The following is a 114,145-nucleotide window of genomic DNA, read 5'->3' on the forward strand; positions in this document are numbered from 1 at the left end:
TCTTTCAGGAGAGTTAATTATAAGGGATAACTTTATTTCTAATTCTGTGCTTGGTGATATATCAACAAACTACCCTAGCTATGGAAAAAATAATAAGGCAAAAATTATGATACAATCAACTAAGAGGCTTGCTATTACAGGAATAGAGGGGTATTAAATCACATATAAGCTGAGTGGCTGCAATAAACAGTGGTCTCTCAGTTCTAGTCTGAATGAGATTGTTAATCTCAAACCTTTTGTGTTAGATAATTTCTTCGGCATTATTTACTATGAGGTTTGTATGTTAAAAATATGGCCTATCTTTTGATAACGAGGGATGAATTCTTCTAAAAGGTGGCCATGTGGTACAGTTCTATTGAAATATACGATTTCGATGAAAAACTTTAAGAGTTTATGCTAAATTATAGGGTGAAGCCATTGAATGGTAAGCAACTGTACGTGAAACAAAAATCCGGGCTGGTTGGCGCTATCTTGCATAATCTGTTCATTATCCCTGGTGGCGAGCAGCCATCATGGTAAACGATTTGCCGGGCCATCAGAAGGGTATCGGCCTTACCTGACACCGCCAGTGTCATATTTTCTTGCAATTAAACCCTGATATGAAACGAGAAGTTCCGTAAAAAGGACGGCGAATCTGTCAATTTAGAGGATATGCCGTTGAAAGGCCGTTTGTTTATTGCTGTATCTTTGCTCGCTGCGAGCGTTTCCTGCGCATTTGCCGCCAATGAATTTCCCGTCAACGTGACGCCGCCTTCCATTCAGGCCGGTTCCTGGGTGCTGATGGATTACACCACCGGCCAGGTCCTTACCGCCGGTAACGAGCATCAGCAGCGCAATCCCGCCAGCCTGACCAAACTGATGACCGGCTATGTGGTCGATCGCGCCATCGACAGCCACCGCATCACCTTTGACGACATCGTCACCGTCGGTAAAGACGCCTGGGCGCAGGGCAATCCGGTCTTTAAGGGATCTTCCCTGATGTTTCTTAAGCCCGGCGATCGGGTTAGCGTACGCGACTTGAGCCGCGGGCTCATCGTTGACTCCGGCAACGATGCCTGCGTGGCGCTGGCGGATTATGTTGCCGGCGGCCAGCCGCAGTTTGTCGCGCTGATGAACAGCTATGTGGACAAACTGCATTTACAGGATACCCATTTTGAAACCGTTCACGGCCTCGACGCGCCGGGGCAGCATAGCTCAGCCTACGATCTGGCGGTACTCTCGCGGGCGATTATTCACGGCGAGCCGGACGTTTATCATATGTACAGCCAGAAGAGTCTGACGTGGAACGGCATTACCCAGCAGAACCGCAATGGTCTGCTGTGGGATAAAACTATGAACGTTGATGGTCTGAAAACCGGCCATACCTCCGGCGCCGGCTTCAATCTGATTGCCTCCGCGGTGGACGGCCAGCGCCGGCTGATTGCGGTAGTCATGGGGGCCGACAGCCCGAAAGGGCGTGAACAGCAGGCGGCGAAGCTGCTGCACTGGGGCCAGCAAAACTTCGATACCGTCCAGGTCCTGCAGGACGGCAAGCAGGTCGGCGTTGAGCGTATCTGGTATGGCGATAAAGAGCAGATTAGGCTGGGGACCGATCAGGACTTCTGGTTAGCGCTGCCGAAATCGGAAGTCTCGCGCATTAAGGCGAAATATGTGCTGGATAAAAAAGTGCTGGAAGCGCCGATTGCCGCCCACCAGCGGGTCGGTGAAATCTCTCTTTATGATGGCGATAAAGTCGTTGCCCACTGGCCGCTGGTGACGCTGGAAAGCGTCGGCAAGGGCGGCATGCTGTCGCGCTTTAGCGATTATCTGCATCAAAAACTGTAACTTCTCCGCCGCTCCGCCCGGAGCGGCATCTCGTAGCTGTTTGATTATTATGCTGCTTCGGTTGGCGCTTTGTTTAGTGTCCATCCCTTACCTTACCCGGTCACCATTCAGGAAATCCCCTGGCGCTTGTGCGCCCAAAATGGAGCTGGGAAGATGAAATACTTTGCGCGTAGTGCGCTTTCTCTGGGACTTTTCGCCGTTTTTAGCACCTCTGGTTTTGCCTCTGGCCTTGTTCTGGCCGATAACGAATTCCGCAATGATTTAGCCTGGTTATCCGACCGCGGAACCCTCTCTTTAAGTTTGTCCACCTGGCCTTTGAGCGAAGAAGAGATTAACCGTGCGCTGGCCAATTCCCATCCGACAACATCCGCCGAGCGGGTGGTTCTGAGTCGGGTAAATCAGCGTTTAAGGGCGCTCAAAGCCGACGTGCGCGTTACCGGTTACAGTTCCACTGATAAGCCGGGAACTCCGCAGGGGTTTGCCCAGTCTTATCCTGCTGACCAGTCGCTTTCTCTCGCCCTGAACAACAGCGGTGAATGGTGGGATCTGCATCTACAGGGCAATGTTGAAGGCGACAAACGCATCGACAACGGCTCCAGCGTAAACGCCAACGGCGCATACGGCGCGGTAAAACTGTGGAACCAGTGGCTGGCGTTCGGGCAAATCCCGCAGTGGTGGGGACCGGGTTATGAAGGGAGTTTGATTCGCTCCGATGCCGCGCGTCCCATGACCGGTTTTCTGCTGCAGCGTGCAGAACAGCGGGCGCCGGAAACCTCATGGCTAAGCTGGATTGGCCCGTGGCAGTATCAACTTTCCGCCAGCCAGATGAACCAGTACGCCGCCGTACCGCATACCAAAATCTTCGGCGGTCGCCTGACGTTTTCGCCCATCTCCTCGCTGGAACTGGGCGCTTCGCGCGTTATGCAGTGGGGCGGCGAAGGGCGACCTTCATCATTCAGCAGCTTCTGGGACGGCCTGACCGGCAATGATAACACCGGTGAATCGGCCGACGATCCCGGCAATCAGCTGGCCGGTTTTGATTTCAAGCTGAAGCTGGCGCCAACCTTGGGCTGGCCGGTGAGCATTTACGGCCAGATGATCGGCGAGGATGAAGCCGGATACTTGCCCTCGGCGCACCTCTACCTTGGCGGCGTGGAAGGGCACCATCAGTGGAACAGCAATGCGGTTAACTGGTATCTGGAAGCCCACGATACCCGCTCGAATATGGGACGCACCAACTATATCTATAACCACTTTATCTATAAAGATGGCTACTATCAGCAGGGCTACCCGCTGGGCGATGCGATGGGCGGCGATGGACGCCTGTATGCCGGTAAGGTGGAGCTGGTCACCGAAGAAAATCAGCGCTGGAGCGCGCGCCTGGTCTACGCGGAAGTCAATCCGAAGAACCAACGAATCAATAAAGCCTTCCCGCACGCCGACACGCTGAAGGGCGTACAGCTGGGCTGGAGCGGCGATGTCATGCCGACGGTTCGCCTGAATACCTCCATGTGGTACACCGATGCAAACCACAGCGCCAGCGACGATGTTGGGGCCAGCATCGGCATTGAACTGCCGTTCAGTTTATAACCCGCAGGTGGCGTTTTTTTAATCTTCTTGCCGCGCGGATTTGTGAATTACCGCACATACTATGGGTGATTGTACTGTTAGATTTTATGTATATACATACAGTATTTTATCAACAGTGGAGGCAACATGGACTATAACGTTAAATCCGTAGGCAAGAAGAAAATTGCCGGTTTTCATCTGGTCGGCCCCTGGGAACAGACGGTTAAACAGGGGTTTGAACAGCTGATGATGTGGGTCGACAACAGCCAGGTTCCGGCGCAGGAGTGGGTGGCCGTTTACTACGACAATCCAGACGAAGTCCCGGCGGAAAAGCTGCGCTGCGACACCGCCGTCACGGTGGCGGAAGACTATCAGATCCCTGAAGGAAGTGAAGGCGTGATGATGACCGAAATCGCCGGCGGCGAGTATGCCGTTGCCCGCGCCAGAGTCGAGAATTTCGATTTTGCGACTCCGTGGTATCAGTTCTTCGAAAGTCTGATGCAAAGCACAGAGCATCAGATGGCGATGAAGCCCTGTTTTGAAGTCTACCTTAACGATGGTAACCAGGACGGCTACTGGGACATTGATATGTATATCGCGGTTGAACCCGTAGTGAAGTGAACTTATCCCTTTAATTGACAAGGTTTCTTTCATTCGCGTGATGCTTGCGGCGAAAAAGCAGTTACAATTGCCCTTTTCGTTGTGTCGGAGTCGGTTGTGCGCGCGGATAAATCACTTAAGCCATTTGAAATTCGGCTGTATCGCCATTACCGCATCGTCCATGGCGTGCGAATAGCATTGGCCTTTGTGCTCACCTTTGTGCTGGTGCGCCTGCTTAACGTGCCGGAAGGTACCTGGCCTCTCATCACCCTGGTGGTGGTGATGGGGCCTATCTCCTTCTGGGGAAACGTCGTCCCGCGCGCGTTTGAGCGTATCGGCGGCACGATCCTCGGCTCGGCGCTCGGGCTGGTGGCGCTCAAGCTGGAACTTATCTCTCTGCCCATTATGCTGCTGTGGTGCGCGGTGGCGATGTTCCTCTGCGGCTGGCTGGCGTTGGGTAAAAAGCCCTACCAGGCGCTGTTGATCGGCATCACGCTGGCGGTGGTGGTCGGCGCGCCGCCGGGCGATATGACGACCGCGCTATGGCGAAGCGGCGACGTTATCTTTGGCTCCCTGCTGGCTATGCTGTTTACCGGTATCTGGCCGCAGCGGGCTTTCCTGCACTGGCGCATCCAGATGGCCAGCTACGTCACCGCCTTCAACCGTCTGTATCAGGCGGGTTTCTCGCCGAACCTCGTCGAGCGTCCGCGTCTGGAAAAGCATATGCAGAAGGTGCTTAACGATGTGGTCAAAATGCGCGGATTAATTACGCCCGCCAGCAAAGAGACGCATATCCAGAAGGCCATCTTTGAAGCGATCCAGACCGTTAGCCGTAATCTGGTGTGCATGCTGGAGCTGCAAATCAACGCCTACTGGGCATCGCGTCCCGGCCATTTTGTTATGCTGAATGCCCATACGCTGCGCGAAACGCAGCAAATGACCCAGCAGACGTTGCTGACTATCGCCCATGCATTGTATGAGGGCAATCCACAGCCGATTCTTGCTAACAATGAAAAGCTCAACGAAATTGTGGCCGAGCTGCGCCAGCTCATCAAAGAGCAGCAGGACGACAATTTCTCTGAAACGCCAATCCATGGTTATGTCTGGCTAACCATTGAACTGGCCCGGCAGCTTGAGCTGCTGTCGCATTTAATCTGCCGGGCGTTGCGTAAATAAAGACCAGATACGCGCGGTTTGCCCATCGCTTGCTTCGATTCAGCAGCGTTTAGGGTTATGATAAAGGCAAAGGAAAAAACATTGTCATCAGCGGCTGCTAACAGTTATGTTAGCCCTATGTAGCAGTCGCTTTAGCGAATCCGAATCTCAAATATTAGGGGTGTAAAAATGGAAACAACTAAGCCTTCTTTCCAGGACGTACTGGAGTTTGTTCGCCTGTATCGTCGTAAGAATAAACTGCAGCGTGAAATTCAGGACGTTGAGAAAAAGATCCGTGATAACCAGAAGCGCGTACTGCTGCTGGACAACCTGAGCGACTACATCAAGCCGGGCATGAGCGTTGAAGCTATCCAGGGCATCATTGCCAGCATGAAGAGCGATTACGAAGATCGCGTTGACGACTACATCATTAAAAACGCCGAGATCTCCAAAGAACGTCGCGATATCTCTAAAAAGCTGAAAGCAATGGGCGAAGCGAAAGTAGAAGATAAATCTGCCGAGTAATCTCGTTTGCGTGCTCCGGCGGCTCTCGCTGCCGGAGTGATTCCTCCTCTTGCGTCATCTCGCATTCCTTAGCAAAACAGCCTCTGTAACGCTGAACCTTTCCCCAGGAATTTGGTATACTTCCGCCGTAAACATATTGATATCGGAAGGTTTTATCTCATGCTGTCCCTGCAACAGGTGCCGCCGCGATGATACTGATGACCGGCGACGCGCTTAGCGGCCTACGCCGTGATGCCCAATCTCTACTCAACTCTTTCGTTTCGGCGATCTATATCGCTACCTCCCGGATATCCGATAACCAAATAGCTGCACGCATTCAACATCACCGCGATACCCGGCTGGCTCACTGGCGGCTGGAAGAGCGTCCACGCAGCAGCTACGCAGATAAGTCAGGTTACGGTCGGCGGCGGCGGTGAATAACCGCTGGTCGCAAGGTTTAACGACAGGAGTCATCTTTCCATGATTAAGTCATTTTTTGCCGCATTATCGTTTATCAGCCGCTTGCCGGTCCCGGCGCGTTTGTCTCAGGGGCTGGAAATTGAACAATATCAACGCAGTATCGTTACTTTCCCCTTTGTTGGCCTGCTGCTGGGAGCGATCGCGGGGGTTGTCGTGATATTGCTCCAGCCCTGGTGCGGCGGCCCGCTTGCCGCGCTGCTCGGCGTGCTGGCGCTGGCGCTGTTGACCGGCGGCTTCCATCTGGATGGGCTGGCGGATACCTGTGATGGCATTTTCTCTGCCCGCCGCCGCGAGCGGATGCTGGAGATTATGCGCGACAGTCGGTTGGGCACTCACGGCGGGCTGGCGCTGATTTTTGTGCTGATTGCAAAAGTGCTGGTGGTCAGCGAGGTCACGCTGCGCGGTACGTCTGCGGTTGCCGCCCTGGCGGCCGCCTGCGCCGTGGCCCGCGGTATGGCGGTGCTGCTGATGTACCGTCAGCACTACGCGCGCGAAGAGGGGCTGGGCAATCTGTTTATCGGTAAAATCTCGCTGCAACAGACGCTGATCGCCATGGGGATCGCTCTGGCGCTGGCGACGCTGCTGCTCGGCGTTAACGGTCTGCGCGCAGCGCTTATCACGCTGGTGCTGGTCTGGGCGCTAGGCCAGGCGCTGAAGCGTACTCTGGGCGGGCAAACCGGCGACACTTTAGGCGCGGCGATTGAGCTCGGTGAAGTCATATTTTTGCTGGCCCTGCTGTAAGATTTGCTTTCTTCCCGGTGGCGCTGCGCTGACCGGGCTACGGGTTAACAGCAGTCTGCGGACTGGTAACCCGGACAAGGCGCATCGTGCCGCCTGCGGAGGATGTGCTGAGGTGAGGGATCGGCATGATTTCTTCCCGGTGGCGCTGCGCTGACCGGGCTACGGGTTAACAGCAGTCTGCGGGCCGGTAGCCCGGACAGGCGCATCGCGCCGCCTGCGGAGGATGTGCTGAGGTGAGGGAGCGGCGTGGCTTCTTGCCGGTGGCGCTGCGCTTAGCCGGGCTACAAGTCCACCGCTGTCTGCGGACCGGTAACCCGGACAAGGCGCATCGCGCCGCCTGCGGGGAATGTGCTGAGGTGAGGGATCGGCATGATTTCTTCCCGGCTCGCGCTGCGCTTAGCCGGGCTACAAGTCCACCGCAGTCTGCGGGCAGGTAACCCGGACAAGGCGCATCGCGCCGCCTGCGGAGGATGTGCTTAGGTGAGGGAGCGGCGTGGCTTCTTCCCGGTGGCGCTGCGCTTAGCCGGGCTACAAGTTCACCGCTGTCTGCGGACCGGTAGCCCGGACAGGCGCAGCGCGCCGCCTCCGGGAAAATTACTCAGCGCATGTGCTTAGAGCGCTTTTTGCCATACGCTTTGCGGCAGCAGATAAACGTCTGCCGGCGCCGTCATGCCGTCGGTCACAATATGCTGGATGCCGCTGGCCATCACCGCCAGGGTGACGTCAAAGGCGTTCAGGCTATCGCCAAAACCCGCGGTCAGGTTGAGCATTGAACCGTTCGCCATCAGATAGATCGTTTTCTGGCCCATCCGGTAAGCGTTGATATAGGGCATGACCTCTTCCTGGCTGAACTGGCGCAGGTACTCGCAATCAATCTCTTCCGCCACGTGACCCACGTTGAGGATAAACACTCCATCTTTGCATTTATCAAGCGCCTGGCTGTTAACGACTTTTTTGCCGCCGGTAGCCGTGGCCACCACGTCCGCCGAAGCTATCGCCTCCTGTAGTTCAACAACGTGCCAGCCGTCGTAGGCAGCCTGTAATCTTCGTGCCGGGTCGATTTCCGCCACCATGACCTGGCCGCCGAAGGCCTTCGCCGCCACCGCAACCCCCTGGCCGACCAGACCATAGCCGATGACCATTACTTTTTTCTCATGCAGGGTCAGGTGGGTCGTCTGGAAGAAGGTATGCCACGCGGTCAGGCCGACCATATGACGGTTATGCAGACCTTCCTTAACCGGCAAATCATCCCAGTTAAAAATCGGATAGCCGGGCCGAATATCGCCGAGGCGGCTAACGCCAGAGCCTGTCGCTTCAAGCCCGGCGACAACATTGCCGAACTCCCCACGCTGATGCAGTAGGGTTGTTATATCCGCGCCCATTTCGCACAGATGCGTCGGCTGCCAGGCAATCGCTTTTTCCCACGATTGCTGCCAGTCGGCATCGCTCATATCACGCCATGCGCAAGCCTCAGCGCCGCGCTCCACCAGCCAGGCGACCACATCATCCTGCACCGTGGTTGGGTTACAGGTGGTCAGGAAAACCTTCGCCCCTTTTTCCAGAATTCCCTGCACCAGTGGGATCATTTTCATATCCAGGTGCATACAGCAGGCCAGACGAACCTGGCTGAGGTCGGGCAGGGCGGCGACCTGGCGCAGCGTACGCGGCATATTCTGGCTGGCCCATGCGATTTCTTTCTCTAATTTTATCTTGTTATTCAACGTATTTGACCTTCAATCCATAGAGTACTGATACCCAGACGTGAGGGCGATTTTAGCGTAGCGCGCGCCTTTTTTACATTCACAAAATGAATAACGAAAAGCCACGATAAAGGCGTGGTTGTTAAAACAAGGTTAAAAAAAGAAAATGAAACATAAGTTCTTAATATGATGTAAGCGAGCTGCACAATGTTAAGCGTTTTACCCGGATCGCTGTTTTCACGGATCCGCATTTTCCTTGGCCGCCTTAAGCCGCACGCGTTACCGGTCGCCAGAAAACATATCGTTCTGGCGTCAATAGGCGCCGGGACGGGGCTGGCGGTCACCAGTATGTTTAGTCACTGGCTATTAGGCGAGGTCAATATCTGGTTTATCGCCCCGATGGGCGCGTCGGCGGTGTTGCTGTTTGGCGTGCCGAGCAGTCCACTGGCCCAACCGTGGTCGATAGTCGGCGGTAATGTCCTTTCAGCGCTGATTGGCGTGACCGTGGGAATCGCCATCCCTAACCTGGCCCTGGCCTGCGGCGTGGCGGCAGGGTTGGCGATCGCCGGCATGTATTTCCTGCGCTGCCTGCATCCGCCGGGCGGCGCGGTGGCGTTAACGGCGATCCTCGGCGGGGCGGGGATACAGAGCGAAGGCTATCACTTTGTTCTGACTCCGGTGTTACTCAACTCATTGATGCTGGCGATGCTGGCCATTGTTTTTAATAACCTGGTCGGACGGCGCTACCCGCATCCGCTGGCGGCGGAGGAAGTGAAGGCGAAAGCGGAGGCGGTGCCGCTGGGCATATCCGTGACGCGCGAAGATATTCATGTGGCCCTGCTGGACGGTCAGTTTCTCGACATTGATGAAGACGACGTGCAGGAGCTGCTGGAAAATATTGAACAAAAAGCCAGACAGCGTATCGCCAGCGCCCAGCGATCCTGACGACCCTGGCTCTCTGGGGAACGCGGATTAATCCACGGGTTCCCCTTCGTATAGCCTTCCTCCCCAGCCATTAGCCTGAACCACGCATTTTGCTCCCCCCGAAAGCGACAAGCTCTGCGGATCGTGACTGCGATCGACAAAATTGGCCATTCAATGAGCAAAAAGTTGACGCCCTTAACGAAATGAATATTTCAAAATAACTTGTTATGGATTTTTTAATCCGTGAGAGTATAACAAGTTGTTAAATAATGCACCCGGGTGCAAAAAGGTGCAAATGTATTCCTGATGCCAGAACCTGCCGTATCTGGATCGGCAATGTGATCTTTTTATTCATAAAAACAAAACGATAGAACGCTCATCCCTGACAGGACAACAAAATGACCGATCATGTGATAACTGAAAGTCGTAAAACAGATAATGATAAGAAAATCAGATTAATAACCCTCGTCTCAACCATTGGTGGGCTGTGTTTTGGCTATGACACCGGGGTTATTTCCGGCGCGCTGATTTTCATGAAGAACGATCTTGGCCTCACTCCTCTGCAGGAAGGGCTGGTGACATCGTTTTTATTATTCGGCGCGGCAATCGGCTCCGTTGGCGGCGGCTGGCTGTCCGACCGCCAGGGGCGGCGGAAAAATATTCTGTGGGTAGCGGTGATTTTTATCTTTGGCGCCCTCGGTACCGCCGTCGCGTGGGATATGTCGTCGATGATAATCGCCCGCTTTATCCTCGGCCTGGCGGTTGGTTGTGCGTCAGTGACGGTGCCGATTTATATTTCAGAGCTGGCGCGGCCCGCGCAGCGTGAACGGCTGGTGACGGTCAACGAACTGATGATCGTCACCGGGCAATTTCTCGCTTACTCCGTCAACGCTTCCATCGTCAATTTCTATCCCGACATGTCGCACAACTGGCGGCTGATGCTGGCTATTCCGGCGCTGCCCGGCGCGCTGCTGTGGATTGGAATGCTGGTAATGCCGGAGTCTCCGCGCTTCTTCGTGCGTAAGGGGCAAATAGACAAAGCGGTTGCGGTGCTGAAAACGATTCGTCGGCCTGAAGAGGTGGAGCAGGAGATCCGCGATATCCAGCAGGTGAGTCAGATTGGCATCAACCATGGCCGATTTGTTGACGAGCTGAAGAAAAAATGGGTGCTGCAGCTGATTTTGATCGGGCTGATGATTGTGCTGGCAACGCGCGTAACCGGCGTGAATACCATTATGTACTACGCGCCGACGGTGCTGAAAGCCACCGGACTTGGCGATGCGGCGGCGGTGACCGGCGCCGTGGCTAATGGCGTCGTGTCTATTCTGGCCACGCTACTAGGGATGCTGTTAATTGGCAGGCATTCCCGACGGAAAATGTTCTTTACCGGACAGATCGGCGTCACCCTTAGCCTGGTGTTGATTGGTCTCTCGTTCAAGCTCTTCTTCCATATGGAAACCGTTGATGGCGTCAGTGGCTTGCACGCCAACTTTACCGGCGCCAGCTACATCATCCTTGCCCTGATGCTGATGTTTCTGACCTTTATGCAGGGTTGGATCGCACCGGTGTTCTGGCTGATGCTTGCGGAAATTTACCCGCTGCGGATGCGCGGTCTGGGTATGGGTTTTGCGGTATTCGGTTTATGGATATTTGACTTCATCATTCAGTCTATTTTCCCGATTTTACTCAACAGCTACGGCGGCGGAATGACCTTCGGTTTCTTCGCGGTAACCAACGTCATAATGCTGATTCTGCTGGTGAAGTTCCTGCCGGAAACCCGTGGCTTAACTCTTGAACAAATTGAACAAAAATTCAGATTCTGATTTAGCGACATGGAGGAATATATGACAGTTAATATCGGTTTAATTGGTTTAGGTATGATTGGGCGCGATCATCTCCAGCGTTTTCAGACGGTGATTCAGAACGCCAGGGTCAGCGCCGTCTGCGATATCAATCGTAATGTTACCGACACTATTGCCCGCGAATATGGCGCTCAACCCTATTACGATGCGGTCGAAATGATTCAATCGGACGACGTGGATGCGATCTTTATTTGTTCTATTGGTCCGGTACATAAAGAACAAATTCTGGCGGCCATCAAGGCAGGTAAACCGGTGTTTTGCGAAAAGCCGCTGACCCCAACCGCGGATGAAGCCAAAGCGATTATTGATGCTGAAGTGGCCTACGGCAAACGTATGCTGCAGCTGGGTTTTATGCGCCGTTTCGACCCAGGGTACAACCAGCTTAAAGCGACTCTGGATAGCGGTGAACTGGGGGAAATATTGCTCATCCATTGCGCACATCGCAACGCCTCCGTGCCAGAAAGCTACACCCTGGAGATGGCGATTAACGATTCGGCGACCCACGAGATCGATATTATCCGCTATCTGCTTAACGAAAATATCGTTTCGGTACGCGTCGATAAACCACAGAAGAAAACGCGCAGAGCCTGCGCGCATCTGCAGGATCCGTTGATTGTGATTTTTGAAACCGAATCCGGCGTACGTATTGATGATGAGCTGTTTGTTAACTGCGATTATGGTTACGACATTCGCTGTGAAGTGATTGGCGAAAATGCCATTAGCGCATTGACCGAACAGGCTCTCACCACCGTCCGTTCGGCACAGGGTTATAGCCGCGCTATCCCCAAAACCTGTATGGAACGTTTCGCCACCGCCTACGATCGCGAGGTGCAGAATTTCGTTGACCGGGTAAACCTGGGGGCGGAGATGAGCGGGCCATCATCGTGGGACGGATTTGTCGTGGCGATGGTATGCGATGCTGGCCTGGCATCGCTGAAGGATGGCGAAAAGCACGCGGTCTCTCTGCCGGAGTGTCCGGCGCTCTACCGCTGACCTATTAACGAAGGGAGAGGCGCATGTTAACGCTGAAACCAGAAGATATTTTTATTGGCTGTCGGGCGAATTCAAAGAAAAAGGCGCTGCGTATTGCCGCGGATTCCCTGCAGGCCAGCGGCTACGTCAGCGAGGGTTTTTTTGAATCGATGGTGGATCGCGAAAAGGCGCTCTCTACCTGGCTCGGGGCGGGAGTGGCGATGCCCCACTGTAGCAAAGAGGGGATCGACCTCGTGCGGCAAACCGGTTTCCAGCTGTTTCAGTTCCCGGATGGCGTGGGCTGGGGGGAGGGGAAAGTGGCTTTCCTTGTGGTCGCCGTGGCGGCAAAAAATAATGAACACATTGATGTTATAGCGGATCTGGCAGACCTGCTTGATGACGAAGTGAAAACCACGCTGCTGGCCAGCGCCGACAGCAAAGACGCGTTTATGCAGATCCTCGAAGGACACTCATTTAAGAAGGATAGAATATGAAACTGGCACTCTGTACCGATGTTCTCGCCGGCCTGGCGTTCCCGGAAATGCTCGATCGCGTCAAGCAGTACGGCATTACGGGCGTGGAGATGACCGTAGGCGGTTGGTCGCCCTGTCCACATGTTAAAACTGAAGAACTGCTGGCTTCTTCGGCAGCGCTGGCGGCGTTTCGCGGAGAACTGGAAAAGCGCGGAATGGAGATCGTTGCGCTGAACTGTTCGGGTAACCCGCTGGCCCCCGGCGCGCTGGGCGAGAAGCATACCGCCAGCAGCTATCGTACCGTCGAGCTGGCGGCAAAGCTGGGGGTGAAAAAGATTGTCATGATGAGCGGCCTGCCGGGCGGCGGGCCGGACGATAAAATCCCTAACTGGATCACCTCGACGGTTTCCTGGCCGGACTATATGCCAGGCGTGATCGATTACCAGTGGAACGAGGTTGCTATTCCCTGGTGGCAGGCTTTTACCCGCCATGCGGCTGAACACGGCATCGAACAGATTGCTCTCGAGGAATTCCCCAGCCAGCTGGTTTACAACCCGAGCACGCTGCTGCGCCTGCGCGATGCGGTTGGCGACATAATCGGCATGAATCTCGATCCGTCGCATCTGATCGCCATGGGGGCAGACCCGATTGCCGCAGCCCGTAAGCTTGAAGGGGTGATTTATCACGTCCACGGTAAAGACGCGCGTATTGAACGCGGGCTGGCGGATGTCGACGGCTTACTGGAATACCAGCCGGTCACGCAGACCAAAACCCGCACCTGGAACTACGTGGCGGTTGGCTGTGGACAGGATTTGAAGTGGTGGAAAGAGTTCTTCTCGGTGCTGCGCATGACCGGATATAACGGTTATGTGTCGCTGGAGATGGAGGACCTGACGATGAGCGTTGAAGCAGGGCTACGGACGTCGATTGATGCCCTCAACGCCACATTAAGTCAGTGACAACGGGCCGCGTTTTCCCTCCGGGGGGCGGGAGAACGCGGCGCGTTTTTTGTTGAGCGGATTCTATCTTGCTGTATTTTACGTTCTATTGGATGTTTTTTATCAGGAACGTTAAAACCGAGTATGAGCGCCCCAAAACGACAAAAAGCGACCGCCAGCGACGTTGCGTTACTGGCTGGCGTCTCCAAATGGACGGTTTCCCGGGCATTTACCCCCGGGGCCTCCATCCAGCCCAAAACCCGGGAAGAGGTGATGAAAGCCGCTAATATTCTGGGATATCGACCAAATTTACTGGCGCGTAGCCTGACGCAAAAGCAAACGCATATTATTGGCGTGGCGGTCGACGAGTTACGCAATCCCAACATGGTGCTGCTGCTTAACGAAGTGACTCGCCAGCTGCAGAATCGCGGCTACATGGCGCTGGTGATTAACGTCACCGATGAAGAAAATACCCGCACAGCGATGGCGCTGGCTTACCAGCTCCAGGTTGACGGTATCTTGTTTATGGCCACGGTGCTGACACCGGAACTTATCGCGATTGCCACTGAAATTCATCGCGTTCCGCTGGTGCAGATTGGCCGTAATACCGATCATCCGGAAATCCAGGTGGTCAATATCGATGGTCGGCTTGCCGGAAAGCAGCTTGCTGAACTGCTACTGGCGCAGGGGCATCGCACTTTTGGCTATATGAAGGGTCCGGATACCGCTTCCCACCATTTAATGAGGATGGAAGGATACGAAGCGGCGCTGGAGCAGGCAGGCTGCCGGCTTGATACTCTGCTGGTTGCCGGCCAGTATTTACGTACCCGGGGATATGCGGCGATGAGTGACTATCTGGACGCGACGCCCGCAGGCGAAAGAGTAGATGCCCTGTTTTGTGAAAACGATATTCTGGCGATAGGCGCGCTTCAGGCGCTGCGCGAGCGCGATTTAACGATGGGTATTGTCGGTTTCGATAATATCGATGAGGCGGCGGCGCCGGAATGGCAGCTAACGACCTACGATCAGCGACGGGAGCGGCTGGTGGAAGAGGCGTTGAATCGGCTCATTGATGCTGCTGAAGGGCCGACGGCGACGTGGCGCACCGGGGAACCCATCGTGCGCCAGTCGCATCGTCGGCAGAGCTAAAGGTCGCCGGTAATATACTGCGCTACGCCGTGAGCAAAACTCCAGTCCCCTTTGTGGTTGCTGATTACCGAGATCATGAGATCCTCGCCGCTCAGACCGCTGTGCTCCTCAAGCTCAGCCTGCAGAGTGGCATAAAAAAGCTGCTTCTGCGCTTCGCTGCGCGGGCTGGTATAAACCCTCACCACCACTATGTCCCGGCTTCGCGTCAGCCCCAGCCCGGTATCCTCAATAATCATATGGTGAGCTTTGTTTTCGTGAACAATCTGGTAGCGGTCACGCTCTGGCACCTTGAACGCCTGCACAACGGCGCGATGTGCCGCATCCAGCAGGGTTTTGATCTCGTTTTCGCTGCGTCCTTCAATGATATCAAACGTCAGTAATGGCATAGCAGATGGTCCTTATTGTCGGATTTACCTCGGTGAAAGAGATGCTACCTCGTGCTGAAGTCGGTAAAAACCGCTATATTTGAACTCATTGTTTTTCTCTGTGAACAATCATGATGAGCGAAATCCGCCCGGACATTTACTGGACCCACCTGTACTGGCTGACGGTACTGGAGGAGCAAAAAAGCTATACTCGCGCCGCGGAAAAGCTGGCGGTCAGCAAGTCCGCCATTAGCCAGAAAATAAGCGAACTGGAGCGAGTCACCGGCAAGACGCTGGTGCACCGCACCACCCGCAGCGTGACCCTAAGCGAAGATGGCCAGCGGCTGGTGGCGGAACTAAACGAACCGTTTGGGCAGATCCGCGAGATTTTTACCGGCACCTGCGATGATGAGGGCGGCCCGCTGCGCGGAACGCTGCGCCTTACCGCGCCGGTGGCGTTCTCTCGACAGCAGCTGGTTCCGGCCATCACGCCTTTTCTGCATCAGCACCCGCAGCTTCATCTGCAGCTGGAGGTGACCGATCGGCTGGTGTCGCTCGCCAGCGAAGGGTTTGATATTGCCATTCGCCACTGTCGTCGCGAGCTGCTGCCGGAGACCCACGTAGCCTGGCCGCTATGCCGTACGGCAACCCTGGTGGTCGCCTCGGCGGACTACATTCGTCGCTTTGGTCGCCCCGATTCGCCTGACGCGTTGCGTCAGCATCAATGCCTGACCTACCCGCGCGGGCCGCAAAGCCCGCACTGGACCTTTGAGCGCGACGACGAGCGGGTGAGCGTGAAGGTGCAGGGGCCATTTGCCACCAATAACAGCGAATCCCTGCGCGATGCGGTGCTGGCGGGGCTGGGAATTGCCTTACTGCCGGATTTTAGCGCCAGGGAGGCGATTGGCCGCGGGCTGGTACAGGAGCTCTTGCCGGAATGGCGGCCGGTGGATGTGTTTGCGGAAAGTCTCTACGTTATTCGCCCCTATGCGCCGCGCGTATCGCGGGCAGTTGAGACCTTTAGCCGCTATCTGAAGACGACCTTCAGCTAATATTCTGTAACTCCTGCACCAGCGCCTCGCGAAAGCGGGGGAGCAAATCGGCTGGTTGTGTCACAAGTTCGGCAAGCGTCACGGTTTTCTCGGCGCGGTATACCCGTCCGCTGCCGAGCCGGGCTTCGAAATCATTGGCCGCCCGATGGGCAGCCTGCAGCTCGACGTCCAGCAGGATCACCGCGTGCGCGAGGACCACATGGCCCCGTCCTGCCGGCATGGGGCGCCAGTACTGGGCCGTGCCGGCTATTTTTCGCACCTGCCCGCCTTCGCCGCAGGCCAGATTATAGCGACCATCGCAAAATGAACCGCTGACCGCCTGAAAGTGGCTGGCTACGCCAAAGGTTGAAAGCGTACGCTGCAACAGGCCGCAGAGGAAAAGATAAATCGGCTCTGCGGCTTCGCCCAGCGAGTGATAAACCGGCCAGGCCAGACTGAGATTGACAATTCCCGGCCCCTGCGGGACCAGGCCGCCGCCGGAGCGGCGCTGCCAGACCGGCCATCCCCGGCTGGCAAACTGCTCGCTTACCGCCGGGAGTTCGGCAAATTTGCGATAGCTTCCCGGCACCACAAATCCCTGCGGAGCCTGCCAGAGCTGGGCCACCGCTTCCCCGTCGCGTGCCCGGTCAAACAGCGGCTGCTCGGCAAGCGTCGGATCGGCGCAGTAGTGAAGCGGCAGCTGCTGGTGATGAAAGCGCTGCGGCCAGCAGGGCTCCTGAATCATGGCAACTCCTTAAAGCGGTTCATCGCCGTGGCGACAAGGTTTGATCAGCATCGCCGTAAGGGCAGATAGCAGGCAACCTACGGTCAAATAAATCGCAACGCTATGCCAGGAGCCTCCGGATAGGGTGACCAGAGCGGCGGCAATAAACGGCGTAAAACCGCCGCCGACGACGCTGGCGACCTGATATCCCACTCCGGCCCCGCTGTAGCGATAGCTGGCGCCGAACATTTCGGTAAACATCGGCTGCTGGACGCAAACCACCATGTCGTGCGCAATATTCGCCAGCATGAGCGCGAAAAACAGGATCCAGAAGTATGACTGGCTTTCGAGCGCCATAAAGAACGGGAAACCGCTGAGGGTGCCGATCAGCGCTCCGGTGATATAGACGCGGCGTCGGCCAAAGCGATCCGCCAGCCAGGCGAAGCAGGGGATCGTCAGACAGCTGATAGCCCCGACAAGCAGGCCAATGTTAAGAAACAGCTCGCGCGGCAGGCCGAGATTCTGCGTGGAGTAGTTAAGCGCGAAGGCGGTGACGATATACATTGTCAGCAGTTCGCACAGGCGCAGACCGATAATCATTAAGAACGCGCCCGGATGGCGGAACAGCGCTTCTACTACCGGCAGACGCTTTTTCTGCGGCTGTTGCTGCTGTTCGCGCTGCTGCTGTTCAAATTCGGCAGATTCCGCCATGCCGTTGCGGATCCAGAGCGCCGCCAGCACCAGCACGACGCTAAACAAGAACGGCAGACGCCAGCCCCAGCTAAGGAACTGCGCATCGGTGGTACAGGCGCTTATCAGCGACACCAGCCCCGTTGAGAGCAGCAATCCGACGCCATAACCCACCTGCACGCCACTGCTGTAGAACGCTTTCTTATTTTTCGGCGCGCTCTCAACCGCCAGCAGCGCCGCGCCGCCCCACTCTCCGCCCACCGCAAAACCCTGTACGGCGCGCAGCAGAACCAGCAGAACTGGCGCCCACCAGCCTATCTGGTTGAACGAGGGCAGGAGACCGATGCAGGCGGTAGCGATCCCCATCATCCACACCGTCATCATCAGCATGCGTTTGCGCCCGAGGCGATCGCCGAAATGACCGAAGATAATGCCGCCCAGCGGGCGAAAGAGGAAACCGACGCCGAAGGTGGCAAACGCGGCGAGGGTACCCATTGCCGGGCTGATTTGCGGGAAAAACTCCCGGTTAAATACCAGCGCGGCGGTGATGCCATAGAGAAGAAAGTCGTACCAGTCGACCACGGCCCCGGCGAAGCTGCCCCAGGCCGCTCTGCGGGCGCGGTTGAGAGAACATGCCTCCTTGCCGGGGCCCTGAGAAATTAACGTTGATTCCATACCTGTCCTGTCTGTTGCTGAGTTTCTAATTATTGGAATGAGACGCTTTCCGAATTCGCGCCTGTCCTGAGACTACCGCGCAGAAGGGCAAGTGAAAAGATTTTTACCTGCTCTGCGTGTTTAAAGGCATTAAGCGTTTGCCTGACCGGCCGGGTGCAGCCCGGCTGGGCCGTTCGGAATGCGAGCTTAGGACTTGGCTTATTGTGTTTAATTTAAATTTTTGTACCCGTTGAGGACACCTTTTAAGAAATGACTTAAATGGTTTACAATTAACAAGTCTCCAATTTCGGAAGGGTGAGTTAAATGCGTTTAATTTTTGCAGCTTTATTTTGTGTCATGGTTTTGCCTTCCGCTTTTGCAGAAAAACTGCCGGCGCCCGTGGGTAAACCCGTTTTAACTATTTCCGGCCTGATTACTAATACGAATGAGGGCGATACCGCCGTTTTTGATGTGGCGGCACTGGAAAAACTGGGCATGGAAACGATCGTAACAACCACCCCGTGGTATTCGGGAAAGGTTCGCTTTGACGGCGTTTCCCTCAGTAAACTCATGGATTTAGTCGGTGCCAAAGGCAAGTCGGCGCGGGTGCTGGCGCTGAATGATTACACCACCATTGTTCCCATCGATGACTTTCATAAATTTCCAGTAATTTTGGCTTTAAAAATGAACGGCGAATATATGCGCATTCGTGATAAAGGGCCTTTATTTATTGTTTATCCCTACGACAGTAGCCCGGAATTGCAGAATCAGATTTATTATTCCCGTTCGGCATGGCAGGTTTCGAAGATAATAATTGAGTAAGGGTTTGATCTTGAATCGAATACTCACTGCCATTATTTTGTCGCTCTTCATTGTGACCGGTTACATTACTTATCTGGTCCATGAGCGGCAAAGTGAGCTGCAAAAATTAACCCGTTATACTGATTCGTGGTCCGTTTCCCAGATAGTCTCCGAGTACATGCGTCTTGAGGCGCGACTGAGTGCGATGGGACTGGAGGTAAAGGGAAGCGACCACGATGAGGTGCGCCTGCGTCTGGAAATCATGATGAGCCAGATTGCGCTGCTGCAGCAGGGTGATTTGGGAAAGTTTATCGGCAAAGATCCTCATCGTAAGGCGATAGTTGACAGCCTGATTACTCTTCTGGACCGGCTGGATAAGCAGCTGGATACCATGACGACAGCACAGCTGAAGCTGATGTTACAAGAAATGAGCACCCTGGACGGGCCGTTGACCTCGCTCGCGTCCACCTCTCTCGCCCAGGATTTTAATCTGGTTAATCTCACCCACGATAAAATACAGAACCTCTATTACATCTATTCGGCCATTTCTATTCTGCTGATTATTCTCTGTATCACGCTCGGGATGTTGATGCTGAAGCAGAATAACACCCTGCGTCGCGCTCACGTGCGGATGAAATTACTGGCTACCGATCTGCAGGCTTCCAAAGAAAAGCTACAGGTGCAAAACCGTCGGCTGCAGTACGATGCTTATCATGATTCGCTGACCGGGATGCCCAACCGGCTCTCTTTCTGGCAACGCCTGCAGGAGGTGGTTAACCAGGTGCGGCCCTATCACGGCTCGGCGGTGGTTATGTTGTTCGATCTGGATAATTTCAAGGACGTCAACGACACGCAGGGTCATGACGCCGGAGATAAGCTATTGCAGGATTTGGCCAGCCGTCTCTCATTTTTTCGTAAAACGTCAGAAACGCTGTACCGACTGGGGGGAGACGAATTTGCTCTGGTGACCCACGATCTTAGCGAAGAGATGGCGCTGGAGCGGGCAACGGTGATCCGGGAAAAGATTAGCCAGCCGTATCAGATTTACGACTCGCAGATTCAGATCGGCGCCTGTATCGGGATTGTCATCTCTGACGGAGAAAGCCGCACCGACTATTTATACAAATGCGCCGACCTGGCGCTGTATGAAGCGAAAAAAGAGGGCTCCGGTTACGTCCAGATATTCCGCCCCGGTATGCTTCAGCGCCAGCAGGAGAATAAATCTTTCGAAGATGACCTGATGCAGGCGCTCGAGAGAGGGGAGTTCAGGGTTTACTATCAGCCGATTGCCGATGCCATGAATGGTGAAATCTACGGCTATGAAGCGCTGGTTCGATGGTTTCATCCGCTACGCGGCAGCGTTCCGCCGACGGAATTTATCCCGGTGGCGGAGAAAATCGGCCTGATTAATGCGTTGGGCGAGTGGGTATTGAAAACCGCCTGTGAAGCGGCCGCCAGCTGGTCGTCGCCGCTCAAAGTGTCGGTTAACGTGTCGCCGGTTCAGTTAATGAACAGTTCACTGACCGATACCGTGGTAACCATCTTAAGAACAACCGGGCTGGATCCGTATCGGCTGGATTTGGAAATTACCGAGTCTGACGTATTTAATGAAAATACCCGCTCGTTAGAGATCCTGAGCCAGCTGCGTGAGCTTGGCGTGCAGATCTCTATTGACGACTTTGGTACCGGCTATTCGTCGCTCTCGCGTTTAAGCTATTTCCCGTTTGATAAGATAAAAATCGATCGATCATTTGTTATTAATATCCCCCATCAGCAAGACGATCTGGATATCGTGCGCCTGATCATCAGCATGGGTAAAAGCCTGCATATGCGAATTGTGGCAGAAGGCGTCGAAACGGAAGAACAGCTGACGTCGTTACGAAAATTAGGTTGTGATCTGGTTCAGGGCTATTTGATCGGTAAACCGGGGCCGCTTACTTCAGCAGGGAAATAAGTCATTTGTGTTTATTTGCGGGCGACTTTAGCGTAGCTGAATTCGCCCGTATTTATTTTAGTAAGTGGTCTAATCCCTAATGGGTAGAAATAGAGGGGGGAAACGATTTTGATAAAAAATAATACCCCCAGTGATTAAAAGGGGTATATGATATGCAACATATTTTCCTGTTTTCGGCCCCGTGCAGCGGGCGTAAAGAGAGGCAGAATCATGCAGCGAATCATCATCCCGACCCACTATGTGCATACCCGTAGCACCCCGCTGTGGACAAAAGAGACGGCGCCAGCGTCGATCTGGAAGCGGCATCTGGACGCGGGCACCCGGCAGGGCGTCTACCCACGACTGTCGGTGATGCGCGGCGCGATACGCTATCTGGGCTACGCTGATGAGACCAGCCCGGATCCGGTCGAAACCCTGACCATTGCTGAAGGGGAGTTTGGCGTTTTCCCACCCGAAAAATGGCACTGCATTGAGGCGTTAACGGAAGACACCGTATTTAACGTCGACTTTTACGTTGATCCTAAAATTCTTATCGAGGGATAATATGAACAGTGAAAATAAAGGTTATGCGTTAGCGGTAATCAACGGCAATAATAAAGATAAAAAAGAAAAAGTGTATCTTAAGCCCATGGCCCTGTACGTGCCTGATATCGCAGCGCAGGCCATCGCTGAGCTTATTTCTGATCTCTCAGTCGATAACGCCGGGGATAAGGGATTTATCGTAACGGTAACCAACAATAATAATGGCGTGTCGGTCGACAGTGAATTTGCAACTTTGGCTGAATTGCAGGATCCGCAGACGGCTGCCGATGCGGTAAAAGATCTGATTAATATCGTGCGCGGCTACGAGTCCGACGAAGAGACTAACGTCTGCGGCTGGTAAGCGTAACGGAGCCGAACCGCCAGCTGCCGCTTCGCAACCTTGCCGCAGACCTGCTGGCGGGCATCACGGCTGAGAGACGCGCCGCTGGAGAAGCCGAAACCCCGGCCTTAACTATTCTTCAACGGCGAGTGATATGTTTTACATTGTATTTATTGGTATTTTGGTATATATCGGATAAATCGACGATGAGATTATTCTGCGCATAGCTGATCGATTGCACGCGTAGCAGCAGGCTGTTTTGCGCAACCTGCAGGAGTTCCGCTTGTTCGCGGGTGGCCAGAACCGGGGAATAGTTACGGTGGCTTTCCAGAATGGTGATGTTGCACTCCTTCTTAAAGTAGTTAAATTTTGACCTTTCCAGATTTCCGATGCTAAGCCATGGGAAAATCGCTACCGGTATATAGCTGTTTTCTATCAGAATGGGCACGTCATCAATCATCCGAATGCGCCTGACATAATAGACTTTTTCTCCGGGCTCAATTTTTAACTGTTGTGCGATGGCCAGAGGCGCATCGAGCATAGTGAACTCGATGACCTTGTTGCGATAGTTAGTCTCGCCAACGATATGCATCTGATAGTTGAACCCATCAAGCTCCCCGCCGTGATAATTGCTCTTTCGCGCAACGTATGAACCGCTGCCGTGGCGTTTGACGATCAATTTTTCCCTTTCCAGCAGCGTTAGCGCTTTGCGGATGGTCATCACTGATACCTGTAGCTCGCTGGCTAACGCTTTCTCGCTCGGTAACGCATCTCCGACTTCAAACTCATCGCTGTTGATGCGATTTTTCAGCCGTTCGGCAATGGATTTGTATATCACTTATAGATGTCTCATGGCGAAGTGAATTGTTGGCGAATAAATGTAACTATATGATTTTTAGATTAAATATTTTCATTCGCAAGGTGTTCATAAACTGGTCATCTAGTTATTTGTTTTTATTTATATATCTATTACTTCCGAAGATATATGACTTTCATCACAAATGACACTTTATCTCCTCTGATTAATCCCCTCTGGCGCATAGGCTGATTCGCAAGTTCTGAGCGCTGGCAGTCGATAAGCAGGAGAGGGGAAGAGGATGATCGGGGTAAAAAAATTACAAGATTTTTCCAGGGCGATGATTGGGCCGATTTTATATCTGCCGGTTGTGGGTCTGTTGATTGCGTTGCTCAGTATGACCACCAATAAATTATGGGTGGCAGAAGACAGCTCGCTTTTCCTGCTGGGGAAATATGCTTCCAGTATGCTCTGGGCAATCATGAACAATCTTGGCTTCTTCTTTTGCCTCGGTCTGGCGAGCGGGCTGGCAAAAACTCGCAAAGCGGAAGCCGCGTTTGTCGCCGCAATGACCTGGTTTATGTACCTGGCGGCCAACAATAGCTGGCTTACTCTGACCAGGCGGCTTGTTGAGGGGAGCAGCAACGCGCAGCTTTACGGCAGCGGGCAAACCTTTATTTTCGGTTTCCAGGTCATCGATATGGGCGTGTTTCTTGGCATCATTCTGGGCTGCGCGGTGGCTTTCATTCATAACCGCTTTGTCGATATCGAGTTTCGCGGCGCATTCTCAATTTATGGCAACAGCAAGCTGGTTCTGATCGTAATGATCCCGCTGGTCGGCGTGTTTGCCATCGCCACGGTCTATTTCTGGCCAATTGTTGAACACGGTATATCGGCGCTGACCGGCGTCATGAAAACTTTCGGCGCCGCCGGCGTTTTTCTGTATGGTTTTCTCAATCGTTTTCTTATCCCGACCGGTTTACATCATCTCATTTGGTCACCCTTCGTTTTTACCTCTATTGGCGGACAGCTGTTAATTGATGGGCAGACGATAGTCGGGGCAAAGCCCATTTTCCTCGCTGAAATTGCCGATAACACCGGGGGAGCGTTAAGCGACTCGGCGCGATTCCTGACTTATGGAATGGTCAAAATGTTTGGCACGGCCGGAATGGCCCTGGCCTTTTATAAGACGGCGAAACCTGAAAATAAACAAAAGTTGAAAGTCACGCTTATCCCGCTGATTGTGACCTCCTTCCTCGTCGGGATAACCGAACCTTTTGAGTTTTTATTTATCTTCACCGCACCGGTGTTATGGCTGGTTTATTCGTTAGTGGATGGCTTTTTCCAGATGCTGGCGTGGCTGCTCGATGTTCGGGTCTGCGCAACCAACGGCATTATCGATTTTATTGTTTATAACATACCGGCGGGAGCCCATCTGACGCGCTGGCCTGTTTTTGTCGCCCTGGGGTTAGCGGAAACAGCGGCGATGTATTTTATCGGTAAATTCCTGATTCTGCGTTTCAGGATGCGCACGCCAGGCCAGGAACAACAGGATGAGGCGCTAAGCCGAGCGGCGAGCGCAAGCGTCCCAGCTAAGGCTTCCGGTGAACAGGTCATTCTGGGGCTTGGCGGGAAAGACAATGTGTGTTCTGTCGGCAATTGTTTTACCCGACTTCGGGTTGACGTGCGGGACCCGGCATTAATTCAGGAACATATTCTGAAAACCAGCGGCGGTACCAGCGTCATTATCAAAGGTAATCACGTTCAGGTTATTTATGGTTTAGGGGTGAATAAAATCCGTAATGCTGTGGATCGCTATTTAGATGTACATGAATAATGAGGTGGAAGATGCAAAATAAATTTGTTGTTACGATAGCTGGCGGCGGCAGTACCTATACTCCAGGGATTATTATGATGCTGCTGGAAAATATGGACAGATTTCCGCTGAGCGAAATTCGTCTCTATGATAATCATCACGATCGCCAGCGCGTGATCGGTGAAGCGTGCGCGATTCTGGTGGCTGAACGTTATCCGCAAGTGGCTTTTAGCTACACCACCGATCCGCAGGAAGCTTTTACCGGCGTTGATTTTGTGATGGCCCATATTCGCGTCGGCCTCTACGAGATGCGTGAAAAGGACGAGAAAATACCGCTTAAGCATGGCGTGATTGGCCAGGAAACCTGTGGCCCTGGCGGTATCGCTTATGGTATGCGTTCCATTGCCGGGGTACTTGAACTGGTTGACTATATGGAAACGTACTCCCCCGGCGCGTGGATGCTCAACTATTCCAATCCTGCGGCGATCGTTGCCGAGGCCACTCGTCGATTACGGCCAGCGGCTAAAATTATTAATATCTGCGATATGCCGGTGGCAATTGAAGGATTATTCGCCGATATCCTTGGTCTGAAATCACGTAAAGAGATGAACGTGCGTTATTTCGGCCTCAACCATTTCGGCTGGTGGACCAGCATTACCGATAAGGCCGGTAATGATTTAATGCCGACGTTAAAAAAGCATGTGTCTGAGCTGGGGTATTGCAGTCCGAAAGAGGATTTTCAGCACAAAGCGCCAAGCTGGATTGAGACCTTCAAAAAGGTGAAGGACGTCTTTGCGCTGGATACCGACACGTTGCCCAATACCTACCTAAAATACTATTTTTATGCCGACTACGAGGTAGCTCACTCGGACCCGAACTTTACGCGCGCAAATGAGGTGATGGCCGGGAGAGAGAAAGAGGTATTCGATATGGCGAAAGACATTGTTGCCCGGCGGAGCGCCAAAGCGGCGCATTTCCATGCCGGGGCGCATGCCACCTTTATTGTCGATCTCGCCTGCGCCATCGCCTTTAATACCCAGGAAAGAATGCTGTTGATTGTAGAGAACAACGGCGCTATCGCGAATTTTGACGAGACCGCGATGGTTGAAGTGCCTTGCCTGGTCGGCGTTAACGGTCCCGAACCGCTGGCGATGGGAAAAATACCGCTGTTTCAAAAGGGGCTGATGGAGCAGCAGGTCGCGGTGGAAAAACTGGTTGTCGACGCCTGGGTTGAAGGAAGCTACCAAAAGCTCTGGCAGGCGTTGACCTTGTCCAAAACGGTTCCGAGCGCGTCGGTTGCGAAAGCTATTCTCGATGAACTGATCGAGGCCAATCGTGGTTACTGGCCGGAGCTGAGCTAAAGTGCCGCTAACGCCCGATGTATTTCATCGGGCGTTACCTACACTGCGATGCCGGACGGATACTCCGCTTCGCCGGAGAGTTGCTGTATGATCTCCGCCACGTTTTCTCTGCCAACCGGCGCCGAGATGGCGTTTCCCTGAAAATGGTCGACTCCCAGCGTTTTCAGTTTGTTGAATTTCTCCAGGCTATCTACGCCTTCGGCAATACAGCGGCTGCCGATCAGCCGGCAGTAGTAGATGAGGCTTTTAATCAGCGCCAGGGCGTGCGCATCGCGCTGCATATCATTGATGATGCCCATATCCAGCTTGTAGGCGTTGAACGTCAACGCCCGCACCGGGAACAGCACGCTGCTTTGCGAGAAGCAGTCATCAAGCATAATTCGGAAGCCGCGCTGCTGTAGCCGGGCCATATTTCCGGCTATTTTCCCGTGGCGGCTGAGGTCGGCATTTTCGGCAAGCTCCAGCACCAGCCGCGGCGATATTTGCGGCTGACGCAACTGCTGGCGCGCGGTTTCCATCATGCGAATCAGGTTTTCATTGCTGGCGACAGCCGCGGGAATATTCACCGCGAAATAAAATTCACCACTGTACAGATTGATATTCTGCACGGCTTCCTGCAGCACAAACGCGGTGAGCACCAGCCACGCATATTCCGAGCGTAGCTGCGGTAAAAAATCAGCGGGAAACAAAACGCTGCCGTTCCGGCGCCAGCGGACAAGGATCTCCATCCCCCTTAGCTGACGATGTTCATCAGTTATGGGCTGGAAAACCGGGAAAATTTGTCGGCTATGGATTGCATGGACAAATTCACGCTCGAAAGCGCATAGGGCGGCGATGGGCTCGCTTTTCTGTTCTCTTATCTGACTGCCGGGAAAGCGGGCGGCCATCTGCGGGTGGTGTTCCACCATTTTTTTCAATCCTGCGGTTCTTTGATTGTAGAGCGTCTTGTGGCTGATGCCGCGGCGTTTGGCCTGATCGCTGGCGCGGTATCCGCAGAGCAAACCGAGGATGGCGTTCAGCTCCGGTCGGGTTAGCCCGGCAGGGCGCTTACCCAATGCCCGCGCTTCTTCATCTGCCAGCTGTTCAAGGGAAGGATATCCCTCGGGTATGACGTCGCGCAGTAGCGCCGCCAGACAGGGGACCGGGAGGTCGGAGGCGGCCGCCCGCACCGCGGAAAGCTGACGCCGCTCTGCGACCTGGTGTAGCAGGGTGGACCATAGCCAACTGGCCGGGCTGCGGCTGAGAAACAGCATCGGTAGCGGCGTTGCGGACTGTTCCAGCAGCATAGCGGCACGCTTCAGGGTTGAGAGTAGCCGAACAGGGGATTCAGGGAGAAACACCACCAGACGGCGTACGTCAGGGGGCAGCGTCGGTGACGCTGAGGTTAACACCACGGGCCGGGCGCCCCCGTCTTCCATCAACCGCACCAGGCCCTCTGTGACCAGCGAACAGGGCGACAGGATGCCGTCACTCTCCGGGAGGTTATTCGTAAACAAAAGTCACCCCGATAATTGACTGCACATTACCCGCGGTCACCTGTCCGCTGGTGCGCGCATAGTTGGCGGTTAAGCCAAGGCTGACCGCCGAGGTTCCCACGTTGCCTAACGACACCGTGGTATTCGCGGGAACGACGCTGCCGTTGCGCGTCAACTGAACGCCAACCCCCAGAGCCGGAGAGGCCGATGCGGTATTGGTAAATATCGAATTGGCCGCGTTCTCCGTAGTACCGGAGAGGTAGTAGCCCAGATTCTGGTTTTGCGCGCAGTAAACCGTTAGCGGAATGGCGGCCGAAGCGGGATATTCCGGCAGCGTCACCGTCACATCGCGAGCAGAAACGTCGCAGCCGCCGGTTGGCACCACGACATCGTTGTTGGCGTATATGTTCCACACGAACTGGAAGTCGTCGTTATCCTTGTTATTGGTCTGGCGCAGGATCAGGACAGCGATTAGCGAACCGGCGGAAATGGCGACCCCACCTGCGCTGCTGACGGGCGTCAGATAGAGAACGGTAGGCCAGGGTCTATCGACTATCGAGTTGTAGGTCATCCGCGCCGTTTCGCTGGTGGTGGGGAACGGGTAGCTGGTGCCGTTATACCTGACGGTACCGGAAAAGCTCGACAGCACGCCGCCATAGGCCGATCCGCGCTGGAGCGTCACGTAATCGGTCATGGTTTCCGGAAAATCGTTATGACAAAAAATCTGTGTCGAAAGATCCACGACCAGGTTCTGCCCGACGCTGACCGCCGGCGCAAGGTTTACGTACACGTTCGCCGAGCCGCCGCCGATGGGAATGGTCACGCCCGCCGCGGTTTTACAGGCGAAAGACCAGGCGTTAAACGACCAGCCTGCCAGCAGCAGCGTCATCAGCAGGGGGATTATCTTTTTCATTACTCTGTTCTCCTGGCTCAGGCGTAGGTATAGGTGACGTTAATCACCGCCTGAATCGTTCCCTGGGTAGCGCCGCCGTTGACCGTTAGCGCTCTGACCTGTAGCGGGAAGCTGGCGGACTGGGTGGCGTCATCCACCTGGACCTCTTTTCTCGCGCCGGTGTTCAGCGTGGTGCCGCCATTGTCCTGCAGCTCAAGCTGGATGTTGCCGGCGGTACCCTGGTTTTTGTAGTAGCCGGTGGCGTCCGCCGTGCCGCTAAAGCTGGCGGTGACCCGCGAGGTGCCGACCGGACAGTTGCTGAGGTTAAGCGCCACGCTGTGCCAGGGTGAGGAAGAGCCGGCGGAGACCAGGCTAAAGGTATAAAGATCGCCGAGATCGACGGTGGCGTTAGCGGTGGAGACCGTGCAGGGTTTAGCCACCACTTTGCCGTTAACGGTAATAGTCACGTCGGCGGCGCGGGGGGCGCTGGCGAAGGCCATCATTACCGCCAGCAGCCAGGGTGCATGAGTCCATTTCATTTCAGCCTCCGGTTACTGAAATTCAAGCGTGAAGGTCGCGGTTGCATTAACGTGCCCGGCGGTGACCGGTAGCTGGGTGGCCATTAGCCGGGCATAAAAGTTCAGGGTGTTGGGCTGGCTGGGCGTCAGCGTGGTCCAGGCAATGGCCGATGAGGCTGCGTTGAGCGGCAGCATCGTCTGCTGCGCGTCAAGGATCTGCACGCCCATCCCCGCCGCCGCCGAAGCCCCGCCGTCGAGCTTTAATAGATCGCTATTGATGCTGTCGGCAACGCCAACAAAGCCGACCTTCACCGCGGTAACCGAGCTACCGCAGGGCGACAGCACAATACGAAAGGGGACCAGCGGCGTGGTTGCCCCAACCGCATGGAATTGCTTTGCGGCGTTATCCATCAGATCGACGGTAAAATCTTTTGATTCACCCGCCACGGCGCAGGCGTTATCGCGAACGTAGCCGCTGATAGTAATGGTACTGTCCGCCGCGCCGGCGTTGCTGGCCGCCAGCGAGACGAGGGCGCTCAACAGATACAGGGTTTTTCTCATCATCATGGTTTCCTTAGCGGCACTCCGTGGAGAGCTGGCTCAGCGTCTGGTTCTGATTTTCCGGCGGCAGGCTGTAGCTGGCCTCACAGCTGGTGTTCGGACCCTCGCCCCATTTCGCCCGCACCTTGCCCGCCAGCGGCATCCCGCTCAGGTAGACCTGGCCGTTATCGGCGACGATGCTGCTGCCCTGGCTGTCGTCAGAGGTCACCAGCGCGCCGAAGGGAACCGGCTTCCCGTTATAGATGAGCGACATCAGCAGCTTGAGCCCGACGTGCGCCTTAAATTCCGCGCGGACAATTGCGCCGTGGGTCGGTACTACGCTGGCTACCGCATCGTCCAAATCGACGTTATCGGCCAGGCTATTGGTGTCCAGCGCCACCCGGTTTTCCCGGTATTCGGTGGCGTAGGGCAGAACGGCGTAGCCGCGCCAGTCGGTCCGTACCCCGGTCTGGTTTTCTACCCTCACATTGTCGGCGCCCGGGGCTTTGATCAGCACGATCGTGTCGTTCATCGGCTGGCTCAGGGTGACGCCGTCAGCGTGGGCCAGCACTCCGCCGCTCAGCCCGTAGTAGAGCTGTTTGATACCGTCGCTGCGGCTGTAGCCGACGTTGGCGTTACCGTAGCCGCCGCGGTAATTCAGCGCCGCGTATCCGGTGCCACCGCTGTTGCCATCGCCGCCGCCGGCGTAGCCGGTCTGTACGCTGTAGCTCAGGTTGTTGTCCTCCAGCAGCGTGCCGTACAGGCCGGCAAGGCTGGTGGTCCTGCCGTTCAGATCGTTGGACATGCTGTAGCTGGCGCTGGCGTGCCGCCACGCCGATTTGCTGTCGGAGCGCATCCAGTGGCTGAACGGAATATTGACATTAAGCGCCAGCATCTGGTCGCGCCCCTGCTGCCAGGCGTTTCTGGTCAGGCTGTAGCTCAGGGTCCAGTTGATATCGTCGACGGCGGCGTTAAGCCCGGCCTGAAGCTGCTGGTCGGCCTTACCGGTGCCCCAGTAGGTCTGGTGACTGCCGCTCAGGTAGAGCGTGGCGGTACGCCCCAGCTGCTGGGTGACGCTGAGCTGTACCCTGCCGCGCTTGTTGTACGCGAGGTTATAGTAATCGGTGAACTTCGGTTTCACTTCAATCACGCCGTCCTGGGTCTCGACGTTGTAGCCGCTCATCCGGTTGTAGGTGGTGTCGGCGAAGCTGAAATAGCCGCGCGTCGAGTAGCGGTAGCCCACCAGCTGAATATTGGTGCCGGTATCCGTCAGCGACTTGTTATAGAGGAAACGCACCGACTGCCCCTGATGCTCGCTGTCATCGGGCAGGGTGGCGTTGGCCTGGGTGATATCCATCGATAGCGCCCCCAGCTCCCCCATGTTTTTGCCGACGCCGAGGTTAAAGGCGCGGTAGCGGTCCGCCAGCTGGGTACCGCCGTACAGGGTCCAGCCCGCCGGGAGACCGTGCAGCAAAGTTCCCTGGAAGAACTTCGGTTTTTCCTGCTGATTGCTGCCGCTGCGGTACTCCCCGGCGGTGACGGCATAGCGGGTATGGCCCTCGCGCTGGAGCACCGGCACGGACGAGTAAGGGACGGTGAAAACCTGGCTGCTGCCGTCGGCCTCTTTGATGGTCACCTGCAGGTCGCCGCCGTTGCCGGCGGAGTAGAGATCGTTGATGGTGAACGGGCCGGGGGGCACCGTGCTCTGGTAGATCTCATAGCCGTTCTGCTTCACCGACACCTGAGCGGTGCCGCGGGCAATGCCGTGGATAACCGGGGCAAACCCCTTCTGGCTGTCCGGCAGCATGTTGTCATCGGAGGCGAGCTGCGCGCCGCGGAAGTTAATGCCGTCGAAGACGTCGCCGTTGGTGTAGCTGTCGCCCAGCGTGAGGCGCGAACGCAGCGCGGTGATGTCGCGCTCCAGCCAGGTATTGACGTGCTGCCACTTGTTTTCACTGGTCGACGAACTGCCGCTGCTGCTGTAGCTCCAGGTGGTGTTATCGCGCAGACGCCAGGCGCCGAGATTCAGCCCGCTCTGCAGGTTCAGGTACGCGTAGTTGCTGCTGCCGCCGATGTCGTTATGGACGTTGTTGCCGGTGAAGTTGTAGTTCAGCAGCCCGGCGTTAATCCCGTGGTCCCAGAGCTCAGGCGGAATATAGCCGCGGGCGCGGTTGCCCATAAACGCCTGGGGTACGGTCAGGTACAGCCGCTGCTGCCCGGCATCAAAGCGGGTGGTGGCGTCTTTGATCATTTCGGTTAACGGTACGCAGGCATCTGCCGCCATCACATCGATACCGGCAATGGCGGACGTGTTGACGCCCATGCTGGCCAACTGTCCGCGCGTCAGGCAGGGTGCCAGTCCGTGGCCTTTTTCATCAACATTAAAGGTAATATCGCGGGTGGCCATATACCCGTCATTGAGGTAGATATCCGCGCGGTAGGTACCCGGCGGCAGCTCCTGGCCTTTTTCAAAACCGGACAGATCCGCCACGGCAGCGGGATCGTCCGCTAAAAAACGTGGGTTGAAATAGAGTTCTGCCTGCGCGTAAAAAGCCGGTGAGGCCAGCAAAAGGGCAAGGGGGATCTGCGCAAATGCGCGAGCAGCTCCTGGAGTAACACGCCGGGAGCCCAGGTGGTCGAGTCCATATTTCAGATGTGACATAGTCCCTCCGGTAAAAGTCGCCCGGCTGTCAGTTCTTATTTTTATTTCCGGGAGAACGGGTCTCCCGTCAGTTATTGGGTCGCGCCCTGCATCCGCGGAGTCAGCGCGCCGTAGTCGTTAATCGTCCGGTATGTAATCTCGCGACCCGCATCGGCGGGTAAGCTGACGCTGGCTTCACCCATCGGCGGAACCAGCGCATTTTTCAGCACCCGGGTACCGGCGTTGAGTTCGGTGACCGTCAGGTAGTAGGGAGTGGGGTTGATCAGCGTAAGCGTGCCTGCGCCGCGACGGAACTTCAGCTTTTCGGCAGCCTGATCCGGCGGCAGCGCCAGCTTTGCCGGGCGGTAATAGAGCTTGATGCGGCTGATGATCGCCAGCTGGAGAGTGTTTTCGCTGAGCTTTGATTTATCCATCGACGGGATCGCTTTGACGTTCATCCAGAACAGCGTTTCCCGATCCTGCGGCAGCTGGTTGTTGGTGGCATCAATGATGCGCAGGGTATTCTCTTTTTTTCCCTGCATGGCGAACAGCGGCGGGGTGATGACAAAGCGACCGTCCTTCGCGCCATCGGCATTCTCCACCCATGACTGAATCAAATAAGTGCTCTTTTCGTCGTTGTTGGTGACCGCCAGCTGAACCTGCTTTTGCCCGGCAGGATAGATGACGCGGGTCGCTCCCAGCGCCACGCCGGCCTGGGCCTGAGCGCTAAAACCGCTGGTGGCGAGCAGTAATAGAGCCGCCAGTAAACCGCGCATCCCGCGCCGGGTAGCCAGTGTGTATTTCATGCTTATCTCTTTCTTTTTCAAAATTATTTCCTGTTACCGGCGCTGTTTACTGGTAGGTCAGGGAGAACCATGCCTGAGCGTTGGCCGCTCCCCCGGTCACCTGATTCCCGGTGGCTCGATATTTAGCGACAAAATGCAGGGTGGTCGGGCCGGTGTGCAGCGGCGACCAGCTTCCTGGCGGCGCATTGAGCGGGATCTGGCTGCCGGTTTTATCAAACAGAGCGACGCCCACGCCGGTCGCGATCCCCGGTCCTTCGCCCACCGAGAGCACGTCCGGGTTTTTACCATCGGCAACGCCGTAAAACGCCACGCCAACGCGCTGGCTGACGGCGGTGCTGCACTCCTGCAGGTGGATATCGAAGGGGACGGGGTTAGTGTCTTCCCCGGCCGAATGAAACCGATTGCTGCTGATTTGTCCCATATTGACCGTCATCTGGCGGTCGCCCGCTTCAACGCGGCACGACTCGGCAATAACTATCCCCTGAAAGCGCATGTTTCCGCCGGGCAGCATAACGTTCCACTGGTTACCGGCCAGCGCCAGCGGCGGGAGCAGGAATATCAACAGACCTGACTTCATCCTTTGCATCGTTATTACCCTCAGTCTTTTTCGGATAACGGGCCTTCCTGGCCCGACGTGCTTCCCTGCCTGATGAAGAAATTACTCGTACTGCACTTTAAAGGTGGCGTCCGCGTTAGCGGTACCGGCAGTCGCGACGCCTGTTGCAAAGTAGCGTGCCTGGAATGGGATGACGTTGGTACCATTGCTAAGCGTGGTTTGTGCGCCGAAAGACGCGCCATCCAGCGCCAGCGGGGTGCCGGTACGGTCAAGGATCTGTACGCCGACGTTAGTCGCGCCGCCTGCGGCAGAACCCTGCAGGGCCAGTACCGTTGGGTTTGTACTGTTAATCGCCGTGCCAGCAAAAGCGATCGCGGCCTTCTCGGAAACGGTGATATCGCAATCATTCAGTTGGATGTTGAAGCCAACAGGAGAGCTGGTGCTACCCGCGGTGGCAAGTTTCGCTGAGCGCACCTGGCCTAACTGCACGGTTTGATCGAGAGAACCGGCATCAACTGCGCAGGCCGCATTAACCACTTCCCCTTTAAAATGCACCGTACCGCCGTTCACCGTAACGGTATCGGCCAGAGCCGCAGCAGAACTCAGGGACAATGCTGAAATAACGATAAGTGCTAATTTGTTCATGGTAAAACTCCTGTTTATGAATAATCCTGAAGCTATGCTTCACTTGAAAAGACATTTATTGTTGAAAAATAATTTTTGAAACGTAATCCTATTTTTACAGCCTAATTTATTCATCAGGTTGCGGCGATGCGTATAAATAGTCTTAAGTTTCACGCCAAACTCTTCTGCGATCTCCTGGTTGCTTTCCCCTCTGCTTAACATGCTTAACATCTGCTTTTCACGCAGGCTTAGCCGGAATTTAGTATGGTAATTTCCTGAGGTCTCTTTCTTTAAAAAGAAATTCAGGATACTTCGGGTATTACTTTTCTTATCAAGTACGGTTATTTTTTCAAATAGTTCGGACTTATAAAAAGCCAGGTCGCTGGATGCAAAGGCGACAATGTTCTTATTCGAGAAGTAAATCCACTCCGAACCCGTAAGATCGTTAGAGTCGAGATCTATAATCAAAAAGAAATTGTCAATAAATTCTTCTCCAAGCAGTTCAATCAGGCCCAGAGTAAAATATTTATCCTTAGATAAAATATTAGTTGATAGAGTCATATCTGAACGCGATCTCATCCTTGGGTTGACCTTTAACTCAACGTTAATAAAACCATTCAGCGAATTAAGAGTAATCTAACATTGCCCACCTCAATGAGGCATGCGGTCGATGCTCTAAAAGAGATAACGGCTGTAGATATAGGTTTATTGTGTTTTATTATTCGAGTTTTTGCTGTTTGTTTGGTGTTTAATTTTATGTGTTGCATGCAAAATAGATTTTTATAAATTAAAAATGATAGGGTGTACTTATCGTTAAACCCTGAACAATAGTCACACTCTTTGTATTGGAATTTTCTTAGGGAAAATTCCTTGAGTAAACGCGATGATTTTTATCTTTAGCGTATCCGGTTTTTTTTAATTACTGAAAATATCCCGACAAGAGACTCGGGAAGTGACCTCTCCCGCTAAATTTAGAACGTTAATCATGAGGGTGATAATATCATCGTAGATAATTTCATACGTCATGAAATTAATTACGCGACGTTATCATTCCATTAGCCTTTAAATTTCTCTTTTCTACACCTCCGGAGCATTTTCAGCTCAGATTTCACGAAACCCCACTCACTCGATACGGTTATTTCTGCGTTCAGTTAATACTGATAAGCCCGGCGCGCCGCTGGTTTCGATGAGAGCTATAGTACCATTGTGATTTATTTTAGTTATATGTATTCTGTTTTATCGATTTTTAGGAACTATAATTTGGTTTATAAGTAAAATACCGTTATATACAGCACAAAATGCTATATATGCAGATGTTTTGCGGACGGTGTGCGGCTGAGGATAATTTGTAAGGCTAGTTTATGATGTACAAAATTCAAGGGACGATCTATTTCAGAAGTGATGACGGCCTGATGTGGCTGGATGAGGATGCATCCGTCACGCTAACAGCAACCACCGGTCGCCTGCTTAAGTTCCTTTTAGACCACAGAGAGCATGTGATTTACAGGAATGAGATACTTGAAAAAGTGTGGGACGCACATGGGCTGCGGACGTCCAGTCATAGCCTCAATAAGTATATTTCAGATCTGAGAGCCGTTTTCAGAAACCTGGGCTGCACCGAGGAGATTATCGTTACCGTTCCGCGGGTGGGTTTTATGATATCTGCAGCCATTGTTATTGAAAGAATGGATTATCCTGCTCTCGCGGTAAATGGCGAAAGCGAAGGAGAAGCGGCGGTTGTCGGTCGGGGCATCGGTTCAAATGAGGAGAGCGAGACATATTCTGCCGGGGGGGTTAAAAAGGCCCGCTATGCACTACTTGCGCTGTGCGCGTTAGTCATGCTTTTTCTGAGCATTCAAGGCGAACTGTATCGCCCACTCTTTGCCGCAGACGAGGATGAAATCTATTTTCTGGGGAGCGTCGATTCATGCCCGGTCAGAACTTTTAACGTAATACCTCAAGAGCAGAAGCCAAAGATGATGGCCCTGGCTCAGAATCTTATTAAGAAACAAGGAATGCTGTGCTCAGGCAATAGTGTTTTTTACTTTAATGTATCAGAGTCTGTATTAAAAGCCTCTGAAGCAAGAGTATTTTTAGCCCACTGCATTAACTCAAAAGTTAAGAAAGGTGATTGGTATTCATGTGAAAACTATTACAGGCCAGATTATGAAATACCAGGATAAAATCAGGACCAAAAGCATTTACATACTCTTTCTGGTGTTGGTGATAGTGTTGATTTTTCTCTGGCTGGTAGGGCATCTTTATCGCAAAGACGACTTTGATTGCTCAGCCAACCTGAGAATTGAATCAACTTCATTTGCCTTTGATGCAAAATTTAAAACCTTCTTGCTTATGAGGGAAAATAATACCGGCTATTTTGATGTATCCGGGAAGGTGATAGTCGATGGCGTGAAGTACAACGTTGAAAGGGCGTACCATTTCAACTATGAAAAGAAAGCGAATAATATTTATCACCTAACCAATACCACAGTCTCGAAGAGAAAGGCCGACACCATGATCGAGGGTATGATGCAGAAAGTCTTTTTTAGTCCCGATCCGGATTCAGGGCGCTATATCAAAATACAAAAGATGAAAAACGCCTGGATCGTTCAAAGTCTGTATTCCCCTTCGTTTGTCTGTGTAACCAATTGAAGATAAAGGTTTTTAGATCATGGTGTTGTTGCCAGGGGAGTGACGCTCTCCTCGTATGCGATCCGCGCTAAGGCACTTTTATATTAAAGAAGGCCGTTTCTCTGTCAGATATTTCAGAAAGCAAAAAGCCTGCTCGAAAGCAGGCTTCTTAAATCTGGCTCCTCTGACTGGACTCGAACCAGTGACATACGGATTAACAGTCCGCCGTTCTACCGACTGAACTACAGAGGAATCGTGTGAACGGGGCGCATATTAACGATGCCCTTCCGCCTTGTCAAAGGGTGAATCGGCTAAGGTCGTTTGTTTGCTGACAATTTCAACAGAGTGCCCGTTTTTTCTGCATCATGCCGCGTCGTGCACCGTTGCAGTGCATTTATACCCCTAATGGGGCATACCGCAATCCGCTGACCGGGCAAAAAAATCGCGCTTTGCTATCACTATCCCTTATTACGCGGCTTACAGCGGCGTTTAGCTCTCCGGCCAAAAGCTGGCAAGCAAATTGCAAAACCTTCTGCATCTAAACGGCCAGTGTTGGTACTGGTGTTCCTTACAGGAGGCAAAATGAACTTAAGACGACTGAAGTATTTCGTAAAAATCGTCGATATCGGCAGTCTGACCCAGGCCGCTGAAGTCTTGCACATCGCACAACCGGCGCTGAGCCAGCAGGTTGCGACCCTGGAAGGCGAGCTGGACCAGCAGTTGTTGATTCGCACCAAACGCGGCGTCACGCCGACCGAAGCGGGCAAGATCTTGTATACCCACGCCCGTACTATTCTGCGCCAGTGCGAGCAGGCGCAGCTGGCGGTAAATAATGTCGGTCAAACGCTAAGCGGCCAGGTATCGATTGGCCTGGCCCCGGGCACGGCGGCTTCGGCCATCACTATGCCGCTGCTGCAAACGGTGCGTAACGAGCTGCCGGAAGTGATGGTCTATCTCCAGGAAAGTAGCGGAACCCTCCTCAACGATAAGCTTATCGACGGTCAGCTGGATATGGCCGTACTTTATGAACGTTCCCCGGTTGCCGGGATCATCAGCCAGCCGTTGCTAAAAGAAGATCTCTACCTGGTCGGTACCCGGGATTGTCCGGGGCAGAGCGTGGATCTGACGGCGGTCGCGGAGATGAATCTGTTCTTGCCGCGCGATTACAGCGCCGTTCGCGCAAGGGTGACCGAAGCCTTCACCCTGCGTCGCTTATCGGCCAAAATTATCGGTGAAATTGAATCCATTACCACCCTGACGGCAGCCATTGCCAGCGGCATGGGCGTCACCGTTCTGCCGGAGTCCGCCGCCCGTTCGTTGTGCAGCGCGGCCAACGGCTGGATGGCGCGCATCAGCACGCCGTCAATGAGCCTGTCGCTGTCGCTCAATATGTCGGCTCGCGGCAGTCTGTCGCCGCAGGCGCAGGCGGTGAAGGAGATCCTGATGTCGCTGGTGAGTCGCCCGTCGCTGGAAAATCGTGAATTACAGTTAGTCAGTTGAGCTATATTCCTGAATGGAATAAGTTGCTGGTTTTTATTATTTGTTAGCAAGGACAACAGACTTTAACAATAGAGCATATGTTATGTCTGATAGCCCGGAGGAAAGGGTGAACTTCCAGCAGCTCAAAATTATTCGTGAAGCGGCCCGTCAGGATTACAACCTGACGGAAGTCGCCAATATGCTCTATACATCGCAGTCGGGCGTTAGCCGCCATATTCGTGAACTGGAAGAAGAGCTGGGGATCGAGATTTTTATCCGCCGCGGCAAACGTCTGCTGGGGATGACCGAGCCGGGCAAAGCGTTGCTGTCGATTGCCGAGCGTATCCTCAATGAAGCCAGCAACGTTCGTCGCCTGGCGGACCTGTTTACCAACGATGCCTCCGGCGTCTTAACCATCGCCACTACGCATACCCAGGCGCGCTATAGTCTGCCGCCGGTGATTAAAGCCTTCCGTGAACTCTTTTCTGATGTCCGTCTTGAACTGGTGCAGGGAACGCCGCAGGAAATTGAAACGCTGCTGCATAACGGAGGCGCGGATATTGGTATCGCCAGCGAGCGTCTGAGCAACGATCCGACGCTGGTGGCTTTTCCCTGGTTCCGCTGGCACCACAGTCTGCTGGTTCCCAAAGATCATCCTCTGACCCAGGTGACGCCGTTGACCCTCGAGGCGATTGCCCGTTGGCCGCTCATCACCTATCGCCAGGGCATAACCGGCCGTTCACGCATCGATGAAGCCTTTAACCGTAAAGGGTTGATGCCGGATATCGTATTGAGCGCACAGGACTCAGACGTCATCAAAACCTACGTTGAGCTGGGGCTGGGCGTGGGGCTGGTGGCGGAACAGTCGGGAGATGAGCGGGAGTCTGATACCTTTACGCGTCTTGATACCCGCCATCTGTTCGATGCCAATACCGTCTGGCTGGGCCTGAAGCGCGGACAGCTGCAGCGAAATTACGTCTGGCGTTTTATTGAACTCTGTAATGCAGGCCTGTCGCTGGAGGAGATTAAACGCCAGGCGATGGAGCCGGAAGAGGCGGCGATCGATTATCAAATTTAGCAGGATGATAAATCAGATATGACATAGCAAACGAAGCTATAATTCATTCACGATAATCGCCACAGAGGAAGGGAAATTGTGCGGCGCGTGAAACTGCTTTGTTCTTTTATTATGCTTCTCACCAGCCAGAGCGCTCTGGCGGTGAGCTACCCGCTGCCGCCGGAAGGAAGCCGTTTGGTAGGCAGCCCGTTGACCATCACGATTCCGCAGAACAATACCCAGCCGCTTGAGGCCTTTGCCGCTCAGTACGGCCAGGGCCTGAGCAATATGCTGGAGGCCAACCCGGGCGTCGATGTGTTCCTGCCGAAATCGGGCACCACGCTGGTGGTGCCGCAGCAGCTTATCCTGCCCGCCACGGTTCGCAACGGCATTGTGATCAACGTTGCTGAAATGCGCCTTTACTACTATCCGCCTGAAGGCACAACGGTCGAGGTTCTGCCGATTGGTATTGGCCAGGCAGGGCGCGAAACCCCGCGTAACTGGGTGACCGCCGTTGAGCGTAAGCAGGAGGCGCCAACCTGGACGCCAACCGCCAATACTCGCCGGGAATATGCCAGCCGGGGCGAAAGTCTGCCGGCATTTGTGCCGGCCGGGCCGGATAACCCGATGGGACTGTACGCTATTTATATCGGCAGGCTGTATGCCATTCATGGCACCAACGCCAATTTCGGCATTGGCCTGCGGGTGAGCCAGGGCTGCATTCGCTTGCGCAATGACGACATCAAGTACCTGTTTGATACCGTTCCGGTAGGCACGCGGGTGCAGATTATCGATCAGCCGGTGAAATACACCGCCGAGCCGGACGGTAGCCGCTGGGTTGAAGTTCATGAGCCGCTGTCGCGAAACCGCGCGGAGTATGAATCGGACCGCAAGGTACCGCTTCCCGTCACGCCGGCGATGCAGGCTTTTGTGAAGGGCGAGGGCGTTGATGTGAATCGCGCCGGGCAAGCGCTTGAACGCCGCTCCGGTATGCCGGTGGAGATTGGCCGTTCAGCGTTGTAAGCCGGCAGCGGCTGGTCGCCTTTTCCTGCAAACTCGCAGCAACAGAACGCGCCCGTGGTTTTCGGGCGCCATCGGTTGTCGTGAATAGCGCTCTTTATTATTCCGCTTTAACTCATCTCAGCGATAGGGATGTTTTTTAAACGCAGCATGATTTTCAAATAATTCGGCAAGCGACTGAATGTGACGAAACTCTTGCGCATCAACAATATCGGGGATCCTGGCCTGAATAAAGGTCCAGATAACCGTACTCGTCACGGCAACCTGATCGGGGTCCGTAGCAATCGGACGATCTTCCAGTAGCGTATTCCATTCCCTGCAGGCCGCTAGCAGTTGACGGGTAATGCGCTCTATCCACGGATGATGCTGTTTTTCCGTCGGGCGAAGATGATGTTCATACACATTTTGCACCGCCTTCTCACCCGCGGCGAGCATAAAGCCCAGTACCTGCAGGTCTCTTGCCAGCGCATCCGCAGCGATCGGCAGGAGTTTTCGCTCCCTGGCAGCCTGTGCTTCGAAATAGTCCAGTATCAGCGATGAATCCATCAGACGTATTCCGTTATCCAGCACCAACGTCGGCGCTTTGACCGCAGGGTTGATCTGCGAAAACGCGTCAAAGCTGCTGAATACCGACAGCGGATGGCTTTCAAACTCGACGCCGTAAAGTTCAAGAGAAATCGCCACGCGCCTTACATAAGGAGAGTCCATCATGCCAATAAGCTTATTCATGATTCCTGTTTTCCTGTGCTGGTGAAATATGCTGGGGTTAACGCTTCGTTACTGACGATGAAAAGACAGTACAGTAAATTCATTCAGGCGAATATCTTCAGTATCTTACGGGTTAGGTTAGTATTACTGGCAGGTTATGGGTCACCTTTTAAGCGTCACGGTGAGGGAGTAGTAACATGGCGGATTTTCCCCCGATTGCGAGTTTACGTAGTTTTGAAGCCGTGGCTCGTCTTGGCAGCGTTACGCTGGCGGCGAAAGAACTACACGTTACGCACTCAGCTATCAGTCAGCAGATTAAAGTGCTGGAGGAGAGGGTCGGCTTAAAGCTGTTTATTCGTCACGGTCGCGGCCTGCAGATTAATGAAGAGGGACGACTCTACGCCTTGCAGGTACGCGAGGCCCTGAACCATATCGCGGACGCCACCCGACTGGTGCAGGTAAAGCCCCGCAGACAGGAGCTGACGATAGCGGTGGTACCCTCTTTTGGAGGCCACTGGCTTTTGCCTCGTCTTGAGCGGTTTCGGGCGAAATACCCTCAAATCACGCTGCGAATACAGGCAAACCTGGCGGTCACTCATCTGCAGCAGGAAGGGGCAGATTTGGCCATCCGCATGGGAAAAGGGGACTGGGAAGGCACGGAGAGTCATTATCTTTTCTCCGATGAGCTTATCGTTGTGGCTGCTCCATCTTATAACGGCGGTGAGCTACCCCGTACGCCGTCAGAGATAGCGCAGAGCAAGATTATCTTTTCCATGGAATCGTGGAAAACCTGGTGTATCAAGGCAGGGCTTGAAAGAGAGATTGTGCCCGGCGGGCTATGCATAAACGACTCAAATCTGGTGCTGGAGGCCGTCCGGCTCGGTAAAGGTGTTGCGCTGGAACGCCGATCTTTAGTCCAGGATGCTATTGCCCGAGGAGAGCTGGAACAGCTTACCCCTTTCGCCGCGCCTTATCCGTGGCCTTACTGGCTGGTCTCATCGCAAGTTGCAGAAAAGAAAAACGAAGCTGTGCTTTTTAAGGAGTGGCTTAGTGAGGAGGTTGTTGCCTGGCGTCAGCAAACGGCAACGGTAGAAGAGAGATAAGAGACGTTTTTTGGTAAACAGTGAAGGTGAGTGTTTTTCTGACGGCTCCCGCAACATTATTCCGCGTAAGTGAGCTTTCACCTTCAGCTGCGCACAGCGCTACCCTTCCGGATGTATGACACTCCAGGACCTCGATCATTATGTACTATGTCGTGGTTATCTGTTCCTTGCTCAAAAGCGCTCCTGATAACGAAAAAAGTTATTGATATCGCGACTTTCAATAATTTACATCTGAATGAGTGTAATATGCATTATATGTCTTTTTGGTAATTAAATTTGAAAACAGACAAGGATTATTTGTTTATCTTATTGTTTTTTATAGATTTAAATTTATAAGTCATAAGTTTTGATTTCTTTTTTGCAATTACTTTTGCTGGTGGTATAGTTATTACAGACCACAGATGGTAAAAGGATTACGCTCATCATGCGACCGAAAGAAGTTCAGGCATCGGCAGTCAGTACGATGTTCAGAGATGAAAGTAGAGGTTTGCTTTCCAGTAAAGTCGTTATTGTTCTGGGTTTACTTAGCGCCGTTGCTGCATTATCCACTGATATGTACTTGCCTTTATTTCCAGCTATCGCCAGCGATCTGCATACGACGCCTGACAAAGTTCAGCTTAGCATCACCGCTTTTATGGTAGGCTTAGGTATTGGGCAGCTGTTTATTGGACCATTATCCGATCATTACGGCAGACGTAAATTATTGCTGGGCGGGATGGCCCTATTAACCATCGCTTCATTAGCTGGCGCTATATCTACGAACATTCAGCTGCTCATTGTTACACGGTTCTTTCAGGGACTGGGAGGAGCGGCTGGTATCGTTCTTTCCCGAGCAATTATTTCTGATCTGTGCCCGGGGACTAAAGCCGCTCGATATTTTAACCTGGTGCTAGCGATACAGGGGATCGCCCCTGTTATTGCACCATTACTTGGAGGAGTGGCTGCATGGTTTATCTGGCCGGTAGTTTTTGTTTTTATGGCTACAATATCATTAGTTTCCACTCTGCTCAGTAGTCATTTTATTAGCGAAACCTTACCCCGTCATCAGCGATTACCTTTCAATCTGAATGAGTTTATCAGTCAGTTTATCGAGTTGCTAAGCAATAAGAAATATATTGGTTATACTCTAATTTTTTCAATCCAGTTTGGGGCGCTATTTGCTTATATATCAGCATCACCATTTATCTATCAATCGACGTTCGATTTATCCTCAGGAAAGTTCGCTGTAATATTCTCTATCAACGCCGGAGCCATGATGTTTGGTAGTATAGTCAGCGCTCGCTATGTTATGAAATTTGGTGAAGATAACCTCATAACCATGGGGGTGATAAGCACGCTGGTGATATCTATATTGCTTTGTATCGTTGACAATATTTCTCATTTCCAGTTTGAGATCGCGGCGGTACTACTGTTAATGATGATGTTTACTATGGCTTTGACATTTGGCAATGCCGCGAGTATGGCCATGGCGGCATCCTCTCACTTAAAGGGAACGGGTTCTGCTATTTTAGGGGCTTTTCAGTTTGGTATCGCTGCGATAACCCCGTCACTGCTTGGATTTGGAGACCCGTTGTCACTACTGCCGATGTCGCTGATTATCGCGGGATGTTGTTTAATTGCCATCATGGCATTGTTATTGACAGGTAAAAAAGGATAGTGTGATGAAAACCCATGACGCTATAAAAATCATTGGTGCAAGGCAAAATAATTTGCAAGATATTGATGTAGAGGTCCCTAAAAATAAAATAACAGTTTTTACCGGTGTTTCCGGATCGGGAAAAAGTTCTTTAGTATTCGGAACTATAGCGGCGGAATCTCAGCGACAGTTAAATGACACGTTTCCACCTTTTATTCGCCATCGCTTACCACATTATGGTAATCCTGAAGTCGATGAAATTGAAAACCTGTCGGTGGCCATTATTATTGACCAAAAACGTATTGGTGGCAACGCACGTTCGACGGTGGGCACCGCATCAGATATTTATACCCTACTACGGCTACTCTTTTCTCGTGTCGGCGAACCTTTCGTAGGTTATTCGAATGTTTTTTCATTCAATCATCCTGCGGGGATGTGTGCGACATGCGACGGGTTGGGCATTGCCAGTACTATTGATATCAACCATCTGATTGATTTAAATCTGTCGTTAAATGAAGGTGCTATTCGTTATCCTTCTTTTGCGCCAGGCTCATGGCGTTGGAAACGTTATGTTTATTCAGGACTTTTTGATGCCGATAAAAAAATCGCGGATTATTCAAAAGAGGAGCGAGAATTATTACTTTATGCGGATAATCTCACTCCTGAAGCGCCGTTAGCCGGTTGGCCTAAGAGTGCAAAGTTTGAAGGCGTCATTACGCGCTTTACGCGAAGTTATTTAAAACAAGAAACTAAAGATACTAAAACTGAGGAATTTCAGCGCGTCGTTAGTTTGCAGGTTTGCCCTTCTTGTCAGGGGATGAGGCTTAACGAGGAAATACTTTCCTGCCGGATTAGAGGGAAAAATATTGGCGAATGCGCAACGCTGCCTGTCACAGAGTTAAAGCTGTTTGTAGAAAAGCTCGATTACCCTGAAGTCAGGCCGCTGATCGAAGCATTGCTGGAAAGGTTGGATGCCATGTGTGCAGTAGGCTTGGGATATCTGGATTTGAACCGTACGACCCCTAGCTTATCGGGCGGTGAATCCCAGCGGTTGAAAATGGTCCGACATCTGGGAAGTAGTCTGACCGGGATCGTTTATATAATTGATGAACCCAGTACCGGCCTGCATCCAGCAGATATAGTGAAATTGAATGTTTTAATTGGAAAACTACGCGACAAAGGCAATACCATTCTGATGGTGGAGCACGACCCGGACATGATAGCGATAGCCGAGCATATTATTGATTTAGGGCCAGGAGCGGGTAAGCAAGGCGGGAATATTGTCTTCGAGGGCGACCTGTCGGCACTTAAGCAATCCCAAACCTTGACGGGTCGATATTTCTCTTCACGGGCAGAGATAAATAAGAAACCGAGATGTGCCAAAGGTTATATTTCGGTAAGAAACGCCACATTGCATAATCTGCATAACTTATCGGTAGACGTGCCTTTAAGCGTTATGGTCGCTGTGACGGGAGTTGCCGGATCGGGCAAAAGTTCATTCGTTATGGGGGCCCTGGCGCCACAATGTCCGGAGGCGATCGTTATCGATCAAAAACCGATACATACCTCAATTCGATCGCATATTGCTTCCTGGTGCGGTGCATTTGATACGATCCGTTCGCTGTTTGCCGAAAAAAACCATGTGTCAGCGTCGTGGTTTAGCGCTAATGCCAAAGGGGCCTGTCCGGAATGTAATGGGCTAGGGGTAATACAAACCGATCTGGCATTTATGGATACGGTTACGTTGCCATGTGAGGCCTGCCAGGGGCAGCGCTATAACCCACAAGCGCTGAAATATCGTTATCAGGGAAAAAATATTGCTGAGGTATTATCCCTGTCGATTAATGATGCCGGCGAATTTTTCCTGAATGAGCCACAGCTCAGGCCAATTTTTCGTAGCCTGGTCGAAGTCGGGTTGGGATATTTACGCTTGGGTGAAGCGTTAAATCATCTTTCAGGTGGTGAATGCCAGCGGCTGAAGTTAGCGTCACAATTAAATCATGATAGTGACATGTATATTTTCGATGAGCCAACCACGGGTCTTCATCCCAGTGATGTGGCCTCGCTGTTGAAACTATTTAACCGACTGGTAGCGCGCGGAAACACCGTCATTATTATTGAACATAATATGGAGTTGATCGCTCAGGCTGACTGGATTATTGATATTGGACCTTATGCCGGGCAAGAAGGGGGGGAATTATTGTTTAGCGGTACACCCGAATCGATGCTGGCCTGTCGCCATTCATTAACCGCAGAATGGTTGCGCAAACATTGCCGGATAGAGTGAGAAATGGTGGTCGGGACAGCCAGTAGAGACTGGCAATAATGTGATGCATGCCCATTATTATACTGATGTATTGTCCCGTTAATCTTATTCGTCTAAAGGCCAGTGGTAATCGCGATCCAGCCAGCCATCCAGGTCATAATCCATCATACATTGTTCGGCGAAACCTTTATATTCTTGTACCTGCCCCGACATCTGTGCGGCGAGTCATTCATCTCTTTAAAGAGAATTTGTTGGATACTGGCGATAACGCCTATGGTAATCCAGAGACGACTAAGCGTATTACACAACTGGGCTTGCGCTTTCCTGAACTGTCGGAGGAGACTTTCAAACGTATGATTGTTTATTTCCAGCGGCAGAAAGAAATTGTCTAGCAAACCGTTTATCAATTTCATCAAGAGGATAATACAATGGTTCCAGCACTATTTGATAAATATATTTCGGCAGTGATGGAGAAGTCATCGGATAAGCTGGCATCCCTTTTCTCTGTTAATGGACGTTTGTCGTTGCCTTTCCGTCGCAATAGAGAGGTGATTGTTGGCCGTGAAAATATTCGCTTACACTATGCTAATGGCTTTGGCGTTGCGCCCTTACGCTTTACCTCTATAGAGGATGAACGATTCCACTATACGAATAATCCCGATGTCGTCATTGTTGAATATAAACTACATGGGAATACTCTGCCAGATGGGAAACAGTTCTCTTTGTTATATGTTAATGTGATTGAAATAAATGATGGCAAGATAACTGAATTAATAGATTATGAGGATGTTTTGAACAGAGAATATATCTTTCAGGATTAACAGGATGATTCTTATGTTATCAATGGGGGCGAAGGTTAGGATAACTTTTCCTTCCTTGAAGGGTTATGGTAAAATGGTAAGCTTAACTTATTGTATACGGCATCAGGAGAATGTATGGAAATGAATAAAAAAGTGGCTAGTGGTTCCGAGCGCGAAATATCATTGAATCGTCAATTTGAAGATGCCTTAGGGAATTTGCAATGCGTACTTGTTGCACGTCGATCGCTGATTAATCCTGATGGTATTAACTGGCCGCAATACGATACGTTGTATATTTTACGTCAGTTCCAGCCGATGACTCCAAGCGCAATTGGTGAAAAGCTCGGATTTGCGCGTAGTAAAATGTCCAAGATCCTGCGGATGTTGAAAGATAAGCACTTTGTTGAGCAGGAGTCGGCAGAAAGCGACAAGCGAGAAATGCTGACGAGGATTACGGAAAAGGGTATTGAATTCCTGAATTCTGCAGAGTCCAGCAGGCGCATAATGGCTGAGCAGGTGGCATCCTGTATGTCGCAGGGAGAGATTGCTATTTTCGCTGAGCTTTGTACAAGGGCTGCCAATATATTACACGAGAATATTAAAGGTAAACTCGAAGATACCAGTGAAAATTAATAAAGTTTATGGTGATGAAGCGTTAAACGGAGCGCTGGCGTGGTATTCTCTTTGCCGAATATGGAATCGAATATATGGCATTGGAATTTTGCTAAAATGTTGCTATGCGACGATGGTGAAAGTGGACCCGATACTCCGATACTAAGAAAAGATTTTACCGCAGATGGTAAAAAAATGCTGATTCGTATCGTTAATATCTTGTTTGCTAAAACCTTGTCTCATTGCAACGTGCGTTGATGTGCCCGAAACAGGCTTGAGCGGATAGTTTTCTGTCAATATAAAATCAAAGCTGTCTGGCATACTGGCGATAATGGGAGCAGGCCATTGCTCGGATCATGGCCGCAGTTTTTATTTTTCACATAATAGCCTTCAATCGTATCCTCTCGTTTAGCGTATTCTCGCACTACGTCTGGTGAGGACAGGAGTTTTGGCGAATACCTGTAGCAGATATTTCTTTATTTTCAATATATCGATGAATAAATGTGAAAGTAGCAGGTATGCAACTGGTGCATTTTGTTCTCTTCCATCATTGCCCCCGCAAAACAGACAGCCGAGTAAATGATTGCCCCTGCTGATAATGATCGATTCAGCTCTTGCGTACAGAGAAATGATCCCGCTACCGGGTGCATCTGAGGTGCTCAAGCACGGAACGGCCACTCGATGCAGATCTGCCGTCAGGATTAACCAGAAGATAACGTTCGTGCTATGTGAAAATCTTCGCAGGCTTCAGGCTGACAATTGGCGTGTTGTTAAGGGAGAAGTGGGACATGCTATGCGCAACAAAGATAGTGCCCGCATTTCCCAGCACGGAGGAGAAAAAACCAGAAATGCCCCGGGATGTGTTCCCATGCTAGCCTGTTGAATCAATATCTGAAAAAGATTCGCAAGGATAGCTGAAAACAAGAATTTGGCTCCTCTGACTGGACTCGAACCAGTGACATACGGATTAACAGTCCGCCGTTCTACCGACTGAACTACAGAGGAATCGTTGTGGAGTCGTATCTTAGCGGCGAAAAAACTTTTGTCAAACATCAATTCGCCTTCCGCCGCGCAACTGGCGCATCCATCAACAAATTGTTGTTATTAGCGACAATCTATCGGGAAAAATGCTTTGCAGGATTAGCTTTTCTCTATCATCATTTGAAATGTAGTTTCAACTTTTCTCACTAAGGTCTCCCTTGAACGTCACCTCCGCATTACGCCAGTCCGTCGAACGCACGTCCTGGTTTAAAAAACGCAAGACCTATCGCGTCCTCTACTGGCGTGAAATCAGTCCACTTGCGGTCCCGATTTTGCTGGAAAACGCCTGCGTGTTGCTGATGGGCGTGCTGAGTACTTTTTTGGTCAGCTGGCTCGGTAAAGAAGCGATGGCGGGCGTTGGCCTGGCCGATAGCTTCAACATGGTGATCATGTCTTTTTTTGCCGCCATCGATCTCGGTACGACCGTGGTGGTAGCCTTCAGTCTGGGCAAGCGTGACCGGCGGCGGGCAAGGGCGGCAGCGCGACAGTCGCTGGCGATAATGACCCTGTTCTCGATTATTCTCGCGGCGGTTATCCATGCTTTTGGCGCGGAAATTATTAATTTTGTCGCCGGAGATGCGACAGAAGAAGTGAAAGGCCTGGCGCTGACCTATCTTGAGCTAACGGTATTGAGCTATCCGGCAGCGGCAATCGCCCTGATCGGCAGCGGTGCGCTGCGCGGAGCCGGAACCACTAAAATTCCGCTGTTGATCAACGGCGGGATGAATATTCTGAATATCATTATCAGCAGCATCCTGATTTACGGCATTTTTTCGTGGCCCGGCATGGGGTTTGTCGGCGCGGGTCTGGGATTAACCATCGCCCGCTATATTGGCGCGGTGGCTACTATCTGGGTATTAATGATCGGCTTTAACCCGGCGCTGCGCATTTCGCTGAAGAGCTACTTTAAGCCGTTCAACTTCGCCATTATCTGGGAAGTGATGGGCATTGGTATTCCCGCCAGCATTGAATCGGTTTTGTTCAACGGCGGCAAGCTGCTGACTCAGATGTTCGTTGCCGGGATGGGGACAAACGTGATTGCCGGCAACTTTATCGCCTTCTCCGTGGCTGCGCTGATTAACCTGCCCGGGAACGCCCTGGGTTCCGCATCGACAATTATTACCGGCAGGCGTCTCGGAAAAGGGCAGATCGGCCAGGCTGAACGTCAGGCGTGGCACGTCTTCTGGCTATCGACGATCGTATTGACGCTGATCGCCTGGGGAACCGCGCCGTTTGCCGGCCTGATCGCTTCGTTCTATACCAGCGAAGAGGATGTCAAGGTGGTGGTGAAAGAGCTGCTGTGGCTCAACGCCTTCTTTATGCCGATTTGGGCGATGGCCTGGACGCTGCCGTGCGCCTTTAAAGGCGCACGTGACGTGCGCTACACCATGTGGGTATCCATGCTCGGCATGTGGGGCTGTCGCGTCGTGGCGGGCTACACGCTGGGGATTGTGCTGGGTATGGGGGTGATTGGCGTCTGGTTGGGGATGGTGCTTGACTGGGCGGTGCGCGGCGTTTTGTTTTACTGTCGAATGGTCAGCGGGCGGTGGCTGTGGAAATATCCGCGTACCAAAGCGCAGGCAGATGAGAGTCAGGCGCAGCCTGAATAGGCGAGTGATAAGCGGATAAACGCTACTTTTTGCGCAAACTGGAGGATTTTTCGGCAAACGATTTGAAATGTGCAAACAGCCTTTGACAAGATCGGGCGTGATCGATAATATGCGCCTCGTTCAAACGATTCCTCTGTAGTTCAGTCGGTAGAACGGCGGACTGTTAATCCGTATGTCACTGGTTCGAGTCCAGTCAGAGGAGCCAAATTTAAGAAGCCCGCTTAAGGAAACTTAAGCGGGCTTTTTGCTTTCTCTTGCATAGTCACGATTGTGGCAACGCCGGGGCCTTGCCTTCGAACACGGTTTTAAAACCAGGATACCACAAGGGAAACGAGCCCGATCGCGACCGTCCAGAAAAATATAGTTGCTATTAAAATAAACAGGCGGATATTCCCTATGGTTAATTTCATAAAACTGTCTTCCATACTTTTACGAAAATAGTACATTGCTGATGGCGACCGATAAGCTTATCCATGATTGCATATTGGCGACATGTGCAATTTTATCTGTTGTGGTTGAGTAACAAGATATTTGTTGTAAGTAACCTGACGATATTAAATGATGATTCGATAGCAGAGTAGCGGCCATAGATAACTCTTTGATTATTTTGATCTCTCTTGAGCGCTGCCTGTTCTGTATGGCAGTTTTGTTACACATAAATTTTTTTAATTAATTTAAGGGGTTATGAGACGTAATTCAAGTGTTACCCAGTCTGCTATTGTGCGTTATATGACCATGCGGCAATTGATATAGATATGTTAATGGAATATTTACTTTTATAATCGGCGTGGCAGTTTTTAATTGCGGAAGTTAGCACAATAATATTTTGAGACAAGCAGTGTGGCTACGGTCAGAGAAATAGTTAGCACTAAAGAAATAAATGTTTTAATTTATAGCGAAAGGGTAATGGTGATTATCCCCTGGTCCGAATGACTCTCTTTCTCTAACGCTCAGTCCGGCGGGTGGCCGCGTAAATATGTCACGCCATCCGGACTGAGTTTATTCTGCTCGTGTTATCTATGCGCTTAACGGAACGGCGGTTCGTTGAAGGTTCTCAGCTTGCGCGAATGCATATGGTCGCCTTCGGCGCGTAGTAGGTCAATCGCCCGAATACCAATCTGCAAATGTTCGGAAATCGCCCCTTCATAGAAGCGGTTAGCCTGTCCCGGCAGCTTGATCTCACCGTGCAGCGGCTTATCGGAGACGCACAGTAGGGTACCGTAGGGAACGCGGAAGCGATAACCCTGCGCGGCAATGGTCGCGCTTTCCATATCGATAGCCACCGCGCGGCTAAGGTTAAAGCGCAGCGCCGAGGCCGAGTAGCGCAGTTCCCAGTTACGATCGTCGGTGGTAACCACCGTTCCGGTACGCAGCCGCTGTTTAACCTCTTCGCCGGGCATTCCGCTAACCTGCTTGGTGGCGTCGTAAAGCGCGCGCTGAACTTCGGCGATGCTCGGAATAGGGATATCCGGCGGTAGCACCGCATCCAGCACATGGTCATCGCGCAGATAGGCGTGAGCCAGCACGTAGTCGCCAATCGTCTGGCTTTCGCGCAGGCCGCCGCAGTGGCCAATCATCAGCCAGACGTCCGGGCGCAGCACCGCCAGATGGTCGCAGATGTTTTTAGCGTTAGCCGGGCCTACGCCAATGTTAATCAGCGTGATCCCCTGACCCTCTTTAGTGATCAGGTGCCAGGCCGGCATCTGATGCTTTTTCCACGCCAGATCGGAAATTGCCTCTTCCGGGGCCTCTGTGTCCGCCGTTATCCAGATCCCGCCCGCGCAGGAGAGGGCGATATAGGGGCTATCGGGATCGAGAATTTGGCTACAGCCCCAGCGCACGAACTCATCGACGTAGCGGGTATAGTTGGTAAATAGCATATACGGCTGGAAATGCTCAACCGGCGTGCCGGTGTAATGACGCAGGCGCGCCAGCGAGAAATCGACGCGGCGGGCGTCGAAGTGCGACAGGGGATAGTATTCCGTGGAATGGAACAGGCCATCGGCAGTCTCATCGCCAATTTGCGACAGCTCGGTGGTGGGGAAAAAACGCGTTAAGCCGGCGCTCATTGAACGGTCGAGCGTGAGCTCGGAGCCATCAATCACGTACGGATAGGGGATCTCATGCTGCGATAGTCCGACGGTAATGCAGGCATCGTAATCCTGATACAGCATGGTGAGCTGTTCCAGCAAATAGGCGCGAAACAGTTTAGGGTTGGTAATGGTGGTGGTATAGCAGCCGGTATGGGTAAAACGGCCCCAGGCCCGGGTTTTTAAGGCTTTATGCTCCGAGCCGTCCCACGATACCGACAGATCCGGGTAAACGAACAGTCCTTCCGCACGGGCGCTATTATCGGGAAGCGTATTGTGGTGAATATATTCGCCGATAGCTTTACGCAGCGCATTGACCGATTTTTCATAGAGCGCTTCGAGTTGCGTGAGCGCTTCTTCTGGGGTCAGCCTGGCGGCTTTCTGGTTCATGACCTACTCCTTATTTCTGCTCTGCTGACGTTGTGCTTAGTATGTCACAGACTGAAACAGGCGTCGGACAATTTACCCCGCTTAGCTAAGAAAGTACTGAAATTAGAACCCGTTGAAGCTGGATACTATCCATTAACCGGTGAAGGCATTGACGATAGCGGCCCAGCGATCGGCGCTAAAATGGGTGGCGTTGAGCACCTTTACGGTGTGGGTTTTATCGTTATTAATGCAGTAAAGCGCGTCCGCCAACGGCGTCAGCTTATCGCCTTCCTGTAGACGCCGGGCGCAGGGAGTCAGTTCCGCCACAATCGTTAACTGGCCGCTTTGCAGAACCGCCCAGGTATGTGTAGACGTTGTGGCCTCGCGTAGTTTTTTAATCCACCATTCCATTTGTTAATTCCTGACCGGTTACCCCCGGCGATAATTCCTGTTTGCATCTCATCTGACAATAAGAACAGGCAGTTGGTTTAGTCTATGTTTAAAAAGAGAATCGCAGGATCTGCTGCGCTCCGGGTAATAATCCCACCCGGTGGATAAAGAGATAATTCGGACAGAAATATGGCAATGATGCGTTTTACCCGGCTGCTGAATAAGTCGGGCTTAAGAATGGTCTCGATGGCGAAAAAAGCCATCATTGGTCTACTGGTGGTGGTGGTGGTCTTTTTTATTGGCCGCATTTACGAATCGCAGCGCGGCCCGGCGCTGCACCGCTGGCACACCTGGACGGCGAATGAAATGACCGCCAGCGAGATTGACCACGCCACTTTTGCTGACTACCAGACGCGGGAAACGACGATTTTCCGCGATATGAAAAGCCACATTACCGATGCGCTGAGCGACGATGAAAAAACGGCGATTAACCGTTTTTACGCACAAAGCCTGGTCTATCCGGATAAGTTTCATCCCGACTGGAATCGCTCCTTTATTTTGCTGCCGCAGGGCAAACCGCGCGGCGCGGTGGTGCTGCTGCACGGCCTGACGGACTCTCCCTATAGCGTGCATTATCTGGCGCAGCGCTATCAGCAGCAGGGATTTGTCGCCGTCGCCCCGCGGCTGCCCGGACACGGTACGGCTCCTGGCGCGCTCACCGCCGTGGACCGCGAGGCGTGGATAGCGACAACCCGTCTTGCGGTGCGCGAAGCGACGCGCCTGGCCGGGGATAACGTGCCGCTGCACGTGGTTGGCTACTCCAACGGCGGGGCGCTGGCGCTAAAATACGCTCTCGATAGCCTGGAGGATAAAGCGCTGCGCCGGCCGCAGCAGATAATCCTGCTGTCGCCGATGATTGGCGTCACCGCCTTTGCGCGTTTTGCCGGACTGGCCGGTTTACCCTCGGTATTTCCGGCTTTTGCCCGCGCGGCATGGCTGAATATCGTCCCGGAATTCAATCCCTATAAATACAATTCGTTCCCGGTTAAGGCCGCAAGGCAGTCATGGCTGTTGTCGCAGGCGCTGCAGCAGCAAATCGTGCAGGAGGCGCAAAATCATCGGCTTTCCGAACTGGCGCCGGTGTTAACGTTTCAGTCGGTGATGGACTCCACGGTGAGCACCCGGGCGGTGGTAGAGTCGCTGTATCGCTATCTGCCGGATAACGGAAGCGAACTGGTGATTTTCGATATTAACCAGGCGGCGAATCTACGCGCGCTATTCCGTCCCTCGCTCTATTCAGCGGTGAATACGTTATTGCCGCCGGCACCGCGGCCCTATGCCACCACGGTGATTACTAACGCTGCCCCTGACACCTACGAGACGGTGGCCCGCACCACGCTTGCCGGAACGCGAAGCGAAACCGTGACGCCGCTGCATCTTGCCTGGCCGCAGGATATGTATTCGCTGTCGCACGTGGCGGTGCCGTTCCCGCTGACCGATTCGCTCTATGGCCGGGAACCGGCGGAGAAAAATCGCTACGGGATCAGCATCGGCACGATCTCTTTGCGTGGGGAAACCTCGACGCTGAGTGTCGGGCTGGATACGCTGATGCGCGTGACCTCCAACCCGTTTTTCCCCTGGATGATGGTGAGAATTGACCATCATATTGCCTGCAGCGAGCAGGCTGATGTCGCTGCCTGCCTCCGTCCGGAGCCGGTGGCATCAGAATAGCGTCAGGTGCATCACGGTGCGGATGGCGATCCCGGCGATAGCGCCGGCGGCGGCGAAGCGGAACAGGCGCACGAAGCGCGAGCTGACGCCCAGAAAGATACCGATACCCGGGAGGTCAAACGTCTGTACTAACAGACCTGCCGAGGCGTTGATCTGGCTGATGGTCACTTTTCCCTGCTGCACGAGTTCAGAGATCACGCCGAAATAGGCCGTCCCGCCAGCCACGCATTTGACCAGCGCCGGGAGCACGAAGTTAACCGGGATGTTCAGCCACAGCAGCAGCGGCAGGAGCAGACGCTGGAGCATCTCAATCAGGCCCGCCGCCTGCATAAACCCGACGATAGCCAGCGACAGGATCAGCATGGGCACCGCGCCGAGCGCCAGGCGAATCGCGTCGGAGCCGGCGCTGTTAATCACGGCGATAATCCCCTGGCTGTTCTGTTCGGCCTCGGGCAGCGCTTCGGCCCGCGCGTTTTCAACCATTGATAGCCTGCGGCCGGTGATATGCCAGGTCACCGCGGCGGCGCACAGTCCGCCGACAATGGAGATAACGATAGAGGCCAGCCAGTGCAGGCCAAAGGGCGTTAATGGATAGAATACGTTGCCTTGCCCCATGGCAAACAGCATTGCCAGCGTAGCGGCCATTTGCCGGTCCGAGGCGCCGCGTTTATCCATAATGGCGAGGGTCGCCAGCGGGGCGGCAAAGCTGACAAAATTCATCTGAATCAGCGCAAATGCGCTCATTCCGGTTAAGCCGAACGGCTTAAGCAGCGGCGCGAGCCAGCGCACGATGATATCCAGCACCCCGCGTACTTCCAGATATTTCATTACGATGAGCATGACAACCATGATTGGCAGCAGCGTATAAAGGGCCACATCGACGGAGGTTTTTCCCGCCGACATAATAATGCTGATGAAGTCCATCTATTTCTCAATCACTGCGGACAGAAAGGATAATTAGCGTCATCATAATCCCACCAGCAAGGAAATGAAATCACCGCAGCGGCTCTCTCTGTCCTGAAATGGGGCCGCAACTGGACTTGCCGTTATCGCCAGCCAGCGCACAAAATTTCTTGGCCGATATTTGCAAAGCCTGTTTTTTGTTCTCAAACTGAATTAACACCGGGCGGTTTTCTTTAAGGATAAAACTATGCAACGTTGTCTACGGGTAGCGTGGGGAATTGTGTTTATTTTCGCCTTTTCGGTACAGGCTGAAACGAAGATATATGGCGAGCAGCGCATCAGCGGCTGGTGGAGCTGGTTAAAAAACGATGTCTCGCAGACCTGGAATGAGCCGCAAAACTACGATCTGTATCTTCCGTTTCTCAGTTGGCATAACCGCTTTATGTACGATAAAGAGAAAACGGATAACTATAATGAAATGCCGTGGGGCGGGGGTTTTGGCGTTTCCAGATATAACGCAGAGGGCAACTGGAGTTCTCTCTACGCCATGATGTTCAAGGATTCGCATAACGAGTGGCAGCCGATAATCGGCTACGGCTGGGAGAAGGGGTGGTATCTTGATAGTCGCCGCGATTTTCGTCTGGGACTTGGCGTTACCGCCGGGATCACCGCCCGCGATGACTTTGCCAACTACGTACCCCTGCCGATTATTTTGCCGCTTTTTTCCGCCAGCTATCGCCGTCTGAGCGTGCAGTTCACCTATATTCCCGGCACCTATAATAACGGCAACGTGCTGTTTGCCTGGCTGCGCTACGGTTTTTAAATGCGCTGGCGGTCATGGCCTGAATCGGCGAACGTCAAATGGTAATCACTTTTTTCACCACCGAATTTGACAGCGCCAGCATTGAAATCAGTACCGAAGTGATAAACGTGAGAACAATCAGCATTAATTTGGTACCCAGTGAGTTAATCGGGATAAATGCAGTGAGCAGGTGAAAAACGGAGTAGTGGAGAATATAGACGCCGGTCATCGTTTTGCTGATGGTGGCGAGAACGGCCTCTTTAAACTCGCTGTTTTTACGAAACCGAACGCCGTTGGCCGCAATCACCAGCGCGACGACCAGAATATAAATTTGTGAACCGGTAAGAATGAAGGCATTTCTGTCGGCCTTAAACAGGGCGAAAAAGAAATGGCGCTCGTAAAACCAGGTGAAAAGATAAATAAACGGGATGGCGATCATCGCCCCTTTAACCACTTTTTCGTGCCTGAGCCAGCCGGCGACGAGCGGATCGCTGAACAGCTGACCGGTCAGATAAAACAGCAGCCATGTCCATAGCCGATACTGCGGCGCCAGGCTCAGCGCATGGATATCAGGGTACAGTGCGGACAGAAGATCGTACCCATACGAGAGCAGCAGCAGCGAGAAAACTGCAGCAAAAAACAGTTTACGCCGCTGGCTGAGCCACTCGATGACCGGGTGAAAGGTGTAAATCACGATAAACGCAAAGACAAACCACGGCTGGATAAGATAGCCGCGCTGATAAGGCTCCCACAGATAGTACACCGTCATCCAGAACAGAAAGACGATAACCACGCTTTTGATTTTGCCCATTTGCCACTGCGAATCGTGGCGGGACTGCGAGTCGAGATAACCGGCCACCACAAAAAACAGCGGCGTGGCGATAGTCGAAATAAACGTCAAAAACCCGAGGATCCAGTGATAGTCGTAATCATAGCTATCCCAGGTGTTGTAGATGGTGAAGAAGGTCACCGCCGTCATGCATCCCAGCGTTTTGATAATATTTAACCCGGTACTATTCATGGTTGTCGCTTCATGTCCTTATTGTGGAAACAGGCGTAAATTACCGGCAGAACCAGCAGCGTCAGAATAGTAGCAAAACCCAGACCAAACATGATAACAACCGCCATGCTCTGGAAGAAAACGTCCAGTAGTAAAGGCGCCAGGCCAAGCACGGTGGTAAACGCCGTCAGCAGGATAGGGCGTAAACGCGACGTGGCCGCATAAATAATCGCCTCCTGCTGCTCTTTTTCCTGCTTCTGCTGTTCAATCTCCTCAACCAGCACGATGCCGTTACGGATCAGCATTCCACTCAGGCTGAGCAGACCGATCAGCGCCATAAAACCAAAGGGGATGCCGGTGATTAAAAAGCCCGGCGTTACGCCAATCAGCGCCAGCGGTACGGTCAGCCAGATGGCAATCGCATTTTTCAGCGAACTGAACATCAGTACGGTGATGATAAACATCACCAGGTAACCCAGCGGCAGGGTTGTGAACAGTCCCTGCTGCGCCTCGCTGGAGTTTTCCGCATCACCACCCCACTCGATGCTGTAGCCGTGCGGCAGCACCAGCGCATCGATCTGCGGTTTCACGCGGGAGAGGATATCCCCGGAGGTCTGGTTGCTGAGCGGGTCGGGATCGGTCTGCACCGTCAGCACGCGGCTGCGGTCGCGGCGCAGGATCAGCGGATCCTCCCATTCAAGGTGAAAGCCGCTGACCACGTTACTGAGCGGAATATACTGCTGGCGGCTTTGGCTCCAGACCAGCACGTTATTTAAGTGATTCGCATCCTGGCGCTCGGCGGCGGGTGGGCGGACTATCACCGGCAGCAGGTCGGCACCCTCACGGTACAGTCCCGCGCGGCTGCCGGAGAAGTTCATCTCCAGCGCGTTATCGATATCCTGTTTATCGACGCCCAGTTCGCGCCCAAGGGCGGTGGAGTACTGGGGACGGATAACTTTACTGCGGTTTTGCCAGTCGTTGCGAACGCCATCGGTGGCCGGGTCTGCGGAGAGGATATCGCCAACCTGGCTGGCGATCAGGCGCAGTCTGTCTGGGTCGGGACCTTTGATCCGCACCTCGATGGCGCTGTCGCCGGAAGGGCCGAACATCACGCGTTTTGTGCTGGCGTTCACCTGCGGATAGTTACGCGCAATATAGCGATCTACATGCTGCGTCAGGGCGGCAATGCTGCGCTGGTCGTCCATGCGCACCATGATCTGCGCATAGTTGCTGTACTGCCGTTGCCCGCTGTAGGTCAGGATAAACCGCATACTGCCCTGGCCGACGGTAGCCACGGTGGTGACGACTCCGGGCTGGCCGTTAATGGCAGTCTCAATATCGCTGGTCATCTTTTCAGTGGTCGCAATATCGGTACCGTAGGGAAGCCAGAGATCGACAAAGAAAATGGGCGTGTTTGAAGAGGGAAAAAAGTTTTGTCGCACCGAACCAAACCCCCAGATAGCGGCGGCCAGCAGCGCCGCCATGACGGTCAGGGTGACGGTTTTGCGCAGCAGAAGGGCCTGCAGAGTCAGCTGATACAGGCGGTAAAAGCGTCCGCCGTACGGGTTGGTATCGGCCTGCGCCACCGGCTGCGATTGAGGCTTAAACAGCCACCACTTAATGAGCACCGGGGTAATGGTCAGCGCCGAGAACCAGCTCAGCATGAGCGAAATCAGCAGTACCTGGAACAGCGATTTACAATATTCCCCGGTCGAGTCCTGCGACAGCCCAATCGGCGCAAAGGCAAGAATCGCAATCACCGTGGCCCCCAGCAGCGGCAGGGCCGAACGGCGAATCACATAATTAATTGCCGTAAGTCGCGTCGATCCCTGCTGGCGGGCGATCAGCACGCCTTCGACGATAACGATAGCGTTATCGACCAGCATGCTCAGGGCGATAATCAATGCCCCCAGCGAAATACGCTGCAGCTCGATCCCCCAGAGATACATAATCAGCAGCGTGCCGAGTACGTTGAGCGCCAGCGACAGGGCGATAATAATACCGCTGCGTACGCCCATAAAGATCAGTAGTACGCCAACGACAATCGCCAGCGCCATCAGAAAGTTGGTGATAAAACCGTTGACCGAATGGGCGACTTCCGCCGCCTGATCGTAGAACAGGTCAATGTTGATCCCGGCCGGTTTTTCCGCCGACATCTGCGCCAGTTTGTTTTGCAGCGCACGGCCAACATCAATCACGTTAACTCCGGGGATAAACGACACCCCCATGGTGACCGCCTGGCGACCGTTGGCGTGGTAAATGCTGGAGGGCGTTTCGCTCAGCCCGCGCGAGAGCGTGGCAATATCGCGCAGCCGCGTCGCCGTTCCCGAACCGTGCGGGCTGATTAACAGATCGCCCAGCTCGTCAAGGTTGGCAAACTCGCCCGTGGGATGCAGGCGGATCGATTCGCTGCCGGATTTAATTTCTCCGGCGTTAGAGACGACGTTCAACCGGCTGAGGATCGCCGCCAGCTGGTTGAGCGTAATCCCGCGGGCGGCCATTTTCGCCAATGAGATATCAATGTTGATTTGCTGGGGGATCGCCCCGCCGATGGCGACTTTACCGACCCCGGGCACCAGCACCAGTTCACGGCGCAGCTGCTCGGCATAGCGAACCAGCTCAGGGTTGGTAAAGCTCTCGCCGGAGAGGGCGAAGAAGAAGCCAAAGACATCGCCAAAATCGTCATTCACGAACGGAGAAGCGACGCCGGGCGGGAACTGGCGAGCGGCGTCGCCAACCCGGCGGCGCAGTTCATCCCAGATTTGCGGCAGCTCGCTGGAGTGGTAGTGCGAGGCGATGTTGACGGTAATTTGCGACAGGCCGTTAGAGGAAATGGAGCTGACGTTATCGAGATAGGGCAGCTGCTGCAGCGCGTTCTCCAGCGGCAGGGTGACTTCTTCTTCCACCTGCTGCGCTGAAGCGCCGGGATAATGGGTAACCACCACCGCGGTTTTGATGGTAAACGCCGGATCTTCCAGCCGGCCGATGTTCAGCAGAGCGAAGATCCCGCCGATGCCCAGCAGTAAAATAGTCAGCCAGACGCGGATTGGATTGTTAATAAACTGGCGGGAGATATCCATTACAAACCTCGTTCACGCGTCCAGATTCGAACCGGTTGTTGCGCATGTAATTCGCTGACGCCCGCCGCCACCACGCGTTCGCCGACGCTGAGCCCTTCGGTAATCACCACGCCCTGTGAGGTGATCTGACCCACGCCAACTTTGCGCTCTTCCAGATGGAGCCGATCGCCGCTGCCCTGAACCACCCACACGTGGGGTTCGTTGCGCGGGCGATTATCCGGATTAAACACCGCTTCGACAGGCACCACGACTGCATTTTTGCCGGCGCTGGCGGGCAGGTTCGCCAGATTAACCGTCACCGTTCCGCTCACGCCGCCGACCGAGGGAAAGTCGGCAGGTCGCGGCATGGTCAGTATGATTTGCCAGGTGAGCGTGCTGCTGTCGCTGCTGCCGGTATGTTCTTTGTATTCGGCGGTAAACTGGCGATCCGGCATGGCGTTAATTTTAACCACCGGACGGTACTGCGCGTTGCGAATATCCAGCGCGGTAAAGAGGTTTTCCGGAACGCTAAACACCACGTCGAGCAGATCGGTTCGCGTCAGGGTGACAATCGGCTGTCCGGCGGCGACCACCTGATGGTTACGTACCGGAACGTTGGCGGCTACGCCGCTGAACGGTGCGGTTAGCGTCGTTTGCGACAGCTCTTCCCGGGCTATTTTTAGCGCGGCATTAGCGGAGTCGCGGTTGGCTCGCTGGATATCCATTTCCGCTTTTGAAATCGCCTGACGACCGGCCAGGGTCTGGAATCGATCGAATTGCCGCTGGGCGAGGGTGGCGGCGGTTTGCCGCTCATTCACCCGCTGCTGCGCTTCCCGGGCGTTAAGCCGGGCAAGTGTCTGCCCCTGAGTCACATTAGCTCCCTGGCGCACATCAAGAGATTCAATCTGGCCGCCGCGTTTGAAAGAGAGGTCAGTGGAGTCTCCGGACTCAATACGGGCGGGGAATACGCGCTGCTGTGACTCGCCGATAGCCACCACCTCAGCGACCTTAACCATCCGCGGTAACGGCGTAATTTCTGGCGCTTTCCGATCGCAAGCCGTTGTTATTAAAATAACAAGCGGGATGAGAGAAAAATAACGGTTCACTGTATTCCCCTCGAAGTAAAAGGCTATCTTTTACATATTATTCACAATCGCTGTGTTTATTCAGCGAGGGCCGAAACAACCCAATAAGTAATTAACCCGGTAGCCGTACAGGCGATTATTGCCAGGGCAATAAACAGGCTCAGGCGAAACAGACTGTAACCGAACATTGTTCCTCCTTTAGCTCTAATGCTTAGCTAAGTAAATTCTTATCATAATAATTATTGTGGGGCGGCAGAAAGTGAACAAGCCACTGATAATGAGGATAGTCGCAGTAAAACAGAAATGTTAAAAAGAGCAAAAATTACGGTGATGGCGACGATTTTACCGGGTTGGCAGTTGAATTGTCTGGCTGTGCCTGACTCTGTGATATTTTTCAATATATTAATTGGCGGGTTAATCATGTTAACCGTGGTGTGCTACGTTTAATTATACCTACACGTCCAGCAAATTTTGTTCTTGAGATTTCCTCCTCAGTACCAGCGCCAATGCCTGGGCTGTTTTCACCACCTTTTTTATAGGTAATAAAAGGATTGTCTCTATGTATAAAAATATCCTCGTGCCGGTTGATGTGTTTGAAATCGGTCTGGCGGACAAGGCCTTGTCCCACGCCCAATTCCTAGCACAAAGCTCCTCCGGAAAGATTCATCTTCTTCACGTGATTCCCGCTTTTTCTCCAGTGCTGACGCGCGGCTTTATTTCCGATGCACGGAAAATGGAAGATTATCTGATGAATACTTCTAAGGAAAAGCTGGCTGAGCTGGTTAAAAAACTCACGCTGGCGGAAAACGATATTCAGATTCACATTCGCAGCGGCAACATTCGCGACGAAGTGACCAAACTGGCCGATGAGCTGAAGGCGGATGTGGTGATAATCGGCTCGCGTAACCCGAATATTCAGACGCATCTGCTGGGGTCGGAGGCGGCAGGGATCGTTCGCTATGCCCATGTTCCGGTTTTTGTGGTGCGCTAAGGACGGCCTGAGGCTGTCCTGATTTCCGATACAGGAGTGAGGAGATAACTATGAATACAGAAAAACCGGGCGGCCCGTTCTATCAGCTCTCCGTCGAAGAAACCCTGACCAGCACCAACAGTACCCCGGACGGCATCAGCGGTGCTGAAGCGGCAGCGCGCTTGCAGCAGTACGGCGAGAATGCGCTACCGCAAAAAGCGGGAAAGCCGGCATGGCTGCGCTTTCTGGCGCATTTTAACGATGTGCTGATCTATGTGCTGCTGGCGGCGGCGCTGCTGACGGCGGTCATGGGGCACTGGGTGGATACCCTGGTGATCCTGGGCGTGGCGGTGATTAACGCCCTGATCGGCCATATTCAGGAGAGCAACGCGGAAAAATCGCTTCAGAGCATTCGCAACATGCTTTCCAGCGAAGCGGTGGTCGTTCGTCAGGGCAACCATGAAACGATCCCGACAACCGCTCTGGTACCCGGCGATATCGTCGTGATCCGCGCCGGCGATCGCATCCCTGCTGACCTGCGGGTTATCGAAGCGCATAACCTGCGGGTGGAAGAGGCGATTCTGACCGGCGAATCGACGGTGGTGGAGAAAAGCACCGAGGCGCTTAGCGGCGAGCTGCCGCTTGGCGATCGTACCAATCTGCTGTTTTCCGGCACCACGGTGAGTTCGGGCGGCGGAAAAGGCCTGGTGGTGGCCACTGGCGGCGATACCGAGCTGGGTCATATCAACCAGATGATGTCGGATATCGAAAAACACCGAACGCCGCTGCTGGTGCAGATGGATAAGCTCGGTAAAGCCATTTTTATCATCATCCTGGTGATGATGGCCGCGCTGTTTGTCTTTAGCCTGCTGTTCCGCGATATGCCGGTTTCTGAGCTGATGCTGTCGTTGATTAGCCTCGCGGTGGCGTCGGTACCGGAAGGTTTACCGGCAATTATCTCCATTATTCTCTCGCTCGGCGTGCAGACCATGGCCCGTCAGAAGGCGATTATCCGCAAGCTGCCTACGGTGGAAACCCTCGGGGCCATGACGGTGATCTGCTCGGATAAAACCGGCACGCTAACCATGAACGAGATGACGGTGAAAGCCGTGATAACCGCCGATAAAGTTTATCGGGTGGAGGGCGACAGCTACGAGCCGATAGGGAATATTCACCCGATCGATGAGCCTGCGCCGGTAACCGTTGCGCCGGGCACGCTGCTGGAACGTTATCTGCGCACTATCGATCTGTGTAATGACAGTCAGCTTATTAAAGATGAAAGTGGGCTGTGGAAAATTACCGGCGGCCCGACCGAAGGGGCGTTGAAAGTGCTGGCGGCGAAAGTCCCGCTCCCGGCGCTCAACACTGAGCTGCGCAGCAAAATCCCCTTCGATTCACAGTATAAATATATGTCGACGCTGTACCGCATCGGCGATGAAGAGATGATTTTGATTACCGGCGCGCCCGATGTCCTGTTCCGCCTGTGCCAGCATCAGCAAACCGACCATGGCCTGGAGCCGCTCGACCAGCCTTACTGGGAAGGCAAAATCGAAGAGTATGCGCGGGAAGGGCTGCGGATGGTGGCGGCAGCGTGGAAACCCGCCGCCGACGGTCAAACGGAACTCACCCATCAGGATTTGCAGCAGGGCGTCATTCTGCTCGGGATTGCCGGGATGATGGATCCGCCGCGGCCGGAGGCGATTACGGCCATCGGCGACTGCCTGCAGGCGGGGATCCGCGTGAAGATGATCACCGGCGACCATCCGCAAACCGCGATGAGTATCGGCAAGATGCTGGGGATTGGCAATGCGGAAAACGCCATTACCGGCAGAGAGCTGGAGGTGATGGACGACATTCAGCTCAGCGAAGCCGCGCAGAAATTCGATATCTTTGCGCGTACCAGCCCGGAGGATAAATTCCGCCTGGTGCAGGCGCTGCAAAGCAAAAAAGAGGTGGTCGGGATGACCGGCGACGGGGTGAACGACGCCCCGGCGCTGAAGCAGGCCGATGTCGGTATTGCGATGGGGATTAAAGGCACCGAAGTGACCAAAGAGGCCGCAGATATGGTGCTGACCGATGATAACTTCGCCACCATTGCCAGCGCCGTCAGGGAAGGACGCCGGGTGTACGATAACCTGAAAAAAACCATCCTCTTTATTATGCCGACCAACCTCGCGCAGGGGCTGTTGATTATTATTGCGCTACTGGCGGGAAATTTAATTCCGCTGACGCCAGTGCTGATCCTGTGGATGAACATGGCGACCTCCGCCACGCTGTCGTTTGGTCTCGCTTTTGAGGCAGGTGAGAAGAACATCATGCGCCGGCCGCCGCGCGACCCTAAGCTGCACGTGATGGACGGCTTTGCTATCTGGCGGGTGATTTTTGTCGGGTCGATGATTGCCGTCAGCGCCTTTGTTCTTGAAGCCTGGCTACAGCCGCGCGGCTATTCGCCTGAGTTTATTCGTACGGTGCTGTTACAGACGCTGGTTACTGCTCAGTGGTTCTATATGCTCAACTGTCGCGTGGCGGATGGCTTCTCGCTGAGTAAAGGATTGCTGGCGAACCGGGGGATCTGGATTGTCAGCGGCGTGCTGCTGGTGCTGCAGCTGCTGATTATCTATGCGCCATTTATGCAGATGCTGTTTGGCACCGAAGCGCTGCCGTTCCGCTACTGGGTTATCACTTTTATTATCGGTTTTGTGATGTTCCTGATTGTGGAAGTCGAGAAGCCGCTGACCCGGAGATGGCGTACGGCCTGATATTGACCAGAAAGCGGCACTTTAAGTATCCCGGCTCAGTGCGGCGCGAGCCGGGATATTCCCGAATGGCGGCTATCGCCTTAGCAGGATGACAAGACTGTCCGGGGGCCCGATGATGTGATGACTGGCTATCCCGGGCAGGCACAACGCTGCGCCTGCGAGGCTAATCGCGTAGCTTGCAATTGAGATTGATATTAGCAATCATTATCAATAACGATAATGTGCCGGAAAAATCAACCGATGTCGCTTCGCAACTCTTGTTTCGCTTATTCGCCGAAAGGGCGGATTTTTATCGCCGCGCTGGTTACCACCTTGTATGCACTTAACGCTTACGCCAAACCCGATATGAGCCCGCTGGGGCCGAATATCGCCGACCGCGGTTCCGCGTATTATCATTTCAACGTCACGACCTTCGATTCCTCCGATGGTGAACGACATTATAAGGTCTGGACGGCGATACCGAATACGGCGCCGCCCGCGCAGGGGTATCCGGTTGTGTACGCCCTGGACGGCAACGCGGTGATGGACCGGTTGTCCGACACGCTGCTCGAAAAGCTGACGCATAAAACGCCGCCCGTCATTGTGGCCATTGGCTATCAAACGAATTTGCCCTTCGATCAAACTGCCCGAGCCTATGACTACCGGCCGAAAGTCGAAGAGAATCCCGCCGATAACCGCTGGGATCGGCGGAAAAGCGGCGGTAGCGGGGCGTTTCGCCGCCTCTTAGAGGATACCATTATGGAAAAAGTTGAGCGTGGGATCGCTATCAACCCGCAGCGACGGGCTATCTGGGGGCACTCCTACGGTGGATTATTTGTTATTGATACCTGGCTGACGTCATCCCGCTTCCAGCTCTATTTCTCTGCCAGTCCTTCTCTGGGAAGAGGCCAGGCCGCGCTGTTAGACAGAATGGCCGGGGCAAAAGGCGAGGCGTTTAATCGGAACGCCTTATTCCTGATGGAGGGCGCGGTTGCGACGCAGCGCGGTTCTTCCGCCGGGGCAGTGGATACGCGCAGTAAAGTTCAGCAGACGGTTTCCCGGCTCAGGAAAAATGGCGTTGCGGTCAGCTGGTGGCCTTATCCCGGCCTGTCGCACGGGGCAATGTTCAGTGCCTCGTTGCAAAGCGCGCTGCTGACGATAAGCGGGACCGAGAATAACCAGGCGTTACTGCAGATAAAACAGCCTGCTGTTGAACAGAGATGACAAACCTGTTTGATCTATTCAGGCCACACATCTGCCGGGTGGCGACTTACCCGGCTTACGAAAACCGGCAATTTCACCATGGGCTCAATCCTGCAAATCTGCAGATTCGCTATCATCTGTCGATTCACATCGCCAACTTAGGCTTACCGGGTTGTGACGATAGGCCGCCAGCTTTGCGCGCATCCCACTGCTGCTGTTATTGGCCGCGCTTACCACGCCGGTGGTAGCGCCGCCAACCTGGAATAGCGCTGAGGCTTTATTTAATTAGCGGAGGAAATTTACCCGAGCGAACCAGCAGAGTTTAGTCATGAATAGGCAAACTCTACAGTTTCGTTGCTTAAGGCAATTTGCGGTAGGCTTCGTCGGTCACCGGCTCCAGCCATTCGTTAGATGCGCCTTCGGCAGGGACGGCAACGGCAATATGGGCAAACCAGCTGTCGGCGGCCGCGCCGTGCCAATGCTTGACGCCTGCGGGAATATTCACAACATCGCCCGCGGTTAGTTCTCGCGCCGGTTGATTCCACTCCTGATACCAGCCGCGTCCGCCCGTCACCAACAGGATCTGCCCGCCTTTATGGTGAATATGCCAGTGGTTACGGCAGCCGGGCTCAAAGACCACGTTACCGATATTGACCCCTTCCGTGGAGAGCATATTCAGGTAGCTGGTGCCCTGAAAATACTGCGCATAGGCCTCATTTTTCTCCCCTTTGGGAAAAATGCCGTTACCGTCAAATTGTTCGTTCATGGTGTCTCCACATTTCAGTTTCGGGCGTTTAAGCAGCCCATCTGGACTGGCAGAACAAAGTGTAGAGAAGGTTTGATTAAATGATAAGATGGTCAAATATGAATACACTGGTGCAAAAAATTCACCAATGATGAGCAAAGAAAAACTCAACGATCTGCAGGCCTTTGTCACCGTAGCTCAGGAGCGAAGTTTTACCCGGGCGGCTGCAATGCTGGGGGTTTCCCGCTCGGCATTGAGCCATACGCTGCTGGGTCTGGAAGAGCGTCTGGGGGTGCGGTTGTTAATCCGCACCACGCGTAGCGTGTCGCCCACCGATGCCGGAAATCGCCTGCTGGCCGTACTGGCGCCGCGGCTGAATGAAATAGAAAATGAACTGGCTTCGCTGCGCGCTTCACGGGATAAACCCGCCGGCACGGTACGCATCACCGCCAACGATCATGCCATTGTCACCGTGCTGTGGCCCCGCCTGCATCCATTATTAAATCGATATCCGGATATCCATATTGAGTTCAGCGTTGGCTATGAGCTGACCGATATTGCCGCCGGGCGCTTCGATGCCGGCGTGCGGATGGGCGATCAGGTGGACAAAGATATGATTGCGGTGCGCATTACGCCCGATGTGCAGATGGCGGTGGTTGCCGCGCCCGGCTATCTTTCCGGCAAAGCGGCGGTGGCAAGGCCTGAAGATCTGATGGCACACAACTGCATCAATTTGCGTTTGCCCACCCACGGCGCGCTTTACGCCTGGGAGTTTGCAAAGGGCAGCCAAAAAACCAGCGTTCGCGTCGAAGGGCAAACCGTTTTTAATAATACCTTTTTGATGATTCAGGCCGCTTTGGACGGGGCAGGGATTGCCTATGTTCCTCACGACCTGGCGGCAAAATATATCGCTAACCGACAACTGGTGCCGCTGCTGGCCGACTGGTGCCCGGTTTTCCCGGGGTACTATCTTTATTATTCTGGCCGGAATCATCTTCCGACGGCGTTTACGCTGGTGGTTGACGCCCTGCGCTGGCACGCAGAGGGTAAATTGCGCAGCAAAAGGGTGAAGTAAGACGGGGTTATTGCCAGAAAAGCAAAAAGCCTGCTTGAAAGCAGGCTTTTTAGAATTTGGCTCCTCTGACTGGACTCGAACCAGTGACATACGGATTAACAGTCCGCCGTTCTACCGACTGAACTACAGAGGAATCGTGTGAACGAGGCGAATACTACTGGTCTCGTATTTTTGTGTCAACACTAAATTTAACTTACTGATTCAAATGGCTAAATTTAGTGCAGGTCGTTGTTTTAGTGTACTGCAGGGCTATCGCCATCCTCCTGCGGGCTATTCTCGCGTAATCTCTCCAGCGGATCCTGGCGATAGAAATGGCAGAAACGCTGCCAAAGCGCGGGAAAGCGTGGGGCAAACAGCTCAGGGGCGCTGAAGAAATATTCAGAGAGCACCGCAAAACATTCGGCAGGGTCGCTGGCCGCGTAAGCGTCAATACTGGCGGCGCTTTCGCCGACCAGATCGATCTCATCCTGAATATTGTTCATTGCTGCATGGAGATCGTGTTCCCAGCCAGCGACTTCGCGTAGCGGAATGAAGGGGACGCCGCTTGCGCGATCGCCATTGCGGGTATCCAGCTTATGCGCCACTTCATGGATAATCAGATTGAAGCCAGAAGCGTCGAAGGAGTCCTGAATATCCAACCAGTTGAGAACGATCGGCCCTTGTTGCCAGCTTTGCCCTGATTGTACGATTCGCTGGCTATGCACCAGGCCGATATCATCTTCCCATTCGTCGTCGACAACGAACGGAGCAGGGTAGATGAGCACCTCGTGAAAACCATCTAACCACTCGATCCCCAGTTCGAGAACCGGCAGGCAAAACAGTAGCGCAATACGCGCGCTCTGCAGGTGAGTGAGCTTAAGCCCCTGTAATGCAACCAGACGCTTTTGCTGCAAAAAGCGCGAAGCCATTTGCACCAGCTGCTGCTGCTCATGGTCGGAGAGGTTGGCTAACACAGGGATGGCAAGCGCCTTTTCCCAGGGGATTTCCGCGTTGCCGGACTCTTCATCTACTTTCCAGGGCCATTTAAACATCATATTGCTCGCAAAGTCGTCACTTGAACTGATTTAAAGAGACAGGAACTATTAAAATGCCAAAGAACCTGGCATTATAGCAACCTCAACAGCGGAGAGATGCCGGAGCGGCTGAACGGACCGGTCTCGAAAACCGGAGTAGGGGCAACTCTACCGGGGGTTCAAATCCCCCTCTCTCCGCCACTATTCAAACACTTACGTGATTTCCTTTCAACGACTCCCGTCACAAATGGTATCGTGCCTTTTTAAGGCTACAATCATCATCTTCCTGGTTTACTGCTCTGGCAATCGTTAGAGATCGCAACATTGTGTGTTTGACTCGTCGCGATGCCAACGGTTTACAGATGAGGTTCGCCGTTAAAAAACAAAAAACCCGCACGAGGCGGGCTTGAGATAAATGCACTAAACAATCTTAGAACTGGTAGGTGATACCTACAGCGAACTGATCGTCAGTTGATGCGCCAGTGATATAAGAATCTTCGTCATCCACCAGGTTGAATTTGTATGCGGTGTAAACGTTGAAGTTCTTGTTGAAGTAGTACCAGGTACCCAGTTCAACGTAGTTCATGATATCGGCATCACGGTTACCGTTCAGGTCTTTGCCTTTGGCATAGACGTAGCCCAGGGACGGACGCAGGCCGAAGTCAAACTGATACTGAACAACGGCTTCAATATTCTGAGTCTTGTTAGCAAAGCCACCATACTCCATGTGAGTCATGTTATGGGACTCACCGTACATGACAGATGCGTAGACGTTATTAGCATCATATTTAGTGGCGAGGCTCCAGACTTCAGCGTTTTCGCCTCTGCGGTCCGCAGCCTGTTCATCAGTACGGTCAGAGTTGCTGTATGCGCCAACGAAACCGAAGCCGTCGATGTTATAGTTAACGGAGAAACCGAAGCCGTCGCCGTTGGCTTTAGCGCGGTCAGTGTCGTTGTTTTTACCCTGATACTGCAGAGCAAAGTTCAGGCCATCTACCATGCCGAAGAAATCGGTGTTGCGGTAGGTTGCTACGCCGTTGGTACGACCGGTCATAAAGTTGTCGGTATAAACCAGACCATCGCCACCCCATTCAACCAGCATGTCGGTGTAACCTGCCGCGTCATAAACCACGCCATAGTTACGACCATAGTCAAATGAGCCGTAGTCGCTGAATTTCAGACCAGCAAACGCCAGACGGGTATCATCAGCCTGCTGGCCTTCTGGTTTGTCTGCTTTGATATTGTATTCAAACTGGCCGTAACCGGTCAGTTCGCTGCTGATCTGGGTTTCGCCTTTAATACCGAAACGCGCATAGGAGGTATCGTCGGAGTTGTTGTTGTCGCCATTATGGGTCATGATGTGCTCGCCAACCATTTTGCCGTAGAAATCGAGTTTGTTGCCGTTCTTATTATAGATTTCTGCTGCATTAGCCGCGCCAGCGACTAATAAAGCTGGAACCAGAATTGCCAGTACTTTTCTTTTCATTATATATTCCCTTTTAATCATAATTAATATGAATTGTGTCACTCCCTCCGGGTTGACTATTTGATACTAGCGATTAAGTTCATTTTTCTTTAAGTGAAATATGTAAGTAAATTATATCTAATATTACAAAATATTTCTGTTATATTCATTATATTTAAATTATATCATTTTGTGATGACTTATATTTTGTTTTTATGCTTACCAATAACAAGAGGTTATGTGTTTAATCTGGCTTATTCTTGTTACAAATAAGTTTCATGAGGGCTATGATTGTTTTTTTTGTATTTATATATTTAATGTATTATTTAAATGACTCGCAAGGAGCAATTTCGTGCAACGAGAAGGCGTTTTCATGTACGCGGTTTAATAAAATTAAATATTGTAAATGCAATGCTGATGCCGGCAAAAATGACCGCGAGAATATATTTTTTATCATTATTTTGTATTATTTCAACAGGCAACAAATTGATTAAGTATATATAGCGGCCCCTTGATATTGAACAAAACTCGCGCACTCGGGCGTCCCGGTCAGTAAGATCTGCTACCTTGCAAGAATTTTCATTATATAATGTGATGAGTATCACTATTTTTCACTGCGTCCGTGATGTTGGTTGTTGAATATATGGAGAACAAATTAATGGAAGAGAAAGCGAAAAGAAGCCCTGGCGGGAAGCTGGCACTATGGGCGTTTTACGCTTTTTGCGGCTATTTCCTGTGGGCGATGGCGCGTTACTGGTGGGTTGTCGGGCAGATCCAAAGCGTACCCGGCGCGACGATTGACGGTGAGCTCGGTTCAACGACAGGGAAATGGATCGGCGCGCTGCTGGGATTTCTGGTATTGGGCATTGTCGGCGCTATTCTCGGCGCAATTGCCTGGTATACGCGTCCTGACCCGCAGATGCATGAACATCACGAATAAAGTTGCTATGCTCGTTGCTGACCTGATCTCAAAGGAGCGCGCATGGATCTTTATCAATGGCAGCAACGATTTGAAGCCTGGCTAAGTGAACATCACTCGCAAGGGGATGCCGCTCACGATATTTCACACTTCCGCCGGGTATGGGCCACCGCGCAGCAGCTGGCCGAAGAGAGTGATGCTGATCGGCTGGTGATCCTCACCGCCTGCTATTTTCACGATATTGTCAGCCTGGCGAAGAACCATCCTGAGCGTAGCCGCTCTTCGGCGATGGCTGCGGAACAAACGCTGACTATCCTGCAGTCAGATTTTCCCGATTTTCCGCCGGAGCGCTACGCGGCGGTTCTGCACGCCATCGAAGCGCATAGTTTTAGCGCGGGGATGGCTCCCCGCAGTGAAGAAGCGAAAATTGTCCAGGATGCCGATCGGCTGGAGGCTTTGGGGGCGATTGGCCTGGCGCGCGTATTCGCGGTATCCGGTGCGCTGAACAATATCTTGTTTGATGCCGACGATCCCTTTGCCGATCGGCGTGAACTGGATGATAAAAAATACGCGCTGGATCACTTCCAGTGCAAGCTGCTGCGTTTACCGGAAACGATGCAGACAGAAAAGGGTAGGGCGATGGCGCTGCACAATGCGCGCTTTCTGGTTCAGTATATGGCTAAGCTCAGCGCCGAACTTCGCGGAGACCCGATGTCCCTTGATGACAAGGTTTTGCAGCGCTTTGATCCACTAGCATAAAACTGCCCGCGCTATTTATGGTAACCTCTGCAAAAATAGTCGGGCTGGTTGAGGTTATGGCGCAAAATTTATCCAAGGAAAATCCCCCGTCTTTTAAGGTTGAGCATACCGAAGAAGACGCGCAGACGTTATTGCGCCAGCTAATGGCAATTTATGACGTTAAAACGCTGGTGGCGCAGCTGGTTGCCGTCGGTGAGCAGCACTGGAGCCCGGCTATCCTCAAGCGCGTTGCGACGGTATCGCGCGCGGCAGGGCGCATAAGCGCGCAGGAGCAGGCACATCTTCGTTCGCTCCTGCCGCAGCCTCCAGCTCATCATCCCCACTATGGATTCCGCTTCGTCGACCTGTTCGCCGGCATCGGTGGTATTCGTCACGGTTTTGAGGCGATTGGCGGGCAATGCGTGTTTACCAGCGAATGGAATAAACATGCGGTGCGCACCTATAAAGCCAACTGGTACTGCGATCCTGAGCAGCATCGCTTTAATGAAGATATCCGCGACGTCACGCTGAGCCATCTCCCTGAGGTGAGCGATGAAGAAGCCGCGCAGCATATACGCCAGGCAATCCCGCAGCATGACGTACTGCTGGCCGGCTTCCCCTGCCAGCCTTTTTCACTGGCCGGCGTCTCAAAGAAAAATGCCCTTGGACGCGCTCATGGTTTTGCCTGTGAAACCCAGGGAACGCTGTTCTTTGACGTGGTAAGGATCATCACCGCCCGCCAGCCGCCAATTTTTGTGCTGGAGAACGTCAAAAACCTGAAGAGCCACGACAAGGGGCGGACCTTTCGTATCATTATGCAGACGCTGGATGAGCTGGGTTACGAGGTTGCCGATGCGGCGCATACCGGAGCGGACGATCCTAAGGTGATTGATGGACGCCATTTTTTACCTCAGCATCGGGAACGGATTGTGCTGGTGGGTTTCCGGCGTGACCTCCAGCTCCATGAGGGGTTTACCCTGCGCGATATTGCCCACCTCTATCCTGCCAGCAGACCTACTTTTGGCGAGCTGCTGGAACCCACGGTTGACGACAAGTTTATCCTCACCAGGGTGCTGTGGAAGTATCTCTATCGCTATGCGCGTAAGCATCAGGAGCGAGGGAACGGTTTTGGCTACGGGCTGGTTGATCCAACGAATCCGCACAGCGTGGCGCGTACGCTCTCTGCCCGCTATTACAAAGATGGCGCAGAAATCCTCATCGATCGCGGCTGGGATCGGCTATTAGGCGAAAAATATTTTGATGACCCGGAGAATCAGCTGCGTCGTCCGCGCAGGCTGACGCCGCGGGAGTGCGCGCGTCTGATGGGTTTCGAGACGCCGCAGGGGTATCGTTTTCGTATCCCGGTCTCGGACACTCAGGCCTATCGCCAGTTCGGCAACTCGGTCGTGGTGCCGGTATTTGCTGCGGTAGCGAAGCTGCTGGCACCGCGAATCGAAAAAGCGGTAGCCATGCGTGAATCGGCTGAGTTCAGCGAAAGCCATTGATAGCAGAACGGCATGGTTCAACCATGCCGTATATCAGTGTTAAACTCTTACGCCAGTACCCCAATCGGCCAGGGAACAAACTCGTTTTCCCCTAATCCCAGCGCTTCACTCTTACTTTGCTCACCGGAGGCAATGGCGATGATTTTTTCGAAGATCGTCTCCCCCATCTGACGCAGCGTGGCGTCGCCATCGATGACCGCGCCACAGTTGAGATCCATATCTTCCGTCATACGCTGATACATCGGAGTGTTGCTGGCAAGCTTAACTGTCGGTGCGGGCATTGAGCCAAAGCAGGAGCCGCGCCCGGTGGTGAAGGCAATCATGTTGGCCCCGCCAGCAACCTGGCCAGTAGCTGAAACAGGGTCATATCCGGGGGTGTCCATAAAGACCAATCCTTTTTGCGTTACCGGATACGCATAGCGGTACACCTCCATTAGCGGAGAGTTACCGCCTTTTTTAGCCCCGCCCAGTGATTTCTCTAGCACGTTTGCCAGTCCGCCTGCGTTATTGCCAGGGCTAACCCGGCCGTTGATCTGGCAATCGCGTCCTTTATTATATTCCAGCCACCAGTTGATGCAGTCGACGAGTTTTTGTCCCACTTCGGGGGTGACGGCGCGCGCGGTGAGAGTGTGCTCAACTCCGAAAATTTCAGTGGTTTCCGAGAGAATCGCGGTTCCGCCTTGTTCGACCAGTAGATCCATCGCCACGCCCAGCGCCGGGTTGGCGGAAAGCCCGGAGAAACCGTCGGAGCCACCGCACTGTAGCCCGATGGTCAGATGCTCAACGGAGACCGGCTGGCGTTTGATTGTATTAGCTTGCGGCAGCATGGATTCGATAATAGCGATACCTTCATCAATGGTTTTCCGCGTTCCTCCGGTATCCTGAATCACCAGTTTGCGCAGCATGGGAGACTCTTCAAGACCCATTTGTTCAAAGAAACCGTGGATGTTGTTGCGCTCGCAGCCCAGCGCCACAACCAGCGCGCCAGCGGTATTAGGGTTGTTGATATAACCTGCTAATGTGCGGCGCAGTAGATCCATGGGTTCCCCGCTCATCTCCATGCCGCAGCCCAGTTCATGAACATAGGGCACGACGTTGTCAACGTTTGGCCATGCTTGCAGGCGTTCTTCAGTAAAGTGAGCGGCTATTTTACGCGCCACCGTCGCGCCGCAGTTTCCAACCACGAACACGCCGAGAATATTACGCGTCCCGACTCGACCATCTTCACGCACGTAGCCGTTGAAGGTCCGTCGCTGATCTGGCGGAACGGTTTGTACCGGGCGATAGTCGCGACTAAAGGCGTAGTCACGCTGAAAATCTTCAAACACGATGTTGTGGCTATGTAGCCATGTGCCTGGCGGGAGGTCCTCAGGCGCGAAGCCGATGACCGTGTTGTACTTGAGGATCGGTTCGTCTTTTTTAATAAGTCTTGTTGCTACCTTGTGCCCCAGCGGAACATCCTGCAGCGTGGTTATATTCTCGCCAGCGATCGGGGTACCGGAGGCGATGGCGACCCGGGCGACCACGACGTTGTCTTTTTCATCAAGACGGATAACCGGAGATTTTGTCATAACATTGCTTCCTTATTTATTTCTTTAGTTTCTGCCCGCTTGCCGGCGGAAAGAATTTAGGTTTCAGGCTTCACGTTTTTGCATGGAGGCAGCGTCATCACGTGGAGCAATTTTCAGGCGCTCAATCTTACCGACGATGAACCAGTAGCTGCAGACGGCGATAATCCCGTGGGTCCCAACGAAGACCAGCGCGTTGGCGAAAGAGCCTGTTTCTTGCAGGATGTAGCCGATCACCACCGGCGTGACGATGCCCGCGATGTTACCCAGCGAGTTGAACAGGCCGCCGGTGGTACCGATGATCTCTTTCGGCGCGGTATCCGCGACCACCGCCCAGCCCAGGGAGCCAAAGCCTTTGCCGAAGAACGCGGCGCTCATCAGGAACATCACCAGCGCTTCTGAACCTACGTAGTTGCAAAGGATCATACTGGCGCTCATGGTCAGACCGATGGTGATCGGGACCTTACGTGCCAGGCTCAGATTGTTGGTTTTACGCAGCAGCCAGTCGGAGAAAAAACCGCTCATAATGCCGCCCACCAGCCCGCAAATTGCCGGGACAGAGGCCATAAAACCGGCCTGAAGAATTGACATCCCGCGCTCTTTCACCAGATAAATCGGGAACCAGGTCATAAAGAACCAGGTAATCGCGGAGATGCAGTACTGGCCGATGAAAATTCCGATCAGCATCCGGCTTTTGAACAGCTGGCCGATCTCCTGCCAGCCTGCGCGCTTGCGTTCGCCTTTTACGCTTGCAACGGTGTCCAGTTCAACCAGTGCGCCGCCTTCCTTCAGGTACTCCATCTCTTCGTTATTGATTCCTGGATGCCTGGTCGGGACGTAAAAGAATTTAGACCAGCAGAAAGCGATGATGATGCCGATGACGCCCATGACGATAAATACGTGATCCCAGCCGAAGGCGTGGCATAGCCAGGCCATCAGCGGAGTGAATATCGCCAGTGAAGCGTACTGCGCGCTGTTAAAGATGGCGCCGGCAACGCCGCGTTCTTGCGAGGGAAACCAGGCCGCGATGATACGACCGGCTGAGGGGCCAACTGGCGATTCGCATACGCCGAGCAAGAAGCGCAGGATTAGCAGGGCCGGGACAACAAAAGTGATGTAGCTGACTAGTCCCATAAATACTGTCATCACTGACCACAGCAGGATCCCGAGAAACATGGCCCGTTTGGAGCCAACTTTATCGGCCACCCAGCCCGCAGGCGTCATACTGATGACGTACGCCCAACTGAACGCGGAGAAGAGATAACCAATTTCAACGGCGGTAATACCGAGCTCTTTTTGCATCTCCGGCCCGGCAACGGAGAGCGTGGCGCGATCCCCGGTTGCCAGCGTTAAGACAAGGGTTATCATAAATAAGATGTAATATCGGGCGTGCGTTTTCTTGCCTGCAATGCTCATTGTGCATTCTCCCGTTCCGGCAGCTAACGCCGGAAAAGTTTGTAGGGTAGAGAGTGGTTATTGGTTTTTTATTTGTAAGTAGTGTCTTGCGCCGCTCACCAGATGTGGGGTGAGCGCAGTCACCAGATAATGAGCGCCCCAGCTTATCGCCTCAGCCGCGCGCTCCGGAGTTCCCACGTAGGTTCCGGCAATATTGCCGCTGGCGGCGATTTTGCGAATACAGCGCTCTATGGTTGCCAGCACATCGGGATGGTTGAGATCGTGTCCATAACCCATCGAAACGGCCAAATCCCCCGGCCCGATGAAGTAGACGTCGGCCAGCCCGGTGGCGAGGATCTCATCCAGGTTTTCTACCGCTTCTATTGTTTCAATATGTACCGATAGTATCCGCGAGGCGTTGGCTTCAGCCAGATAACGCGCTTTATCAGCGCACATTCCGTAGCTGGCTGCGCGCGGCAGGAAGGCAACTCCGCGTTCGCCCTGCGGGGGAAACAGCGTGGGCAGGGCGGCGGCGCGGGCATCTTCTACAGTATTGACCAGCGGTACCTGTACGCCATCGGCGCCGAAATCCAGCGCTTTGCGCATATATTCAGCCCGGTTGTATGGGACGCGCACCAGGCACGGCACCTGCTGACAATGAGAGGCGCGCACCATATCTTCCACCGTTTCCGGGTTCATATTGCCGTGCTCGTTATCGATAAGCACAAAATCAAATCCGATGGCAGCGGTAAATTCAGTTATTGCTGCTGAAGGGAAGGTAACAAAGCAGCCGTGTAACGGCCCGTCGCGGAGCCGTTGTTTCAAATCGGGAAAACGCATGTTAGCTCCTTGCTTTGACCTGGATGCCGGAGAGCTGCTCAAACACTTTTATGATGTTGGAGTGATCTTCGTTGCCAACGCCCTGCGCTATGCAGGTTTTATATAATTCGCGCACCAGGCTGGCGATTGGCATGGGGGAGTCAATACCCTGGCTGAGCTCCATTGCCAGATTGAGATCTTTGTACTGCAGACGAGTCATAAATCCGGGCTCGAAGTTACGCTCCAGCAGCAGGCTACCGCGAATATCCAGCGCGCCACAGCGGGCGTATCCGGCGGAGAGCACCTCGACGATTTTGGCCGGATCGACGCCAGCCTTTGCCCCCATCACCAGCGATTCCCCCAGCGCAGCCATAGTGGCGGCGGCCAGAACCTGGTTACAGGATTTCACCACCTGGCCTGCGCCGTTGTCGCCGACATGAGTGACGCGGCAGCCAAGCACTTCGAGTACCGGTTTACAGCGTTCAAAGACTTCGGTTTCGCCGCCCACCATAATTGACAGCGTACCGCCTTTCGCGCCTTTATCACCGCCGCTTACCGGGGCATCAAGCATTCGTGCTCCCAGCGACTTGATGGTGTCAGCAAATTGCTTTGTCGCCAGCGAAGAGATGGTGCTCATATCGATAACGACTTTACCTTCACGCAGCGCTGGTGCCAGGCCATTTTCACCGAACAGGACATCTTCCACCTGCGGCGTATTCGGTACCATGGTGATGGTGATATCTGCCGCTTCGGCGACCGCACGAGCGGATGCCTGACCGATAGCGCCATCACGGGCAATCTCTTCCACATCCTGCGCCACGATGCTGTAAATATGGACGCTGTAACCTGCTTTCAGCAGATTGCGTACCATCGGTTTGCCCATAATGCCCAGACCAATAAAGCCTAAAACTGGTTTCATCTGTATCACCTTAATAAGTTTGGTATTCAATAATGCTGCGCAGCTCCGCAACATCGATATCTGCGAATGCGCACCCTTCGCGATGGCTTAACCAGGCGGCCGTTCCGGCTGCGAAGCCCGTCAAAAAGCATTGCGCGGTGACGCGGGCCGAGGCCAACGCCTCATGCTCGGCGCTCAGCGTACGGCCTGCTGTAATCAGGTTGGGAACGTTTTCTGGCACCAATGTGTCGTACGGAATGTCGTACCAATCATTGTCGAGGTAGAACATAAAGATGCCGTCCTGGCCGTGTGCTTCGATGCACCAGGCGCTGCTGGCAACTTTGCGTTCGCTTTTGCGCGCCTGGAAAACATCGTCGTTGGTCAGGCGGTAGCGACCTGCAATGGTCCGACTCTGGCGGATGCCAATTTGCGCCGCGACATCGTTCAGGCGCGCCTGCTCGAATCCAGGAACCCAGGCGCGCAGGAAACGCTCGTATTCGCGTACCTGTTTGCGTCCCTTCAGTTCGGCAAACGTCAGATCCTCTGCGCAGGTGGCGTCAATCGGTCTGCCATCGTCGCGCAAAATGCTGGTGACGTTGCACATCACTTCGTCGGGGCGAGGTGAGGGCAGCAGATAGATATGCTTGCGCGGCAGGTGATATCCCTGTGCCTGCGCAGCTTCAACCCAGGCCTCCAGTTGGGCGACCGGGTGGCCAATGCCGCGTTCGATATCGACATTGCTCATACGAAACACCATGGTCGGATACTGGACCATACCGTTGCGCCCGCAGGTGTACGGGACGCCCGCTTTGACGCAGAGATCGCCATCGCCGGAGGCATCGATAAAGCGGCGGGCGGTTATTAACTGGCGTCCGCTTTTGTTCTCAATAATCACACCGAGCAGCTGATTGCCATCCATTACTACGTCAGTGGCAAGGGTGTGGAACAGCACCCGTGCGCCGCTGTCGGAGAGTAAATCGTCGGCCACCTCTTTCCAGGTGTGCGGCTCATGGACGACCAGCCGCGTTTCGCCAAACGGGAACGGTTCGCTGACGGCACCCCGGTGTTTCAGATGCTGGTAAAATTCACCGGCAAAACCGTGCACCAGCTGCTTATGGGGGCCTTTGCCGGAGGTAAACAGGCCGCAAATCGCGCCCGACATACCCGCTGTCGCCATACCACCGCAAAAACCGTAGCGTTCAATCAGCAGGGTATTTTCCCCAGCTCGCGCAGCGGCGGTGGCTGCCGCAACACCGGTTGGACCACCACCCACTACCAGAACATCAACGTCGTAGGTGACGGGGATCTTGTTGGCGACTTCGTGCCAGGTTTGCATGACGTGCCTCCTCTGTCATGAGGGTGAGACAGTCACCCTCATAATTTAATGATTAGTCGATATTTTTCGCGTGGATGCGTCGTTTCCCCAGCACTGCGCCCTGCGCAATCGGCTGGACCAGTTGGGCATATTGCGACAGATAGGTGCCGCTTCCGCCGCCCAGCGGCAGAGGTTTGGGCTGCCGTTGCGCCAGACGGGCATCAATCACTTCCTGCGGAACATCCATATTGATGCTGAGGTCGGTGAAGTTGATATGTACGGTTTCGCCTTGTTCTATCACCGCCAGGGGCCCGCCTGCGGCGGCTTCAGGCATTAGTTGGCCAACGATAATTCCGCGATTCAGGCCCGAGAGTTCACCATCGGTGATCACCGCTACGTGCGCCGCGATTCCCGCGCCGTTGAGGGCTGCTACAAAGCTACAGGCAAACACCGTACCGGGGCCGCCAGCTGGACCCATATTGCGCAGAACAATCACGTCGCCTTTCTGTATTTTCCCTTCGCTCAACGCTTCAATGGCTTCGTCTTCACCTTCGTAGATATTGGCTGGACCGGTAAATTGTTCCAGCTCTCCCGGTACGGCGGAGAGCTTAACAATCGCGCCGTCCGGAGCGAGGTTGCCGCGCAGGATGGCGACGCCAGGGCGCTGGCTGACCGGGTTATCCAGCGTGCGGATCACCTCGTGATTTTTTACTACCGCGTCTTTAATGTTTTCACCGACGGTTTTTTGCGTGACCGTTAGTGCATCCAGATTGAGGAAGTCGCGCAGCTGATTCATCACCGCCGTAGTGCCGCCCGCCGCTTCCAGATCTTCAGTGCGGAAGGGACCGTTAGGGCGAACAGAGGTCAGCAACTTGATGTCTTTTCCGTATTTTTCATACAGGCTGACCACATCGATGGGGAGTTCCGCCTCGGTGGCAACCGCAGAAAGGTGGCGAACAGTATTGACTGAACCGCCGACCGCCAGCACGGTCATCACTGCGTTCTGAATCGCTTTTTCGGTAAGGATGTCGCGCGGCAAAACCTGTTGCTGAGTGAGTTCGACGATCCGCTTCCCGGCGGCCTGGGCGTACTCTTTTACCTTACGACCGTTGGCCCAGATCGGTGAGTTGCCCGGCAGCGTCATGCCTAATGCTTCGGCGACGATATGCATGGAGTTAGCGGTACCCAAACCGGCGCAGACGCCCGGCGACTGGATTGCGACATCGGTCATGTCGGTCAGTTCTTTTTCGCTGATGGCACCTGTTGCCAGCGCGCCAACCTGCTCGTAAACGTCATCAATATCGAAGAACTGATCGTCGAATTTTTCATTTGAACACTTGCCGCCCACCTGATAACCGCAGGTCAGCAGCAGGGAAGGGACATTCAGCCGCGCCGCCGACATCAGATGCGCTGGCGTGGTTTTATCGCAGGAGGAGAGGCAGATCATCCCGTCCAGCACCGCGCCTTCCATCATGCATTCCACTTCATTGACCATCAGGTCGCGGGTCGGCATCAGATAACGCGCTTTTTTCCCGGCGCTGGTGACGAAGTCGCTGGGGGCGACGGTGCGCACTTCAAACGGTAGTCCGCCCGCATCGCGGATTGCCTGCTCGACGATCCGGCACAGTTCATCCAGATGGACATAGCAGCAGGAGAGTTTGTTAGAGGTATTAATGATCGCGATCTTCGGTTTATACATGTCTTCTTCGCGGATCCCCATGCTGCGCCATTGCGCACGACGTACTGCCCAGCGGGTGGATCCCGGCTTGAAATTGCTTCTGTACATCTTGAATTCCTTTATCGGGTTGTGGTTTTACGATCCGAAATATCCTCTGTTTGGGTTGGTTGTCCAACCAATTTTTAAGGGAAATGTAATTAAGATCACATAACGGAGGATTTTTAGACGTTTTTGCCCATGAAGATGGAAAAATAGCGCACCTGGCAGTCAATAGTGGTACAGTGGTCCATCCAATTTATGATTGCAGTGATTGATGGCGACGCCGCGCAGGGAAAATAACCGCTTGTAAGCGCGAAACGTCGTTGGGAAGAGGTAACGGTATGCCGGACAAGAATAAATTTACGATGATCCCTATTAAGCGCACGGATGTTTTTCAGACGATCATTCAACACATTACAAATCTGCTCGACAGTAAGCAGATCAAACCCGGCGAGCGGCTGCCCTCGGAGCGCGAGCTTGCCGAGATGCTCAACGTCAGTCGCACGTCGGTGCGCCAGGCGCTGAAGGTGCTTGAATCCTCCGGGCGTATTGAGACTCGTGTGGGGAGCGGAACCTTCTTAACCGAGCCACCGGCGGTGTCGCTTAGCGATACTCATAGCCTGTCGAAGCTGATTGAAGGCGGGGTAACGAAAGAGTTTCTGCGCAATCTTATCGTGGCGCGGACCTCTATTGAACGAGCCATCTTTGAAGACTACGCCTGGCGCGCTAATAAAACGGGGATTAATCAACTGCGGGAGCTTATCGAGTTTAACCGGGAAAAGTTTTCGCGTCAGGATTGTGATGACGATGATAGCGCGCTGGATCTGAGCTTCGAGAAAAAAGTGGCGCAGCTCGGCGGTAACCCTATTTTGATCAACATGCAGGAACAGATCCATCATCTTTGGGTACTGGCGTGGAAACAGTATGGTTTTACTCCAGAGCAGACTCAGGTGCTGCATGAAGAACACTTAGGCATTCTGGATGCGCTGGCGGCGAAAAACTCGCAGCGGGTGGCGGATCTGATTGTGCAGCATGTAGATAAAGAGATTGACTGAGCTGGCCGTCATATGTGATTTTTCCCGGCTCGCGCTGCGCTTAGCCGGGCTACAGGTTCCCACTCGTCTGCGGGCGTGGTTTTTTCCCTGGCTCGCGCTGCGTTTAACAGGGCCACAGCTATCTGTAGATGGGGAGCCCGGGTAAGGCTTTTACGCCGCGACCCGGGGATTCCAGGCATGACTGTACTGAGCTAATGTTGCTAAACCGGCAGAACCCGGTGGAAAAAATCGATGCCCGCCTCAACCGATTGCTGGTTGATTTTATGCCCCGACAGCGGATCGATAAGACAGGTGAGGTCGCCACTGCCGATGGCCTCTCTGAGGTGTTCAGCATATTTAACATCAACAACGGTGTCCTGCTGACCGTGCCAGACAAACAGCGGACGCTGCGCCAGGCGTTCTTCTTTCCCGGCAATGTCATAAGGCGCAATCCCATGCAGGCAGGCTGCCAGCGCGCTGGCCGTTGGGGGATGGATCTCGCTTATTGCCTCGGTAAAATAACCACTTGCCATATAGGCTGCTCCGGCCTGAATTTCCGGATACTGCGCCATCGTCCCCAGTACAGCGAAACCGCCCATCGAAGTGCCCATTACGCCCAGTCGTGAAACATCACCGAGCTTTTCCTGCTGGCAAGCGGCCAGCAGCGCGGGAAATGTCTCTAACGAGTGCTGTAAAATTGACCAGAAAGAGGCGTCGCGAAGCGTAGTATCATCCCTGGCGCTATGCATCATCGCCTGCGGACACACCACGCTGTAGCCCGCCTGCGCCAGCATATATCCCAGATTGGCATCCAGTTCTCTGGATGCCATGAAGCGATGAAACAGAATGATAAGCGGCCTGTCACTGGCTGCGTCATCATCTGCCCGGAACCAAAGTACAGGTGTTTTTACCAGCAGGCGGTCTGAAATAACGATATCCATTGATTATCCCTGTGCAACCAGATGCCGTTCCAGCACATCGAAATCCGGATTAAAACCGAGACCCGGCGCGTTCGGCAGATTCATCACCGGCTGGAAGCGCATAAACGGATGCAGCGTTTGTTCGAACATCAGCCACGGCACTTCCAGCGGAACGGGCTCTGGCATCACGCTGAGCAGGTGAGCGCTGGCGAGCAGGCCAGGGCCGTAGTAAAAACAGTGCGGCAGCAGGCTGACGTTTTCATGCTCGCGCGCGCGTTTGATAATCTCCAGTACGGCGGAAATACCGCCAATTTTGGCTACGCTCGGTTGCAATACATCAACCGCGTCTAAGGCCATACTGAGCGCGAACTCCTCACTGTTATTGAAATTTTCGCCCGCAGCAATGTGCGCACCCGTTGTCTGGCGCAGATAGCGGAGCTGGCTTAAATTTTCCGGCGGAAAGGTGGGCTCTTCCACAAACGCGACGCCAGCCGCCTGCAGCTGCGGCAGGATGTGCTCCGCCTGCGGGACATCCCACGCGCAGTTGGTATCAACCATCAGGGTGATATTATCCGGCAGCGCCCTGGCGACTTCAGCAATTGCCAGGGGATCTCGTTCGTGCAGTTTTATATGTCTGTATCCCTTATGAATTAAAGGGTTAATACAATCCATTAATTTAGCGACATCACCATCGAAGCTGGTCAGGCTGGGATAGAGTTCCACCTGCGCACGGGTACCGCCGAGCAATTGCCACAGCGGCAGGTTCTCTGCTTTAGCGCGCAGATCCCACAAGGCGATATCCAGCGCGGAAAGCGCATACATCATCACCCCGCCGCGACCGTAGCTGTGAAAAGCGTAATGCGCTCTCTGCATTAACGCCGCCGGGTCAGCGCATTCCTCCCCCGTAAAGAAGGGGGCGAGGAGACCGCTGAGCAATGCCATGCTGGCCGGGTTACAGGCGTGGCCAAACGCCTCTCCCCAGCCCGTCAGGCCCGTATCGGTTTCGACTTTCACTAACAGCGAATCCAGCGTAGGATGCAGCGCCCGCGCGGCGTTAAAGCGCCCCTCTTTGTTGGTAGTGCGCGTCAGTGCTGGCGTATAAGGCAAACGGACCAGAAAGCTTTCTATGTTCGTAATACGCATAAAGTGTCCTTAATGATGTGATAGCGCGAACTGCACGCCTATTGACGCCGGATGTTGAGGCGTGCTGACAAGGGGGCTGTCGATAGCCGCCGTTTCAAGACAAACAAAGTTCTGCCAGCCATCGTCCGACATGTCGCTTATCTGTTCTGCCCGCTGCTGCCAGGGATTCCATACCACTACGTTGCTGTTATTAACATGGGTAAGCGTCAAGGTTCTGGCGGGCGTGACAAGTGCAGTTTGTTTTTTTGCCTGAGGGAAGATCGTGCCAAATTCCCCGCTGAGCGACAGGGGGGACGGCAGATTCTGCACGGGTTCCCCGGCGACCGTGTCGTAGCCTTGCATGCCCACGCCATAAATCTGCGTCGCTCGTATATCCGGCGTTGAGAGGTAGCTATGTAGGGCTGCGGTGGCGCTGAAACTCCCGTGGGCAGTGAGCAGCAATTCGCAAACCTCTGCGGTGAAGGTCAGCGTCATCTCCAGTTGAAAAGCGTGATCCCAGAGCTGTCGTGTTTGTGGAGTGTCATTGAGCGTCAACGTCAGCGCGAACGACGTTTTGTTGTTATCAAGCGCCGTCAGTCGCCACGGTAAAATGCGGGCAAAGCCGTGAAACGGTTCGCCGCCGAGATCGGTAAACCACGGCCAGCATACCGGCACGCCGCCGCGAATGGGCACGCCGATTTTAAACGGTGTGCAGTCACTCAACCACAGTACGGGGTATGCCTGTCGGGATGGTTTCCAGGTCAATAAATGCGCGCCCTGAAGCGCAATTGCGGCCTTGCAGAAGGGCGTCTGAATGACCACAACCTCCAGTTCATCCATTTTTCGCCGGGTAATACCGGGACTTAACGTCTCCAGTACCGGCAGGGTAAACAGCTGTTTAATCAGGCTCATTGGTTCAGACATCCGTGCGGGTAGTAATATTTTGCTGCCGAAGCTGCGTATCGTTTACGGCATAGCGCGCCAGCGTCCGGCTGTCGAACTCAATGCCGTGTCCTGGCTTTTCACCAGGGCGAATTGTGCCGTTCATTACCGGGCAAGGCGTCGTGATAATGCCCATTTCGCTCAGGCTCGCGCCTTTTAGCCCCTCAAATAGCTGGATATTGGGCAAGCCGCAGCCCAGATGCGCGATAAGCTCCATACCAAAATGCGGGATCACGGGAACGTTGTGGCTTTCGGCTAATTTTGCGATCTTCACGAATTCAGTAATCCCGCCCACGCGATAAACATCTGGTTGGATGTAGTCGCAAGCTTCTTGTCCAATCCAGTGGGCGAACTGGTATTTGGTGTACAGGCTTTCTCCCACGGCTATGGGGACCGGACATTTCTGGCGTAGCAAACGGTGGCCGTTGATATCGTCGCTGAGTAGCGGCTCTTCCAGCCAGTACACACCGGCATTTTTGAGTACCGCCATTCGGCGCACGGCATCGGCGGAAGACCACTTCTTGTTGGCATCCACGGCGATGTTGATCGCGGGTCCCACAAATTTGCGTACCGCCAGCAGACGCGCCAGATCGTCTTCGACGTTCTCACTACCGATTTTCATTTTGACCGTACGGTAGCCCGCGGCCAGAAACCCTTCCATCTGTGCGAGCAGGGCATCAATCGAGAGATGCAGGTTGACACCGCTGCCGTAACCGGGAAGCGACTCCCGGTAGCCGCCGAGCAGGCGGTAGAGCGGCTGATTTAGCTGCTGGCCAATCAGATCCCACAGCGCGATATCCACTGCGGCGATAGCGTGCGTTGTGATGCCCTCTGAGCCAATATCGTGGCTCTCCAGCCACATGCGGCTCCACAGTCGCTCGACGTTAAGCGGATCTTCGCCAATCACTTTGGCGACAAGATAATGGTCAATCAGGTTCTTAAACGCACTGCCGCCGATGCCCGTGCTGAATGTCCAGCCGGTACCCGTATGCCCGGTATCGCTTTTTAACCACAGCACGACAAATTCCAGACTGGAGAACGCGTAGTTCGACGACCCCCAGTTTTCGGTAAGCGGCACGCGGTACAGCCCGGATTTAAAATCAATAATTTTCACGCTCTTCTCCTCCGGGATCAGGCCAGGGCTTTATGCTCATCGCGCTGGGCGGCTTTTTTGACGAACAAAGCCACTACGGTTGCACCCAGTACGCCGAGGCAGCCCGCAAGAATAAAGGCGGCAGAATAGGAGCCGGAGCCAACAATAAAGCCGGTGACGGTTGGCGCGACGATGCCGGAGATATTGGCCAGTCCATGCATCAGACCGCCAGCGCTGCCAACGTACTCTTTCGGCGCAGCGTCCTGAATGAGTGTCCAGTAGGCCGGGGCGGCGATTTGCATAAAGCCGAAGGCGATAGTCATTAATGTGACAGCACCCATGGCGGTCTGCGTCTGGCTGATTAGCCCTACGCAGATAGAACAGATGCCGAAGCAGGTCACTAGCACTACTTTACGGGAGAAAAGCTGCTTGCCGGTTTTACGGTAGATAAAGTCGATAATGAACCCGCCGGATACGTAGCCGAGCGTTCCGGCAACCCAGGGCAATACGCCGACCAGACTCATGTCTTTCAGGCTGATCCCGGTAGTATCAACAAGAAACGTCGGGAACCAGTTCATAAAGAAAAACAGGACATAGTTAAAGCAAAATAGCGACAGGGCGGTAGCCAGAATTGAGGGCTGGAGGATTGCGCTCCACATGGAGGGGGCAGGCGTTCCCGGTGCGGTCTGCGGAGCCACGTCTTCTTCTTCGCCTTCAATAAGCTGCGCTTCTGCCGCAGAAACGCGTTTGTTATCACGCGGCTTATCGGTCGCGATCAGCGCCCAGATGATGGCCCAGGTAATACCGATAAACGCAATAATGATAAATGAGATCCGCCAGTTAAACGTCAGGCACAGAAAGCCCACTACGGGGCCGGAAATGGCACCGCCCAGCGGGCCGCCGGCCTGGTTAATGCCGACCGCGCGTGCGCGCTCATTGAGCGGAAACCAGTTGTTGACCACTTTATTGGCCGTTGTGGAGATGGGGCCTTCTCCGGCGCCGAAAAAGGCGCGGGCAATAAACATGGTCCAGAAGTTAAAGCAGCCCGCTGTCAGGCCGCAGATAATTGACCAGACGGACATCGACCAGCAAAATACCCGCTTGGGGCCGAATTTATCGGCCAGTACTCCGCCGATAAAATTAAATAACGCATAGCCAATAGAGAAACTGCCAAAAATAATCCCTTTTTCCTCAGGCGTTAGATGAAAGTCTTTGGTAATAAAGGGCATTGCGTAAGCCAGCGCGGAACGGTCGAGGTAGTTAATAACCATCGCCAGCGTCAGCATAACTAAAATGACACGACGGAATTGCGTATTCATAGAGATACCTTTCACTAATATAGGGTTAGCGGTAAAAACAATGCACAATTTTCGTAATAATTATTTTTTATTATTATTTGAGGTTTATCACTCCCTGATGGGATCCAGGTAACGTATTTTCCGGGTGACATAAAAACCACCGTCAAGCGTTAACATCGCGCCATTAAAACTGTGAATTTGCGGATCGGTTAACAGCGCGCAGGTTTTGGCTATCTCCATTGCGCCAGTATATTCCAGCAGCGGAATACCATCATCTTTATGTAACTCTCTGAGCTGCTCGACGAACGTTTTTTGCTGCGGATCCTCTCTGGTGAAACCGCGAAACAGGGTGTTGATTTTTATGCCATAGGATACCAGTTCCTGAATGCCGGAGCGGCAGGTATTCATCAGCGCTAGCTGGCTGGCGGCACCGTAAGAATAATACTCCGTCGGCACCAGCGCGGCGATGTGCGCCAGCGTGACGACGCGCCCCTCAACCCCCTGTTGCACCATCTTTTTACAGGCGCTTTGTACCCACCATAGTCCGCGTTCCAGGTCGTCGTTCATGGTGTTCGCAATAATATTATCATCGTCGTCCAGCATTGAGCCACGAAGCGGCGGCGGAGAAATATAAATGAAAGCGTTTAGCTTTCGCCCGTCAATAATAATGGTATTGATAGCCTGATTTATTTTTTCATATTCGGTTTGCTGGCTAAAATAAACCTCCCAACCCTGCTGTAAATACAGATTTTCCAGGGTGGATAGCAGTTCGGGTTCGGCCTTGCCGCCAGCAATCAGAATCGTATTTTTGTGTTCCATCGTCATTCTCCTGATTAAATACAGCGGATATGCTGGCCGCCATCAATTTTAATAAAATCACCGGTAACTACCGCGCCTTTGTCCCCGGCTAAATACACTGCAGCCGCGCCAAGCTCTTCGATGGTTGCTGGTTGACCAACAGGAATTGTCGCCAGCAGTTTCTTGCGTCCCTCGCGCGTGGCCAGTTCAGGTTTAGGATCGTTGATATTAGTATCGACAAACCCCGGCCAGAGCTGGTTCACCGTGATGCCGTAGCGTGCCAGCTCGAAGGCCATCGACTGACTCATCTGATCGATAGCAGCTTTGGTGGCAGCGTAGACTCCCATCAGCGCCATTGGACGGCGCGCGTGGCCTGAGGCAACGTTGATGATGCGCCCGCGGATCCTTTTTTTTACCATCATGCGGGCTGCGTGGCGGGCGCAGTCATAGGTTCCTTTAATATTGATATTCACCGCATGGTCAAAAGCCGGTTTACTGATTTCGAGGAACGGTTCCCAGACGCATACGCCGGCGTTGTTAACCAGAATATCGAGGCGTCCAAAGTGAGTATCGATATCATTAAACATTTGGCGTACTTGTTCAGGATTGGATATATCGGCCTGGACAAGCAGGGCGCGCCTTCCGAGTCCGCGGATAATGCCGGCAACTTGTTCTGCTTCTTCTGGATTCACAACGTAGTTGATGACGATATCAGCGCCAGCTTCGGCAAGGGCGCAGGCAATACCTTTGCCGATCCCTTTCATATTTCCCGCACCCGTCACCAGTGCGACCTGGTTATGTAGATTCACGACTTTCTCCTTTTAGTGTGCAACACATGATGAACGCATCCTGCGTTGACGATATCTTAGTCACTTAATCAACAACTGATATATTAGTTGGTTATTAGATTTGCACTTCGTGAAAAAAACATCCATCATCTGTTGGGCTAAATACGATGTCGATCACAAGTTTTGTCGTAACTGTTTAATTAACTGAGAATTTTCGATTTTCATTTTTGCTGTATTGCGCGGATAATGCTGCAATTCAGCAGGGAGAACGCTAATGAATCCACCCGTCAATAAAATGAATCAGGCCTATGAAGCCATTGAAAGCATGATTATTTTTCAGGATCTTGCGCCAGGCTCGATGGTGTCTGAAGCGCAGCTCATGGAGCTGACCGGCTTTGGTCGTAGCCCGGTAAGGGAAGCGTTACAGCGTCTGGCCAATGACCGACTGGTGGAAATCTATCCCTATAAGGGCGTATTTATTCCGGCGATTTCCGTTGAAGTACAGCTCAAGGTTCTGGAGCTACGCCGCTGTGTAGGCGAGTTCGCTGTGCGTCTTGCGACCCGGCGTGGCACGCACCAGCAGAAGAAAGAGATGCTGCTGCTGGCGGAATCTTTTGAGGCGATTAGCGATATTTCGCATATGCGGCAGTTCGGCGCGCTGTTGAAACAAACCTATGCCTTGATTGGCCTGGCCGCCGAGAACGAATATCTCCAGCCGTGCCTTTCTCCGCTACAGGGGCTTTCTAGTCGTTTCTGGTTTGCGCAGCTTAGCGCCAGCAACCAGCAAGAGCTGGTAAAAGCATCGCAGCTGAATGCCACCATGCTGCGTAATATCTGTCATGGTGACGAAGAACTGGCTGCCAGCGCGTCGAAAAACGTCAACGATTACTTCACCGAGTTTACCTATAAGTCTCTAACTCGCTGATTAAAATATGAGATTAACCATGGCCGACGTTCACGATAAAGCCACCCGTAGTAAAAACATGCGCGCGATCGGCACCCGCGATACGGCAATTGAGAAACGGCTGGCGGGGCTGCTGGCGCGTGCCGGTTTTTCCTTTACCGTACAGGACGCCGCGCTCCCCGGCCGCCCGGATTTTGTGGTATCAGACTATCAGTGCGTAATCTTTACTCACGGCTGCTTCTGGCACCATCACGACTGTTATCTGTTTAAGGTGCCCGCGACGAGAACCGAATTCTGGCTCGACAAGATAGCCAAAAACGTGGCGCGCGATCGCCGGGATATCGGGCGACTGGTGGAGCAGGGATGGCGGGTGCTGGTGGTCTGGGAATGCGCGCTGCGCGGGCGAAAGAAGCTTAACGACGAAGCGCTGGGCGAACGACTGGAAGAGTGGATCTGCGGCGGCGATCGGTGCGCGCAGATCGATACTCAAGGCATAGGTCTGTTAGACGTTACTTCTGCGCCTTACAGGACGTAATCTCGCGACGAACCGGGAACAGGTATTTGCCGAGCGTCACCAGAATGACCGCAAAAATTATGATGCCGAGCGCCAGCCACTCTACGGGAGATAAGCTTTCCCCGGCAAAACCGGTGCCCAGCAGGACGGCGACTACCGGGTTGACGTAGGCATAGCTGGTCGCCACGGCTGGCGTCACGTTACGAATTAAATACATATAGGCGTTGATGGCGATAAGCGATCCGAAGATAGCCAGATAGGCGACGGCAAAAATGCCGGACCATGATGGCATCTGGGTTAACTTTTCCCCAGTCAGTGAGGACGCTATCATTAGCACGATCCCTGCCGCCAGCATCTCAATGGCGCCCGCCATCATTCCGGTCGGTAGCTCGATTCGCGAACCGTAGACGGAGCCAAAGGCCCAGCTCATCGAGCCGATCAGAATCAGCAGCGCTCCCCAGGGGTTACCATTCAGGTTGCCGCCGCTGTTAAGCAGAACAATACCTGCCAGACCTATCGCGATCCCTAACCACTCAAGCTTGCGGGTCGCTATACCAAAAAAACGGCTAAAACATAGGGTAAACAACGGTACCGTCGCGACCATGACTGCCGCAATACCTGAGGGGACGTGCTGGTGTTCGGCAAGCGTCACAAAACCATTGCCTACGGCCAGCAGCAAAACTCCGATCAGCGCCGCGTTGAGCAGCGGTTTGCGCGACGGTAGCTTATGGCCCGTGGCCAGCAACCAGGCGAGCAGCACCGCGCCAGCGGAAAGAAAGCGCACGCCAGCCATCATCAGCGGAGGCCAACTGGCGACGCCAACGGCGATAGCGAAATAGGTGGAACCCCAGATGATATACAGCGCAAACAACGCCCCGATGAGCGGCAACAGCTGACGGGTAGACATACTTCCTCACGACGGTGCAGAGATAGAAAGGAGACGTATAGTAAACGTGAAAACTATCGTGCTGGCGAGCGCTTTAGTTAGCCTGCCGCGGTTAAATTTATGTTGACTAAGAACGCCAGTGGGCGAAAAAGCGCTTTTGCTTCATACTTCATGAGGAACAATCATAAATGAAGGAATGCAATTTTGGCGGGAAGTAGTCTATTAACCTTATTGGATGATATTGCCACTTTACTCGATGATATTTCGGTCATGGGGAAACTGGCGGCAAAAAAAACGGCAGGCGTATTGGGTGATGATTTATCGCTTAATGCTCAGCAGGTAACCGGCGTGCGGGCCAACCGTGAATTGCCGGTGGTATGGGGCGTAGCTAAAGGCTCATTGATCAATAAAGTGATTCTGGTGCCGCTGGCGCTGTTGATTAGCGCTTTTATCCCGTGGGCGATTACGCCACTGCTGATGCTGGGTGGCGCCTTCTTGTGCTTTGAAGGCGTCGAGAAGGTGGTGCACACTCTGCAGGCGCGTAAACATAAAGAGGATCCGCAGGTTCGCCAGCAGCGGCTTGAAGCCCTGGCCAATCAGGACCCGATGGCGTTTGAACGAGATAAGGTAAAAGGCGCGGTGCGCACAGATTTTATTCTGTCTGCGGAAATTGTCGCGATTACCCTCGGGATTGTAGCTGAAGCGCCGTTATTAAATCAGATTCTGATTTTGTCCGGCATTGCGCTGCTGGTGACGGTGGGGGTGTACGGTCTGGTGGGGGTTATCGTCAAGCTTGATGATATGGGCTACTGGCTGGTGGAGAAAAGCAGTGCGCTGGCGCAGTGGACAGGGAAAGCTTTACTGGCGATTGCGCCTCGTCTGATGAAGGTGCTGTCCATCGTCGGCACCCTGGCGATGTTCCTGGTCGGCGGCGGCATTGTGGTCCACGGTATCACGCCGCTGCACCATGCCATTGAAAATCTGGCTCAGGGGCAGAATGGCGTCATTGCCTCGCTGCTGCCAACGGCTGCAAATCTGGTGCTGGGATTCATTATTGGCGCCATCGTGCTGGCCGTGGTGAAAGCGATAGCCGCTCTTCGCGGTTCTACGGAGTAAATGTGCTATCTATCATGCAAAGTGGTTCACCTTCGTCTAAGGTAAATCTGTTTCTTCCTGATACCGGAGGCAAAAATGGTCTTGTTGGTCAGTGATGAAGTGAGACGCAAAAACGGCGGCCCCCGCATGGTCGTTACCGGATTCGCCAGCGGCATGGTGGAATGTCGTTGGTATGACGGTTACGGCGTAAAGCGCGAGGCATTTCGTGAGGATGAACTTATCCGTGGAGGAGGAGGGAAGCTGAACCGCACCTGACCCTCCATCAGCGCCCGGCATCCGTCGGGCGTTTTCATATTGTGAATTATTTTACCAACAGGGAGCGTGGATGAAGTTTGCTTCTTTAACCGTGCTGCGAGAAAACGATGGATAAGCTGATGTGGGTGAAAAAGCTGCGCCAGATTTTAAGCCCCGGATATGTGGTTAACCTCTGTTTTTTTATCGTCTTCTGCTTCTCTACGCTGTTGATATGGCGTGAGATCAAGGTTCTGGAAGAAGCCTACGTCGCTAACCAGCGCAACAACCTTGAAAACGTGGCACATGAATTTGACAGCCTGCTGCAATTTAATATCGACAGAATGATTTTTTTTCGTAACGGCATGCATTCCGCGCTGGAGACGCCGTTAGATTTTGCCGTGCTGCGCAAGGCCGAAGAGAGTTATTTAGCGAAGCGACACGATCCGATCTGGTCAGTTGAGATTCACAATCGACGAACGCTGCCGGTCTACGGTGTTGCCGATGCCTTTATCGACGGCGACGAACTTCTTTCCCGCGACACTCCCTTTTCCGGGAACGAGCTGATGGCTACCCTTGAACTCGGTTATATGCTGCGCCTGGCCAATAACAACCGGGGTTTCGCTAAGCGTATGCTGTACGTGTCGCGCAGCGGCTTTTTTATCACCACTGAGCCGCTGAAAAATTCGACGCAGGCGCTGGCGCTCTATTCCCAGGCTACGAGCGATGCCTGGTTTACCCGCCAAACGCAGCGTAATAACCCTGCTCGCGGTATCGTATGGCAAACATTTTCCGGCGATGAATCGCCGCGTGAAATACCGGTGATAACGGCGTCTATTCCGCTTGATTTCCAGCGTTTCTGGCTCGGTGTCCTGGCGATGGACTTCTCGGTACAGGAGATGAAGGCGTTTCTGGTCAATGCGATAAAGACGGGTGAGGAAGGCGAGTATCAGCTTTATGATAATCAACTTAATTTGATAGCTTCTTCTGCGCCGGGCAACGTGCTGACGCTGCTGTCTACGCATGAACAGGAGATGCTGAAGCGCGCTTTTGCTGGTGAGAATCAGGGGGGGATTCGCCTGGTTACCCGTTATATCAGCTGGGAGAAGATCCGCAATTTTGATGGGGTGCTAATCCGTATTCACACTATTCAGGAGGGGGTACGCGGCGACTTTGGCAGCATCACTATTGCCCTGATGCTGATGTGGTTAATGTTCACCCTGATGTTGATGATCTCGTGGTTCGTAATTCGGCGAATGGTGCGCAATATGAGTATGCTGCAGACCTCCCTCGAATGGCAGGCATGGCATGATGCGTTGACCCGCCTGTTAAATCGGGGGGCGTTATTTGAACGCGCCACGGCAGCTGCTCGCCAGAGCGAACGCCTGAAGCGTCCAGTGGCGGTGATTCAACTCGATCTTGATTACTTTAAAAGCGTTAACGATCGGTACGGGCATCATGCGGGGGATCGCGTGCTGACGCTGGTGGCCAGTACTATCGCCAGCCATATTCGCGAAGGCGATTTTGCAGGGAGGGTTGGTGGAGAAGAATTCTGCATCGTCCTGCCTGATACCAGACTAAAAGAGGCGACGGCCATTGCAGAACGGATCCGTATACGGGTCAATAGTCGTGAAATTTTACTCGGCAACAGCGCCTCTTTACGTATCACCGCGTCGTTTGGAGTGAGCTGCAGTGAGGATTCCAGCGACTACAGCTTTGAGAACCTGCAGTCGGTTGCCGATCATCGTTTGTATCTTGCCAAGCAAAACGGGCGCAATCAGGTATGTGCGGACGGGTGATGTATCATTTATCGTGTGAATAAAATGAATTTAAATCATCCGTTTTGGCTATTTTAGTGAGATTATTCTTAAAAACATTGAGCGATGCGCAAACGTTCGTGGAAGAATAAATAGCGAGAGTCCTTGCCTGGCGAGCGTTGCCAGCGCAGGCGGCTTTCTTGACCCCATTTTTCAATAATTTACTCCATGAATGTTTGTTGTCATGCAAAATAATTGAGGGTAATGTTTGTAGCGCATCGGATATCCTGGTGTAACGAATTTTCAAGTGCTTCTTGCATTAGCAAGTTTCATCCCGACTCCTGCGAGTCGGGATTTTTTTCGCGCAACGATCAGCGATTAGCTTCGGTAACGCTAAAGTCATGGATATCGAGTTCAAAGGCCTCGGCCAGCTCGCGCCAGGTATGGTAACCCCGGCCATCAATGCTGACGTGATGAGGATCGTCTTGCGTTCGCTGGACTTCACTTTCGCTGATTTCATTAATCGCCGCCAGCAGGGCGTCAACATCAACGCTTCCCGTGCCTTTGTGCTCTTTGGCGATTTTCATTTCGGCTACCTCGCTTAACTCAGACAGGGCTCCTTAAGTATAGACGGTCTACAAAAACAGCAGTTGCCCGGCCGGACACTGCGCGATCGGCAGTTTTGTTCTACACTGGCTCAAAAATAGAGGAGATGAGTTATGCAGGTAAACGATCGTGTCACGGTGAAGACCGATGGTGGCCCACGTCGGTCGGGCGTTGTGCTGGCAATAGAGTCGTTTAGCGAAGGGGTCATGTATCTGGTTTCGCTGGAGGATTATCCGCTGGGGATCTGGTTTTTTAACGAGCACGGCCATCCTGACGGTATATTCGTTGAGCGGGAAGAGTGATTCGCCGCGAGTGAACTGGCGGCAGCGGCCGCCAGCGTTTTTCAACGCAGGTTGACGTGAATTCCGGATGTGATGTTTTCGGTCAGGCGGACGATGTGATAAATCACCTGTTTATTGTGGGTTTGAATCTTCTTTTTAATATTGCCCTTGTGCGAGGACACGGTCTTGGCCTTAATGTTCATCTGCGCTGATATGTGAGAGGTTCCGTGTCCGGCCATCCACATCTGAAGCATATTTGATTCGGTCTGGCTTAAGGTCAGCGTGGGAATATTAATCCGGGCAGCACGATAGTTCTCATATTTAAGACGGTTGGCGAGAATGTCATCAAGGTCTTTTTCGGTCAGCGATTTCGAGCACACGAGTAAGTTTTTGCGCACCAGCAGGTAATGGTCGAAATGAATATTGGCCAGCGACATAAAGATAATGAATAGCGTGGCGGGATACTGGCTGATGATTTGTCGGACAAGCTGGTTGCTCTCTTCATGATGAATAAAACAATCCTCATTGATAAATACTACGGCAGGGCGGCTGGCTTCACACATTGCCTTCAGGTTTGACGCACTCTGTACTTCTGCGATCTCACGCTTCTTTACCCCCCTGCTTGTCAGGTACCCGGTTAATCCCAGCCGGGTGAAGCTGCATAAATCCATGATAATCGTTGACATGACCCATCCTCAATCAACACGTAACGATAATTTATCCCTCGCCGACAAGCGCGATGAAGTCCATTTTGTTAGCAATTAAAACGACCGCTGCCGTGGAACCATTAGGCAGCCTGAACTATTCCTTAATATGCCCCTAATTTGCCAGGAATATTCTCAAAGTAAAGACGACAAAAGGCTATGTGGAGGAAATAAAAACATTAAATACCCGTCATATATAAGTTTGCCATTTTTACGCTATTTTAAAATAGGATTATCCTTATATTGAGTGGTTAAAATAACGTCTTCGAATTAATGGCATTAATGGGATGGATGAGAATAACTTAACATTCCATGGCTATTTTTTGCCATATAACGCGGTGCAGGCGGGCGCTCTGCTTAGCCTGTACTCGATCCCGGAAGAGTGGCGGGCTTACCGCTTTAATGCCACAATGCTTTTTTTATCGGTTTGTGGGATGAATGATGAAAAAGATGGTACTGGCTGGCGCGCTGCTAGCCCTGACCGGGTGCGTGCAGGTTGATAGCTACAGCGATGTTGTTAAAGCGCCGGCGCCTGCAGGGCTGGAGGGATACTGGCAATCGGCAGGCCCGCAGAGTGAAATGATGAGTCCTGACGCGATAGCGAGCCTTATCGTGACCAAAGAGGGTGATACGCTTGACTGTCGACAATGGCAACGGGTGATCGTCCTGCCGGGGAAATTAATGAAGCGTGATGATGTGATCTATAACGTTACCTCCGCGTTAGATGTCTATCCGCTTGAGCGTGAAGGCAATACGCTGCGCTACGATCGTATGACGCTTAAACGGGTGGATCGCCTCACTCCGGAGTGTGAACTGGCGTGGAAAAAAGCGTCGGCTGATAAAAGCGGACGGTAAGCTTGATGCGGGCTGAATCCTTCTCAGCCCGCGAAGTTTTATAGTGCTTCCTCAATCACCCACACGCTTACGCTGCCGCCACTACAGGTGAAAGTCCCGTTTCCTTCATCGTCGGTTTCAATAACCTCATCGCGGTTGCCGAGAAAATCTCGCCAGCGTTTATTGCGGTAATTTTCGCCCAGAGGGAGCGTTTTTTCCCCATCGTCGCCGTTGGAGAGTACGACCACGCAGCCCGGATCATCCTCGGTGCCGCTCCGGCTGAAGGCAATACAGTTCGGATGATCGAACCAGAGCGTTTGTACACCGTGGGCAAAACGCTGGCGGGCGTCGATCAGTTCGTGTAGTTGTTCGATTACCGGCATCTCAATAGCGTAGCTCTCGCCATCGCCACCGGTATCTTCATAGCTGGCGCCGAAGAGATCGGCATAAAAGACCGAGGGAACGCCGTTTTCACGCAGCAGAATCAGCGCATACGCCAGCGGCTTGAACCAGGCCTCAACCGGCGCCTCGAGCGCCTGCAGCGGCTGAGTATCATGGTTGGTCACCAGGGTGACGGCGTGGAAAGGGTCGGCTTCAACCAGCGTGCCGCTAAAAATCTGGCTCATGTCGTAATCGCGACCCTGCCGCGAAGCTTCATGAAATTTCATCTGCAGAGGGGCGTCGAACAGCATCGTCTTGCCGTCAACCATGGCGATATACTGCTGAAGCTTATCAACTTCGTGCGACCAGTATTCCGCGACGATAAACAGCGGTTTTGTCGCCACCTCCTGGACGTGTTCGATCCACTCTTTATAAAACCAGGCGGGGATATGTTTAACCGCATCGAGGCGGAAGCCATCGCACCCGGTCTGCTCCATTACCCAGCGCGCCCAGTATTTAATCTCCTCGGTAACCGCCCGATTGCGAAAATCGATATTTTCGCCCATCAGATAGTCGAAGTTGCCCATTTCATCATCGACCTGATCGTTCCATCCGTCGCCGGTGTAGTCATTGACGAGTTTAAACACGCCATCTTCATCAGGATTCTCTATATGATCGATCCCGCTGAAGCACTTATAGTCCCAGATGAATTCAGAGTATTTACCGGCGCGGGCGGGGAAGGTGTAACGCGTCCAGGCCTCGCACTCAATAATCTCATCAGAGATTTGCGTACGATCGTTTTGATCAACGCGCTGAATGCGTACCGGCTCTTTTTCATCGGCCCCCATTTTGTGGTTAACCACAACGTCAAGCAGCACGGCGATATCGTGCTGGCGCAGCGCGGAGATTGCGGCGAGGAGCTGGTCTTTATCGCCATATTTGGTGGCGACTGAACCTTTTTGGTCAAACTCGCCGAGGTCAAACAGGTCGTAGCAATCATAGCCGACAGAGTAGCCGCCGGAGGCGCCCTTGTAGGCAGGAGGCAACCAAACCATGTTGATGCCGATTTCGTTAAGGTTTGGCGCGAGGGCTTCGACTTCACGCCATAATTCGCCGCCGGTTGGGTAGTACCAGTGAAAGCACTGCAGTAACGTGGGGTTTTTCATCTTCCTTGCTCCAGACGTCATCAAGCTGACCATTGCAGTATGAGAGATATCCAGCAAAACGGAGATGTTTTCGATACGTTTTCGCTATGCCCTAAAAGGCATCATATATAATAATTCGGAATAAGATGTAGCATATCGATGTTGGTGACTGAGGCTAAACGCCTTACACTGCAGCAAAATATCACTCTGTTAGGGGTATCTAATGAAATTAGCACTTCTGGGTCGTCAGGCGCTGATGGGCGCAATGGCCGTCGTTTTAATGGCTGGCGTCAGCGTAAAAACCTTTGCGGCTGAAAACCTGCTTAATCAGGTCAAAGAGCGTGGCACTCTACGCGTGGGTCTGGAAGGGACTTACCCGCCGTTCAGCTATCAGGGAGATGACGGTAAGCTGACCGGTTTCGAGGTGGATTTTGCCAACGAACTGGCGAAACATCTGGGCGTAAAGGCTGACCTTAAGCCCACCAAGTGGGACGGCATGCTGGCTTCGCTGGATTCTAAACGTATCGATGTCGTGATAAACCAGGTCACCATTTCCGATCAACGTAAGAAAAAATATGATTTCTCGACGCCCTATACTGTTTCAGGGATTCAGGCGCTGGTGAAAAAAGGGAACGAGGGCGTGATTAAAACCGCCGCTGACCTGAAAGGTAAGAAAGTCGGCGTGGGTCTGGGCACCAACTATGAAGAGTGGCTGCGTCAGAACGTCCAGGGCGTCGACATTCGTACTTATGATGATGATCCGACGAAATATCAGGATCTGCGCGTGGGCCGTATCGACGCCATCCTGGTTGACCGCCTGGCGGCGCTGGATCTGGTGAAGAAAACCGGCAATACCCTTGCCGTCACTGGTGAAGCCTTCTCCCGCCAGGAATCCGGCGTCGCGCTGCGTAAAGGTAACGAAGACCTGCTGAAAGCGGTTGATGGCGCCATTGCAGAGATGCAAAAAGATGGCAGCCTGAAGGCGCTATCGGAAAAATGGTTTGGCGCTGACGTCACGAAGTAACGGTCGGCGGTGAAAAAAGGCGCTCCTGATAGCGCCTTTTTTTATTTCGCGCCTCACAGCGTGCATAATTAAGGATAATTCAGTCAGGAGGTTTTATGTCACTGCAAAATTTAACCCTTTTCCCGCGTCTGGAGCTGATCGGCGCGCCGACGCCGCTTGAATATCTGCCGCGCCTTTCCGATTATCTCGGTCGTGAAATCTTCATCAAGCGTGATGACGTCACCCCGCTTGCAATGGGTGGTAATAAGCTGCGCAAGCTTGAGTTTCTCGCGGCTGATGCGCTGCGGGAAGGTGCGGATACGCTGATTACCGCCGGAGCCATCCAGTCGAACCATGTCCGTCAGACGGCAGCGGTGGCGGCAAAACTTGGCCTGCACTGCGTGGCGCTGCTGGAAAACCCAATGGGTACCCGGGCTGAGAACTATCTGACTAACGGTAACCGATTGCTGCTTGATCTGTTCAATACCCAGGTCGAAATGTGCGACGCGCTGACCGATCCTGATGCTCAGCTGGAAGAGCTGGCGACCCGCATTGAAGCTCAGGGCTATCGTCCCTACGTGATTCCGGTGGGCGGTTCGAACGCGCTGGGCGCGCTGGGCTATGTGGAGAGCGCGCTGGAAATTGCTCAGCAGTGCGAAGGGGCGGTTGAGCTTTCCTCCGTGGTCGTCGCATCCGGCAGCGCCGGTACGCATGCCGGTCTTGCGGTGGGACTTGAACAGCTGATGCCAAATGTCGAGCTTATCGGCGTAACGGTATCGCGCAAAGTAGCCGACCAGCTGCCAAAAGTCGCCGCGCTGCAGCAGGCGGTGGCAAATAGCCTGGAGCTGGAAGCAAAGGCCGGTATCCAGCTATGGGATGATTACTTTGCGCCGGGTTACGGGATACCGAACGACGAAGGAATGGCGGCGGTCAAGCTGCTGGCGCAGCTGGAAGGTATCCTGCTGGATCCGGTCTATACCGGAAAGGCAATGGCCGGACTGATTGACGGTATCAGCCAGAAGCGCTTTAAGGATGAAGGCCCAATCCTGTTTGTTCATACCGGCGGCGCGCCTGCGCTGTTCGCCTATCATCCTCATATCTGATGCAGAACACATAGAATGCAAGAGAGTATCCAACTGGTTATCGATTCCGCGCCTTTTCTACTGAAGGGCGCGGTATTTACGCTACAGCTCAGCATCGGCGGCATGTTTTTTGGCCTGGTGCTGGGGTTTATTCTGGCGCTGATGCGCATGTCACCCGTCTGGCCGATTAAATGGCTGGCGCGGATGTATATCTCCATCTTTCGCGGAACGCCGCTGATTGCGCAGCTGTTTATGATCTATTACGGCTTGCCGCAGTTCGGTATTGAGTTGGATCCTATTCCCGCAGCGATGATTGGCCTGTCTTTAAATACCGCGGCCTACGCGGCAGAAACGCTGCGCGCGGCGATCGCCTCCATTGATAAAGGGCAGTGGGAGGCGGCGGCGAGTATTGGTATGACGCGCTGGCAGGCGATGCGCCGCGCGATCCTTCCGCAGGCCGCGCGGGTGGCGCTGCCGCCGCTTTCCAACAGCTTTATCAGCCTGGTCAAAGATACTTCTTTGGCCGCGACTATCCAGGTGCCGGAGCTGTTCCGCCAGGCTCAGCTAATCACCTCGCGCACGCTGGAAGTTTTCACTATGTACCTGGCTGCTTCGCTGATTTACTGGGTAATGGCGACGGTGCTTTCCACGCTGCAAAACTATTTTGAAAATCAGCTGAACCGCCAGGAGCGTGATCCAAAATGAGTGCGATTGAAGTAAAAAACCTGGTGAAAAAATTCCATGGCCAAACGGTGCTTCACGGTATCGACCTTGAGGTTCAACAGGGCGAAGTGGTGGCGATTATCGGACCCAGTGGTTCAGGGAAAACCACGCTGCTGCGCAGTATTAATCTGCTGGAACAGCCGGAAAACGGTACCATTCGCGTCGGCGACGTGACCATCGATACCGCGCGCAGCCTCGGTCAGCAAAAAGCGGACATCCGCCGTCTGCGTCAGCATGTGGGCTTCGTGTTTCAGAACTTTAATCTTTTTCCCCACCGTACGGTGATGGAGAACATCATTGAAGGGCCGGTGATCGTCAAAGGGGAGGATAAAAATGAATCCATCGCCCGGGCGCGTGAGCTGCTGGCCAAGGTGGGGCTTACCGGTAAAGAAAACAGCTACCCGCGTCGTTTGTCCGGCGGGCAGCAGCAGCGCGTGGCAATTGCTCGCGCGCTGGCGATGCGCCCCGATGTCATCCTGTTTGATGAACCAACCTCGGCATTGGATCCCGAGCTGGTGGGGGAGGTGCTGAACACCATACGTCAGCTGGCGCAGGAGAAGCGTACGATGGTTATCGTTACCCATGAGATGAGCTTTGCCCGCGACGTAGCGGACCGCGCTATTTTTATGGATCAAGGGCGTATCGTTGAACAGGGAGACGCGAAATCTCTTTTTGCCAATCCTCAGCAGGCGCGTACCCGCCAGTTCCTCGAAAAATTCCTGATGCAATAATCTTAGTGCCCAGGCCGCTTCCGCTCAGGCTGAGGGGAGCGGCCTGCTAAACGACGCTTAACCGAGTTTCGGTAAAAGTTAAAAGTCCAGCCTCAGGACATAATCAACGCCGATATATCTGTCAAGGTTTTGTGCCACAACTGCGGGCATACTTTTCACGCATCAGGCGCTGTTGCCAGTCGCCATCTAATAAATGCGATGGCTACCATATTTTATACATATAAGCAGGATTTATGTGTTAGTTTTATGTATTTATAATAATGATTATCACTCAGGAGTTATTTGGTCAGTTATGAGGGACAATGATTTTTTCAGCTGGCGGCGGGAAATGCTGCAACAATTTCAGTCAGCTTCTGCAGGCGAAGGAGTTTTTCATCTACTCCAGCAGCAGGCACAAGCGCTGGAATATGACTACTTCGCGCTCTGCGTACGGCATCCCGTGCCTTTCACTCGCCCCAGGGTAACCCTGCAATCGACCTATCCTCCGGCCTGGATGTCGCATTATCAAGCCGAGAATTATTTCGCGATTGACCCGGTACTGCGCAAGGAGAATTTCCTTCGCGGGCATCTACCCTGGAACGATAAGCTATTCCACGACACCCCTGAATTATGGGACGGTGCGCGCGATCATGGCTTACGAAAGGGGGTAACGCAGTGCCTGACGCTGCCTAACCATGCACACGGATTCTTATCCGTCTCAGGAACCAGCCACAGCCAGGGGCCCTTTGAGGAAGATGAACTGGAGATGCGCTTAAGAACCCTGACCGAACTGAGTCTGCTGACGCTCTTGCGGCTGGAGGACGAAATGGTTATGCCGCCGGAAATGAAATTTAGTCGACGTGAACTGGAGATTTTGAAATGGACAGCGGAAGGCAAAACCTCGGCTGAGGTCGCAATGATTCTGTCTATCTCAGAAAATACCGTCAATTTTCATCAGAAGAATATGCAGCGAAAATTCAATGCGCCAAACAAAACGCAAATTGCCTGCTACGCGGTAGCGACGGGATTAATTTGATCTTATAGGTTGTTCTGCGTGCCAGACGTAAGACCGGCTGTTAGTCATACCTTCAGCCGGTGAATCATTACTGACGATATGCCTGCTTAATTTGCTTAACGGTGCTGGAGAATACGGCAGCCTGAGCCACATCTTCCATCTGCGCAATTTGCTTTTCCATTTTAATAATCACTCGGCCTGCATCCGCCTGACCCATGGCCTGCAGCATCAGCGTCATCATCGCTTTCAGGCACGAAACTTCCTGTGCCAGTTCTTGATTATTTTCCGCAGTGGAAAAATCTGGTGTGCTCATCGATATCCTCGTTTGCTTTCTGCGCAAATGCGCATGTCTAAAAGTGAAGGCGGCGCAGTATACCACAAGCAAAGGAAAAAAAAGGAGTGCTTGGTTTTCGTTCTCTCATTTGAATGGTGAATGTTTTAATTGGCTGAATAATACGTAATCATGAGATGTAAGCAGCTTAATTTTTTCCATGACGCCGTTTCACTGTTAATATTTGTTACATATTCAGGCGCGTATTTCTCATCTACGCAGAGTGTTGTGTTTTTACGTAATCTGTGTGATGAATGTTAAAAAACAACCGTTTCGCAACTCTATGTTAAGTATGGCTTTCCAGCAGGTGTGCAGGCAGATTTCCATAATTGCCTAAGAAATCTTTTCCAGGACATTTTTTGACTTTTAAAGTTACGCTAAAACCCGGTAATATGTAGGAGATAAGCTATCAGTGGCGTTATCCCTAATTCTGGAGAATATTCCTTTGATCAACGTCCTTCTTGTTGATGACCACGAACTAGTGCGCGCAGGGATACGACGCATTCTGGAAGATATAAAAGGGATTAAAGTTGCCGGCGAGGCCTGCTGCGGTGAGGATGCCGTGAAATGGTGCCGCGCAAATCCCGTTGATGTAGTCCTGATGGATATGAACATGCCGGGAATCGGCGGCCTTGAGGCTACGCGAAAAATTGCCCGTTCCGTTGCTGATGCCAAAGTGATTATGCTGACCGTGCATACGGAAAATCCGCTGCCGGCGAAAGTCATGCAGGCCGGCGCCGCTGGCTACCTCAGTAAAGGCGCTGCGCCGCAGGAGGTAGTCAATGCGATTCGCTGCGTGGCTTCGGGTCAGCGTTATATCGCATCCGATATCGCTCAGCAGATGGCGCTCAGCCAGATTGAACCGGAAAAGGCCGAATCGCCGTTTGCCAGTTTGTCTGAGCGAGAATTGCAGATTATGCTAATGATTACTAAAGGTCAGAAGGTCAACGAGATCTCAGAGCAGTTAAATCTGAGTCCCAAGACCGTGAACAGCTACCGCTATCGCATGTTCAGTAAATTGAACATTCACGGCGATGTGGAGCTGACGCACCTGGCAATTCGCCATGGCCTGTGCAATGCGGAGTCGTTAGCAAGTCAGTGAGTGATGTTTTTGATGCAAAAGCTTTCCTGAAAACCGTAACCAGCCAGCCGGGCGTCTATCGTATGTATGATGCTGGCGGTACTGTTATCTATGTAGGCAAAGCAAAAGATCTGAAAAAGCGGCTTAGCAGCTATTTTCGCAGCAACCTGGCTTCGCGTAAAACCGAAGCGCTGGTGGCGCTTATTGCCCAGATTGACGTTACCGTGACCCACACCGAAACGGAAGCGCTGCTGCTTGAGCATAACTATATTAAGCTTTATCAGCCGCGCTACAACGTGCTGCTGCGCGATGATAAATCCTACCCCTTTATTTTTCTTAGCGGCGATACGCATCCCCGCCTGGCGACGCATCGTGGAGCCAAGCATGCGAAAGGCGAATATTTCGGTCCGTTCCCCAACGGCTACGCCGTTCGCGAGACGTTAGCGCTGCTGCAAAAGATCTTTCCTGTCCGCCAGTGCGAAAACAGCGTTTATCGCAACCGCTCGCGGCCGTGCCTGCAGTACCAAATTGGCCGTTGTCTCGGGCCATGCGTTGCCGGGCTGGTGAGTGAGGAAGAGTATGCTCAGCAGGTCGACTACGTACGCCTGTTCCTGGCGGGTAAAGACGATCAGGTACTGACTCAGCTGATTGCCCGCATGGAAAAAGCCAGCCAGGCGCTGGAGTTTGAAGAGGCTGCGCGGATCCGCGACCAGATTCAAGCCGTCCGTCGGGTAACGGAGAAGCAGTTCGTCTCCAATACCGGGGACGATCTCGATGTTATCGGCGTGTCGTTTGATGCCGGAATGGCATGCGTCCACGTGCTGTTTATACGCCAGGGAAAAGTCCTTGGCAGCCGCAGCTATTTCCCCAAAGTGCCGAATGGTACCGAACTGGGTGAAGTGGTGGAAACGTTTGTCGGGCAGTTCTATTTACAGGGCAGCCAGATGCGGACGCTGCCGAGCGAGATCCTGCTGGATTTCAACCTCGGCGACAAAACCCTGCTGGCAGATTCGCTCTCAGAACTGGCCGGACGCCGGGTTAACGTACAGACCAAACCTCGCGGCGATCGCGCCCGCTATCTGAAACTGGCGCGGACTAACGCCGCGACGGCGCTGACCACCAGGCTTTCTCAGCATTCAACGATAACTCAGCGCCTGCAGGCGCTCGCGACGCTACTCAAACTCCCCGCCGTCAATCGGATGGAATGTTTTGATATCAGCCATACGATGGGCGAACAGACCGTCGCGTCGTGCGTGGTTTTCGATAGCAACGGACCGCTGCGTGCGGAATATCGCCGCTACAATATCACTGGCATCACGCCCGGGGACGATTATGCGGCAATGAATCAGGTGCTTCGTCGTCGCTACGGCAAGGCAATAGAAGAGAGTAAGATCCCCGATGTCATCTTGATCGACGGCGGTAAAGGCCAGCTTGGCCAGGCGAAAACGGTCTTTGCCGAGCTGGACGTGCCGTGGGATAAAAGTCATCCGCTGTTATTAGGCGTGGCAAAAGGCAGCGATCGCAAAGCGGGCCTGGAGACGTTGTTCTTCGAACCGGAAGGCGAGGGCTTTAGCCTGCCGCCGGATTCCCCCGCGCTGCATGTCATACAGCATATTCGCGACGAGTCGCACGATCACGCCATTACCGGCCACCGTAAAAAACGGGCAAAAGTAAAAAGCACCAGCACGCTGGAAACCATCGAAGGGGTGGGGCCAAAACGCCGACAGATGCTGCTGAAATATATGGGTGGTCTGCAGGGACTGCAGAAGGCCAGCGTCGAAGAGATTGCGAAAGTACCGGGTATATCTCACGGTCTGGCAGAAAAGATCTTCTACTCGTTGAAACATTAGGGGCTCTGTAGCAACATAGGGCTAATTTTTACTTACAACAGATAGTTACCCGTTACCATGCAATTTAATATCCCTACGTTGCTTACTCTGTTTCGCGTCATTCTTATTCCATTCTTTGTACTGGCGTTTTATCTCCCGTTTAGCTGGGCTCCTTTTGCCTGCGCCCTGATTTTCTTCATCGCGGCGGTGACCGACTGGTTTGATGGCTACCTGGCGCGTCGCTGGAATCAGAGCACTCGTTTCGGCGCTTTCCTTGATCCGGTTGCGGACAAAGTCATGGTGGCGATTGCGATGGTGCTGGTGGCCGAGCATTATCATACCTGGTGGGTAACGTTACCGGCCGCTACGATGATCGCGCGCGAAATCATCATCTCCGCGCTGCGCGAGTGGATGGCGGAACTGGGTAAGCGCAGCAGCGTAGCGGTATCATGGATTGGTAAAGTAAAAACCACGGCCCAGATGGCGGCGCTGGTGTGGATGCTGTGGCGGCCAAATATCTGGGTTGAATGGGCGGGGATTGGGCTATTCCTCGTGGCGGCGGTGCTGACGCTGTGGTCGATGCTGCAATATCTGAACGCCGCGCGCGGGGATTTGCTTGATCAGTGATCGTTTCGGCGCAATTTTCAGCAAACAACACAAGGTTTTGAAAAATATCGTTGACTCATTGCGCCAGGTAAGTAGAATGCATCGCATCGAACGGCAGCACAGTCTGGCAGACGATAACAAAATCAACTAATTAGCAAATTAGCTTGATGATGCGGGAATAGCTCAGTTGGTAGAGCACGACCTTGCCAAGGTCGGGGTCGCGAGTTCGAGTCTCGTTTCCCGCTCCAGTTTAAGACATCGGCAGTTGCGGGTGTTAAAGCATTAAGGCGCGTTAGCAAAGCGGTTATGTAGCGGATTGCAAATCCGTCTAGTCCGGTTCGACTCCGGAACGCGCCTCCAATTTCTATCCCGAGCCCGGATGGTGGAATCGGTAGACACAAGGGATTTAAAATCCCTCGGCGTTCGCGCTGTGCGGGTTCAAGTCCCGCTCCGGGTACCATTGGGATAAAGCAGAATAATCAAAGCAATAAGCAGTGTCGTGAAACCACCTACGGGTGGTTTTTTTGTTTTTGTCCCTTACGAAAAACCGCTTCAGCGCTACCTCTCGATCGTCGGGTTCATTTTGTCATAGGACAAAATACTTTTCTGTTGCTATTATCTGCCAGCACTCAATCATTATCTCAATAAGTGGGGATGAAATGTTCACTGGCCTCTGCGCTTTTCCTCTGACTCCGTTACATCCACATGGCGTTGATGAAACGGCATTTGCCCGAATTGTCACTCGTCTCGTCGAATCTGAGGTCGATTCCCTCGGCGTACTTGGCTCCACCGGAAGCTATGCCTGGCTTAGCCGTGAGCAGAGAATGCAGGTGGTGCGCCAGGCAAAATCGCATGCCGGACCCATTCCATTGATGGTCGGCATAGGGGCGCTGGGGACCGATCAGGTTCTCCGTCTGGCTGAAGACGCGCAGATGGCAGGCGCCAGCGCGCTGCTTCTGCCAGTAATGGCTTATCAACCCCTGACAGACGAGGAGATTTTGACTTTTTACCAGACCGTCACCCAACAGGTCTCCGTCCCCGTCTGCGTTTACGACAATCCCGTTACCACGCATGTGACGACTTCGGATGAACTTAAAGGCGCGATCGCCGCGCTACCCGGGATCGCCTCAATTAAAATCCCCGGCCCCGCGAAAAATGAAACCGTCCGCCGGATTCAGAGCCTGCGGCGCCAGCTACCGGCAGGGGTGAGTATTGGCATTAGCGGGGACGCCTGCGCGGCCGATGGCCTGAATGCCGGCTGCGAAGTCTGGTATTCGGTGTGCGGCGGCCTTTTCCCGCAGGTCGCCAAAGAGTTAACCGCGGCGGCAGCGCGAGGGGACGCTGAGCAGGCGACGGCAATCAGCGCCAGGCTCGCGCCGCTGTGGATGTTATTCAGTAAATATGGTGGCAGTCTGCGAGTGACCGCCGCAGCGGCAAGTATCCTCGGGCTGTGCGGGGAGGATTGCTTACCGCGACCGCTGCTCCCGCTTTCGTCGGATGCCTTTAGCGAAATTGCGGAAACACTTCGCACGCTGAAGCTCCTGTAGCCGGGTAGTTTTCTTTCGCTATTTCCGCTACTGTAAGCGCCATTTTTTACGACGATGAGCCTGTTTATGAAAACTGGACCCCTGAACGAAAGCGAAGTGGAATGGCTGGATGATATCCTGTCGAAATACGCGGTAGAAGGCACCATCATGGATGTTGCTGAACTGGATGGCCTACTGACGGCCATACTCTCCGGGCCGACCGAGATTGAGCCCGCGCAGTGGCTGATTGCTATCTGGGGCGGAGCGGATAATGTGCCGCGCTGGGCCAACGATCGCGAGCGAGACCGTTTCGTCAACCTGACGCTGCAGCATATGAGCGATATTGCCGAGCGTTTAAGCGACTATCCCGATCAGTTCGAACCGATGTTCGGCAGCCGGGAAGAGGAGGGGCAGGAGCTCACCATTGTTGAGGAGTGGTGCTTTGGCTATATGCGCGGCGTGGGATTAAGCGACTGGTCAGGTCTGCCTGCCGAGCTGCAGGCAGAGCTGGACGCCATCGCTCTGCACGGTACCGAAGAGCGCTTCGAGGCGCTGGATGAACTATCCGCGGAAGAGTTTATCGCCAGCGTTGAGCGAATTCGTCCTGCGGCCCTGGCGCTTTACAACTACTGGACTGAGCACGCTCAGCCCGCACAAGTTCAGCAGCCCATCAGGAATGAGAGCAAGGTTGGGCGCAACGATCCTTGCCCGTGCGGCAGCGGTAAGAAATATAAGCAGTGCTGTTTAACGAAATAACATCAGGGGCCGAATTGGCCCCTTTTTTATCCCACCGCCGGCAGTAATCCTGCGACTATCGCAAACTGAATCACTACGATAGCGATCCCGCAGAGCAGGACAAGCCACAGCGCCGCTGAACCGCCTGCGACCCGCCACGGGGCATCAGGGTGCTGTTGGCGGCTCTTCATTACCAGCAGCGAAGGCAGCATGAGCGCGAGCACGGCAAGCGCAACGCCCGCATAGCCTAACGCCATCACGAAGCCACGCGGATAAAATAGCGCGAAGGCCAGCGGAGGCAAAAAGGTAATCAGGCCGCTCTGTAGCCGTCCACCGGCGCTGTTCTGGCGTTGAAACAGATCGGCCAGATAGTCGAACAACCCAAGCGCCACGCCGAGAAATGATGTCGCCAGCGCCAGGTCGGCGAACAGATGGACCGCCAGCTCAACGTGCGACGATGCCACCACTTCACGGATGGCCTCCAGCAGGCCATTGAGCCCGGCATTTTGCGCCAGCAGCGCGGTAAACGCAGGAGAGTCAATGCTGCCCAGCGTCGCCAGCTGCCAGAAAATATAGGCGACCAGAGGAATAAAGCTTCCGATGATAAATACCCGGCGCAGCTTGCGAATATCGCCGCCCAGGTAGCTCACAATACTGGGTATGCTGCCGTGAAAACCAAAGGAAGTAAAAATCACCGGAATGGCCGACAGCGCCAGCCCCTGCTGTAGCGGCAGAGTCAGCAGGTTTATCTGGTGAATGTGCGGCAGCAGAAGCGCGAGCATGATGGCGAGGAAAATAATCTTTGCGCTGAATAAAAAGCGGTTAAAAAGATCGACCAGCGAAGTCCCGATGCAGACGACCGTCCCACCGATAGCGGTAAAGATCAGAACGCCTGCCGCAGGAGGCAGCGTCCAGTCCAGCCACTGATTGAGGCTTGAGGCCAGCAGTTCGCCGGCGCCGCTGATATAGGCTGCCGTGAGCGCGTAAAGCAGAAACAGCATGCAAAAGCCGGTTGCCCATTGCCCGTATCGGCCCAGATAGCGTGCCGCCAGCGAACCCAGACCCATGTCGGCCGGCACGTGCTGATAGACTTCCAGCAGCAGCAAAGCGGTATAACACATTAGCGCCCAAAGCGTTATCAGCAAAGCTAACGTCACGCCGAAACCTACGCCCGCCGATGCCAATGGCATGGCTAACATCCCTGCGCCGATGGTGGTGCCGGCGACGATTAAAATACTACCCAGAGTGCGGTTCTTCACGCTTTTCACTATCCATTACGGCATTCACAATTCATTATGCCGCGCAGAGTATGTGAAATCAGTCGCTTCGTCAAATGAGGGTTACAGGCGTTGTAATGAGAACTTTACAGTAGCAGAGGTTTGCTTCAAAGCTGCGCTGGCGCAAGAATTCGCCGCCCGGGCTGGTATATTCTGCGGACTTTACGGGAGAGAATATGCCATCGATTCATGGTCACGAAGTGCTGCAAATGATGATCGCCTCAGGCGAAACTTACACCGTGGCGACGCTTGAAGCGGCCATCGTCGCGCGTTTCGGTAAAGAAGCCCGATTCCACACCTGCTCGGCGGAAAATCTGAGTGCGGCGGAACTGGTGGCGTTTTTGCAGAAAAAAGGCAAGTTTATTGTCGCTGAAGAAGGGTTTAATACGCACGAAAGTAAAATTTGCCGCCATTAATACGGCAGCGGGCGCTGGAGCCTCGCTGCCGGCCTAATTAATTTTGCGTGTCGAGCGTTGCTAGCTCTTTATCAATAAAGTACAGACCTTCGCCGCTTTTACCTGCGAGGGTTAATTTATCAATAACCGATTTAAACAGCTTCTCTTCTTCGTGCTGTTCAGCAACGTACCACTGCAGGAAATTAAACGTCGGATAATCCTGACTGGTCATTGCCGCATGTGCCAGTTCATTAATTTTTTGCGTAATTAACTGTTCATGTTCGTAGGTCGCACGGAATAGCTCGTCAAGAGAGGCATACTCAGCAAACGGCGACGCGATAGCCGTGATGCAGGGCAGACTACCGGTATCGGTCAGGTAATCGAAAAGGCGCTGCATATGGGTCATCTCTTCCTGCGCGTGGCGACGAAGAAACGCCGCCGCGCCTTCAAAGCTGTGGTAACTACACCAGGCGCTCATTTGCTGATAAAGCAGAGAGGAATAAAGTTCAAGATTCATCTGCGCATTAAGCTTATCGATCATTTCAGTTTTTAGCATCTGGCTGCTCCGGGAAAAAAGAAATAAGTTTTAGTGCGCACACTATAATTTGTTATTAATTTATTTGCAAAAAGTAAATTAATAAATTCATTTATTAATAATGCTAATGGGAATAACACGCATTGGCACTTTTAAAATAATGAGAATGGTTTTAATTCCTTATTTCGTTCACTTCGCCGTTGGGCCAAATTTCGCCGTGTTAATCCGATCCCCCGCACACAGACCTGGCCTGAGATGACGCGACTTGCCTCAGGATGAGGCGGCGTCCTGGCAGGACGGAAGGCAAAAGTGTGAGGCGAGATGCAATTTATAAAACAACTTTTCATAAAATTTGAAAGTATGTTCGTAAGGTAGTATTGTCATAGCAACGCTAACGAACTATCGCGGGAAAACCCGCACAGCATTCAGGAGAGTAAAGCATGAAAATCGCACTGATGATGGAAAACAGCCAGGCGAACAAAAACGCCATCATCCTCAATGAATTAAACGCCGTTGCTGACGAGAAGGGCTTCCCGGTTTACAACGTCGGGATGAGCGATGAAAACGACCATCACCTGACCTATATCCATCTGGGCATTATGGCCAGCATCCTGCTGAATTCGAAGGCGGTCGACTTTGTGGTTACCGGCTGCGGCACTGGTCAGGGCGCGCTAATGTCGTTAAATATTCATCCGGGCGTAGTTTGTGGCTACTGCATCGACCCTGCGGACGCCTTCCTGTTTGCGCAGATCAATAACGGTAACGCGCTGTCTCTGCCGTTTGCGAAAGGATTTGGCTGGGGTGCAGAGCTGAACGTACGCTTTATCTTTGAAAAAGCCTTCACCGGCCGCAAAGGCGAAGGCTATCCGCCGGAGCGTAAAGAGCCTCAGGTGCGTAACGCCGGCATCCTGAACGCGGTCAAAGCCGCGGTGGTTAAGGAAAACTATCTGGATACGCTGCGTGCGATCGATCCGGAGCTGGTGAAAACTGCCGTTTCCGGCCCTCGCTTCCAGCAGTGTTTCTTTGAGAACTGCCAGGATAAAGAGATCGAAGCGTTCGTTCGCCAGATCATCGGTTAATCGATTAACACATCCTATGCAAGGCCAGCGCTGCTGGCCTTTTCTTTATCTATTTCTTTTTGTTCGACACGCTGCTACCCGCATCTTTTGTCAGATGCAGAGTATCAATCATGCCGACCAGGCAAATCAGCGCAATAAAGATAAACGACAGGCGGAAGCTGATGCCCGGAAGGTGAGAAAGGGTAAGCCATTCGCTGAACTCTTCCCCAATACGAATACCTATCGCTCCAAGCGTTATCCCAAGTCCAACGGCCAGCTGGGATGCGGTGCTGAACAGCGTATTGGCATAGCTCATTTGTCCGGAAGGAACATCGGCAAAAGCGAGGGTGCTGATGCCGGTAAATTGAATCGATCGGAAGACCCCGCCGAGATAGAGAATTACAAAGATGAGCCAAACCGGCGTATGCGGGGTTAAAAAAGCGCAGGCCAGCAGCGATAATACGTTTAATGCGCCATTGATCAGCAGCAGACGGCGAAAACCCAGCCAGCGAATCAGCGGCGTTGTAAGGGGCTTGATGGTGAAGTTGCCGACGAACACCGCCAGCACCAGCAGCCCCGAGTGGAAGGGATCCATGCCGAAGCCGACCTGAAAAAGCAGCGGCAGCAGAAACGGAACGGCGCTGATGGAGGAGCGGAACAGCGAACCGCCGTACATGGTGACCCTGAAGGTGGGGATCTCCAGCGCATCAAGGCGCACCATCGGCCATTCAGCGCGGCGGAAGTGCCGTAACGAGAAAAGCATGCAGCCCAGGCCTAACGCCAGCAGCGCCAGGGTCTGCCAGCCCAGAGGCTGACGATCGCCGAGAAGCTCCATGGCGGCAACCAGGCTAACCATCGCCACCGAGGTCGCAAGAAAACCGGAAAGATCGAACGGGCGGCGCTCTTCTTCCCGAATATCCGGGATGATGCGCAGCGCCAGGGCAATCGCCACAAGCCCAAGCGGCACGTTAATAAAGAAGATCCAGTGCCAGCTGGCGTAGCTGGTGATAAATCCGCCCAACGGTGGGCCAATAATAGGCGCCACCAGCGCCGGCCAGGTCAGAGTGGCAATCGCTTTAATCAGCTGATGCTTCGGTGTGGTGCGCAACACCGCCAGGCGGCCCACGGGCACCATCAGCGCGCCGCCAATTCCCTGAAGAATACGCATGGCGACAAACACATCGACATTGGTCGACAACCCGCAAAACACCGAGGCGAGGGTAAAAATCGCCAGCGCCAGGCTAAAGATTTTCCGCGCGCCGAAGCGATCGGCGATCCAGCCGCTGGCGGGTATCAGCACCGCAAGGGTAATAAGGTAGGCGCTAATTCCAATGTTGAGATCCACTGCCGTTACGCCGAAGTCTTTCGCCATGTCGGGCAGGGCGGTGGCGATGACTGTGCCGTCGAGGAACT

At 53.4% G+C, this 114,145-nt stretch carries 107 protein-coding genes, 8 tRNA genes and 1 pseudogene (2 of these 116 running past the window's edge); 67 read left to right on the plus strand and 49 right to left on the minus strand.

The annotated features are described in order from the left end of the window. From KO1_RS00910 to cobS, 8 genes are all read left to right on the plus strand, one after another. A protein-coding gene (locus KO1_RS00910; RefSeq protein WP_126468310.1) for a right-handed parallel beta-helix repeat-containing protein crosses the window boundary here: on the plus strand, positions 1–157 show its final stretch. The gene continues 1,214 nt to the left of window position 1, outside the view; the window shows 157 of its 1,371 coding nt (coding positions 1,215–1,371); its start codon lies beyond the left edge, outside the window; it ends in the stop codon at positions 155–157. Positions 158–657: 500 nt separating this feature from the next. Beyond that, positions 658–1,824 carry a serine-type D-Ala-D-Ala carboxypeptidase DacD gene (gene dacD / locus KO1_RS00915; protein WP_004113911.1) on the plus strand — a complete coding sequence of 389 codons (1,167 nt, stop codon included), beginning with the start codon at positions 658–660 and terminating at the stop codon, positions 1,822–1,824. A gap of 153 nt (positions 1,825–1,977) precedes the next feature. After that, positions 1,978–3,414 (plus strand): capsule assembly Wzi family protein, encoded by a 1,437-nt coding sequence (locus KO1_RS00920; RefSeq protein ID WP_024274435.1) that lies wholly within the window; start codon positions 1,978–1,980, stop codon positions 3,412–3,414. 126 nt (positions 3,415–3,540) lie between these two features. Then, complete coding sequence (gene sbmC / locus KO1_RS00925; RefSeq protein ID WP_023321266.1) at positions 3,541–4,014, plus strand: DNA gyrase inhibitor SbmC; 474 nt, start codon at positions 3,541–3,543, stop codon at positions 4,012–4,014. Between the two features lie 96 nt (positions 4,015–4,110). Continuing rightward, the gene (locus KO1_RS00930) at positions 4,111–5,169 is read left to right on the plus strand and encodes an FUSC family protein (RefSeq protein WP_004103626.1); all 1,059 of its coding nucleotides are present in this window, start codon (positions 4,111–4,113) and stop codon (positions 5,167–5,169) included. A 168-nt stretch (positions 5,170–5,337) separates the two neighbouring features. Next, entirely contained in the window at positions 5,338–5,673 is a 336-nt protein-coding gene (locus tag KO1_RS00935; protein ID WP_004103624.1) for a DUF496 family protein, read from the plus strand. A gap of 188 nt (positions 5,674–5,861) precedes the next feature. Beyond that, positions 5,862–6,089, plus strand: a complete 228-nt coding sequence (locus KO1_RS26710; RefSeq protein ID WP_071530297.1) for a bifunctional adenosylcobinamide kinase/adenosylcobinamide-phosphate guanylyltransferase — start codon at positions 5,862–5,864, stop codon at positions 6,087–6,089. Positions 6,090–6,132: 43 nt separating this feature from the next. Beyond that, positions 6,133–6,873, plus strand: coding sequence for an adenosylcobinamide-GDP ribazoletransferase (cobS, locus tag KO1_RS00940; RefSeq protein WP_004103621.1), 741 nt, complete (start codon positions 6,133–6,135; stop codon positions 6,871–6,873). A gap of 611 nt (positions 6,874–7,484) precedes the next feature. Here cobS and KO1_RS00945 read toward each other — a convergent pair. After that, the gene (locus KO1_RS00945) at positions 7,485–8,594 is read right to left on the minus strand and encodes an adenosylhomocysteinase (RefSeq protein WP_047720885.1); all 1,110 of its coding nucleotides are present in this window, start codon (positions 8,592–8,594) and stop codon (positions 7,485–7,487) included. A 186-nt stretch (positions 8,595–8,780) separates the two neighbouring features. On the opposite strand from KO1_RS00945, the gene KO1_RS00950 reads away from it, so the two are divergent. The 6 genes from KO1_RS00950 (at position 8,781) to KO1_RS00975 (ending at position 14,891) form a co-directional block, all read left to right on the plus strand. Further along, positions 8,781–9,518 (plus strand): HPP family protein, encoded by a 738-nt coding sequence (locus KO1_RS00950; protein WP_064406809.1) that lies wholly within the window; start codon positions 8,781–8,783, stop codon positions 9,516–9,518. A 377-nt stretch (positions 9,519–9,895) separates the two neighbouring features. After that, the gene (locus tag KO1_RS00955; RefSeq protein WP_016809178.1) at positions 9,896–11,320 is read left to right on the plus strand and encodes a sugar porter family MFS transporter; all 1,425 of its coding nucleotides are present in this window, start codon (positions 9,896–9,898) and stop codon (positions 11,318–11,320) included. 21 nt (positions 11,321–11,341) lie between these two features. Next, a complete protein-coding gene (locus tag KO1_RS00960) occupies positions 11,342–12,352 on the plus strand; it encodes a Gfo/Idh/MocA family protein (RefSeq protein WP_004113905.1) in 1,011 nt (336 codons plus the stop codon). 23 nt (positions 12,353–12,375) lie between these two features. Next, on the plus strand, positions 12,376–12,825 hold the full coding sequence (locus tag KO1_RS00965) for a PTS mannitol transporter subunit IIA (protein WP_004103610.1): 450 nt from the start codon (positions 12,376–12,378) through the stop codon (positions 12,823–12,825). After that, positions 12,822–13,763: a sugar phosphate isomerase/epimerase family protein gene (locus KO1_RS00970; protein ID WP_064406810.1), complete on the plus strand. Its 942-nt coding sequence runs from the start codon at positions 12,822–12,824 to the stop codon at positions 13,761–13,763. Before KO1_RS00965 ends, KO1_RS00970 begins: the two co-directional genes overlap by 4 nt. Before the next feature lie 123 nt (positions 13,764–13,886). After that, the gene (locus KO1_RS00975; protein ID WP_004113902.1) at positions 13,887–14,891 is read left to right on the plus strand and encodes a LacI family DNA-binding transcriptional regulator; all 1,005 of its coding nucleotides are present in this window, start codon (positions 13,887–13,889) and stop codon (positions 14,889–14,891) included. Here the strand turns inward: KO1_RS00975 and KO1_RS00980 are convergent. Beyond that, positions 14,888–15,277 (minus strand): tautomerase family protein, encoded by a 390-nt coding sequence (locus tag KO1_RS00980; protein WP_064406811.1) that lies wholly within the window; start codon positions 15,275–15,277, stop codon positions 14,888–14,890. The two genes, KO1_RS00975 and KO1_RS00980, sit on opposite strands and share 4 nt — an antisense overlap. A 113-nt stretch (positions 15,278–15,390) precedes the next feature. Between KO1_RS00980 and KO1_RS00985 the strand changes: the two genes are divergently transcribed. Further along, positions 15,391–16,308, plus strand: a complete 918-nt coding sequence (locus KO1_RS00985) for a LysR family transcriptional regulator (RefSeq protein WP_064344235.1) — start codon at positions 15,391–15,393, stop codon at positions 16,306–16,308. Here the strand turns inward: KO1_RS00985 and KO1_RS00990 are convergent. Together KO1_RS00990 and shiA are read right to left on the minus strand one after the other, a co-directional pair. Then, a complete protein-coding gene (locus tag KO1_RS00990; protein ID WP_004103604.1) occupies positions 16,301–17,032 on the minus strand; it encodes a lipoyl protein ligase domain-containing protein in 732 nt (243 codons plus the stop codon). The two genes, KO1_RS00985 and KO1_RS00990, sit on opposite strands and share 8 nt — an antisense overlap. Before the next feature lie 9 nt (positions 17,033–17,041). Beyond that, complete coding sequence (gene shiA, locus KO1_RS00995; protein WP_004113901.1) at positions 17,042–18,376, minus strand: shikimate transporter; 1,335 nt, start codon at positions 18,374–18,376, stop codon at positions 17,042–17,044. 303 nt (positions 18,377–18,679) lie between these two features. Here shiA and KO1_RS01000 point away from each other — a divergent pair, with 303 nt between their 5' ends. The 4 genes from KO1_RS01000 (at position 18,680) to KO1_RS01015 (ending at position 21,993) form a co-directional block, all read left to right on the plus strand. Next, complete coding sequence (locus KO1_RS01000) at positions 18,680–19,177, plus strand: putative pterin-binding protein (RefSeq protein WP_004103602.1); 498 nt, start codon at positions 18,680–18,682, stop codon at positions 19,175–19,177. A 10-nt stretch (positions 19,178–19,187) separates the two neighbouring features. Beyond that, entirely contained in the window at positions 19,188–21,110 is a 1,923-nt protein-coding gene (locus tag KO1_RS01005; protein ID WP_064406812.1) for a putative bifunctional diguanylate cyclase/phosphodiesterase, read from the plus strand. A gap of 210 nt (positions 21,111–21,320) precedes the next feature. Next, complete coding sequence (locus KO1_RS01010) at positions 21,321–21,653, plus strand: TehB family protein (protein WP_004103600.1); 333 nt, start codon at positions 21,321–21,323, stop codon at positions 21,651–21,653. Position 21,654: 1 nt separating this feature from the next. Beyond that, positions 21,655–21,993, plus strand: coding sequence for a DUF1869 domain-containing protein (locus tag KO1_RS01015; RefSeq protein ID WP_004113900.1), 339 nt, complete (start codon positions 21,655–21,657; stop codon positions 21,991–21,993). A gap of 118 nt (positions 21,994–22,111) precedes the next feature. Here the strand turns inward: KO1_RS01015 and KO1_RS01020 are convergent, their stop codons facing one another. After that, entirely contained in the window at positions 22,112–22,810 is a 699-nt protein-coding gene (locus KO1_RS01020) for a GntR family transcriptional regulator (RefSeq protein ID WP_047720886.1), read from the minus strand. A gap of 259 nt (positions 22,811–23,069) precedes the next feature. On the opposite strand from KO1_RS01020, the gene KO1_RS01025 reads away from it, so the two are divergent. Then, positions 23,070–24,605: a PTS transporter subunit EIIC gene (locus KO1_RS01025; protein ID WP_047720887.1), complete on the plus strand. Its 1,536-nt coding sequence runs from the start codon at positions 23,070–23,072 to the stop codon at positions 24,603–24,605. An 11-nt stretch (positions 24,606–24,616) separates the two neighbouring features. Then, positions 24,617–25,945 carry a 6-phospho-alpha-glucosidase gene (locus tag KO1_RS01030; protein WP_023321262.1) on the plus strand — a complete coding sequence of 443 codons (1,329 nt, stop codon included), beginning with the start codon at positions 24,617–24,619 and terminating at the stop codon, positions 25,943–25,945. A gap of 38 nt (positions 25,946–25,983) precedes the next feature. Here the strand turns inward: KO1_RS01030 and KO1_RS01035 are convergent, their stop codons facing one another. From KO1_RS01035 to KO1_RS01075, 9 genes are all read right to left on the minus strand, one after another. Beyond that, positions 25,984–27,441: an EAL domain-containing protein gene (locus tag KO1_RS01035; protein ID WP_174545004.1), complete on the minus strand. Its 1,458-nt coding sequence runs from the start codon at positions 27,439–27,441 to the stop codon at positions 25,984–25,986. Next, complete coding sequence (locus KO1_RS01040) at positions 27,428–28,333, minus strand: fimbrial protein (protein WP_004103588.1); 906 nt, start codon at positions 28,331–28,333, stop codon at positions 27,428–27,430. Before KO1_RS01040 ends, KO1_RS01035 begins: the two co-directional genes overlap by 14 nt. A gap of 17 nt (positions 28,334–28,350) precedes the next feature. Then, positions 28,351–28,851: a type 1 fimbrial minor subunit FimG gene (gene fimG / locus KO1_RS01045; protein WP_004103586.1), complete on the minus strand. Its 501-nt coding sequence runs from the start codon at positions 28,849–28,851 to the stop codon at positions 28,351–28,353. Between the two features lie 12 nt (positions 28,852–28,863). Further along, the gene (fimF, locus tag KO1_RS01050; protein ID WP_024274432.1) at positions 28,864–29,391 is read right to left on the minus strand and encodes a type 1 fimbrial adaptor subunit FimF; all 528 of its coding nucleotides are present in this window, start codon (positions 29,389–29,391) and stop codon (positions 28,864–28,866) included. Between the two features lie 13 nt (positions 29,392–29,404). After that, entirely contained in the window at positions 29,405–32,032 is a 2,628-nt protein-coding gene (locus tag KO1_RS01055) for a fimbrial biogenesis usher protein (protein ID WP_064406813.1), read from the minus strand. Positions 32,033–32,103: 71 nt separating this feature from the next. Further along, the gene (locus KO1_RS01060; RefSeq protein ID WP_172438011.1) at positions 32,104–32,787 is read right to left on the minus strand and encodes a fimbria/pilus periplasmic chaperone; all 684 of its coding nucleotides are present in this window, start codon (positions 32,785–32,787) and stop codon (positions 32,104–32,106) included. A 76-nt stretch (positions 32,788–32,863) separates the two neighbouring features. Beyond that, on the minus strand, positions 32,864–33,403 hold the full coding sequence (gene fimI / locus KO1_RS01065; protein WP_004103578.1) for a type 1 fimbrial minor subunit FimI: 540 nt from the start codon (positions 33,401–33,403) through the stop codon (positions 32,864–32,866). A gap of 72 nt (positions 33,404–33,475) precedes the next feature. After that, positions 33,476–34,018, minus strand: a complete 543-nt coding sequence (fimA, locus tag KO1_RS01070; protein ID WP_004103576.1) for a type 1 fimbrial major subunit FimA — start codon at positions 34,016–34,018, stop codon at positions 33,476–33,478. A 39-nt stretch (positions 34,019–34,057) separates the two neighbouring features. Beyond that, positions 34,058–34,558 (minus strand): helix-turn-helix transcriptional regulator, encoded by a 501-nt coding sequence (locus KO1_RS01075; RefSeq protein ID WP_016808355.1) that lies wholly within the window; start codon positions 34,556–34,558, stop codon positions 34,058–34,060. 800 nt (positions 34,559–35,358) lie between these two features. Here KO1_RS01075 and KO1_RS01080 point away from each other — a divergent pair. Further along, the gene (locus KO1_RS01080) at positions 35,359–36,180 is read left to right on the plus strand and encodes a winged helix-turn-helix domain-containing protein (RefSeq protein ID WP_049095489.1); all 822 of its coding nucleotides are present in this window, start codon (positions 35,359–35,361) and stop codon (positions 36,178–36,180) included. Next, complete coding sequence (locus KO1_RS01085) at positions 36,164–36,649, plus strand: FidL-like protein (protein WP_049095487.1); 486 nt, start codon at positions 36,164–36,166, stop codon at positions 36,647–36,649. The genes KO1_RS01080 and KO1_RS01085 overlap by 17 nt, the downstream gene beginning before the upstream one ends. 155 nt (positions 36,650–36,804) lie before the next feature. On the opposite strand, the gene KO1_RS01090 is transcribed toward KO1_RS01085, so the two are convergent. Then, a tRNA-Asn gene (locus KO1_RS01090) sits at positions 36,805–36,880 on the minus strand. Between the two features lie 330 nt (positions 36,881–37,210). Between KO1_RS01090 and nac the strand changes: the two genes are divergently transcribed. The 3 genes from nac to ldtA all read left to right on the plus strand — a co-directional run bounded on the left by nac (position 37,211) and on the right by ldtA (position 40,187). Further along, positions 37,211–38,128 (plus strand): nitrogen assimilation transcriptional regulator NAC, encoded by a 918-nt coding sequence (gene nac / locus KO1_RS01095; RefSeq protein WP_004113879.1) that lies wholly within the window; start codon positions 37,211–37,213, stop codon positions 38,126–38,128. Between the two features lie 106 nt (positions 38,129–38,234). Then, on the plus strand, positions 38,235–39,185 hold the full coding sequence (gene cbl / locus KO1_RS01100) for an HTH-type transcriptional regulator Cbl (protein ID WP_016808354.1): 951 nt from the start codon (positions 38,235–38,237) through the stop codon (positions 39,183–39,185). Between the two features lie 78 nt (positions 39,186–39,263). Next, the gene (ldtA, locus tag KO1_RS01105; RefSeq protein WP_004103567.1) at positions 39,264–40,187 is read left to right on the plus strand and encodes a L,D-transpeptidase; all 924 of its coding nucleotides are present in this window, start codon (positions 39,264–39,266) and stop codon (positions 40,185–40,187) included. A 117-nt stretch (positions 40,188–40,304) separates the two neighbouring features. Here ldtA and KO1_RS01110 read toward each other — a convergent pair whose 3' ends face one another. Further along, the gene (locus tag KO1_RS01110) at positions 40,305–40,913 is read right to left on the minus strand and encodes a glutathione S-transferase family protein (RefSeq protein ID WP_004103565.1); all 609 of its coding nucleotides are present in this window, start codon (positions 40,911–40,913) and stop codon (positions 40,305–40,307) included. Between the two features lie 176 nt (positions 40,914–41,089). Between KO1_RS01110 and KO1_RS01115 the strand changes: the two genes are divergently transcribed. From KO1_RS01115 to KO1_RS01140, 5 genes are all read left to right on the plus strand, one after another. Further along, positions 41,090–41,995, plus strand: a complete 906-nt coding sequence (locus tag KO1_RS01115) for a LysR substrate-binding domain-containing protein (protein WP_049094091.1) — start codon at positions 41,090–41,092, stop codon at positions 41,993–41,995. Between the two features lie 424 nt (positions 41,996–42,419). Next, positions 42,420–43,652 (plus strand): multidrug effflux MFS transporter, encoded by a 1,233-nt coding sequence (locus KO1_RS01120; RefSeq protein WP_016808352.1) that lies wholly within the window; start codon positions 42,420–42,422, stop codon positions 43,650–43,652. A 4-nt stretch (positions 43,653–43,656) separates the two neighbouring features. Next, positions 43,657–45,918, plus strand: a complete 2,262-nt coding sequence (locus KO1_RS01125) for an ATP-binding cassette domain-containing protein (protein WP_064406814.1) — start codon at positions 43,657–43,659, stop codon at positions 45,916–45,918. Between the two features lie 407 nt (positions 45,919–46,325). Continuing rightward, complete coding sequence (locus KO1_RS01135) at positions 46,326–46,718, plus strand: nuclear transport factor 2 family protein (RefSeq protein ID WP_004103546.1); 393 nt, start codon at positions 46,326–46,328, stop codon at positions 46,716–46,718. A 114-nt stretch (positions 46,719–46,832) separates the two neighbouring features. Beyond that, positions 46,833–47,330: a MarR family winged helix-turn-helix transcriptional regulator gene (locus KO1_RS01140; RefSeq protein ID WP_004103545.1), complete on the plus strand. Its 498-nt coding sequence runs from the start codon at positions 46,833–46,835 to the stop codon at positions 47,328–47,330. 908 nt (positions 47,331–48,238) lie between these two features. Here KO1_RS01140 and KO1_RS01145 read toward each other — a convergent pair. Continuing rightward, a tRNA-Asn gene (locus KO1_RS01145) sits at positions 48,239–48,314 on the minus strand. A gap of 6 nt (positions 48,315–48,320) precedes the next feature. Here KO1_RS01145 and KO1_RS28880 point away from each other — a divergent pair. The 3 genes from KO1_RS28880 to KO1_RS01155 all read left to right on the plus strand — a co-directional run bounded on the left by KO1_RS28880 (position 48,321) and on the right by KO1_RS01155 (position 50,165). After that, positions 48,321–48,500: a DUF5951 family protein gene (locus KO1_RS28880; RefSeq protein ID WP_219620557.1), complete on the plus strand. Its 180-nt coding sequence runs from the start codon at positions 48,321–48,323 to the stop codon at positions 48,498–48,500. An 8-nt stretch (positions 48,501–48,508) separates the two neighbouring features. Next, positions 48,509–49,960: an EmmdR/YeeO family multidrug/toxin efflux MATE transporter gene (locus KO1_RS01150; RefSeq protein WP_004103543.1), complete on the plus strand. Its 1,452-nt coding sequence runs from the start codon at positions 48,509–48,511 to the stop codon at positions 49,958–49,960. 129 nt (positions 49,961–50,089) lie between these two features. Then, positions 50,090–50,165 (plus strand) — tRNA-Asn (locus KO1_RS01155). 820 nt (positions 50,166–50,985) lie between these two features. Here KO1_RS01155 and KO1_RS01160 read toward each other — a convergent pair. Then, positions 50,986–52,440, minus strand: a complete 1,455-nt coding sequence (locus KO1_RS01160) for an AMP nucleosidase (protein ID WP_024274428.1) — start codon at positions 52,438–52,440, stop codon at positions 50,986–50,988. 132 nt (positions 52,441–52,572) lie between these two features. Next, complete coding sequence (locus KO1_RS01165) at positions 52,573–52,830, minus strand: histidine kinase (RefSeq protein ID WP_024274427.1); 258 nt, start codon at positions 52,828–52,830, stop codon at positions 52,573–52,575. A 174-nt stretch (positions 52,831–53,004) separates the two neighbouring features. On the opposite strand from KO1_RS01165, the gene KO1_RS01170 reads away from it, so the two are divergent. Then, entirely contained in the window at positions 53,005–54,540 is a 1,536-nt protein-coding gene (locus tag KO1_RS01170) for an alpha/beta hydrolase (RefSeq protein WP_024274426.1), read from the plus strand. Here KO1_RS01170 and KO1_RS01175 read toward each other — a convergent pair. Next, on the minus strand, positions 54,532–55,464 hold the full coding sequence (locus tag KO1_RS01175; protein ID WP_024274425.1) for a nucleoside recognition domain-containing protein: 933 nt from the start codon (positions 55,462–55,464) through the stop codon (positions 54,532–54,534). The genes KO1_RS01170 and KO1_RS01175 overlap by 9 nt on opposite strands. Before the next feature lie 226 nt (positions 55,465–55,690). Here KO1_RS01175 and pagP point away from each other — a divergent pair, with 226 nt between their 5' ends. After that, positions 55,691–56,266, plus strand: a complete 576-nt coding sequence (gene pagP, locus KO1_RS01180; protein WP_004103536.1) for a lipid IV(A) palmitoyltransferase PagP — start codon at positions 55,691–55,693, stop codon at positions 56,264–56,266. A gap of 34 nt (positions 56,267–56,300) precedes the next feature. Here pagP and KO1_RS01185 read toward each other — a convergent pair whose 3' ends face one another. The 3 genes from KO1_RS01185 to KO1_RS01195 are packed head-to-tail and all read right to left on the minus strand — an operon-like array spanning position 56,301 to position 61,410. Continuing rightward, on the minus strand, positions 56,301–57,224 hold the full coding sequence (locus KO1_RS01185) for an acyltransferase (RefSeq protein WP_024274424.1): 924 nt from the start codon (positions 57,222–57,224) through the stop codon (positions 56,301–56,303). Between the two features lie 38 nt (positions 57,225–57,262). After that, positions 57,263–60,325, minus strand: a complete 3,063-nt coding sequence (locus tag KO1_RS01190; protein WP_004103532.1) for an efflux RND transporter permease subunit — start codon at positions 60,323–60,325, stop codon at positions 57,263–57,265. Beyond that, a complete protein-coding gene (locus KO1_RS01195; protein ID WP_004103530.1) occupies positions 60,325–61,410 on the minus strand; it encodes an efflux RND transporter periplasmic adaptor subunit in 1,086 nt (361 codons plus the stop codon). Before KO1_RS01195 ends, KO1_RS01190 begins: the two co-directional genes overlap by 1 nt. 538 nt (positions 61,411–61,948) lie before the next feature. Between KO1_RS01195 and KO1_RS01200 the strand changes: the two genes are divergently transcribed. The 3 genes from KO1_RS01200 to KO1_RS01210 all read left to right on the plus strand — a co-directional run bounded on the left by KO1_RS01200 (position 61,949) and on the right by KO1_RS01210 (position 66,321). Further along, positions 61,949–62,380 carry a universal stress protein gene (locus KO1_RS01200; protein ID WP_016808337.1) on the plus strand — a complete coding sequence of 144 codons (432 nt, stop codon included), beginning with the start codon at positions 61,949–61,951 and terminating at the stop codon, positions 62,378–62,380. 50 nt (positions 62,381–62,430) lie between these two features. Beyond that, the gene (locus KO1_RS01205; RefSeq protein WP_024274422.1) at positions 62,431–65,118 is read left to right on the plus strand and encodes a cation-transporting P-type ATPase; all 2,688 of its coding nucleotides are present in this window, start codon (positions 62,431–62,433) and stop codon (positions 65,116–65,118) included. 240 nt (positions 65,119–65,358) lie between these two features. After that, positions 65,359–66,321, plus strand: coding sequence for an alpha/beta hydrolase (locus KO1_RS01210; RefSeq protein WP_024274421.1), 963 nt, complete (start codon positions 65,359–65,361; stop codon positions 66,319–66,321). A 337-nt stretch (positions 66,322–66,658) separates the two neighbouring features. On the opposite strand, the gene KO1_RS01215 is transcribed toward KO1_RS01210, so the two are convergent. Continuing rightward, positions 66,659–67,066 (minus strand): cupin domain-containing protein, encoded by a 408-nt coding sequence (locus KO1_RS01215; protein WP_024274420.1) that lies wholly within the window; start codon positions 67,064–67,066, stop codon positions 66,659–66,661. A 127-nt stretch (positions 67,067–67,193) separates the two neighbouring features. On the opposite strand from KO1_RS01215, the gene KO1_RS01220 reads away from it, so the two are divergent. After that, entirely contained in the window at positions 67,194–68,120 is a 927-nt protein-coding gene (locus KO1_RS01220) for a LysR family transcriptional regulator (RefSeq protein ID WP_017145611.1), read from the plus strand. Positions 68,121–68,177: 57 nt separating this feature from the next. Here KO1_RS01220 and KO1_RS01225 read toward each other — a convergent pair. Then, a tRNA-Asn gene (locus KO1_RS01225) sits at positions 68,178–68,253 on the minus strand. 100 nt (positions 68,254–68,353) lie between these two features. After that, positions 68,354–69,154, minus strand: coding sequence for a DgsA anti-repressor MtfA (mtfA, locus tag KO1_RS01230; protein ID WP_168421976.1), 801 nt, complete (start codon positions 69,152–69,154; stop codon positions 68,354–68,356). A 90-nt stretch (positions 69,155–69,244) separates the two neighbouring features. On the opposite strand from mtfA, the gene KO1_RS01235 reads away from it, so the two are divergent. Then, positions 69,245–69,334: transfer RNA gene (locus KO1_RS01235), tRNA-Ser, on the plus strand. Between the two features lie 229 nt (positions 69,335–69,563). On the opposite strand, the gene KO1_RS01240 is transcribed toward KO1_RS01235, so the two are convergent. Further along, complete coding sequence (locus KO1_RS01240; RefSeq protein WP_064406816.1) at positions 69,564–70,619, minus strand: porin; 1,056 nt, start codon at positions 70,617–70,619, stop codon at positions 69,564–69,566. Between the two features lie 637 nt (positions 70,620–71,256). Between KO1_RS01240 and drpB the strand changes: the two genes are divergently transcribed. From drpB to KO1_RS01260, 3 genes are read left to right on the plus strand one after another with little or no spacing between them, the layout of a single operon-like run. Further along, entirely contained in the window at positions 71,257–71,538 is a 282-nt protein-coding gene (gene drpB, locus KO1_RS01250; protein WP_024274418.1) for a cell division protein DrpB, read from the plus strand. 42 nt (positions 71,539–71,580) lie between these two features. After that, positions 71,581–72,276 (plus strand): phosphohydrolase, encoded by a 696-nt coding sequence (locus KO1_RS01255; protein WP_004103507.1) that lies wholly within the window; start codon positions 71,581–71,583, stop codon positions 72,274–72,276. Positions 72,277–72,332: 56 nt separating this feature from the next. Continuing rightward, a complete protein-coding gene (locus tag KO1_RS01260) occupies positions 72,333–73,760 on the plus strand; it encodes a DNA cytosine methyltransferase (protein WP_024274417.1) in 1,428 nt (475 codons plus the stop codon). A 47-nt stretch (positions 73,761–73,807) separates the two neighbouring features. Here the strand turns inward: KO1_RS01260 and KO1_RS01265 are convergent, their stop codons facing one another. The 6 genes from KO1_RS01265 to ilvD all read right to left on the minus strand — a co-directional run bounded on the left by KO1_RS01265 (position 73,808) and on the right by ilvD (position 81,541). After that, positions 73,808–75,331 (minus strand): UxaA family hydrolase, encoded by a 1,524-nt coding sequence (locus KO1_RS01265; protein WP_004103505.1) that lies wholly within the window; start codon positions 75,329–75,331, stop codon positions 73,808–73,810. Between the two features lie 63 nt (positions 75,332–75,394). Then, a complete protein-coding gene (locus KO1_RS01270) occupies positions 75,395–76,744 on the minus strand; it encodes an MFS transporter (protein ID WP_004103504.1) in 1,350 nt (449 codons plus the stop codon). 57 nt (positions 76,745–76,801) lie between these two features. Next, on the minus strand, positions 76,802–77,563 hold the full coding sequence (locus KO1_RS01275; protein WP_004103500.1) for an HpcH/HpaI aldolase family protein: 762 nt from the start codon (positions 77,561–77,563) through the stop codon (positions 76,802–76,804). A gap of 1 nt (position 77,564) precedes the next feature. Continuing rightward, complete coding sequence (locus tag KO1_RS01280) at positions 77,565–78,461, minus strand: NAD(P)-dependent oxidoreductase (protein ID WP_004103498.1); 897 nt, start codon at positions 78,459–78,461, stop codon at positions 77,565–77,567. 10 nt (positions 78,462–78,471) lie between these two features. After that, on the minus strand, positions 78,472–79,776 hold the full coding sequence (locus KO1_RS01285) for an FAD-dependent oxidoreductase (protein WP_024274416.1): 1,305 nt from the start codon (positions 79,774–79,776) through the stop codon (positions 78,472–78,474). Positions 79,777–79,828: 52 nt separating this feature from the next. Continuing rightward, positions 79,829–81,541: a dihydroxy-acid dehydratase gene (gene ilvD, locus KO1_RS01290; protein WP_024274415.1), complete on the minus strand. Its 1,713-nt coding sequence runs from the start codon at positions 81,539–81,541 to the stop codon at positions 79,829–79,831. 272 nt (positions 81,542–81,813) lie between these two features. On the opposite strand from ilvD, the gene KO1_RS01295 reads away from it, so the two are divergent. After that, positions 81,814–82,527, plus strand: coding sequence for a FadR/GntR family transcriptional regulator (locus KO1_RS01295; RefSeq protein ID WP_004103492.1), 714 nt, complete (start codon positions 81,814–81,816; stop codon positions 82,525–82,527). A 200-nt stretch (positions 82,528–82,727) separates the two neighbouring features. Here KO1_RS01295 and KO1_RS01300 read toward each other — a convergent pair whose 3' ends face one another. The 7 genes from KO1_RS01300 to KO1_RS01330 all read right to left on the minus strand — a co-directional run bounded on the left by KO1_RS01300 (position 82,728) and on the right by KO1_RS01330 (position 89,488). Then, positions 82,728–83,447, minus strand: coding sequence for a dienelactone hydrolase family protein (locus KO1_RS01300; protein ID WP_049095666.1), 720 nt, complete (start codon positions 83,445–83,447; stop codon positions 82,728–82,730). 3 nt (positions 83,448–83,450) lie between these two features. Beyond that, a complete protein-coding gene (locus KO1_RS01305; RefSeq protein WP_029779349.1) occupies positions 83,451–84,569 on the minus strand; it encodes a mandelate racemase/muconate lactonizing enzyme family protein in 1,119 nt (372 codons plus the stop codon). 9 nt (positions 84,570–84,578) lie between these two features. Further along, the gene (locus KO1_RS01310; protein ID WP_004103486.1) at positions 84,579–85,460 is read right to left on the minus strand and encodes a D-hexose-6-phosphate mutarotase; all 882 of its coding nucleotides are present in this window, start codon (positions 85,458–85,460) and stop codon (positions 84,579–84,581) included. 4 nt (positions 85,461–85,464) lie between these two features. Further along, positions 85,465–86,604: a mandelate racemase/muconate lactonizing enzyme family protein gene (locus KO1_RS01315; protein ID WP_064406818.1), complete on the minus strand. Its 1,140-nt coding sequence runs from the start codon at positions 86,602–86,604 to the stop codon at positions 85,465–85,467. 17 nt (positions 86,605–86,621) lie between these two features. Next, on the minus strand, positions 86,622–87,902 hold the full coding sequence (locus KO1_RS01320; protein WP_004103483.1) for an MFS transporter: 1,281 nt from the start codon (positions 87,900–87,902) through the stop codon (positions 86,622–86,624). Between the two features lie 87 nt (positions 87,903–87,989). After that, complete coding sequence (locus KO1_RS01325; RefSeq protein ID WP_024274412.1) at positions 87,990–88,700, minus strand: SDR family oxidoreductase; 711 nt, start codon at positions 88,698–88,700, stop codon at positions 87,990–87,992. Positions 88,701–88,714: 14 nt separating this feature from the next. Next, positions 88,715–89,488 carry an SDR family NAD(P)-dependent oxidoreductase gene (locus tag KO1_RS01330; RefSeq protein ID WP_004103480.1) on the minus strand — a complete coding sequence of 258 codons (774 nt, stop codon included), beginning with the start codon at positions 89,486–89,488 and terminating at the stop codon, positions 88,715–88,717. Between the two features lie 253 nt (positions 89,489–89,741). On the opposite strand from KO1_RS01330, the gene KO1_RS01335 reads away from it, so the two are divergent. Together KO1_RS01335 and KO1_RS01340 are read left to right on the plus strand one after the other, a co-directional pair. Further along, positions 89,742–90,392 carry a GntR family transcriptional regulator gene (locus KO1_RS01335; RefSeq protein WP_004103478.1) on the plus strand — a complete coding sequence of 217 codons (651 nt, stop codon included), beginning with the start codon at positions 89,742–89,744 and terminating at the stop codon, positions 90,390–90,392. Between the two features lie 19 nt (positions 90,393–90,411). Beyond that, positions 90,412–90,906, plus strand: a complete 495-nt coding sequence (locus KO1_RS01340; protein ID WP_004103475.1) for a very short patch repair endonuclease — start codon at positions 90,412–90,414, stop codon at positions 90,904–90,906. Here the strand turns inward: KO1_RS01340 and yedA are convergent. Continuing rightward, on the minus strand, positions 90,881–91,792 hold the full coding sequence (gene yedA, locus KO1_RS01345; RefSeq protein ID WP_023321242.1) for a drug/metabolite exporter YedA: 912 nt from the start codon (positions 91,790–91,792) through the stop codon (positions 90,881–90,883). The genes KO1_RS01340 and yedA overlap by 26 nt on opposite strands. Positions 91,793–91,975: 183 nt before the next feature. Here yedA and KO1_RS01350 point away from each other — a divergent pair, with 183 nt between their 5' ends. From KO1_RS01350 to dgcQ, 3 genes are all read left to right on the plus strand, one after another. After that, entirely contained in the window at positions 91,976–92,887 is a 912-nt protein-coding gene (locus tag KO1_RS01350) for a DUF808 domain-containing protein (RefSeq protein ID WP_024274411.1), read from the plus strand. A gap of 75 nt (positions 92,888–92,962) precedes the next feature. Then, positions 92,963–93,142, plus strand: a complete 180-nt coding sequence (locus KO1_RS01355; RefSeq protein ID WP_004113841.1) for a YodC family protein — start codon at positions 92,963–92,965, stop codon at positions 93,140–93,142. 107 nt (positions 93,143–93,249) lie between these two features. After that, on the plus strand, positions 93,250–94,917 hold the full coding sequence (gene dgcQ / locus KO1_RS01360; RefSeq protein WP_024274410.1) for a cellulose biosynthesis regulator diguanylate cyclase DgcQ: 1,668 nt from the start codon (positions 93,250–93,252) through the stop codon (positions 94,915–94,917). A gap of 329 nt (positions 94,918–95,246) precedes the next feature. On the opposite strand, the gene yodD is transcribed toward dgcQ, so the two are convergent. After that, positions 95,247–95,462 (minus strand): YodD family peroxide/acid resistance protein, encoded by a 216-nt coding sequence (yodD, locus tag KO1_RS01365; protein WP_004103467.1) that lies wholly within the window; start codon positions 95,460–95,462, stop codon positions 95,247–95,249. A 132-nt stretch (positions 95,463–95,594) separates the two neighbouring features. Here yodD and dsrB point away from each other — a divergent pair, with 132 nt between their 5' ends. Continuing rightward, entirely contained in the window at positions 95,595–95,783 is a 189-nt protein-coding gene (dsrB, locus tag KO1_RS01370; protein WP_004103466.1) for a protein DsrB, read from the plus strand. Positions 95,784–95,824: 41 nt separating this feature from the next. Here dsrB and rcsA read toward each other — a convergent pair whose 3' ends face one another. After that, complete coding sequence (gene rcsA, locus KO1_RS01375; protein WP_004103465.1) at positions 95,825–96,448, minus strand: transcriptional regulator RcsA; 624 nt, start codon at positions 96,446–96,448, stop codon at positions 95,825–95,827. Between the two features lie 456 nt (positions 96,449–96,904). On the opposite strand from rcsA, the gene yedD reads away from it, so the two are divergent. Further along, positions 96,905–97,321, plus strand: a complete 417-nt coding sequence (gene yedD / locus KO1_RS01380) for a lipoprotein YedD (RefSeq protein ID WP_160885925.1) — start codon at positions 96,905–96,907, stop codon at positions 97,319–97,321. A gap of 38 nt (positions 97,322–97,359) precedes the next feature. On the opposite strand, the gene amyA is transcribed toward yedD, so the two are convergent. Beyond that, complete coding sequence (gene amyA, locus KO1_RS01385; RefSeq protein WP_004103463.1) at positions 97,360–98,847, minus strand: alpha-amylase; 1,488 nt, start codon at positions 98,845–98,847, stop codon at positions 97,360–97,362. A gap of 202 nt (positions 98,848–99,049) precedes the next feature. Here amyA and tcyJ point away from each other — a divergent pair, with 202 nt between their 5' ends. The 5 genes from tcyJ (at position 99,050) to sdiA (ending at position 103,380) form a co-directional block, all read left to right on the plus strand. Further along, positions 99,050–99,850 (plus strand): cystine ABC transporter substrate-binding protein, encoded by an 801-nt coding sequence (gene tcyJ / locus KO1_RS01390; RefSeq protein WP_016808324.1) that lies wholly within the window; start codon positions 99,050–99,052, stop codon positions 99,848–99,850. Positions 99,851–99,945: 95 nt separating this feature from the next. Next, a complete protein-coding gene (gene dcyD, locus KO1_RS01395; RefSeq protein WP_017145623.1) occupies positions 99,946–100,932 on the plus strand; it encodes a D-cysteine desulfhydrase in 987 nt (328 codons plus the stop codon). Between the two features lie 15 nt (positions 100,933–100,947). Further along, positions 100,948–101,616 (plus strand): cystine ABC transporter permease, encoded by a 669-nt coding sequence (tcyL, locus tag KO1_RS01400; protein ID WP_004103458.1) that lies wholly within the window; start codon positions 100,948–100,950, stop codon positions 101,614–101,616. After that, the gene (gene tcyN, locus KO1_RS01405) at positions 101,613–102,365 is read left to right on the plus strand and encodes an L-cystine ABC transporter ATP-binding protein TcyN (protein ID WP_004113836.1); all 753 of its coding nucleotides are present in this window, start codon (positions 101,613–101,615) and stop codon (positions 102,363–102,365) included. The genes tcyL and tcyN overlap by 4 nt, the downstream gene beginning before the upstream one ends. Before the next feature lie 292 nt (positions 102,366–102,657). Beyond that, entirely contained in the window at positions 102,658–103,380 is a 723-nt protein-coding gene (gene sdiA, locus KO1_RS01410) for a quorum-sensing transcriptional regulator SdiA (protein WP_004113835.1), read from the plus strand. Between the two features lie 67 nt (positions 103,381–103,447). Here the strand turns inward: sdiA and KO1_RS01415 are convergent, their stop codons facing one another. Further along, positions 103,448–103,672 (minus strand): DUF2594 family protein, encoded by a 225-nt coding sequence (locus tag KO1_RS01415; RefSeq protein ID WP_004103455.1) that lies wholly within the window; start codon positions 103,670–103,672, stop codon positions 103,448–103,450. Between the two features lie 463 nt (positions 103,673–104,135). Here KO1_RS01415 and uvrY point away from each other — a divergent pair, with 463 nt between their 5' ends. From uvrY to KO1_RS01455, 8 genes are all read left to right on the plus strand, one after another. Further along, positions 104,136–104,792, plus strand: a complete 657-nt coding sequence (gene uvrY, locus KO1_RS01420; protein WP_004122102.1) for a UvrY/SirA/GacA family response regulator transcription factor — start codon at positions 104,136–104,138, stop codon at positions 104,790–104,792. Beyond that, positions 104,789–106,621, plus strand: coding sequence for an excinuclease ABC subunit UvrC (gene uvrC / locus KO1_RS01425; RefSeq protein WP_004113833.1), 1,833 nt, complete (start codon positions 104,789–104,791; stop codon positions 106,619–106,621). Before uvrY ends, uvrC begins: the two co-directional genes overlap by 4 nt. A 57-nt stretch (positions 106,622–106,678) precedes the next feature. Then, positions 106,679–107,227, plus strand: a complete 549-nt coding sequence (gene pgsA / locus KO1_RS01430) for a CDP-diacylglycerol--glycerol-3-phosphate 3-phosphatidyltransferase (RefSeq protein ID WP_004113831.1) — start codon at positions 106,679–106,681, stop codon at positions 107,225–107,227. A gap of 151 nt (positions 107,228–107,378) precedes the next feature. Beyond that, positions 107,379–107,454, plus strand: a tRNA-Gly gene (locus tag KO1_RS01435). A gap of 38 nt (positions 107,455–107,492) precedes the next feature. Next, positions 107,493–107,566: transfer RNA gene (locus KO1_RS01440), tRNA-Cys, on the plus strand. 13 nt (positions 107,567–107,579) lie between these two features. Then, positions 107,580–107,666, plus strand: a tRNA-Leu gene (locus KO1_RS01445). Positions 107,667–107,865: 199 nt separating this feature from the next. Further along, positions 107,866–108,753 carry a dihydrodipicolinate synthase family protein gene (locus tag KO1_RS01450; protein ID WP_017145625.1) on the plus strand — a complete coding sequence of 296 codons (888 nt, stop codon included), beginning with the start codon at positions 107,866–107,868 and terminating at the stop codon, positions 108,751–108,753. A 66-nt stretch (positions 108,754–108,819) separates the two neighbouring features. Continuing rightward, positions 108,820–109,488, plus strand: coding sequence for a YecA/YgfB family protein (locus KO1_RS01455; protein WP_017145626.1), 669 nt, complete (start codon positions 108,820–108,822; stop codon positions 109,486–109,488). 26 nt (positions 109,489–109,514) lie between these two features. Here the strand turns inward: KO1_RS01455 and tyrP are convergent, their stop codons facing one another. After that, the gene (gene tyrP / locus KO1_RS01460) at positions 109,515–110,726 is read right to left on the minus strand and encodes a tyrosine transporter TyrP (RefSeq protein WP_004103448.1); all 1,212 of its coding nucleotides are present in this window, start codon (positions 110,724–110,726) and stop codon (positions 109,515–109,517) included. 194 nt (positions 110,727–110,920) lie between these two features. Here tyrP and KO1_RS01465 point away from each other — a divergent pair, with 194 nt between their 5' ends. Next, complete coding sequence (locus KO1_RS01465; RefSeq protein WP_004103446.1) at positions 110,921–111,160, plus strand: YecH family metal-binding protein; 240 nt, start codon at positions 110,921–110,923, stop codon at positions 111,158–111,160. A 37-nt stretch (positions 111,161–111,197) separates the two neighbouring features. On the opposite strand, the gene ftnA is transcribed toward KO1_RS01465, so the two are convergent. Next, positions 111,198–111,695 (minus strand): non-heme ferritin, encoded by a 498-nt coding sequence (ftnA, locus tag KO1_RS01470; protein ID WP_004113821.1) that lies wholly within the window; start codon positions 111,693–111,695, stop codon positions 111,198–111,200. Positions 111,696–111,757: 62 nt separating this feature from the next. Continuing rightward, positions 111,758–111,833, minus strand: a pseudogene (locus KO1_RS28950) (hypothetical protein); the annotation flags it as partial. A gap of 281 nt (positions 111,834–112,114) precedes the next feature. Here KO1_RS28950 and KO1_RS01475 point away from each other — a divergent pair. Then, positions 112,115–112,753: an RpiB/LacA/LacB family sugar-phosphate isomerase gene (locus KO1_RS01475; protein ID WP_004103442.1), complete on the plus strand. Its 639-nt coding sequence runs from the start codon at positions 112,115–112,117 to the stop codon at positions 112,751–112,753. A 49-nt stretch (positions 112,754–112,802) separates the two neighbouring features. Here the strand turns inward: KO1_RS01475 and KO1_RS01480 are convergent, their stop codons facing one another. Then, positions 112,803–114,145 carry the 3' portion of an MFS transporter gene (locus KO1_RS01480; protein WP_017145628.1) on the minus strand. The gene runs 79 nt beyond the window's last position, so 1,343 of the gene's 1,422 nt are visible here — the last part of the coding sequence; its start codon lies beyond the right edge, outside the window — the gene reads right to left on this strand; the stop codon is at positions 112,803–112,805.

The sequence above is a fragment of the Klebsiella oxytoca NBRC 105695 genome (assembly GCF_001598695.1).
Taxonomy (GTDB): Bacteria; Pseudomonadota; Gammaproteobacteria; order Enterobacterales; family Enterobacteriaceae; genus Klebsiella; species Klebsiella oxytoca.

Excerpts from the sequence above, each read along its gene's own strand:
- KO1_RS01115 (WP_049094091.1), top strand. The coding sequence starts at position 41,090 with ATGGCGGATTTTCCCCCGATTGCGAGTTTACGTAGTTTTGAAGCCGTG.
- fimA (WP_004103576.1), bottom strand. The coding sequence starts at position 34,018 with ATGAACAAATTAGCACTTATCGTTATTTCAGCATTGTCCCTGAGTTCT.
- KO1_RS26710 (WP_071530297.1), top strand. The coding sequence starts at position 5,862 with ATGATACTGATGACCGGCGACGCGCTTAGCGGCCTACGCCGTGATGCC.
- tcyJ (WP_016808324.1), top strand. The coding sequence starts at position 99,050 with ATGAAATTAGCACTTCTGGGTCGTCAGGCGCTGATGGGCGCAATGGCC.
- KO1_RS01270 (WP_004103504.1), bottom strand. The coding sequence starts at position 76,744 with ATGAGCATTGCAGGCAAGAAAACGCACGCCCGATATTACATCTTATTT.
- KO1_RS01030 (WP_023321262.1), top strand. The coding sequence starts at position 24,617 with ATGCAAAATAAATTTGTTGTTACGATAGCTGGCGGCGGCAGTACCTAT.
- KO1_RS00955 (WP_016809178.1), top strand. The coding sequence starts at position 9,896 with ATGACCGATCATGTGATAACTGAAAGTCGTAAAACAGATAATGATAAG.
- KO1_RS01055 (WP_064406813.1), bottom strand. The coding sequence starts at position 32,032 with ATGTCACATCTGAAATATGGACTCGACCACCTGGGCTCCCGGCGTGTT.
- yodD (WP_004103467.1), bottom strand. The coding sequence starts at position 95,462 with ATGAAAATCGCCAAAGAGCACAAAGGCACGGGAAGCGTTGATGTTGAC.
- KO1_RS01215 (WP_024274420.1), bottom strand. The coding sequence starts at position 67,066 with ATGAACGAACAATTTGACGGTAACGGCATTTTTCCCAAAGGGGAGAAA.
- KO1_RS01465 (WP_004103446.1), top strand. The coding sequence starts at position 110,921 with ATGCCATCGATTCATGGTCACGAAGTGCTGCAAATGATGATCGCCTCA.
- KO1_RS00965 (WP_004103610.1), top strand. The coding sequence starts at position 12,376 with ATGTTAACGCTGAAACCAGAAGATATTTTTATTGGCTGTCGGGCGAAT.
- nac (WP_004113879.1), top strand. The coding sequence starts at position 37,211 with ATGAACTTAAGACGACTGAAGTATTTCGTAAAAATCGTCGATATCGGC.
- KO1_RS01300 (WP_049095666.1), bottom strand. The coding sequence starts at position 83,447 with ATGGATATCGTTATTTCAGACCGCCTGCTGGTAAAAACACCTGTACTT.
- KO1_RS01160 (WP_024274428.1), bottom strand. The coding sequence starts at position 52,440 with ATGAACCAGAAAGCCGCCAGGCTGACCCCAGAAGAAGCGCTCACGCAA.
- KO1_RS01265 (WP_004103505.1), bottom strand. The coding sequence starts at position 75,331 with ATGACAAAATCTCCGGTTATCCGTCTTGATGAAAAAGACAACGTCGTG.
- KO1_RS00970 (WP_064406810.1), top strand. The coding sequence starts at position 12,822 with ATGAAACTGGCACTCTGTACCGATGTTCTCGCCGGCCTGGCGTTCCCG.
- KO1_RS01015 (WP_004113900.1), top strand. The coding sequence starts at position 21,655 with ATGAACAGTGAAAATAAAGGTTATGCGTTAGCGGTAATCAACGGCAAT.
- KO1_RS01455 (WP_017145626.1), top strand. The coding sequence starts at position 108,820 with ATGAAAACTGGACCCCTGAACGAAAGCGAAGTGGAATGGCTGGATGAT.
- KO1_RS01080 (WP_049095489.1), top strand. The coding sequence starts at position 35,359 with ATGATGTACAAAATTCAAGGGACGATCTATTTCAGAAGTGATGACGGC.
- KO1_RS01025 (WP_047720887.1), top strand. The coding sequence starts at position 23,070 with ATGATCGGGGTAAAAAAATTACAAGATTTTTCCAGGGCGATGATTGGG.
- cobS (WP_004103621.1), top strand. The coding sequence starts at position 6,133 with ATGATTAAGTCATTTTTTGCCGCATTATCGTTTATCAGCCGCTTGCCG.
- pgsA (WP_004113831.1), top strand. The coding sequence starts at position 106,679 with ATGCAATTTAATATCCCTACGTTGCTTACTCTGTTTCGCGTCATTCTT.
- KO1_RS01450 (WP_017145625.1), top strand. The coding sequence starts at position 107,866 with ATGTTCACTGGCCTCTGCGCTTTTCCTCTGACTCCGTTACATCCACAT.
- KO1_RS01170 (WP_024274426.1), top strand. The coding sequence starts at position 53,005 with ATGATGCGTTTTACCCGGCTGCTGAATAAGTCGGGCTTAAGAATGGTC.
- KO1_RS01210 (WP_024274421.1), top strand. The coding sequence starts at position 65,359 with ATGTCGCTTCGCAACTCTTGTTTCGCTTATTCGCCGAAAGGGCGGATT.
- ilvD (WP_024274415.1), bottom strand. The coding sequence starts at position 81,541 with ATGTACAGAAGCAATTTCAAGCCGGGATCCACCCGCTGGGCAGTACGT.
- KO1_RS01075 (WP_016808355.1), bottom strand. The coding sequence starts at position 34,558 with ATGACTCTATCAACTAATATTTTATCTAAGGATAAATATTTTACTCTG.
- yedD (WP_160885925.1), top strand. The coding sequence starts at position 96,905 with ATGATGAAAAAGATGGTACTGGCTGGCGCGCTGCTAGCCCTGACCGGG.
- KO1_RS01190 (WP_004103532.1), bottom strand. The coding sequence starts at position 60,325 with ATGGATATCTCCCGCCAGTTTATTAACAATCCAATCCGCGTCTGGCTG.
- KO1_RS01200 (WP_016808337.1), top strand. The coding sequence starts at position 61,949 with ATGTATAAAAATATCCTCGTGCCGGTTGATGTGTTTGAAATCGGTCTG.
- KO1_RS01280 (WP_004103498.1), bottom strand. The coding sequence starts at position 78,461 with ATGAAACCAGTTTTAGGCTTTATTGGTCTGGGCATTATGGGCAAACCG.
- KO1_RS00950 (WP_064406809.1), top strand. The coding sequence starts at position 8,781 with ATGTTAAGCGTTTTACCCGGATCGCTGTTTTCACGGATCCGCATTTTC.
- KO1_RS01240 (WP_064406816.1), bottom strand. The coding sequence starts at position 70,619 with ATGAAAAGAAAAGTACTGGCAATTCTGGTTCCAGCTTTATTAGTCGCT.
- KO1_RS01165 (WP_024274427.1), bottom strand. The coding sequence starts at position 52,830 with ATGGAATGGTGGATTAAAAAACTACGCGAGGCCACAACGTCTACACAT.
- KO1_RS01205 (WP_024274422.1), top strand. The coding sequence starts at position 62,431 with ATGAATACAGAAAAACCGGGCGGCCCGTTCTATCAGCTCTCCGTCGAA.
- KO1_RS00920 (WP_024274435.1), top strand. The coding sequence starts at position 1,978 with ATGAAATACTTTGCGCGTAGTGCGCTTTCTCTGGGACTTTTCGCCGTT.
- KO1_RS01120 (WP_016808352.1), top strand. The coding sequence starts at position 42,420 with ATGCGACCGAAAGAAGTTCAGGCATCGGCAGTCAGTACGATGTTCAGA.
- KO1_RS00985 (WP_064344235.1), top strand. The coding sequence starts at position 15,391 with ATGAGCGAAATCCGCCCGGACATTTACTGGACCCACCTGTACTGGCTG.
- KO1_RS01140 (WP_004103545.1), top strand. The coding sequence starts at position 46,833 with ATGGAAATGAATAAAAAAGTGGCTAGTGGTTCCGAGCGCGAAATATCA.
- KO1_RS01275 (WP_004103500.1), bottom strand. The coding sequence starts at position 77,563 with ATGCGTTTTCCCGATTTGAAACAACGGCTCCGCGACGGGCCGTTACAC.
- KO1_RS01325 (WP_024274412.1), bottom strand. The coding sequence starts at position 88,700 with ATGGAACACAAAAATACGATTCTGATTGCTGGCGGCAAGGCCGAACCC.
- KO1_RS01355 (WP_004113841.1), top strand. The coding sequence starts at position 92,963 with ATGGTCTTGTTGGTCAGTGATGAAGTGAGACGCAAAAACGGCGGCCCC.
- KO1_RS01220 (WP_017145611.1), top strand. The coding sequence starts at position 67,194 with ATGATGAGCAAAGAAAAACTCAACGATCTGCAGGCCTTTGTCACCGTA.
- KO1_RS01010 (WP_004103600.1), top strand. The coding sequence starts at position 21,321 with ATGCAGCGAATCATCATCCCGACCCACTATGTGCATACCCGTAGCACC.
- KO1_RS01475 (WP_004103442.1), top strand. The coding sequence starts at position 112,115 with ATGAAAATCGCACTGATGATGGAAAACAGCCAGGCGAACAAAAACGCC.
- ftnA (WP_004113821.1), bottom strand. The coding sequence starts at position 111,695 with ATGCTAAAAACTGAAATGATCGATAAGCTTAATGCGCAGATGAATCTT.
- KO1_RS01185 (WP_024274424.1), bottom strand. The coding sequence starts at position 57,224 with ATGACGGCGGTGACCTTCTTCACCATCTACAACACCTGGGATAGCTAT.
- dcyD (WP_017145623.1), top strand. The coding sequence starts at position 99,946 with ATGTCACTGCAAAATTTAACCCTTTTCCCGCGTCTGGAGCTGATCGGC.
- KO1_RS01135 (WP_004103546.1), top strand. The coding sequence starts at position 46,326 with ATGGTTCCAGCACTATTTGATAAATATATTTCGGCAGTGATGGAGAAG.
- KO1_RS01125 (WP_064406814.1), top strand. The coding sequence starts at position 43,657 with ATGAAAACCCATGACGCTATAAAAATCATTGGTGCAAGGCAAAATAAT.
- amyA (WP_004103463.1), bottom strand. The coding sequence starts at position 98,847 with ATGAAAAACCCCACGTTACTGCAGTGCTTTCACTGGTACTACCCAACC.
- sbmC (WP_023321266.1), top strand. The coding sequence starts at position 3,541 with ATGGACTATAACGTTAAATCCGTAGGCAAGAAGAAAATTGCCGGTTTT.
- fimG (WP_004103586.1), bottom strand. The coding sequence starts at position 28,851 with ATGAAATGGACTCATGCACCCTGGCTGCTGGCGGTAATGATGGCCTTC.
- KO1_RS01175 (WP_024274425.1), bottom strand. The coding sequence starts at position 55,464 with ATGGACTTCATCAGCATTATTATGTCGGCGGGAAAAACCTCCGTCGAT.
- dgcQ (WP_024274410.1), top strand. The coding sequence starts at position 93,250 with ATGGATAAGCTGATGTGGGTGAAAAAGCTGCGCCAGATTTTAAGCCCC.
- KO1_RS00975 (WP_004113902.1), top strand. The coding sequence starts at position 13,887 with ATGAGCGCCCCAAAACGACAAAAAGCGACCGCCAGCGACGTTGCGTTA.
- KO1_RS00990 (WP_004103604.1), bottom strand. The coding sequence starts at position 17,032 with ATGATTCAGGAGCCCTGCTGGCCGCAGCGCTTTCATCACCAGCAGCTG.
- tcyL (WP_004103458.1), top strand. The coding sequence starts at position 100,948 with ATGCAAGAGAGTATCCAACTGGTTATCGATTCCGCGCCTTTTCTACTG.
- KO1_RS01110 (WP_004103565.1), bottom strand. The coding sequence starts at position 40,913 with ATGAATAAGCTTATTGGCATGATGGACTCTCCTTATGTAAGGCGCGTG.
- KO1_RS01000 (WP_004103602.1), top strand. The coding sequence starts at position 18,680 with ATGCGTTTAATTTTTGCAGCTTTATTTTGTGTCATGGTTTTGCCTTCC.
- KO1_RS01320 (WP_004103483.1), bottom strand. The coding sequence starts at position 87,902 with ATGAATACGCAATTCCGTCGTGTCATTTTAGTTATGCTGACGCTGGCG.
- mtfA (WP_168421976.1), bottom strand. The coding sequence starts at position 69,154 with ATGATGTTTAAATGGCCCTGGAAAGTAGATGAAGAGTCCGGCAACGCG.
- KO1_RS00935 (WP_004103624.1), top strand. The coding sequence starts at position 5,338 with ATGGAAACAACTAAGCCTTCTTTCCAGGACGTACTGGAGTTTGTTCGC.
- KO1_RS01260 (WP_024274417.1), top strand. The coding sequence starts at position 72,333 with ATGGCGCAAAATTTATCCAAGGAAAATCCCCCGTCTTTTAAGGTTGAG.
- KO1_RS01335 (WP_004103478.1), top strand. The coding sequence starts at position 89,742 with ATGAATCCACCCGTCAATAAAATGAATCAGGCCTATGAAGCCATTGAA.
- KO1_RS00960 (WP_004113905.1), top strand. The coding sequence starts at position 11,342 with ATGACAGTTAATATCGGTTTAATTGGTTTAGGTATGATTGGGCGCGAT.
- fimI (WP_004103578.1), bottom strand. The coding sequence starts at position 33,403 with ATGCAAAGGATGAAGTCAGGTCTGTTGATATTCCTGCTCCCGCCGCTG.
- KO1_RS01295 (WP_004103492.1), top strand. The coding sequence starts at position 81,814 with ATGCCGGACAAGAATAAATTTACGATGATCCCTATTAAGCGCACGGAT.
- shiA (WP_004113901.1), bottom strand. The coding sequence starts at position 18,376 with ATGGAATCAACGTTAATTTCTCAGGGCCCCGGCAAGGAGGCATGTTCT.
- rcsA (WP_004103465.1), bottom strand. The coding sequence starts at position 96,448 with ATGTCAACGATTATCATGGATTTATGCAGCTTCACCCGGCTGGGATTA.
- dsrB (WP_004103466.1), top strand. The coding sequence starts at position 95,595 with ATGCAGGTAAACGATCGTGTCACGGTGAAGACCGATGGTGGCCCACGT.
- KO1_RS01415 (WP_004103455.1), bottom strand. The coding sequence starts at position 103,672 with ATGAGCACACCAGATTTTTCCACTGCGGAAAATAATCAAGAACTGGCA.
- KO1_RS01285 (WP_024274416.1), bottom strand. The coding sequence starts at position 79,776 with ATGCAAACCTGGCACGAAGTCGCCAACAAGATCCCCGTCACCTACGAC.
- KO1_RS01040 (WP_004103588.1), bottom strand. The coding sequence starts at position 28,333 with ATGAAAAAGATAATCCCCCTGCTGATGACGCTGCTGCTGGCAGGCTGG.
- sdiA (WP_004113835.1), top strand. The coding sequence starts at position 102,658 with ATGAGGGACAATGATTTTTTCAGCTGGCGGCGGGAAATGCTGCAACAA.
- KO1_RS00980 (WP_064406811.1), bottom strand. The coding sequence starts at position 15,277 with ATGCCATTACTGACGTTTGATATCATTGAAGGACGCAGCGAAAACGAG.
- tcyN (WP_004113836.1), top strand. The coding sequence starts at position 101,613 with ATGAGTGCGATTGAAGTAAAAAACCTGGTGAAAAAATTCCATGGCCAA.
- KO1_RS01085 (WP_049095487.1), top strand. The coding sequence starts at position 36,164 with ATGAAATACCAGGATAAAATCAGGACCAAAAGCATTTACATACTCTTT.
- KO1_RS01060 (WP_172438011.1), bottom strand. The coding sequence starts at position 32,787 with ATGCGCGGTTTACTGGCGGCTCTATTACTGCTCGCCACCAGCGGTTTT.
- KO1_RS01305 (WP_029779349.1), bottom strand. The coding sequence starts at position 84,569 with ATGCGTATTACGAACATAGAAAGCTTTCTGGTCCGTTTGCCTTATACG.
- KO1_RS01255 (WP_004103507.1), top strand. The coding sequence starts at position 71,581 with ATGGATCTTTATCAATGGCAGCAACGATTTGAAGCCTGGCTAAGTGAA.
- pagP (WP_004103536.1), top strand. The coding sequence starts at position 55,691 with ATGCAACGTTGTCTACGGGTAGCGTGGGGAATTGTGTTTATTTTCGCC.
- yedA (WP_023321242.1), bottom strand. The coding sequence starts at position 91,792 with ATGTCTACCCGTCAGCTGTTGCCGCTCATCGGGGCGTTGTTTGCGCTG.
- fimF (WP_024274432.1), bottom strand. The coding sequence starts at position 29,391 with ATGAGAAAAACCCTGTATCTGTTGAGCGCCCTCGTCTCGCTGGCGGCC.
- drpB (WP_024274418.1), top strand. The coding sequence starts at position 71,257 with ATGGAAGAGAAAGCGAAAAGAAGCCCTGGCGGGAAGCTGGCACTATGG.
- KO1_RS01340 (WP_004103475.1), top strand. The coding sequence starts at position 90,412 with ATGGCCGACGTTCACGATAAAGCCACCCGTAGTAAAAACATGCGCGCG.
- KO1_RS01310 (WP_004103486.1), bottom strand. The coding sequence starts at position 85,460 with ATGAGCCTGATTAAACAGCTGTTTACCCTGCCGGTACTGGAGACGTTA.